The sequence below is a fragment of the Nonomuraea sp. AD125B genome, from assembly GCF_041402765.1.
GTDB lineage: Bacteria > Actinomycetota > Actinomycetes > Streptosporangiales > Streptosporangiaceae > Nonomuraea > Nonomuraea bangladeshensis.
In genome coordinates this window covers 224,881-340,223 of record NZ_JBGLOU010000007.1, presented here as the reverse complement: position 1 = coordinate 340,223, position 115,343 = coordinate 224,881, and the positions used below count along the sequence as shown (strand labels likewise).

The 115,343-nt window shown below is 66.3% G+C and carries 96 protein-coding genes, 2 tRNA genes and 8 pseudogenes (2 of these 106 only partly in view); 51 read left to right on the top strand and 55 right to left on the bottom strand.

Features of this window, described 5'->3' with window-relative positions:
- The 4 genes from ACBR40_RS20925 to ACBR40_RS20910 all read right to left on the bottom strand — a co-directional run.
- Positions 1–470 carry the 5' portion of a hypothetical protein gene (locus ACBR40_RS20925; protein ID WP_371249832.1) on the bottom strand. The gene continues 247 nt to the left of window position 1, outside the view, so the window shows 470 of its 717 coding nt (coding positions 1–470); it begins with the start codon at positions 468–470; its stop codon lies beyond the left edge, outside the window.
- The gene (locus ACBR40_RS20920; protein WP_371249831.1) at positions 463–1,050 is read right to left on the bottom strand and encodes an RNA polymerase sigma factor; all 588 of its coding nucleotides are present in this window, start codon (positions 1,048–1,050) and stop codon (positions 463–465) included. Before ACBR40_RS20920 ends, ACBR40_RS20925 begins: the two co-directional genes overlap by 8 nt.
- 178 nt (positions 1,051–1,228) lie before the next feature.
- A complete protein-coding gene (locus ACBR40_RS20915) occupies positions 1,229–1,744 on the bottom strand; it encodes a sigma factor (protein ID WP_371249830.1) in 516 nt (171 codons plus the stop codon).
- 79 nt (positions 1,745–1,823) lie between these two features.
- Entirely contained in the window at positions 1,824–2,699 is an 876-nt protein-coding gene (locus ACBR40_RS20910) for an alpha/beta fold hydrolase (RefSeq protein WP_371249829.1), read from the bottom strand.
- Between the two features lie 72 nt (positions 2,700–2,771).
- Here ACBR40_RS20910 and ACBR40_RS20905 point away from each other — a divergent pair, with 72 nt between their 5' ends.
- A complete protein-coding gene (locus tag ACBR40_RS20905; RefSeq protein WP_371249828.1) occupies positions 2,772–3,401 on the top strand; it encodes a hypothetical protein in 630 nt (209 codons plus the stop codon).
- A 275-nt stretch (positions 3,402–3,676) separates the two neighbouring features.
- Positions 3,677–4,429, top strand: coding sequence for a right-handed parallel beta-helix repeat-containing protein (locus tag ACBR40_RS20900; protein ID WP_371249827.1), 753 nt, complete (start codon positions 3,677–3,679; stop codon positions 4,427–4,429).
- Between the two features lie 136 nt (positions 4,430–4,565).
- On the opposite strand, the pseudogene ACBR40_RS20895 reads toward ACBR40_RS20900, so the two are convergent.
- Positions 4,566–4,910: pseudogene (locus ACBR40_RS20895) on the bottom strand (NUDIX domain-containing protein); the annotation flags it as partial.
- A 388-nt stretch (positions 4,911–5,298) separates the two neighbouring features.
- On the opposite strand from ACBR40_RS20895, the gene ACBR40_RS20890 reads away from it, so the two are divergent.
- A complete protein-coding gene (locus ACBR40_RS20890; RefSeq protein ID WP_371249826.1) occupies positions 5,299–5,553 on the top strand; it encodes a hypothetical protein in 255 nt (84 codons plus the stop codon).
- A gap of 77 nt (positions 5,554–5,630) precedes the next feature.
- Here the strand turns inward: ACBR40_RS20890 and ACBR40_RS20885 are convergent, their stop codons facing one another.
- The gene (locus ACBR40_RS20885; RefSeq protein WP_371249825.1) at positions 5,631–6,083 is read right to left on the bottom strand and encodes a MarR family winged helix-turn-helix transcriptional regulator; all 453 of its coding nucleotides are present in this window, start codon (positions 6,081–6,083) and stop codon (positions 5,631–5,633) included.
- A gap of 125 nt (positions 6,084–6,208) precedes the next feature.
- On the opposite strand from ACBR40_RS20885, the gene ACBR40_RS20880 reads away from it, so the two are divergent.
- Complete coding sequence (locus ACBR40_RS20880; protein WP_371249824.1) at positions 6,209–7,195, top strand: NAD-dependent epimerase/dehydratase family protein; 987 nt, start codon at positions 6,209–6,211, stop codon at positions 7,193–7,195.
- A 167-nt stretch (positions 7,196–7,362) separates the two neighbouring features.
- Here ACBR40_RS20880 and ACBR40_RS20875 read toward each other — a convergent pair whose 3' ends face one another.
- Positions 7,363–7,587 carry a hypothetical protein gene (locus ACBR40_RS20875; protein WP_371249823.1) on the bottom strand — a complete coding sequence of 75 codons (225 nt, stop codon included), beginning with the start codon at positions 7,585–7,587 and terminating at the stop codon, positions 7,363–7,365.
- An 11-nt stretch (positions 7,588–7,598) separates the two neighbouring features.
- Between ACBR40_RS20875 and ACBR40_RS20870 the strand changes: the two genes are divergently transcribed.
- Together ACBR40_RS20870 and ACBR40_RS20865 are read left to right on the top strand one after the other, a co-directional pair.
- Positions 7,599–7,958: a hypothetical protein gene (locus ACBR40_RS20870; protein ID WP_371249822.1), complete on the top strand. Its 360-nt coding sequence runs from the start codon at positions 7,599–7,601 to the stop codon at positions 7,956–7,958.
- Positions 7,959–8,146: 188 nt separating this feature from the next.
- Positions 8,147–8,458, top strand: a complete 312-nt coding sequence (locus tag ACBR40_RS20865; protein WP_371249821.1) for a hypothetical protein — start codon at positions 8,147–8,149, stop codon at positions 8,456–8,458.
- Between the two features lie 165 nt (positions 8,459–8,623).
- Here ACBR40_RS20865 and ACBR40_RS20860 read toward each other — a convergent pair whose 3' ends face one another.
- Positions 8,624–9,016 (bottom strand): hypothetical protein, encoded by a 393-nt coding sequence (locus tag ACBR40_RS20860; RefSeq protein ID WP_371249820.1) that lies wholly within the window; start codon positions 9,014–9,016, stop codon positions 8,624–8,626.
- A 402-nt stretch (positions 9,017–9,418) separates the two neighbouring features.
- Positions 9,419–10,113: pseudogene (locus ACBR40_RS20855) on the bottom strand (FAD-dependent monooxygenase).
- A gap of 366 nt (positions 10,114–10,479) precedes the next feature.
- On the opposite strand from ACBR40_RS20855, the gene ACBR40_RS20850 reads away from it, so the two are divergent.
- Entirely contained in the window at positions 10,480–10,611 is a 132-nt protein-coding gene (locus tag ACBR40_RS20850; protein ID WP_371249819.1) for a LuxR C-terminal-related transcriptional regulator, read from the top strand.
- A 531-nt stretch (positions 10,612–11,142) separates the two neighbouring features.
- Here the strand turns inward: ACBR40_RS20850 and ACBR40_RS20845 are convergent.
- Complete coding sequence (locus ACBR40_RS20845; protein WP_371249818.1) at positions 11,143–12,117, bottom strand: helix-turn-helix transcriptional regulator; 975 nt, start codon at positions 12,115–12,117, stop codon at positions 11,143–11,145.
- Positions 12,118–12,173: 56 nt separating this feature from the next.
- Between ACBR40_RS20845 and ACBR40_RS20840 the strand changes: the two genes are divergently transcribed.
- The 4 genes from ACBR40_RS20840 (at position 12,174) to ACBR40_RS20825 (ending at position 15,991) form a co-directional block, all read left to right on the top strand.
- Complete coding sequence (locus ACBR40_RS20840; RefSeq protein WP_371249817.1) at positions 12,174–13,364, top strand: epoxide hydrolase family protein; 1,191 nt, start codon at positions 12,174–12,176, stop codon at positions 13,362–13,364.
- A gap of 63 nt (positions 13,365–13,427) precedes the next feature.
- A complete protein-coding gene (locus tag ACBR40_RS20835; protein ID WP_371249816.1) occupies positions 13,428–14,270 on the top strand; it encodes an NAD(P)H-binding protein in 843 nt (280 codons plus the stop codon).
- Between the two features lie 58 nt (positions 14,271–14,328).
- Positions 14,329–15,474: a winged helix DNA-binding domain-containing protein gene (locus ACBR40_RS20830; RefSeq protein WP_371249815.1), complete on the top strand. Its 1,146-nt coding sequence runs from the start codon at positions 14,329–14,331 to the stop codon at positions 15,472–15,474.
- A gap of 10 nt (positions 15,475–15,484) precedes the next feature.
- A complete protein-coding gene (locus ACBR40_RS20825; protein WP_371249814.1) occupies positions 15,485–15,991 on the top strand; it encodes a hypothetical protein in 507 nt (168 codons plus the stop codon).
- A gap of 400 nt (positions 15,992–16,391) precedes the next feature.
- On the opposite strand, the gene ACBR40_RS20820 is transcribed toward ACBR40_RS20825, so the two are convergent.
- The 4 genes from ACBR40_RS20820 to ACBR40_RS20805 form a co-directional block, all read right to left on the bottom strand.
- Positions 16,392–16,619, bottom strand: coding sequence for a hypothetical protein (locus ACBR40_RS20820; protein WP_371249813.1), 228 nt, complete (start codon positions 16,617–16,619; stop codon positions 16,392–16,394).
- 728 nt (positions 16,620–17,347) lie between these two features.
- The gene (locus ACBR40_RS20815) at positions 17,348–18,178 is read right to left on the bottom strand and encodes a DUF4365 domain-containing protein (protein ID WP_371249812.1); all 831 of its coding nucleotides are present in this window, start codon (positions 18,176–18,178) and stop codon (positions 17,348–17,350) included.
- 398 nt (positions 18,179–18,576) lie between these two features.
- Complete coding sequence (locus ACBR40_RS20810; RefSeq protein ID WP_371249811.1) at positions 18,577–19,248, bottom strand: HAD family hydrolase; 672 nt, start codon at positions 19,246–19,248, stop codon at positions 18,577–18,579.
- Entirely contained in the window at positions 19,245–20,087 is an 843-nt protein-coding gene (locus ACBR40_RS20805; protein WP_371249810.1) for a GntR family transcriptional regulator, read from the bottom strand. The genes ACBR40_RS20810 and ACBR40_RS20805 overlap by 4 nt, the downstream gene beginning before the upstream one ends.
- Before the next feature lie 137 nt (positions 20,088–20,224).
- Between ACBR40_RS20805 and ACBR40_RS20800 the strand changes: the two genes are divergently transcribed.
- The 6 genes from ACBR40_RS20800 to ACBR40_RS20775 all read left to right on the top strand — a co-directional run bounded on the left by ACBR40_RS20800 (position 20,225) and on the right by ACBR40_RS20775 (position 23,339).
- Entirely contained in the window at positions 20,225–20,557 is a 333-nt protein-coding gene (locus ACBR40_RS20800; protein ID WP_371249809.1) for a hypothetical protein, read from the top strand.
- A gap of 97 nt (positions 20,558–20,654) precedes the next feature.
- Positions 20,655–21,761: an FtsK/SpoIIIE domain-containing protein gene (locus tag ACBR40_RS20795; protein ID WP_371249808.1), complete on the top strand. Its 1,107-nt coding sequence runs from the start codon at positions 20,655–20,657 to the stop codon at positions 21,759–21,761.
- Positions 21,758–22,024, top strand: coding sequence for a hypothetical protein (locus ACBR40_RS20790; protein WP_371249807.1), 267 nt, complete (start codon positions 21,758–21,760; stop codon positions 22,022–22,024). The genes ACBR40_RS20795 and ACBR40_RS20790 overlap by 4 nt, the downstream gene beginning before the upstream one ends.
- A gap of 84 nt (positions 22,025–22,108) precedes the next feature.
- Entirely contained in the window at positions 22,109–22,786 is a 678-nt protein-coding gene (locus ACBR40_RS20785) for a DUF2637 domain-containing protein (RefSeq protein WP_371249806.1), read from the top strand.
- Complete coding sequence (locus ACBR40_RS20780; protein WP_371249805.1) at positions 22,783–23,202, top strand: hypothetical protein; 420 nt, start codon at positions 22,783–22,785, stop codon at positions 23,200–23,202. The genes ACBR40_RS20785 and ACBR40_RS20780 overlap by 4 nt, the downstream gene beginning before the upstream one ends.
- Entirely contained in the window at positions 23,199–23,339 is a 141-nt protein-coding gene (locus ACBR40_RS20775) for a hypothetical protein (protein ID WP_177240897.1), read from the top strand. Before ACBR40_RS20780 ends, ACBR40_RS20775 begins: the two co-directional genes overlap by 4 nt.
- Before the next feature lie 15 nt (positions 23,340–23,354).
- Here ACBR40_RS20775 and ACBR40_RS20770 read toward each other — a convergent pair whose 3' ends face one another.
- Complete coding sequence (locus ACBR40_RS20770; RefSeq protein WP_371249804.1) at positions 23,355–23,477, bottom strand: hypothetical protein; 123 nt, start codon at positions 23,475–23,477, stop codon at positions 23,355–23,357.
- 243 nt (positions 23,478–23,720) lie between these two features.
- Between ACBR40_RS20770 and ACBR40_RS20765 the strand changes: the two are divergent.
- The 3 genes and pseudogenes from ACBR40_RS20765 (at position 23,721) to xerC (ending at position 26,485) form a co-directional block, all read left to right on the top strand.
- A pseudogene (locus tag ACBR40_RS20765) lies at positions 23,721–25,184 on the top strand (replication initiator).
- Positions 25,174–25,359: a helix-turn-helix domain-containing protein gene (locus ACBR40_RS20760; RefSeq protein WP_091086446.1), complete on the top strand. Its 186-nt coding sequence runs from the start codon at positions 25,174–25,176 to the stop codon at positions 25,357–25,359. The pseudogene ACBR40_RS20765 and the gene ACBR40_RS20760 overlap by 11 nt, the downstream one beginning before the upstream one ends.
- Before the next feature lie 181 nt (positions 25,360–25,540).
- On the top strand, positions 25,541–26,485 hold the full coding sequence (gene xerC, locus ACBR40_RS20755) for a tyrosine recombinase XerC (RefSeq protein ID WP_371249803.1): 945 nt from the start codon (positions 25,541–25,543) through the stop codon (positions 26,483–26,485).
- Positions 26,486–26,554: 69 nt separating this feature from the next.
- On the opposite strand, the gene ACBR40_RS20750 is transcribed toward xerC, so the two are convergent.
- The 7 genes from ACBR40_RS20750 to galU all read right to left on the bottom strand — a co-directional run bounded on the left by ACBR40_RS20750 (position 26,555) and on the right by galU (position 31,198).
- Positions 26,555–26,628 (bottom strand) — tRNA-Ala (locus tag ACBR40_RS20750).
- Between the two features lie 49 nt (positions 26,629–26,677).
- Positions 26,678–27,295, bottom strand: coding sequence for a hypothetical protein (locus tag ACBR40_RS20745; protein ID WP_344211116.1), 618 nt, complete (start codon positions 27,293–27,295; stop codon positions 26,678–26,680).
- Positions 27,296–27,419: 124 nt separating this feature from the next.
- On the bottom strand, positions 27,420–28,073 hold the full coding sequence (locus tag ACBR40_RS20740) for a GNAT family protein (protein WP_329592790.1): 654 nt from the start codon (positions 28,071–28,073) through the stop codon (positions 27,420–27,422).
- A gap of 48 nt (positions 28,074–28,121) precedes the next feature.
- Positions 28,122–28,619 carry a MogA/MoaB family molybdenum cofactor biosynthesis protein gene (locus tag ACBR40_RS20735; protein WP_344211118.1) on the bottom strand — a complete coding sequence of 166 codons (498 nt, stop codon included), beginning with the start codon at positions 28,617–28,619 and terminating at the stop codon, positions 28,122–28,124.
- Positions 28,604–29,089: a cyclic pyranopterin monophosphate synthase MoaC gene (gene moaC / locus ACBR40_RS20730; RefSeq protein WP_371249802.1), complete on the bottom strand. Its 486-nt coding sequence runs from the start codon at positions 29,087–29,089 to the stop codon at positions 28,604–28,606. Before moaC ends, ACBR40_RS20735 begins: the two co-directional genes overlap by 16 nt.
- Positions 29,086–30,309, bottom strand: a complete 1,224-nt coding sequence (glp, locus tag ACBR40_RS20725) for a gephyrin-like molybdotransferase Glp (protein WP_344211122.1) — start codon at positions 30,307–30,309, stop codon at positions 29,086–29,088. The genes moaC and glp overlap by 4 nt, the downstream gene beginning before the upstream one ends.
- Complete coding sequence (gene galU, locus ACBR40_RS20720) at positions 30,296–31,198, bottom strand: UTP--glucose-1-phosphate uridylyltransferase GalU (protein WP_344211124.1); 903 nt, start codon at positions 31,196–31,198, stop codon at positions 30,296–30,298. The genes glp and galU overlap by 14 nt, the downstream gene beginning before the upstream one ends.
- A 24-nt stretch (positions 31,199–31,222) precedes the next feature.
- Between galU and ACBR40_RS20715 the strand changes: the two genes are divergently transcribed.
- The 3 genes and pseudogenes from ACBR40_RS20715 to ACBR40_RS20705 all read left to right on the top strand — a co-directional run.
- On the top strand, positions 31,223–31,792 hold the full coding sequence (locus ACBR40_RS20715; RefSeq protein ID WP_344211126.1) for a 5-formyltetrahydrofolate cyclo-ligase: 570 nt from the start codon (positions 31,223–31,225) through the stop codon (positions 31,790–31,792).
- A 24-nt stretch (positions 31,793–31,816) separates the two neighbouring features.
- Positions 31,817–33,322, top strand: a complete 1,506-nt coding sequence (locus tag ACBR40_RS20710; protein ID WP_344211128.1) for a potassium/proton antiporter — start codon at positions 31,817–31,819, stop codon at positions 33,320–33,322.
- 69 nt (positions 33,323–33,391) lie between these two features.
- A pseudogene (locus ACBR40_RS20705) lies at positions 33,392–33,484 on the top strand (FmdB family zinc ribbon protein); the annotation flags it as partial.
- Between the two features lie 62 nt (positions 33,485–33,546).
- Here the strand turns inward: ACBR40_RS20705 and ACBR40_RS20700 are convergent.
- Both ACBR40_RS20700 and ACBR40_RS20695 read right to left on the bottom strand, forming a co-directional pair.
- Positions 33,547–33,795 (bottom strand): hypothetical protein, encoded by a 249-nt coding sequence (locus ACBR40_RS20700; protein WP_371249907.1) that lies wholly within the window; start codon positions 33,793–33,795, stop codon positions 33,547–33,549.
- Between the two features lie 1,031 nt (positions 33,796–34,826).
- A complete protein-coding gene (locus ACBR40_RS20695; protein ID WP_371249801.1) occupies positions 34,827–36,797 on the bottom strand; it encodes an MFS transporter in 1,971 nt (656 codons plus the stop codon).
- Between the two features lie 115 nt (positions 36,798–36,912).
- Between ACBR40_RS20695 and ACBR40_RS20690 the strand changes: the two genes are divergently transcribed.
- The 3 genes from ACBR40_RS20690 to mscL are packed head-to-tail and all read left to right on the top strand — an operon-like array spanning position 36,913 to position 38,763.
- A complete protein-coding gene (locus ACBR40_RS20690; protein WP_371249800.1) occupies positions 36,913–37,719 on the top strand; it encodes an S-methyl-5'-thioadenosine phosphorylase in 807 nt (268 codons plus the stop codon).
- Positions 37,716–38,333: an RcpC/CpaB family pilus assembly protein gene (locus ACBR40_RS20685; protein WP_371249799.1), complete on the top strand. Its 618-nt coding sequence runs from the start codon at positions 37,716–37,718 to the stop codon at positions 38,331–38,333. The genes ACBR40_RS20690 and ACBR40_RS20685 overlap by 4 nt, the downstream gene beginning before the upstream one ends.
- A 31-nt stretch (positions 38,334–38,364) precedes the next feature.
- Positions 38,365–38,763, top strand: coding sequence for a large conductance mechanosensitive channel protein MscL (gene mscL, locus ACBR40_RS20680; protein ID WP_344211136.1), 399 nt, complete (start codon positions 38,365–38,367; stop codon positions 38,761–38,763).
- A gap of 13 nt (positions 38,764–38,776) precedes the next feature.
- Here the strand turns inward: mscL and ACBR40_RS20675 are convergent, their stop codons facing one another.
- On the bottom strand, positions 38,777–39,883 hold the full coding sequence (locus ACBR40_RS20675) for a D-alanyl-D-alanine carboxypeptidase family protein (RefSeq protein ID WP_371249798.1): 1,107 nt from the start codon (positions 39,881–39,883) through the stop codon (positions 38,777–38,779).
- 891 nt (positions 39,884–40,774) lie between these two features.
- On the opposite strand from ACBR40_RS20675, the gene ACBR40_RS20670 reads away from it, so the two are divergent.
- The 5 genes from ACBR40_RS20670 (at position 40,775) to ACBR40_RS20650 (ending at position 46,664) form a co-directional block, all read left to right on the top strand.
- A tRNA-Arg gene (locus tag ACBR40_RS20670) sits at positions 40,775–40,847 on the top strand.
- A 590-nt stretch (positions 40,848–41,437) separates the two neighbouring features.
- Positions 41,438–41,983 carry a hypothetical protein gene (locus ACBR40_RS20665; protein WP_371249797.1) on the top strand — a complete coding sequence of 182 codons (546 nt, stop codon included), beginning with the start codon at positions 41,438–41,440 and terminating at the stop codon, positions 41,981–41,983.
- Complete coding sequence (locus ACBR40_RS20660; RefSeq protein ID WP_371249796.1) at positions 41,980–43,005, top strand: hypothetical protein; 1,026 nt, start codon at positions 41,980–41,982, stop codon at positions 43,003–43,005. Before ACBR40_RS20665 ends, ACBR40_RS20660 begins: the two co-directional genes overlap by 4 nt.
- Before the next feature lie 911 nt (positions 43,006–43,916).
- Positions 43,917–44,954 (top strand): hypothetical protein, encoded by a 1,038-nt coding sequence (locus ACBR40_RS20655; RefSeq protein WP_371249795.1) that lies wholly within the window; start codon positions 43,917–43,919, stop codon positions 44,952–44,954.
- 333 nt (positions 44,955–45,287) lie between these two features.
- The gene (locus ACBR40_RS20650) at positions 45,288–46,664 is read left to right on the top strand and encodes an IS1380 family transposase (RefSeq protein WP_371249794.1); all 1,377 of its coding nucleotides are present in this window, start codon (positions 45,288–45,290) and stop codon (positions 46,662–46,664) included.
- A gap of 259 nt (positions 46,665–46,923) precedes the next feature.
- On the opposite strand, the gene ACBR40_RS20645 is transcribed toward ACBR40_RS20650, so the two are convergent.
- A complete protein-coding gene (locus ACBR40_RS20645) occupies positions 46,924–47,202 on the bottom strand; it encodes a hypothetical protein (RefSeq protein WP_371249793.1) in 279 nt (92 codons plus the stop codon).
- A 94-nt stretch (positions 47,203–47,296) separates the two neighbouring features.
- Here ACBR40_RS20645 and ACBR40_RS20640 point away from each other — a divergent pair, with 94 nt between their 5' ends.
- On the top strand, positions 47,297–47,752 hold the full coding sequence (locus tag ACBR40_RS20640) for a hypothetical protein (protein ID WP_371249792.1): 456 nt from the start codon (positions 47,297–47,299) through the stop codon (positions 47,750–47,752).
- On the opposite strand, the gene ACBR40_RS20635 is transcribed toward ACBR40_RS20640, so the two are convergent.
- The 6 genes from ACBR40_RS20635 to ACBR40_RS20610 form a co-directional block, all read right to left on the bottom strand.
- Complete coding sequence (locus ACBR40_RS20635) at positions 47,715–49,835, bottom strand: hypothetical protein (RefSeq protein ID WP_371249791.1); 2,121 nt, start codon at positions 49,833–49,835, stop codon at positions 47,715–47,717. The two genes, ACBR40_RS20640 and ACBR40_RS20635, sit on opposite strands and share 38 nt — an antisense overlap.
- A gap of 170 nt (positions 49,836–50,005) precedes the next feature.
- Positions 50,006–51,370 (bottom strand): tyrosine-type recombinase/integrase, encoded by a 1,365-nt coding sequence (locus ACBR40_RS20630; RefSeq protein WP_371249790.1) that lies wholly within the window; start codon positions 51,368–51,370, stop codon positions 50,006–50,008.
- Complete coding sequence (locus ACBR40_RS20625) at positions 51,367–51,558, bottom strand: AlpA family transcriptional regulator (protein ID WP_253756478.1); 192 nt, start codon at positions 51,556–51,558, stop codon at positions 51,367–51,369. The genes ACBR40_RS20630 and ACBR40_RS20625 overlap by 4 nt, the downstream gene beginning before the upstream one ends.
- 685 nt (positions 51,559–52,243) lie before the next feature.
- Positions 52,244–53,113, bottom strand: coding sequence for a TRM11 family methyltransferase (locus tag ACBR40_RS20620; protein ID WP_371249789.1), 870 nt, complete (start codon positions 53,111–53,113; stop codon positions 52,244–52,246).
- Positions 53,110–53,952 (bottom strand): DNA methyltransferase, encoded by an 843-nt coding sequence (locus ACBR40_RS20615; protein WP_371249903.1) that lies wholly within the window; start codon positions 53,950–53,952, stop codon positions 53,110–53,112. Before ACBR40_RS20615 ends, ACBR40_RS20620 begins: the two co-directional genes overlap by 4 nt.
- A 107-nt stretch (positions 53,953–54,059) precedes the next feature.
- On the bottom strand, positions 54,060–54,578 hold the full coding sequence (locus ACBR40_RS20610; protein WP_371249788.1) for a hypothetical protein: 519 nt from the start codon (positions 54,576–54,578) through the stop codon (positions 54,060–54,062).
- A 216-nt stretch (positions 54,579–54,794) separates the two neighbouring features.
- On the opposite strand from ACBR40_RS20610, the gene ACBR40_RS20605 reads away from it, so the two are divergent.
- From ACBR40_RS20605 to ACBR40_RS20555, 11 genes and pseudogenes are all read left to right on the top strand, one after another.
- Positions 54,795–57,464 (top strand): DUF6185 family protein, encoded by a 2,670-nt coding sequence (locus ACBR40_RS20605; protein WP_371249902.1) that lies wholly within the window; start codon positions 54,795–54,797, stop codon positions 57,462–57,464.
- A 333-nt stretch (positions 57,465–57,797) separates the two neighbouring features.
- Positions 57,798–58,580 (top strand): hypothetical protein, encoded by a 783-nt coding sequence (locus ACBR40_RS20600; RefSeq protein ID WP_371249787.1) that lies wholly within the window; start codon positions 57,798–57,800, stop codon positions 58,578–58,580.
- Positions 58,581–58,846: 266 nt separating this feature from the next.
- Positions 58,847–59,155: a pilin gene (locus ACBR40_RS20595; protein ID WP_371249786.1), complete on the top strand. Its 309-nt coding sequence runs from the start codon at positions 58,847–58,849 to the stop codon at positions 59,153–59,155.
- Position 59,156: 1 nt separating this feature from the next.
- Entirely contained in the window at positions 59,157–60,746 is a 1,590-nt protein-coding gene (locus ACBR40_RS20590; protein WP_371249785.1) for a hypothetical protein, read from the top strand.
- Positions 60,730–61,392, top strand: a complete 663-nt coding sequence (locus tag ACBR40_RS20585) for a PrgI family protein (RefSeq protein ID WP_371249784.1) — start codon at positions 60,730–60,732, stop codon at positions 61,390–61,392. Before ACBR40_RS20590 ends, ACBR40_RS20585 begins: the two co-directional genes overlap by 17 nt.
- A 310-nt stretch (positions 61,393–61,702) precedes the next feature.
- Entirely contained in the window at positions 61,703–63,424 is a 1,722-nt protein-coding gene (locus ACBR40_RS20580) for a VirB4 family type IV secretion system protein (RefSeq protein ID WP_371249783.1), read from the top strand.
- 413 nt (positions 63,425–63,837) lie between these two features.
- Positions 63,838–65,775, top strand: a complete 1,938-nt coding sequence (locus tag ACBR40_RS20575; RefSeq protein ID WP_371249782.1) for a type IV secretory system conjugative DNA transfer family protein — start codon at positions 63,838–63,840, stop codon at positions 65,773–65,775.
- Positions 65,772–66,689: a replication-relaxation family protein gene (locus ACBR40_RS20570; RefSeq protein ID WP_371249781.1), complete on the top strand. Its 918-nt coding sequence runs from the start codon at positions 65,772–65,774 to the stop codon at positions 66,687–66,689. Before ACBR40_RS20575 ends, ACBR40_RS20570 begins: the two co-directional genes overlap by 4 nt.
- Complete coding sequence (locus ACBR40_RS20565; protein WP_371249780.1) at positions 66,689–67,339, top strand: lytic murein transglycosylase; 651 nt, start codon at positions 66,689–66,691, stop codon at positions 67,337–67,339. The genes ACBR40_RS20570 and ACBR40_RS20565 overlap by 1 nt, the downstream gene beginning before the upstream one ends.
- A 14-nt stretch (positions 67,340–67,353) precedes the next feature.
- A complete protein-coding gene (locus tag ACBR40_RS20560; RefSeq protein ID WP_371249779.1) occupies positions 67,354–67,653 on the top strand; it encodes a C40 family peptidase in 300 nt (99 codons plus the stop codon).
- Between the two features lie 143 nt (positions 67,654–67,796).
- Positions 67,797–68,426, top strand: a pseudogene (locus ACBR40_RS20555) (transposase family protein).
- 42 nt (positions 68,427–68,468) lie between these two features.
- Here ACBR40_RS20555 and ACBR40_RS20550 read toward each other — a convergent pair.
- The 3 genes and pseudogenes from ACBR40_RS20550 to ACBR40_RS20540 all read right to left on the bottom strand — a co-directional run.
- The gene (locus tag ACBR40_RS20550; protein WP_371249778.1) at positions 68,469–69,068 is read right to left on the bottom strand and encodes a hypothetical protein; all 600 of its coding nucleotides are present in this window, start codon (positions 69,066–69,068) and stop codon (positions 68,469–68,471) included.
- A gap of 109 nt (positions 69,069–69,177) precedes the next feature.
- Positions 69,178–73,071 (bottom strand): Ig-like domain-containing protein, encoded by a 3,894-nt coding sequence (locus ACBR40_RS20545; protein ID WP_371249777.1) that lies wholly within the window; start codon positions 73,069–73,071, stop codon positions 69,178–69,180.
- Positions 73,072–73,292: 221 nt separating this feature from the next.
- Positions 73,293–73,718: pseudogene (locus ACBR40_RS20540) on the bottom strand (transposase family protein); the annotation flags it as partial.
- 435 nt (positions 73,719–74,153) lie between these two features.
- Between ACBR40_RS20540 and ACBR40_RS20535 the strand changes: the two are divergent.
- A complete protein-coding gene (locus tag ACBR40_RS20535) occupies positions 74,154–74,888 on the top strand; it encodes a hypothetical protein (protein WP_371249776.1) in 735 nt (244 codons plus the stop codon).
- A 50-nt stretch (positions 74,889–74,938) separates the two neighbouring features.
- Here ACBR40_RS20535 and ACBR40_RS20530 read toward each other — a convergent pair whose 3' ends face one another.
- The 3 genes from ACBR40_RS20530 to ACBR40_RS20520 form a co-directional block, all read right to left on the bottom strand.
- Positions 74,939–75,277, bottom strand: coding sequence for a hypothetical protein (locus ACBR40_RS20530; protein ID WP_371249775.1), 339 nt, complete (start codon positions 75,275–75,277; stop codon positions 74,939–74,941).
- Between the two features lie 36 nt (positions 75,278–75,313).
- The gene (locus tag ACBR40_RS20525; RefSeq protein ID WP_371249774.1) at positions 75,314–76,264 is read right to left on the bottom strand and encodes a hypothetical protein; all 951 of its coding nucleotides are present in this window, start codon (positions 76,262–76,264) and stop codon (positions 75,314–75,316) included.
- A gap of 902 nt (positions 76,265–77,166) precedes the next feature.
- The gene (locus tag ACBR40_RS20520; protein ID WP_371249773.1) at positions 77,167–77,988 is read right to left on the bottom strand and encodes a BTAD domain-containing putative transcriptional regulator; all 822 of its coding nucleotides are present in this window, start codon (positions 77,986–77,988) and stop codon (positions 77,167–77,169) included.
- A gap of 455 nt (positions 77,989–78,443) precedes the next feature.
- Between ACBR40_RS20520 and ACBR40_RS20515 the strand changes: the two genes are divergently transcribed.
- Both ACBR40_RS20515 and ACBR40_RS20510 read left to right on the top strand, forming a co-directional pair.
- On the top strand, positions 78,444–79,445 hold the full coding sequence (locus ACBR40_RS20515) for a LuxR C-terminal-related transcriptional regulator (protein ID WP_371249772.1): 1,002 nt from the start codon (positions 78,444–78,446) through the stop codon (positions 79,443–79,445).
- 16 nt (positions 79,446–79,461) lie between these two features.
- On the top strand, positions 79,462–81,294 hold the full coding sequence (locus ACBR40_RS20510) for a prolyl oligopeptidase family serine peptidase (protein ID WP_371249771.1): 1,833 nt from the start codon (positions 79,462–79,464) through the stop codon (positions 81,292–81,294).
- A 65-nt stretch (positions 81,295–81,359) separates the two neighbouring features.
- Here the strand turns inward: ACBR40_RS20510 and ACBR40_RS20505 are convergent, their stop codons facing one another.
- Both ACBR40_RS20505 and ACBR40_RS20500 read right to left on the bottom strand, forming a co-directional pair.
- The gene (locus ACBR40_RS20505) at positions 81,360–81,638 is read right to left on the bottom strand and encodes a hypothetical protein (protein WP_344211254.1); all 279 of its coding nucleotides are present in this window, start codon (positions 81,636–81,638) and stop codon (positions 81,360–81,362) included.
- A gap of 68 nt (positions 81,639–81,706) precedes the next feature.
- Positions 81,707–82,135, bottom strand: a complete 429-nt coding sequence (locus ACBR40_RS20500) for an ATP-binding protein (protein WP_371249901.1) — start codon at positions 82,133–82,135, stop codon at positions 81,707–81,709.
- A gap of 340 nt (positions 82,136–82,475) precedes the next feature.
- On the opposite strand from ACBR40_RS20500, the gene ACBR40_RS20495 reads away from it, so the two are divergent.
- Entirely contained in the window at positions 82,476–82,682 is a 207-nt protein-coding gene (locus tag ACBR40_RS20495; RefSeq protein ID WP_371249770.1) for a hypothetical protein, read from the top strand.
- A gap of 94 nt (positions 82,683–82,776) precedes the next feature.
- Here the strand turns inward: ACBR40_RS20495 and ACBR40_RS20490 are convergent, their stop codons facing one another.
- On the bottom strand, positions 82,777–82,923 hold the full coding sequence (locus tag ACBR40_RS20490) for a hypothetical protein (protein WP_371249769.1): 147 nt from the start codon (positions 82,921–82,923) through the stop codon (positions 82,777–82,779).
- Between the two features lie 146 nt (positions 82,924–83,069).
- On the bottom strand, positions 83,070–83,288 hold the full coding sequence (locus tag ACBR40_RS20485; protein ID WP_371249768.1) for a hypothetical protein: 219 nt from the start codon (positions 83,286–83,288) through the stop codon (positions 83,070–83,072).
- An 85-nt stretch (positions 83,289–83,373) separates the two neighbouring features.
- On the opposite strand from ACBR40_RS20485, the gene ACBR40_RS20480 reads away from it, so the two are divergent.
- Entirely contained in the window at positions 83,374–83,625 is a 252-nt protein-coding gene (locus ACBR40_RS20480; RefSeq protein WP_371249767.1) for a GntR family transcriptional regulator, read from the top strand.
- Positions 83,626–83,792: 167 nt separating this feature from the next.
- Here ACBR40_RS20480 and ACBR40_RS20475 read toward each other — a convergent pair whose 3' ends face one another.
- Entirely contained in the window at positions 83,793–84,239 is a 447-nt protein-coding gene (locus ACBR40_RS20475; RefSeq protein WP_371249766.1) for a hypothetical protein, read from the bottom strand.
- A 16-nt stretch (positions 84,240–84,255) separates the two neighbouring features.
- Positions 84,256–86,056: pseudogene (locus tag ACBR40_RS20470) on the bottom strand (IS481 family transposase).
- 354 nt (positions 86,057–86,410) lie between these two features.
- On the opposite strand from ACBR40_RS20470, the gene ACBR40_RS20465 reads away from it, so the two are divergent.
- Positions 86,411–86,995 (top strand): O-methyltransferase, encoded by a 585-nt coding sequence (locus ACBR40_RS20465; protein ID WP_371249765.1) that lies wholly within the window; start codon positions 86,411–86,413, stop codon positions 86,993–86,995.
- Between the two features lie 457 nt (positions 86,996–87,452).
- Here ACBR40_RS20465 and ACBR40_RS20460 read toward each other — a convergent pair whose 3' ends face one another.
- From ACBR40_RS20460 to ACBR40_RS20440, 5 genes are all read right to left on the bottom strand, one after another.
- Positions 87,453–89,021 (bottom strand): protein kinase, encoded by a 1,569-nt coding sequence (locus ACBR40_RS20460; protein WP_371249900.1) that lies wholly within the window; start codon positions 89,019–89,021, stop codon positions 87,453–87,455.
- An 88-nt stretch (positions 89,022–89,109) separates the two neighbouring features.
- Complete coding sequence (locus ACBR40_RS20455) at positions 89,110–92,250, bottom strand: type I restriction endonuclease subunit R (RefSeq protein WP_371249764.1); 3,141 nt, start codon at positions 92,248–92,250, stop codon at positions 89,110–89,112.
- On the bottom strand, positions 92,247–93,572 hold the full coding sequence (locus ACBR40_RS20450) for a restriction endonuclease subunit S (RefSeq protein WP_371249763.1): 1,326 nt from the start codon (positions 93,570–93,572) through the stop codon (positions 92,247–92,249). The genes ACBR40_RS20455 and ACBR40_RS20450 overlap by 4 nt, the downstream gene beginning before the upstream one ends.
- Positions 93,569–95,515 carry an N-6 DNA methylase gene (locus tag ACBR40_RS20445; protein WP_371249762.1) on the bottom strand — a complete coding sequence of 649 codons (1,947 nt, stop codon included), beginning with the start codon at positions 95,513–95,515 and terminating at the stop codon, positions 93,569–93,571. The genes ACBR40_RS20450 and ACBR40_RS20445 overlap by 4 nt, the downstream gene beginning before the upstream one ends.
- A 23-nt stretch (positions 95,516–95,538) precedes the next feature.
- Positions 95,539–97,323 carry an N-6 DNA methylase gene (locus ACBR40_RS20440; protein WP_371249761.1) on the bottom strand — a complete coding sequence of 595 codons (1,785 nt, stop codon included), beginning with the start codon at positions 97,321–97,323 and terminating at the stop codon, positions 95,539–95,541.
- A gap of 384 nt (positions 97,324–97,707) precedes the next feature.
- Between ACBR40_RS20440 and ACBR40_RS20435 the strand changes: the two genes are divergently transcribed.
- Together ACBR40_RS20435 and ACBR40_RS20430 are read left to right on the top strand one after the other, a co-directional pair.
- The gene (locus tag ACBR40_RS20435; protein ID WP_371249760.1) at positions 97,708–99,459 is read left to right on the top strand and encodes a DUF6119 family protein; all 1,752 of its coding nucleotides are present in this window, start codon (positions 97,708–97,710) and stop codon (positions 99,457–99,459) included.
- A gap of 1,069 nt (positions 99,460–100,528) precedes the next feature.
- A complete protein-coding gene (locus ACBR40_RS20430) occupies positions 100,529–100,708 on the top strand; it encodes a hypothetical protein (RefSeq protein ID WP_371249759.1) in 180 nt (59 codons plus the stop codon).
- 163 nt (positions 100,709–100,871) lie between these two features.
- Here the strand turns inward: ACBR40_RS20430 and ACBR40_RS20425 are convergent, their stop codons facing one another.
- The 6 genes and pseudogenes from ACBR40_RS20425 to ACBR40_RS20400 form a co-directional block, all read right to left on the bottom strand.
- On the bottom strand, positions 100,872–105,773 hold the full coding sequence (locus ACBR40_RS20425; protein WP_371249758.1) for a helicase HerA domain-containing protein: 4,902 nt from the start codon (positions 105,771–105,773) through the stop codon (positions 100,872–100,874).
- The gene (locus ACBR40_RS20420; protein WP_371249757.1) at positions 105,766–107,412 is read right to left on the bottom strand and encodes a hypothetical protein; all 1,647 of its coding nucleotides are present in this window, start codon (positions 107,410–107,412) and stop codon (positions 105,766–105,768) included. Before ACBR40_RS20420 ends, ACBR40_RS20425 begins: the two co-directional genes overlap by 8 nt.
- Positions 107,409–111,215 carry a protein kinase gene (locus ACBR40_RS20415; RefSeq protein WP_371249756.1) on the bottom strand — a complete coding sequence of 1,269 codons (3,807 nt, stop codon included), beginning with the start codon at positions 111,213–111,215 and terminating at the stop codon, positions 107,409–107,411. Before ACBR40_RS20415 ends, ACBR40_RS20420 begins: the two co-directional genes overlap by 4 nt.
- 1 nt (position 111,216) lies before the next feature.
- Positions 111,217–112,824, bottom strand: coding sequence for a 3'-5' exonuclease (locus ACBR40_RS20410; protein WP_371249755.1), 1,608 nt, complete (start codon positions 112,822–112,824; stop codon positions 111,217–111,219).
- A gap of 24 nt (positions 112,825–112,848) precedes the next feature.
- Positions 112,849–113,607, bottom strand: a complete 759-nt coding sequence (locus ACBR40_RS20405) for a hypothetical protein (protein ID WP_371249754.1) — start codon at positions 113,605–113,607, stop codon at positions 112,849–112,851.
- 780 nt (positions 113,608–114,387) lie between these two features.
- Positions 114,388–115,343 (bottom strand): annotated as a pseudogene (locus ACBR40_RS20400) (IS110 family transposase) (it continues 270 nt past the right edge of the window).

Genomic DNA, 115,343 nt, shown 5'->3' with positions numbered 1-115,343 from the left:
TGCAGTTTCTCCCGGAACCTGGCCTGCGTGGCGGCATCACCGCTCGACAACTCCTCGCCCGCGCCGAAGTCGTCGCCCTTGAGGAACGGCGCCCGGACGTTCCCGCAGCGCTTGCCGAGAGGCAGGTAGGTGATGTCGGCCCGCACACCCCACTCGGCCAGCTCCTGCTCGACCTGCTCGGGGTCCCGGAAATCGTAGACCTTGAGGTTGATCGACCCGTCCTGGTTCTTCGTCAGGGCGTACGCCGGGTCGGCGGAGCCGAGCAGGGAAGGCACGGCCACGCCCACCGCGACGGCCGCCGCCACAGCAGCGCCGACAGCGAGCCGCCGCCCGCCGAACGTGAGCAGCCTTCCCCATCGCCGGCCGCGCGGCGCCGCGGCCGCCTCCTGCGCGAGCCGGAGCCGCTGCCGGGCCAGGGAGTGCGGCGGCTCGTGCTCCAGCTCCTTGATGAGCGTCTTCAGTTCATCCATGACCGTGCTCCTCCAACGGATTGACCCCACCCAGGCTGTGACGGACCTTGCGCCGGGCCCGATTGAGTCGTGACTTGACCGTGCCGACCGGTATGCCGAGCGCGCGGGCCGCTTCCTCGTACGTCATGTCACTCCAGGCGACCAGCAGCAGCACGTCCCGGTCGCCCCGCGACAGCAGCGCGAGCGCGTTCAGCAGAACCGGCCGCGACCCCTGAGCGGTCAGCTCACGGGTGATCGCCTCTTCCGGCCCCTCGACGGGCTGGGCCGGGCTCTGCCGCTCCAGCGCGCGGTAGCGGCTGACCTCGGCCCTGCGATGACCGGTGATGAGCTTGGTCGCGATGCCCAGCAGCCAGGGCCGGGCATCGCGGTAGGAGATGTCGTACGCCTCGCGCCTGCGGAACGCGATCAGGAACGTCTCACCGACGAGATCCTCGGCGAGCTCCGGCCCGAGCCGGAAGGAGATGTACCTGTAGAGCGTCGCGGCATAGCGGTCGAACAGGGCGGCGAACTGCTCCGGATCATCGAGGGAACCTGCGATGATCTCGGAGTCCACCACCAGTGGTGACGTGTCGGTCACCATAGATGATCTGTCTTCGGCACTGGACCCCCTTCGAGATGTCACCTGTGTCTTGTCACAGGAGCCTCGAGTGTTCACGCACCCGTCTCAGGAGGTACCGCCGAACTCGGCAGGCACGAGTTCACAGGGTGCGACCGGTCCGCGGATCACCCCGACACCGCCTACGTTGCTCTTGGCCGGGTCACCGTTGGCGGAGTGCATGACCACGACGAGCGTCTCGTCCGGCCCGAAGTCCTTCGGGTCGATCCAGAAGCCGGGGCCGTCCAGCTGTCTGAGCGGCATCCGCGGGGTTCTTGACGGCGAACGCCACCACCGCGGCCACCGCCACGGCCAGCCCTGCCACAGCCACCAGCCGACGTGCGGGCCGGCACGCCGGCCGGGGTTCCCTGGTCGATGACCACGAGTTCCAGCAACGCCGCTCCCCCTCCGGCAGGTCGGCCATGGCCGACAGTGCCCGGCGGGCGGGCTCCTCGGCGTCGATGCGGTCCGTAAGATCGGCGATGTCGTCGCCGTCCAGCAACCGGCGCGCGACGATCCGCTCGACGGCGCGCGCCTCGCGCTCGCCGCGGCGTCGTTGGGCCAGCGGCACGTTACGCGCCACCCCGTACAGCCATCCGGCCTCGCTGCCTCGTCCCAGCCGGTAGGTGTGCCGGGAGTGCAGCGCCGCGAGGAATATCTCCGCCGTGAGGTCGGCCACCGTGTACTTGACCGAAGCTCGCGATGCATTACGAGGCGGGCACGGACGCGGACGGACACCGGCCGGCGCCTCAGGCAGGTCAGAGCCGGATCAGGTCGGCGACCTCCTCCGGCAGGCCGGGAGAAGTCATGACATGTCCCATCCCGGGCACGACATGCAGCACCGCGCCCGGAATCGCGGCAGCCAGCGCCTCGCCGTGACCGAGCGGATAGACCGGATCCTGGTCGCCGTGCACGATCGAGGTCGGCGCGGTGATCGACGACAGCGGAGCGAGCAGGTCAGGGTCATTCATCCACACGGCCCGGAAGTGGTTGGCCGCGGCCGCCGGATCGGTGGCCCGCGACAGCGCCAGCTCCAGCATCTCCCGGGCGGCCCGCTCGTCGAACGGCCGGACCGGCCCGTTGAAGACCCGGAACAAGGCCACGTCGGACTCCACACCCGGCGGCAGCCCGGCGTCCAGATGCGCGAGATACGCCGGAGACGGCGGCGGCAGATCATCCGGGTCGGCCGGCTTCCCGGCCCGCGCCCGTGCCCACCCAGGTCTCGGATCATGGCCCATCAGCGAGCTGGACATCACCGTCAACGACCGGACCCGCTCCGGCGCGTGCACCCCCATCCACTGCGCGATCATCCCGCCCAGGGAGGCCCCAGCCACATGAGCGGAGCTCAGCCCATGACCGTCCAGCACCGCCAGGCAGTCGCGAGCCATGTCCCCGATCGTGTACGGATGGGCGTCGAAGTCGACAACGCTGGACCGGCCGGTGTCCCGATGATCGAACCGGATCACCTGAACCCCACGCTCGACAAGCCGCCCGACCAGCGCATCAGGCCAGCTGACACCCTGAGCCGCCGACCCCGTGACCAGCAGAACAGCGGGAAGCTCCGGATCTCCGACCCGCTCCGTCCAGATCCGCAACGGCCCGGAGGCCACGAACCGCTCGTGCGCCTGCAACATGAAGGCACGGTAACGGCGACCGGCGACCGGATGCCCGACATTTACCGACGACCCGACCCATGATCGGGCACGATGTACGGCGTGACGCGGACTTCGCCGACCAACTGGCGGGCCAGGACCTGGTACGCAGCCTTGATCGCGGTGACCGGCGGCGCGGCCGTCCTGCTCGCAGCACTCAATCTCGAGGTGGGGCAGAGCATGTGGCCCGACGCGCAACCCGACGACCAGGTGGTGGCGAAGTGGCGTACGGCCGCCGCCCTGGCCTACACCTCCGGCAGTGTCGCCGGACACGTGTGCGCGCTGGTGGCCGGCCTGCTGGCCGCACGCTGGGCCAGGGACAAGACGTGGCGGGCCGGCCTCGTCACGGCGATCCTCGCCGGGGCGGGGCTGGGCCTGGCAGACCTGGCGGCGGCCTCCTGGAAGGCCGCTCCGCTCCTGCGCGAGTTCGCAGCCTCACCCGCCCTGACGGACAACGACGGCACGCAGATCGTCGACACCGGGCTCCAGCATCACGCCTGCGTCCCGGCCGCCATGGCCGTGGTCTTCGCGACGCTCCTGCTCGCGGCGGGCCTCGGGTTCGGCGTCGCTCGGGTGAGACCCGTCTACAAATGCTTACTGATAGCGGTATCTCTCGCGCTCATGCCTGTCGCCCACTTCTGGATACCGGCTGTCGTGCTGATTCCGGGAGTGGGGCCGTACTAGCGAGTGGCGGGCTTTTCGCCAGGCAGGCATGCCCCTCGTCGCCCCGACGCCGCATCCGCACCTGTCACCGAGGGGCCGGACCAGCAGGGGTGCACGATGCACCATTTGCTTCCATTTAAAGCATATGTCGCACGTCACACCCATTAATGACGATTAATCTTTCATGTTCTCCGAGTTGCGAAATCGGAGAATTTCCTCCGTTGTTTGAGTGCTTCCCGCCCGCGGGAGGATATCGGTGCCACAGAAACCAAACTGTGTCCTCACGGGGGAATTCCATGTTCTCAAAAACGCTACTCGCCTGCGGCCTGGGGGGCATCGCGCTCGCCTGCGCCCTGCCGACGCCCGCCTCGGCGCTGGACAGCAACTACAAGGGCGAGACCACCGTTGCCTGCGGACAGGTCATCACCAAATCCATCAAGCTCGCCAATGACCTGCACAACTGCACCGGCAACGGGCTCGTCGTCGGTGCGGCCAACATCACCATCGACCTCAATGGCCACACCATCGACGGTACAGGGATGCAGCCCTTCAGCGGGATCCGCAATGCACAGGTGGGATCGCGTCCCGGTTACTCCGGGGTGACGATCAAAAACGGCGCCGTCACCGGCTTCGCAAGCGGGGTCACTCTCGGGAATGGGGCCAACCGCAACGTCGTCCAGTACATCAACGCCATCGCCAACGGCACTGGGATCCTCCTCACGGGGCCAAGCAGAGGGACCCTGCTCTACCGCAACAGCGTGGTGAACAACGCCGGAGACGGCATCCTGGTCAACTCCGCTGCGACCGGCACCCGCATCGACAACAACGACGCCAACGGCAACGGCAACGGCACCTCCCCCAGGCAAGACGGCATCGAGGTCGACGCCACGGATAAGGACACCGTGATCAAGAACAACCGCGCACGCAACAACGGCGACTACGGCATCAGAGCCGCAGTAGCCAGCAGCGACGGTCACGGCAACCACGCCAGCGGCAACGACGCCCACGGCCCGAACAACCAATGCTTCAACATCAGGTGCGCCCCCTGAATGGGGGAGAGTGACATACCGACGCGGGTCCCTCCGCTCCTCAACGGAGCGGGGGATCCGACACCGGCCACCCAGACACCGCCTCCACGGTCCGGCAGCGGCCTCCATTCTCGGGTGACTTCAGGCGGAAGCACTCCTACACGTGCAGGACACGCGGCTCACCCGACGGACGTCCCCCCGCGGCCAGCACCTCGGCCAACAACCCCGGAAGCCCCACAGGCCGCAGGGTCTCTGTGGCCTCGGCCTCGACCAGCTCGGCCAAGGACCACCATCGGTGATCAAGGATCGCCTGCTCTTCACCCGGCTCCAGACAGGCACGGGTGACGGTCTGCGTGCCGCGCACCCGCGCCAGGAAGTACCGCTCGTGCATGTGTACGGGTTCGCCACTCCACCGGACGTCCGCATCGAGAGTCCACAAGCAAGGCCCCCACTCGACCTCCGTCAATCCGGTCTCCTCCATCAGCTCCCTACGAGCGCCCCGGAGGAAATTTTCCGCCCTCCTTCAACCCTCCGCCCGGGGGCACCCAGAACAACTCCCGGACCGGAGAGCCGGGGACGACGATGACACCGTCATACCTGTGTCGGATCAGAAGAATCCGATCGTTCCGATCCAGCAGCACAACCCGAGAACCTTGCCGGCTCCGCATCGCTTACTCCCATCCGACGTAGTCACCCCGTCCGTCACCCGGCAACGCAAAAGGCAACCTCCCACAACTGGGAAGCGGCCTTCGACCTAGGTGGGGCGTTCACGAATATGGCCGGCCTGGGGCGCAAGACGGGTTGAGAAGATCGCTTCCCGACTTCGCTGTGATCGTTTCCCGTCCGCCGCCGCTATCGGATCTTGATCTCAGCGTGAGAAGCTCACGCCCATGGCCGCACAGGACAACCCCCAGCAGGCGGACCGCGAGGACTTCGAGGAGGCGGCGGCGCTGCGCTACACGGTGGCCGCGCTACGCCTGCTGGGGTCCTTGGGGATCGGCGGAGGTTTTGCCGGAGCGGTGATCGAGCTGGTCTGGCATCCGGATTTCCCTTCGCTTCCCTGGCTGGCCGTCTTTTTGGTCGCCGTCATGGCCGGTGTCGGCTTGCGGATCGAGGCAGCTGTGCAGGACCGTTCATCGCGCTGAGCGCGGTTCCACTCGAGATCGCTGCAGGCGACGACACCTGCGGCGCTCCGGCGATCCACGCGCCGGCAAGGCCTTCTTCAGTCGCCGGCGGCCGACGCCTCGCCGGCGCTGAGCGTCCGCAATATGTCGACCAGTGTCGAAAGCTGCTCGGGGGTGAGTGGCCTGAACAGCTCTTCCGCCGCCAGCTCATAGCCGGCTGTCCAGTCCTGCGCCAGTGCGGCCCCTTGCGCCGTCACTCGAAGGAGTACGGACCGGCGGTCATCCGCGCTGGTCTGGCGTTCGAGTAGTCCGTCGCGGACGAGCGCGTCAACCAAGGTGGAGGCGGTCCCCTGCGCGATGCCGACCGCGAGAGCGAGCTCGGTGAGACGAACCGGCTGCGAACGCGCCACCTCCACCACCAGGCGGAATCTCGGTGTCGACACCCCGTGCTCGCCCAGACGCTCGTTGAAGTGACGTACCAGAACCTTGGCCGTACGGCTGAACTCGTCGGCGACCTGTGCTGCGGTCACGCCCTCGTTCGCGCGTGGCATCGCCCACCTCCCACTTGACGCCCCCATCGTACGGGAGGTTACATAGACGTCGATACATTGGTACCGAACTATTCGATCCCAATACATCTGAGGTAAGCGCGTGCTCAACCACAAGGAGTGAACACATGAAGATCTTCGTCACCGGCGGCAGCGGTTTCGTCGGCGGCACTCTCGTCCACCGCCTCGTCGCCGAGGGACATGAGGTCATGGCACTGGCCAGATCGGGCTCGAGCATCCAGCGGGTACGTGTGGCCGGCGCCGAACCCGTGTCCGGCGATCTCGCCGAGCTCGGCCGGGCGGGCTCCCCGGCGCCGAACTGGCTCGCCAAGCTGCGCGAGGCCGACGCGGTCGTGCACGTCGCGGCGTACATGGAGTTCTGGGGCCCCGACTCGCTCTTCCAACAGGCCAATCACGTGCCGACGGCCGCCCTGCACGCCGCGAGCGTCGCGGCCGGGGTGCGACGCTTCGTGCTGACCAGCGCCGCGTCCGTCTCCACGGGCAGTCAACGCCGTCCCGTCGTCGACGAGTCGACGCCGGAGGGCCGGCCGAACATCGCCTACAGCCGGGTCAAGCTGGCCACCGAGCGCGCGCTCCTGAAAGCCCGCAGCGGGAAGACCGAGCTGGTGGTGCTCCGCCCGCCGTTCATCTGGGGCCGCGGAATGACGACGATCAACGAGATGGTCAAGGTCGCCGAGGCCGGACGGTTCGCCTGGATCGACGACGGCAGGCACATCGTCGACTTCGTACACGTCGAGAACCTGGCCAGTGCCGCGATCCTCGCGCTCACCCGGGGCCGCCACAAGGGGGTCTACCACGTGACGGACGGCACGCCGATGCCCATCCGAGACTTCCTCACCCCCTTGCTGGCGACCCGCGGCGTGGATCTGTCCAAGAGCCGCAGCGTCCCTCTGGCGATGGCGGCGCCCATGGCGGCGGTGATGGACCGCACGGCACGCCTGCTCCGCCGGAAGACGGCGCCGCCACTGACGAACTGGCTCGTCAGCTTCACCGGCCGTGACCGTTCCTACGACATCACCGCCGCGAGGAAGGAGCTGGGCTACTCGCCTGACGTGACGCTGGAGAAGGGCCTGGCGGAGATGAGCTTCTCGTGAGGTGACGACCTCGCGCGCCGCGGTCGCAATGCCCTCGCCATGGATGCGGAGCCTCGCATTTCCCGTACTCGGTTCGGTAATCCGGCCGCACCTCGGCGACCATCCGCACCGCACGGCGGCACAGCTCGGCGGGGTAGGGAGACTCACCAGGCATGGACTCGATCCGCTCAAGAGATCAAGTGCTGGACCTTGGACCAGTCCCAGCCGACGATGTCCGGCCCACCGCACTGGGGTGGCAGCGACTCGTGCATCGCGGCGCACATCTGCGGCCCGTGACCGGGATTCTCCAGAACGGAGACGGCGTTGGCCGCGTACGTAACCGGCTCGTCGGCCGCCACTCCGCTGCCGCAGGCGGTCAGCACGATGAAGGCGAGGAAGGCGAGTGAGCGCATGACCTTCAGACGTGCGAAGCGGCAGGTCGCGCACGCCCCGCGAGCTGGTCAAGGATGCCGAGGAGCAAGCCGACGCCGACGTACGGCAGCCACAGGCCGACGTGCGCGGCGCGCAGCTCGCGCAAGCCCGCGCCGAGCAGGGCCAGGAGGACGCCCGCCGGGCGCTCGAACGCGCCGAACAGGCGGCCGATCGGGAACGGGAGACGCTGCTCCGGTCGCCCCAGGCCGAGATCAACGCGCTCAAGGCCGCCAGCGACGCGCTGCAGGAGGAGAGCACCAAGTTGGCCGAGCGGGACAGGCAGCTTACGGAAGCCCGCGCTGAAGCCGAGCAGCTGCGCGCCGCCGAGCGTGGCCGTGGCAAGAGCAAGTAGGCCCGCAGCCCAAGTGTGCCTCGAAGCAAAGACGGCGGTTAGCCAAGGCAGTAGCCCAGGGCGGGAAGGTCCCTCTTGCCTCTGAGAAGTACCCGGAAGAAAGGTATGTCACCTGCGATAGTTACGTAGCGTAGCAATTCCGCTACACAATGTGGTGGTGCTGGTTGACCTACGCGAAAGGATGCCCGATGCGCCTCATTCCTACCGCTCTCCTGGCCGCAGCCGCCGCAGGAGCGCTCGCCCTCACCCTGGCCGCCCCCGCCGCCGCAGCACAGGGTTTGGTGGTGATCGACTCGGGGTCCGGCCAGCTGGAGGTGATCCAGGACCCGGAGCCCGGCGTCTGCCACCAGGGCCTCACGGAAGTATCCACTATCGCCAACCACACCCGGGGCCTGATCCGGCTCTTCCCGGACGCGAACTGCCGGCTCCGGGTCTTCATCGTGCTTCCCCCAAGTGGCATCATTACCGGCAGATACGCGAGCTTCCAGGCAATGAGCTGAGTCCGACCACAACCCGGAAGCGCGCGAGTCCACACTCACCCTCGGGCCGGCGACCGGCCCTTATGCCAACCCGTTGCCCCTTCAAGGCGTACTTGGGGCTGCGAGCCAAGTACGCCTGACGGTAGGAATCGCGTCGGCCTCCGCCGGCCGGTGGCGGGGCGGTCGCTACGGCCATGCCGGGGTGATCACCACGGCGCCGGGCACGATCCGCTCGACCAACGGGTGCGCCTCCTCCCGCAGCCGCTTCAGGTGCTTGGCCACGGTCGTGTGGTCGTATCCGGACATCCGCGCGAGCTGCCGCGTCCCGAACGCCGGCGTGACGCCCTGGTCCATACGGCCGGCCACGGCCATGGCGCGCAACAGCATCCGGATCGCCGGAGCGACCCGCCCCCACGCTTCCCGCCGGTCAGGATCCCGCTCGGCCACCCACACGGCATTCAGCCAGAGAAGGACCTGCTGCCACGTGTTGAGCAGGGATTGCCCAGCATCCGTCCATCTCCTCGGCCAGTGGCGCCACATCCACGAGCCCCAGGACAGGCCCGTCACACTCGCCGACACGCCGCAGGCTCCAGCCCAGCCCTTCGACGGCATGCCGCCCGCAGGCCAGAGCAGACCACCACCCGCCCCATAAGCCGCAAAACCCGCCACCTTGTCGCAGCGCCCCGCTCACCGTCGGCTTCCCATGTCCAACGGCCGGATCTCGCTCCTCCACCAGCAACCTGCCACCACTCGGGCCTTCCCAGACGCCGACTCCGCAGGCCCCGAACCAGGACTAATCCAATTCGGAAACCCCTGAAACGACAAGATCCCGCCTGATCTCGATGATCAGACGGGATCCCGTCAACTTCAGTCCAGCCGTCTCAAGAACGGCCCTGGGTGGGGTGTTCACGAGTACAGCTAACCTGCGGAGCAGTGGCGTCGTCAGAGATCGTTTCCCGGGCTGTCGGGTACGGCCGGGCGTCATCGGCGGGTCCTGCATGTGGGTTTCGCCGCATTCCGGCCACCTTTCCGAGCACATACATCAACGGTGCGGGGGCGCCCGGGAGGGCCGCGTACACGAACAACGTGCAGGAACGGCGGGATGGGTCCGTACCCGGGAATGTCGAGCCGGCCGGTGACCGGATCGACGAGCTCGGCCGGCACGACGGCGTGCGCGGTGCGCGCGATCGTCTCGTCGGTCGTCACGCCGGGGAAGGCGATCCCGGCCAGCTTGCGTACGATGCTGTGCCCGCCGTCGGCGCCGATCAGGTAGCGCGTTTCAATCGTGTACGGCCCGTCCGGCCCGCTGACCTGGAGGGTCACGCCATCCGCGCCCTGGGTGAAACCGGTGAGCTCGTGACCGCGCCGGATCTCGAGATGGAGCTCGACAGCCCGTCCTCCAGCATCTGCTCGATCCTGCGCTGCGGGACCAGGAGGGTATAGAGCGGGTTGTCGTCCAGCACACTCAGGTCGATCGGCAACGCGCCGAAGACGAATCCGGGAGCGGGCCGGGGTGGGTCCGGGTTTCCAGTGAGCCGCTCGTACAGGCCTCGCCGGTCGAGCATCCGCACCACCTGACCGACCAGGCCATTGGCGCGGTTCTCCTCGGTGCGCTCCGGCAGACGCTCCAGGACCAGGGAGCGGACTCCGGCCAGGCTGAGCTCACAGGCCAGCATCAGGCCGTTGGGCCCGGCTCCGGCGATGACGACATCGGCGATCATGGCGCTGCTTCGGGCATGACGGATCGACCGGCGACAGGCCGGCTGATCCTCGATAAGGAAGACGGGGAAGGTCTGGGAAAGGTCCGGGCACACTCCGCGCGCCTACCGCGGCAATCTGATCGGCAGGGAGACAGGCCGACTGTCCGCTGGCATGACGGAGCCATGGGGTCCAGTCCTACGGCATTGCCGCCGCGGCGGCGGGATGGCCGGCGAGGTTCGCGTGGGGCCAGGCCTGCGGGTTGTCGGCCAGGTCCCGGGAGCGCGACATCCTCGACCTCATGGCCCCGCGGGAAGTCCAACACCGCCATCGCCGAACGACTTGTGCTCAGCGAGAAGACCATTCGCAACAACATCTCCAACATCTTCGCCAAGCTCCACACCACCGATCGTTCCGAAGCCATCGTCAAAGCCCGCCAGGCCGTGCTCGGCGGCTCCGCGACGACCGAGAGATGAGCGTCCAGCCCCCGGCCAAGGCGATTCCGGACAGGCCCGCTCAGCGATGACGGGTCATTTCACGATGCGGTAGAGCAGATGGGTGGCCAGCGGGGTGTCGACCACGTTGACCACCTCAAGCTGGATGTGGTCGCCCCCAGGTGGTCGAAGAGCCGCTGGCCCCCGCCGAACAGCACAGGCACCAGATGGATCCCGATCTGGTCGACCAGCCCGCCCTCATGAACTGCCGCCCGAGGTCCGCGCCGCCCATCACGGCGACGTTCTTGCCGCCGGCGACCTCCCTGGCCTTGCCGCAGGGCGCTTTCGATCCCGTCCGTCACAAAGGTGTGGACGCCGCCCTCGGGCACGTCCTCGAGCGCCCGGTGGGGGTCCTTTCACGCGGCTGATAGACCTCTCGACCATCCATCTACGCGCCGAACGCGAGCAACCTGCTTGCCTTACGTGTCTGAGCGACCCTCAGGCGGCTGACCAACCAGTTCGCTTGACTACCCCAGATAACCGCAGGCCCACTTGACAAGGACGCCCGCCATATCAGGTGTGCTGCGGCTGTGGCTCGGTGGCGCGGTGATAGCGGTCGGCGAGTGCACGCACGAGTTCGACGAGTTCCGCGGGCTCCGTCACGGTGAAATCGACGCCGAGCAGGCCGAGGTGAACGGCGAGCGCCTCGATGCTGTCCGCGCCGGTGTCCAGCAGGCAGCGGGTGTCGTCGACCGGCGTGATCGTGCCGATGGCGGCGTTGATTCGTTCGGCGAGCTGTTCGGCTGGTACGTGCACGACGACCTGGGCCCGGTATCGCCAGGCAGCCGACGACACGCCCCGGCGTACCTGGTCGATGGCCTCCTCGGGGAGATCGCGGGGGGTGAATCGGGGACCCGTCGGGGTGCGTGGGCGGAGCCGGTCCACCCGGAACGTCCGCCAGCCGGCCCGCTCGACGTCGAACCCGACGAGGTACCACCGTCGTCCCCAGTTGACCAGTCGGTATGGTTCCACCTCGCGCCGGCTCTCGGAGCCGTCGTGGCTTCGGTAGTCGAATCGCAGGCGCTCGTGATCCCGGCAGGCGGCGGCGAGGGCGCTCAGCGTGTCCGCGTCCACCCGTGGGCCCAGGTCGTCCCGGGGTACCGCGACGGCGTACCGCTGGAGGGCGCTGACACGGCGCCGGAGCCGGGTCGGTAGCACCTGCTCCAGTTTGGCCAGCGCGCGCAGCGAGGTCTCCTCGACTCCGGTGATCGTGCCCCCGGCGGCGGTGCGCAGTCCGATCGCCACCGCGACCGCCTCTTCATCGTCGAGCAGCAGCGGCGGCAGCGCGGCCCCGGCACCGAGCCGGTAGCCGCCCACCGCGCCTCGGTTGCCGTGCACCGGATAGCCGAGGTTTCGCAGGCGTTCCACGTCGTTGCGGATGGTGCGGGTGCTGACCGACAGCCGTTCGGCCAGTTCGGCGCCGGTCCACTCGCGGGGCGTCTGGAGCAGCGAGAGCAGGCGCAGCAGCCGCGCCGAGGTTTCCAACATTCTTCGAGTCTGCCCGTTCATTAGGAACGGCTTCTACCTAATTGGTTCCTACGCTGATGACCATGACGAACGACAGCACGATCGCCCCGTTCCGGATCGACATCCCTCAGGCCGAGCTCGACGATCTACAGCAGAGGCTGGCCCGGACTCGGTGGGCGGAGGAGCTGCCCGCGAGCGAGTCGGCGCCGGTCGGCCCGGTGCCGCCGGGTTGGGAGTACGGCGTCCCGGTGGGCTACGTCAAGCAACTGGTCGAGCGGTGGCGCACGGGGTACGACTGGCGGGCCTGGGAGGCGAAGCTGAACGCGTACCCGCAGTTCACCACTGAGATCGACGGCCAGAACATCCACTTCCTGCACGTGCTGTCGCCGGAGCCGGACGCGACGCCGCTGATCCTGACCCACGGCTGGCCGACCTCGGTGGTCGAGTGGCTGGACGTGATCGGCCCGCTCACCGACCCGCGTGCGCACGGCGGCGACCCGGCGGACGCGTTCCATCTGGTCATTCCGTCGGTGCCGGGCTTCGGCTTCTCCGGGCCGACCCGGGAGCGCGGCTGGAATCGGTACCGGGTGGCCCGGGCCTGGGCCGAGCTGATGCGCCGGCTCGGGTACGACCGGTACGGCGCGGCTGGCAACGACGGCGGATCGCTGATCTCGCCCGAGGTGGGCCGGGTTGACCCTGGGCACGTCTGTGGAGTGCACGTGACGCAGGTCTTCTCGTTCCCGTCGGGCGACCCCGCCGAGTCGGCCGGTCTGTCTGAGGAGGAGCGCGGAAAGCTCGCGTTCGCCGAGTGGTTCACCCAGAACCGGGGCGCGTATGACAAGCTCCAGTCCACCGAGCCGCAGAATCTGGCGCACGCACTGGCCGACTCACCGGCCGGCCTGCTGGGCTGGCACGCGCAGCTGCTCGGCGCTTCGCTCGACCCGGATTTCGTGCTCACGAACGTGATGATCTACTGGCTGACCAACACGGCCGCTTCAGCCGCCCGGTTCTACTACGAGGACGCGGCGGCGGCCCCTGTAAAGCAGAAGTCGAACGGCCGGGGCACCTCCGTGCCCGAGCCGACCACCGTGCCCCTCGGCCTGGCCAATTTCGCCTGGGACTTTCCGTCGATCCGGACGTTCGCCGACCGCGACCACAAAAATATCTTCTCCTGGAACGTTTATGACCGGGGCAGCCACTTCGCCGCTCACGACGCCCCCGATCTGCTCGTCCACGACATCCGGCAGTTCTTCCGCAAGGTTCGCTGACCGCCGCCGGTTTTTCGGCGGACCCCCTCAGCCCCCATGTCTTCGCGCGAAAAGGAAACACTCATGTATCTCGTCATCGGTGCCACGGCTCACTTCGGACGTCAGGCGGTAGAGGAGCTGGTCGCCGCGGGTGCGCCGGTGCGGGCGCTGACCCGTACTCCGGAGCGGGCGGAGCTTCCGGAGGAAGTCGACGTCGTCCGGGGCGATCTGACCAAGCCCGAGACGCTGCCGGCGGCGCTGGCCGGCGTCGAGGCCGCCTTCCTGGTTCTGCAGTACGGGATGGATGTCGCTCCGCTGCTGGCGGCCGCGGGCCAGGCCGGGGTACGGCGGCTGGTGTTCCTGTCCTCCGGGGCGGTCGTCCCAGGCGCCGAGCGGCAGCCCGACGTTATCGCCCAGTACCACCGCGATGTCGAGCGGGCCATCGAGGCGTCCGGGATCGAGTGGACGTTCCTGCGGCTCCTGTTCCCCGCCATCAACTCGTTGACGTTCGCGATGCAGCTCCAGGGCGGTGACGTCATTCGCGCGCCGTACACCGAAGCGGCCTTCAGCGCCGTGCACGAGAGGGACGTCGCCGAGGTGGCCGCGCGGATCCTGATCGGCGGCGGGCACGCGGGGCGGGCCTACGACCTGACCGGCCCCGAGTCGCTGACCCAGGCACAGCAGGTCGGCATCCTCGGCGAGATGCTGGGGCGCCCGCTCACCGTCGAGGACCTCGACCCGGAGGCGGTGCTGGAGCAGATGAGCCGGTTCATGGACCCTGAGTTTCTGGCGGCGCTGTTCGGTCTCATGGCGCAGGCGGTCGGCAAGCCCGCGCCGGTCAACGACGTCATCGAGCAGATCACAGGGCACCCCGCGCGCGCCTACGCCCGGTGGGCCGCGGATCACCGGGCCGACTTCGGCGGATGATCAACGAGGCGGGGGCGGCATCCGCCGCCCCTGCCGGATGGACGGAAAGGACGGCACGGTGGCACAGGTGCTGAGGCGACGGGAGTTGGGACGAGCTCTGCTGGCCCGACAGTGGCTGCTGGAACGGGCCGAGGCGACCGCCGAGGAGACGGTCACCCGGCTGGTCGGCATGCAGGCGCAGGCGCCGTACGCGCCCTACTTCGGGCTCTGGAGCAGGTTACGGGAGTTCGGCACCGCCGACCTGGCGGACGCGCTGACCGAGCGCCGCCTGGTGCGGGTCGCGCTGATGCGCAGCACCATCCACCTGGTCACCGCGGCGGACTACCGCTCGTTGCGGCCATGGGCGCAGCCTGCGCTCGACCGTGAGCTGGACACCGCGTTCAAGACGATCCTGACCGGTCTGGACCGTGCGGCCGTGGCGGAGTCGGGCCGGGCGCTGCTCGGCGCACGGCACCTCACCCCCAAGGAGCTCAGGGCGGCGCTGCACGAGCGGTGGCCCGATCGCGAGCCCCGTGCGCTCGCCACCGTCGTGCGCAACCTGGTACCGCTGGTGCAGGTGCCACCACGCGCCGTCTGGGGCGTCGGTGGCACCACCCGGTACGCGACGGCGGCCGACTGGACCGGAGCCGAGCCTGCCCCCGCCGCCGACTCCGAACACATCGTGCTGCGCTACCTTGCCGCGTTCGGCCCGGCCTCGGTCACCGACGTGCAGACATGGGCCGGCCGAACCCGGCTGCGTCCCGTCCTGGAGAGGCTGCGGCCGCAGCTGGCGGTCTTCCACGACGAGCGCGGGATCGAGCTGTTCGACCTGCCGGATGCGCCACGCCCCGGCGCCGACGCCCACGCGCCGGTTCGCTTTTTGCCCGAATACGACAACCTGCTGGCCTCCCACGCCGACCGCACCCGCGTGATCTCGGAGCAGGACCGCAAACGGGTCATGACGCGCAACGGGATGCGCGCCACCTTCCTGGTGGACGGGCAGGTGACGGGCGCCTGGAAGCTCCATCTGGGCAAGGCATCAGCGACTCTGGAGATCGACCCGTTCCGGCCGCTGGCCACCACCGAGCGCGCCGAGGTCGAGGCCGAGGGCGCCCGGCTGCTGGAGTTCGCCGCGCCCGGCACCGACCACGACGTCCGCAGCGGCAGGGCCACGTTCAGCGGCCGCGAGGATGCGGTGACCGGCGAGGAAACCGATCGGCAGTGATCAAGCCCGCTTGAGGTGCCGCCCCACCGCGGTCGACCTGACCGACGCCCGGCAGCGAGCCGCCCACCCGGCGGCCAAACCCCGCGTCCTGCCCCCGACACCCGACCACAAGACCGGCGAACTGCCGGAGATCCGCAACCAGCAGACCATCACCCTGCACACCGGCGAGCTGGGCCACCTCGACAAATTCCGCCAGGACCTGACCTACCTGAGTCCCGCCTGGATCAGGACCTACAAGTCTGTCCGCGCCAATACCGAAGGCATCAACGGCCGGCTCAAGGGACATGACCTCGACCTCGGCGATCCCAAGAACCGGCTCGCCCACGGACGCGTCGCCCAGACCAGCCTGGTCGCATTGCTCGTCACGGTCGCCAACCACCACTTCCTCGACCAGTGGCGCCACATCCACCAGCCCCAAAACGAGCCGATCGCACCCGCCGACACCACGCGGGCCCCGGTCGAGCCCTTCGACGGCACGCCACCTGCAGGCCAGAGCAGACCACCACCCGGCCCATAAGCCGCAAAACCCGCCACCCCACCGCAGCGCCCAGCCCACCGTCGGCTTCGCCATGCCCAACGGCCGGATCTCGGTCCTCCACCAGCGGCCTGACACCACCCGGACCTTCCCGGACAACTGCTCTGCGGTCCCTAAACCAGGACGAACCAGATTCGGAAACCCCTGAAACGACAAGATCCCGCCCGATCGCGATGATCAGACGGGATCCCGTCAACCTCAGTCCAGCCGTCTCAAGAACGGCCCTAGGTGGAGATGAGGGGATTCGAACCCCTGACCCCTTCGATGCGAAGCCACTTGCTGCTGATCGCTACCGGACGCGTTACGCCGCCCGACCTGGGCGTTCGGTCTCCAGTAGTCCGCGAACGTCCGCAGCCGTACACCTCGATCGTCACCCAGTTCGTCACTCACCGCTTCGCCGATTCATGGGCTTGAGCTCAGCCAGTGCGTCGAAGAACTCATGCCGCGGGATCTCGAAGGGCGAGAACTCCTCCAGATCGAGGTCCGCGTAAGTTAACCCGCCGAACTCGTCATCATCATGCTGCTCGTCATACGCGAGAACTACTCCGTTGGCGTATACCTCGACCTGCTGCCGAGCGGTTCCGGTGCCGTCGATCGCGAGGTAGAACACCGACGTTCCCCAACTGGCGTACTGATCCCCACGATCATCGTCCCAGGGCCGGCAAAAGTACCTCACCGAATCCATTTCGGGCCGGTCGTCGCTGCTGCCGTCAGTAGATCCGTCCGCTCGTCGGCGGGCAGGAGGACGCCTCCCGCGAGATTGCAACCGATCGACCAGAAAACTTCTGCTGATGCACTCCGCATAGTGTTCCTCCCTTCTTGGCTGGGGCTTCCCGAGGACCGATCAAGCAAATAGCGGACTACGGTCAGTGTCACCACGAGGATGACCCATGCTGCAATCCCGGCCGGAATTGAACCGACAGCTTGCCCCATCGACCAACGGACGGATCCACACAGACCAACAAGCATCAGATCTTGAAGATTCCCAGGGCCCCTCAGGCCTAGGTTGACGCCCGCGAAATCGACACGCGTCCATGAGCCTTTGTCACAAGGGCAAGGCAGACAGCACGTCGATCACCTTCGCACGGACCTGACCAGCAGACATAGACGGTCGCCGTGCGCTTGAGTGCGTCGGCGTTGCTGTACTGGTTGCTGTACAGCAGACCTCAGCCCTCGGGCTCAGTGGCAAGGACCGACGAAGTCGGTCCGCGGCAGCCGATCGCCCCAGCCACAACGATGAGTTCCGAAGTGAGCGATCGTCACGGCCTCGACTACCTTAATGCGAGACCACCTCACCATGCCCCGGAGAAACCCAGACCGAGCCCCCATTCGCCAGTCTCAATCATCAAAACCTTGAACCTCTTCCCTGCGGTCGATATAGCGAAAGAACTCATCAACACTATTCCAGCGCTGTTCGACTCGGCCCTGACTATCCGTTATAACGAGCTCTTTTCCATCTAGGAGAGATTCGATTACGGGGAGTCCGACACTGAGTGCATCGTTCACCAGATCGTCGGGCGTAATGCCTAGCTCACTGGCTCGCCTCTCAAGCCATTCGGCATACTTCCCAAACACGGTCATTGTGGCGCCGCCGTCTGGATCTCCAACTATCAATATCCCGCCTTGGGGGTCATAGGAGATGCTGACTCCCAGGAGCTCTTCCAGTCGCTCGACCAGCACACTCGCCCCAGCCTTTTCGTTTTCGAAGCGCCGATGGCGCTTCAGCGTACGATTCTTGATACGCGCCAATCCTTGCGCATCAAGCTTGTTATCCAACGGGATCAGGAGATGAGAACGCCTCGTTGCACCCTCGGGATCTTCTGCATCCTGCGCAATCTCCCAATATATTTCTCTAGTAAGAGAATCCCACACTGCTACAACGACCGGCTCCCAGAAGTCAGCCCAATAGCGCAATCGCCACCCCTCAAAGGGGTATTTGATGCATTTTCCGTCCTTTGTGCGGTATCGAGATAAGCTACCCGTGCCCTTAACCTGGACATAGAAGACATAAGGGGTGACGACTTCACCTTTCACAATACGTACATGCAAATCCTCGCCATAATCGCGATTCATCTCTTCAACGATCCAGTTCTGAGATCTGAACACCTCGACAACACACCCGAGCGCAATGTCCGCTACCTTATGCGACTGAGGTCTTTTCGGGGGCATGCAGTTATTGCATCATAGAGCGGCAGGCCGCTCAAGCGAGATATAGATATAAATAGTCCTTGCAGAGCAATGCCGAAGATCATAGGGCGGCGCCTCCGCCCGCATATACGCGCCCCTCACGCTGATCTCCTCGTGCCAGAGTGCTCCCGCCGGAGGCAAGCTCTGACCTCATCGGCTCAGTCCGGGAGCTAGCGTCTCGCGGGGCGCTGGGTGAACATCCTGCGCCAGGTTTCTTCCTGCGTTTGATGGTGCGGCGGGGTGGCCGGGCGGGACCGGCCCGGAGAGGCCGCACGCCCGCCCGGACCGCCCGGCCGCCCGCCGCCCATCGGGCGGCGGCTTGATGACGTAGGGAAGGTATGAATCACGCACCACCCTGCGAGCTTGCCGATCTTGCCCTGCTACTGCTGCTCGATCAGTTCAGCGATGCTGTCGGTCACCGCATCGGCTCCCGCCTGCGTGAGTCTGTCGGCCTTCCCTCGTTCCTTGGCGTAGGCGATGCTGCGCGTTCCGGCGTTGCCCGCGGCCTGCATGTCGAAGTCGGAATCCCCGATCAGCACGGCCCGGTTCGGTTCGACGCCCAGCGCCTTACACGCCCACAGCACTGACTGCGGATGCGGCTTCATCTGCTCCGGCGCCCCGACCGATCGCCCGGAAACCGCAGTGATCCACTCCCCCAGGTCGGCCAGAGCAAGGAACGTTTCTATGGCGGGTGTGGAGTTGTTGCTCACGATGGCGACCGGCTTGCCGGCCTCTGCGCATACTTCGAGGAACTCGCGAACGCCGGGGGTAATCTCGGCGCTGGTTGCGGCCTCGACCTCGTTGCCCATGAGGGCGGTCTCCACCTTGTCGACCAGTTCCGGCGCGATGTCAGCGGTACGGCGCAACACCTTGAGCGGGTCGTCCAGCGCCTCGACATCCTCCGGAAGTTCCACGCCTTCCTTGACGAGCACCTGCTTGAGTCGGGCCGCGACCACGGGCGCGGGCAGTCCGGCGAAGATGCTGCACACCGGGCCGTCGAAGTCGAGCAGGATGGCATCGGCCCGGCGGACGAGATCAGCGGCGCTGGTCATAGCTCGATCTCGCGGCTGATGGTGGTCCACATGCTGTCGAACCAGCGGCGGGTCTCGGTGACGTACTGCGAGGCCATCGAGGTGGGGTCTTCGGTGATCTCGTAGTGGAAGAGCAGGGCGTCCTTGCCCATCACGTCGTACAGCTCGTGGGGCTCGCCCTTGATGCGGACGGTGTGCTTGACGACGGGGTAGAAGCCGAAGAACACCCGCTCGCGGTTGATCACGTAGAACTTGAACGCGGGCGCGGTCTGGTGGACGCGTACCTGCACGGTGGCGGTCTTGACCAGGCCGAGGTCCGCCAGCTCGTGTACGGCGTCGGCGATAGCCTGGACGCTGCGCTGCTGGATGCGCAGGGCGCGGGTGCGAATCACCGGATCGTCGCTTAGGTCCTCGGCCCGGCAAGGCAGGGACATGGGGTGCTCCATGTCGGGGACCAGGATGCGGATGGCGATGGACTCGGGGGTGAGCCGTCCGAGGCGGATCTTGTCGAGAGGCTCTTGAAGCATCCCGTTGAGGGTCTCGCCGGAGAAGCCGGCGAAATCGATGGAGACGTTCGGCTCCTCGAAGGCCCTCTCGATGTGGGGGCGCAGCTCGACCGGCCGTTCGGTGCGTTCGCGGACGAACACGCCGCTGCCCTGGCGGGAGACGACCAGCCCCTCGTCGCGTAGCAGACGGATGGCCTGCTGGACGGTCATGCGCGCCACGCCGTACGTCTTCGCCAGGTCATGGCCTGAGGGGAGCTTCTCGCCCGGCTCGAACTTCTTGGTCAGGATCGCGGCACGCAAGGCGTTGGCGACCTGCTGATACGGCGGGCGGGGGTCGTCAGGATCGAGACTCATCACGCAAACAGCCTAGTTCTCCTAGGTTGCCTAGTCCAGTTACTCGCAGATGCTTGACATGGCTAGCCATGCTGGGCAACATGATTCTCGTCAGCAAGATGCCTAGCCAAGTTAGGCAACCTTCGGAGGAGATCAGCATGCGTAACATCCCCGTCGACATCAGCGGCCTGTCGTTCATCGTCGCAGGTGAGCCCGAGCCGAAGATCGTCGACCGCGCCACCGGCGAGGTCAAGCGCGACGCCGAGGGGCGCGAGCTCTACACCATCCCGCTGCTGCCCAAGCCGAACGACGACCGGCGCAACCCGGTGATCGTGGTGACGTTCCCGAGCGCGACGTTCCCGCAGATCCCCGAGGGCGTGCAGGTCCGCCCGGTCGGCCTGGCGGCCTTCTTCTGGTCCATGAACGGCCGCTCCGGGCTCGGCTTTCGCGCCGAGACCATCGCCCCGGCCACCGCAGCGAAGGCGGCCTGACCGCTGCACCGGCTCTCAGGGACGGACGTACCGCCTGCCGGCCAATCGCCTGCCCCTGGGAGCCGACTTCTCGCGGTACGAAAGGAACGTTCCAAACATGTCCGACTGGCTGATCCCGCTGACCGTGATCCTTGTCGCGGTCTGCACGGTCCTGGCGGTATGGCACGCGTTGCACCCCGTCTCGTTCTGGCTCTGCGTCGGCTACCCCCTCAAGACCGCACACGTGTACGCCACCTGGGGCAACGTCGCCCTCGGCTGCACCCTGACCCGCAAACGGCGCCGCTGGCGCTACACCTTCGACGGCCTGCCGGTCGTCGGCCACGCCACCATCTCACTCGCACAGCGGCGGAAGGTCCGCCGGGTGCAGATCGACAAGCCGCCCCGGCTCGGCCTCATCCGTCCGCACCGCCTCGGCTTCCGAGTGAACGTGACCCTCATGGACGGACAGACGCCGGACGACTACACCGCCCGCCTGTCCAACCTCGCACACGCCTGGCGCGTCCACTCCGTCCGGCTCATCAGCTCCCGACCGGGCCGGGTGACACTGCTCGCCACCCGAGGTGACCCACTGTCCGAGATCCGTATCCCGCTGCTGTCGGAGGGGCTGCTCAGAGTGCGGGTCGGGCTGCTGGAGACCGGCGCGCCATGGCTGATCGACTTCCGTACGGTGCCGCACTGGCTCATCACCGGCGCGACCCAGTCCGGCAAGTCCACCCTGCTCAATGCTCTGATCACCGGTCTGTCCGCGCAACCGGTCGCCTTGGTGGGGTTCGATCTCAAGGGCGGCGTCGAGCTGACCTCCTACGGGGCACGCCTGTCGGCCATCGCCACCGAGCGGACCGAATGCGTCGGCCTGCTCAACGACCTGATCTGCCTGGTCAAGACCCGCATGGCCCTGTGCCGGGCGAACAAGGCGCGCAACGTCTGGAAGCTGCCCGAAGACTTGCGGCCGACACCGGTCGTAGTCCTGGTGGACGAGGTGGCCGAGCTGTTCCTGATGGCCCAAAGGGCGAGAAGGACGAGATCGCCACTACCGCCACCGCGCTCCTCAGACTGGCCCAGCTCGGCCGGGCGTTCGGGGTCTACCTGGTGGTGTGCGGGCAACGGGTCGGCTCCGACCTCGGCCCCGGCGTCACCGCCCTGCGCTCCCAGCTCTCCGGCCGGATCTGCCACCGGGTCAACGACCCGGAGACCGCCACCATGACCCTCGGCGACACCGACCCGGCCGCCCTCGACGCGGCCCGCCAGATCCCCGCCAGCATGCCCGGAACCGCCATCGTGGTCGCCGATGACGGCCGCTGGTACCGGGCCCGCTCCGTCTACGTCACCGAAGAAGCGGCCGAAGCCGCCGCCACCCAGCACGCCCAGCTCGCGCCCGCCTGGGCCGACCTGCTCACCGGCACCGACACCGTGACCGTCACGGACGCCGAACTGGAAGCCTTCGCCCGCGAAGGCGAGCCCACCTAACCCCTCCACCCACCGGCCCGGCGCGGGCCTGATCGCGCCAGGTCCCTACCCGCCCCATGCCCGAAACCGAAAGGAGGTGCCTCTATGGGACGCATCCGCGCCCGCCTGCTCGACACCGGCCCCGTCGTCGTCCTGGCCGTCATCGCCGCTGTCGGGTCCTTCACCCACATCAGTGACCTGGCCGACCGGCACGGGCAGCACGGTTGGCAGTCCTGGGCGGTCGCCGTGTGCATCGACCTGATGTGCGTGATGGCCGCCCGCGAACTCCAGCGCGACAAGCGCACCGGCCGCCGCCGCCACGGCCCGCTCTCGTGGCCGGCACTTGTGCTGACCGGCGGCATCGTCCTGACCCTGGCCGCCAACCTGGCCACTGCGCACCCGAGCGCGTGGGGCTGGATCACCGCCGCCACACCCGCCGTCGCCTTCCTGGTCGCGGTCTCCATGCTGGAGCGCCGCGCCTCCCACCGATCCCCGCCCGGACCGGTGGACGACGAACAGCCCTGCCCCGCCGACGCCGTGGCGGCCGTCGAGGTGCCACAGCTCGACCCGGCCCCGCCGACCGCTCCCGGCCCTGCCGGATCAGCGGCGGTCGAGTCCGGTCCGTCGCCCGCGCTGCTCGCCTACGCCCGCCGCCTGGCCGACGACCACCACGCCACCCACCAGCGGCCCATCACCGGCGACCTGCTCGCCACCCGCATGCACGTCTCGCCCGACCTGGCCGCCGACCTGCTCACCCACCTCCGGAAGGAACCCGTCGCATGACTCACGAGCTGACCCTCCCTCACCTGATCGACGCCGCCCGCGCCTGGGCGCGAGGCTCCTTCGCCCTGGAGGCCGCCGTCGAACTGCTCATCCACCACGGCGTGTGGCTCCAGCGACGGGAGTTCCACCGCTACGCCATGGACTACATCACCACCACGTACAACCGCGTCCCGTTCGTGATCATCGACTGGCAGTCCGCTCACCACGCCCTCTCCCAGGGCCGCATGCCCTGCTCCCGCAGCGAGGCCGCCGTCCTGCGCATCGCCCTGTCGATCGCCGACGCCTTGCCGATCGAACTCGGCCCCGCCATCACCGGCCTGGACTCCACCAACTTCGCCCGCGTCCTGGCCGCGATGAACCACGCCCACGGCGACCGCACCGCCTGGACCTCCGCGAGAGGAGACACCACGTCGTGAAGCGGCTCTACTGCCGCCGCTGCCTTGGCTTCGGCACCATCACCGCCTATCGCAGCCAGCCTCAGCCCACCGGCCAGACATGGATCATCGAGGTCTCGGAGACCTGCCCGACCTGCCGAGGAAAGGGCACCCGGTGATCTCCGAGCACCCTCTCACCCGATCATGACCCGCTTGCCGTGCCCGTTCTGCGCCTGCTGCGCCCGGTACGGCTGCGACTTCGACGGCGACCCGCCCGACTGCGACACCACCACACCCGACGAGCCCTGCCCCTGCACCCGCCAAGGAGGTGAACCCGAATCATCCAGTTCTACGCCTGCGCCACCTGCAACGGCACCGGCCTTCACGACGACGACACCTGCCGCGACTGCTCCGGCACCGGTATCGACCTCGACAGCCGCGACTAGCTCCGGCGACGCCACCACGGGACGGCTCAAGCCTGGCAGCCCGCCGTCCCTGTGGGGCGTCACCCTCCGCACTCAACGAAGGAACTCCAGTATGCGCGACCGGCCCTGTCCGGAATGCGATGGCCACGGCTCCGTCCGGGTCCGCTCGCCCCGTACCCACCAACTGTTCGTCATCTACTGCCCGTGCTGCGAAGGCAGCGGAGAGGAGGCTCAGTGACCGAAGCAGACGCCCAGCTCAGCGACCTCATTGGCTCGGCCATCCGGGACCTGGCCCGCCACTCCAACCAGGACGTCACCCGCTGGCTTCACCAGGTCGACCGGCTCCGCGGCTGCACCGACCCGATCCGCCTCACCGGCGAGTCCACCACCTTGAACAGCACCACCGGCGAAGTCCTGCACACCTTCACCACCCGCGACCAACCACACGGCCAACTCTTGATCCGCTGCGGCAACCGCCGCGCCTCCCGCTGCCCGGCCTGCGCCGAGACCTACCGCCAAGACACCTTCCACCTCATCCGCGCGGGCTTGCTCGGCGGGGACAAAGGCGTCCCGGAGATCGTCCGCACCCACCCGCGCGTCCTCGCCACGCTCACCGCCCCGTCCTTCGGCCCGGTTCACCGAGGCCCCGACAAGGACGGCACCACGAACGTCTGCCACCCACGCCGTACCGGCCCGTCCTGCTTCACCCGCCACCAGAAAGGAGACCCGACCATAGGCTAACCGCTCGACCCCGGCACCTACGACCACACCGGCCACATCCTGTGGAACGCCCACGCCGCCGTCCTGTGGCACCGCTTCACCATCTACCTGCGCCAGCACCTGGCCGCCGCCACCGGCCTGACCCGAAAGGAGTTCGCCCGCACCGCCCGCCTGTCCTTCGCCAAGGTCGCCGAGTACCAGGCCCGTGGCATCGTCCACTTCCACGCCGTCATCCGCCTCGACGGCCGGGAGGGCGACACGCTCACCACCCCTCCTGCCTGGGCGACCCTCGACCTGCTCACCACCACGATCAAGTCCGCCGCCCAAGCCGTCCGCCTGCCCGCCCCGGAAACCGGGCAACCGCTCACCTGGGGCACCCTCGACGTACGCCCGATCCAAAGCGCCGGCCTCGACGCCGACGCCCTGTCCGAGGCCACCGTCGCGGGCTACATCGCCAAGTACGCCACCAAAGCCGCCGAGACCTCCGGCACCCTGGACCGCCGCGTCACCCGGCAAGACCTCGCCCGCCTGCACACCCACGGCGTCACCGAGCACGCCGCCCGCTTGATCCGCACCGCCTGGGATCTCGGCGACACCGCCGCCCATCCCGACCTGGCCCCGCTCCGGCTCCGCCAGTGGGCTCACATGCTCGGCTTCCGTGGCCACTTCTCCACCAAGAGCCGCGCCTACTCCACCACCCTGACCGCCCTGCGCCGCGTCCGCGTGGAGTACCGCGAGGCCCAAGAGCTGCAACGCCTGCGACACGACCCGACCAGCACCCTCGTCCTCGCCCACTGGAAGTACGCCGGACAGGGCTTCACACCCGGCAAATCCGCCCTGGCCGCCACTGTCAACGAAGGAGGCAAGCATGGCCGATGACGTCCAGCTCTACCGCGTTCCTGACGCCATGCTGAAGCTCCGCATGAGCCGCAGCGTCATCTACGAGCAGTTGCGCTCCGGTCGCCTCCGCTCGGTCAAGCAGGGCCGCTGCCGCCTGATCCCGGAGAGCGCCCTTCGCGAGTACATCGCCCTGTTGCAGCAGGAGGCGTCATGACGAAACGCCGCAGCCGCGGGGCGGCCTGCACTGGGACGAGTCCCGCCAACGTTGGATCGCCTCGCTCACGGTCGGCTACACACCGGCCGGGAAGCGCATCGTCAAGAAGGCCAGCGGCAAGACCAAGACCGCCGCCAAGGACAAGCTCAAGCAGATCATCCGCGACTACGAAGACGGCCTGGTGGTCTCCGGAGCCGGTTACACCGTGGCCGACGCCGTACAGAACTGGCTGGACTACGGGCTCAGCGGACGAGACCCCGCGACGGTGGAGAAGTGCAAGATCCTCGCGAACAAGCACGTCATCACCGGCTTGGGCGCCCGCAAACTCGTGGACCTGACGGCCGACGACGTTGATCGCTGGCTGGCCGACAAGTCTAAGGACCTGAGCACCCGCACCCTGCGCGAACTGCGTTCCATCCTCGTCCGCTCGATCTCAAGGGCTCAGGCCCGCGACAAGGTGAAGCGCAACGTCGTGCTCCTGTGCGAGATCCCGAAGGGAAAGGAAGGCCGCCCGTCCAAGTCGCTGACGCTCGCCCAGGCTGAAGCCGTGCTCAAGGCATCGGAGGGCACGGCCCTGCACGCCTACGTCGTCCTGTCGCTGCTTCTCGGCGCTCGCACGGAAGAACTCCGCGCGCTCACCTGGACGCACGTCGATCTGGACAGCACACCGGCGTCCATCATGGTGTGGCGGTCCGTCCGCGACGGAGGCGACACCAAGACCAAGAAGTCCCGCCGCACCCTGGCGATGCCGAGGCGCTGCGTGGACGCCCTCAAGCTCCACCGTGAACGCCAGGACGTCGCCAAGAAGGCGGCGGGCGACCGCTGGCAGGACAACGACCTCGTGTTCGCGTCCAAGGTTGGCACGGAGTTGGACGCGCACAACGTCCGCCGCTCGTTCCGGACTGTCCTCAAGAAGGCCAGCCTCGACCCGAAGGACTGGACACCTCGCGAGATGCGGCACAGCTTCGTCTCGCTGCTCTCCGACTCCGGCATGCCGATCGAGGCCATCTCACGCCTGGTCGGCCACCGCAACACCACCGTCACCGAGACCGTCTACCGCAAGCAACTCCGCCCGGTGATCCTCGACGGCGCAGAGGCCATGGACCAGATCTTCGGAGACACGTAGTCACTCAGTTAGTCACTCAGGAACGCAAATGGCCGCTACCAACCTCTTGATAGCGGCCATCAGCCTGGGTGGAGATGAGGGGATTCGAACCCCTGACCCCTTCGATGCGAACGAAGTGCGCTACCGGACTGCGCTACATCCCCAAGGACTCGTTTAGGTTAGCATCCCCTCGAGGGTTCTCGCGCCACCCTTTCAGTCCCCCACCGCGCGCCTGGGCGGCTCCGCGTACTGGTCGAACAGCACGTCCTCGTGCAGCGCCGTCAGGTCGATCACCTCGGCCGGCGGCTCCTCGGCGAGGGCCTGGCGGCGCTGGCGGGCTCGGCGCCGGCGTTCGGCGAGGGCCTGGCGGGCGCGTTCGCGGCGCTCCTTGTCCACGTGTACGGCGACCCGCAGGAAGCACAGGTAGCCCACCGTGACCAGCACGGACGGCGCCACGCCCCACCAAGGGATCATCTTGACCGCCGCCGTGACCACGGACGCCACCACCAGCAGCACGCAGAAGAACAGCAGCCGGCGCCGCCGGGCCACGATGATCGCCCGTCGCCGCAGCCGGAACTGCCGGACGTCGACCTTCTCGAACTCGCCCGTGGGCGGCCCGGTGAGCAGCCCGATGCCGGCGTCGTCCTCGTAGCCCTCGGCCGCCGCGGCGGCGGCCAGGTTGTCGAGGTCGGGGAGCTGGTGCTCGCCGGTGTAGTACTCCTCGAGCTCGGCCAGCTCGGCGAGGTTGGTCTTGTCCTTGCGCAGCCACATCGGGATGAGGACGCACAGCCACATCACGACGATGGCGAGATAGAGGAGGACGCTGCTCACGACCACCTCCGGGCAGCATGAAGACGCGGGTCGGCTCGTTGCGTCTTCAATCTGCTCACGTCACGCACCGTAAGACCGCGTGTCACTGATTGACGAGCATTCGGTGCGGTGTGTCGCGAGATCGTCAAACCTCTTCGACAGAAGACCCCCCGCGAGCCGCTGACTCGCGGGCGCGACGCCACTGTACGAGCAGCCCGCCGGGGACGTCCTCGACGGTCAACGCGTAGCAAATGTGGTCGCGCCAGGCTCCGTCGATGTGAAGTTGGCGACGCCGAATGCCTTCTTCCCTGAATCCGAGTTTCTCAACCACCCTACGACTGGCGGAGTTCTCGGGGCGGATGTTCGCCTCCAGCCGATGCAAACCGGTGGTGAAGAAGCAGTGGTCGACGGCCATGGCGAGGGCGGTGGGGGTGATGCCGTGACCGGCCAGTTTGCCGTCGATCCAGTAGCCGACCTGGGCGGAACGGGCGGATCCCCACACGATGGCGCCGACGGTGAGCTGTCCGGCGAAGCGCCCCTCGTACGTGACCACCCAGGGCAGCGCGAGCCCCTGCCTGGCCTCCCGCCGCAGGGTGCCGACCATGGACACGTACGGGCCGAGCCCGGTCCTGAACAGAGGCGTCTCGGGGTTGCTCGGCTCCCAGGGGCGCAGCCAGTCGGCGTTGCGCAGCCTGGTCTCCCGCCACACGCGTACGTCGCCCAACCGCAGCGGCCGGAGGCCGACCGGCCCTTCGTTGAGGCTCACCGGCCAGCCGCGAAGTCGATCCACAACTCTCATCATCCCCCCAACGGGCACGATGTCGCCACGCGCGGATCGAAGTAGTGCTCAGCGCGGGTGATCGCCGCCGCGGATCTGCTCGACGGCGTGCCGCAGAATGGGCGCGAGTACGGCGACACCGTCCCTCACGCCGCCGGACGAACCGGGCAGGTTGACGATCAGGGTGTCGCCGGCCTGCCCTGCGAGCCCCCGGGACAGGATCGACGTCGGGACCTTCTCGCGATTGGCCTGCCGGATCGCCTCCGCGATGCCCGGGATCTCCCGCGAGATCACGCGGGCGGTCATCTCCGGCGTGAGGTCCATCGGCGTCAGCCCGGTGCCCCCGGTGGTGACCACGACCTCGTAGCCGCCGAGGACACCGTCCCGCAGCGCCATCTCCACCGGCTCGCCGTCGGGGACGACCACGGGGCCGTCGACGACGTCACAGCCGGCCTCGTCACGCAGCAGCCGTACGAGCAACGGCCCGGATTTATCCTCATAAATCCCGGCCGACGCCCGGTTCGACACCGTGATCACCAGCGCCCGCATCATCATGACCGCGTCCATCGTCCGGTCTTGCCGCCCAGCTTCTCCTCCACGCGCACGTCAGTGATCATCGCGCCCGGATCGACCGCCTTGACCATGTCGATGAGCGCGAGCGCCGCCACCGACACCGCCGTCAGCGCCTCCATCTCCACGCCGGTGCGGTCGGCCGTCTTCACCCGGCAGGTGATCGCCACGCCCCAGTCCTCGACGTCCAGCGTCACCTTGACGCCGTGCAGCGCGATCGGATGGCAGAGCGGGATCAGGTCCGGCGTACGTTTCGCGCCCATGATGCCGGCGATCCGCGCCACCCCCAGCGCGTCGCCCTTGGGCACCTCGCCCGTACGCAGCAGCGCCACGGTCTCCGCCGACAGCAGCACCCGCCCGGTGGCGACGGCGCTGCGCGCGGAGACGTCCTTGGCGGAGACGTCCACCATGCGGGCGGCGCCGGTCTCGTCGATGTGCGTGAGCCCGCCCGCGTCCGGTCCGGTCACAGCCGGATCACCTCCACCTCCGCACCTGCGGGCACCTCGGTCACGTCCTCGGGCACCACGATCAGCGCGTTCGCCGAGGCCAGCGCGGCGAGCTGGTGGGAGCCCTGCCCGTGCACCGGCGACACCGTGCCGTCGGCGGCGAGCACGCCCCGCAGGTAGGACCGCCGCCCCGCGGGCGAGCGCAGCGACCCGGTGACGCACGCGGTGACGGACTCCGGCATGCCGGACGGCAGCCCGCGCATCTTGGCCAGCGCCGGCCGGACGAACAGCACGAACGACACGAACGACGACACCGGATTGCCGGGCAGCGCGAAGATCGGCACCTGGTCGTCCCCCAGCACGCCGAACCCCTGCGGCATCCCGGGCTGCATGGCCACCTTCTCGAAGCGTACGGTCCCGAGCGGCGACAGGGCCTCCTTGACCGGTTCGTACGCGCCCATCGACACCCCGCCACTGGTGATGATGGCGTCGGCGCGTACGAGGTCGGTGTCGAGCCGGTCGAGCAGCACGGCAGGATCGTCCCCGACCGCCCCGGCCCGGAACCCTTCCCCGCCCGCCTCCCGCACCGCGGCGGTCAGCGCGAAGCTGTTGGAATCCCAGATCTGGCCGGGCCCGAGCTGCCCGCCCGGCTCCACGAGCTCGGCGCCCGTGGCGATGACGACCACCCGGGGCCGCGGCCGCGCGAGCACCCGCCGCCGCCCCACCCCGGCGATGATGCCGAGCTGCGCGGGCCCGATCAGGGTGCCCGGCTTGAGCACGACGTCACCGGACTGGACGTCCTCGCCGGCCCGGCGGATCGCGTTGCCCGGCCCGGTGGAGCGCTCGATGCGTACGGAGACCGTCCCGCCGTCCGTCCATTCGACCGGGACCACGGTGTCGGCCCCGGCCGGCAGCGGCGCGCCGGTCATGATGCGCACGGCGTGGCCGGGCCCGACGGCGCGCAGCTCGTCGGAGCCGGCCGCGACGTCGTCGACCACCGGCAGGGTCACCGGAACCTCGGCGATGTCGGCGGCCCGTACGGCATAACCGTCCATGGCGGAGTTGTCGAACGGCGGGAGCGGCACCGGCGCGGAGACCTCCTCCGCCAGCGTCGCCCCCAGCGACTGCTCCAGGTCGAGCTCGATGGGCGCGAGCGGGCGCACCGTGGCCAGGATGTCGGCCAGGTGCGCCTCGACCGGCTTCAGCGCGCTCGCCGATCCAGCCGGATCAGCCGACCTCATCGAGGAACTCCCGCAGCCACGGGACGAACTCGCCCGCCAGATCCTCCCGATCCGCCGCGAACTTCACCACCGTGCGCAGGTAGTCCAGCTTGTCGCCGGTGTCGTAGCGCCGCCCGCGGAACAGCACCCCGTGCACGGGGCCGCCCTCCTCGGAGCCGCGCCCGGCCAGCGTGCGCAGCGCGTCGGTGAGCTGGATCTCGCCGCCGCGCCCCGGCGGGGTGTTCTCCAGCACCTCGAACACCGCCGGGTCGATCACGTAGCGCCCGATGATGGCCCAGTTGGAGGGCGCCTCGTCGGCCGGAGGCTTCTCCACGAGGTCGGTCACCTTCACGACGTCGTCCTCGGCGGTCGCCTCGATCGTCGCCACGCCGTACAGGGAAACCTGCTCCTTCGGCACCTCCATCAGAGCGATCACGCTGCCGCCATAGGTGTCGCGCACCTCGATCATGCGCTTGAGCAGCGCGTCACGGCGGTCAATGAGGTCGTCACCGAGCAGGCACGCGAACGGATGGTCGCCGACGTGCTGCTTGGCACAGAGCACGGCGTGGCCGAGTCCCTTGGGCTCGCCCTGCCGCACGTAGTGCAGCGTGGCCAGGGACGCGGGCTCGCGGACCTGGGACAGCCGGTGCTCATCGCCCTTGGCCTCAAGGACCTCCTCAAGCTCGAACGCGCGGTCGAAGTGGTCCTCGATCGATCGCTTGTTCTTGCCGGTGACCATCAGAACGTCCAGGAGGCCCGCGGACGCGGCCTCCTCGACGACATACTGGATCGCGGGCTTGTCGACGATGGGCAACATCTCCTTGGGTGTCGCCTTGGTCGCCGGAAGGAACCGGGTGCCCAGACCCGCGGCGGGCACGACGGCTTTCGTCACAGGGTCGAAGTCAGCCATGAGTAGACCCTAGTGGAGGGACCTATGGACAAGATGAACCTCCGTCGTCAGCTGAACGCGGCGCGCGCCTCTCTCTCCCCGGACCAACTACGCGCAAACGCCATCAAGGCCCGCGAAACGCTGCTCGACCAGCCGTGGGTCCAGATGGCCGGACTGGTGGCCTGCTACTGGTCGGCGGGGGTGGAGCCGGAGACGCACGGGCTCGTGTTCGCTCTCTGGAAACATGGAGCCACCGTCATGCTGCCGGTGCTGCGCGACGACAACGACCTCGACTGGGCGGTCTACGACGGGCCGGACACGCTAGCCCCCGGCCGCCACGGCATCATGGAGCCGGTCGACACCCGCCGCGGCGTCGACGCCATCCGCACCGCCGCGCTGGTGATCGTGCCCGCGCTCGCCGTCGACCGCACGACCGGCGTACGCCTCGGCCGCGGCGGCGGCTCCTACGACCGCGCCCTCGCCCGCGTCGGCCCGAACGTCCCGACCGTGGCCCTGCTGCACGCAGGCGAGCTGCTCGACGGCGTGCCGGCCGAGCCACATGACCAGCAGGTCCGCTTCGCGATGACACCCGAGGGACTCATTAGTCTTATGTGACCGCGGGGACGAGAAGGGGGCCGGATGACGCATGATGTCTGGCTGCTCGCCGGCGCGGCCATCGTCATCGCGGCCATCGTCTCCGTGCGCGTGGCGCACTTCAGCGGCCTGCCGAGCCTCCTCATCTTCCTCGGGTTCGGCCTCGTGCTGGGCGACTTCGGGCTCGGGCTGTCGTTCGAGTACCCGTTGCTCGCCCAGCAGATCGGGCTCACCGCGCTCGCGCTGATCCTGGCCGAGGGCGGCCTGACCACGACCTGGTCACACGTACGCAAGTCCGTGCCCATGGCGTTGATCATGGCGCTGGTCGGCGTGACGGTCAGCATCGTCGTGGTCGCGCTGGCCGTCCAGGGCATCCTCGGTCTCGACGTCAACACCGCGCTGCTCCTCGGCGCCGTCCTCGCCTCCACGGACGCCGCCGCGGTCTTCTCCGTCCTGCGCCGCCTGCCGCTGCCGCCGCGGCTGGCCGGCATCCTGGAGGCGGAGTCCGGGTTCAACGACGCCCCGACCGTCATCGCCGTGACCCTGCTCAGCAGCGCCGTCCGCGAGGCGCCTGACGTCGGGACGTTCCTCTTCGAGACCGGGCTCGAACTCGTCATCGGCGCCGCGATCGGCCTCGCCGTCGGGCCCGCGGGCGCCTACGCCCTCCGCCGCATCGCGCTCCCCGCCTCCGGCCTCTACCCGCTCGCCGTGCTCGCGCTCACCTTCGTCTCGTACGGCGGCGCCGTGCTCCTGCACGGCTCGGGCTTCCTGGCCGTCTACCTGACGGCGCTGATCCTCGGCAACTCGCGCCTGCCGCACCGGGCCGCCACCCGCGGGTTCGCGGAGGGCGCGGCCTGGCTGGCGCAGATCGGGCTGTTCGTCATGCTCGGCATGATGGCCAGCCACGAGGAGATGCCGTCCGCGGTCGTGCCCGGGCTGATCACCGGGACCGTCCTGGTGCTCCTCGCCCGGCCGCTGTCGGTGCTGGTCAGCGCGGCGTTCGCGTGGGCGCTGCGGCTGGGCTGGGTGAGCTGGCGCGACCAGGCGTTCCTGTCCTGGGCGGGGCTGCGGGGCGCGATCCCCATCGTGCTCGCCACGATCCCCTGGGCGGCCGGCGTCGAGGGCTCCAAGGACATCTTCAACCAGGTCTTCGTGATCGTCATCGTGTTCACGCTGGTCCAGGGGCCGACGCTGCCGTTCGTGGCCCGCGTGCTCGGCGTGACCTCGCCAGGGGAGGTGCGGGACCTGTCGGTCGAGTCCGCGCCGCTGGAGGAGCTCAACGCCGACCTGCTGCAGGTCAAAGTGCCGCCCGGCTCCCGTCTGCACGGCGTGGAGATCTTCGAGCTGCGACTGCCCTCCGACGCCCAGGTGACCCTCGTCGTACGGGACGGCAAATCGTTCGTACCCGGCGGCTCCACCCGCATCAGATCCGACGACCAGCTCCTCATCGTCACCACGGCCACCTGCCGTGACCAGGTCGAACGCCGCCTGCGCGCCGTCAGCCGCAGCGGCAAACTGGCCGGCTGGTACGGAGAACGAGGTTTGGAATAGCCGTTTGACCGGATCGGTTACCATTAGCAGTCGCAACGCTCGAGTGCCAGAGTCTGTAGGAGGAGCCGCGTGCCGACTTACCAGTACGCCTGTAACGACTGCGGTGAGCAGCTCGAGGTCGTCCAGAAGTTCACGGACGACGCTTTGACGGTGTGCCCGAAGTGCGAGGGCAACCTGCGGAAGGTGTTCTCCGCGGTGGGCATCGTGTTCAAGGGCTCCGGCTTCTACCGGACCGACAACCGCACGTCGTCCTCTTCTTCGTCGACCTCCTCGTCGAACGGATCGTCCGGCTCCTCGTCGAACGGGTCGTCCTCGGACGGCGGGTCGAAGTCCTCGGAGAGCAAGTCCTCCTCGGGCTCCTCCAGCTCGTCCTCCTCCACGCCGGCCCCGGCCGCCGCCTCCAACTGACGCGCGCCCGCCGGACGGCCTCGGGCCGTACCGGCCGGCCGCCTTCGTACGCGGGACGCGTACAAGCAGCCACCCGGCCGATCCCAACCACATACGGCCGCGCCCGACCTGCCCGATCACAGCAGCCGATCTGCCCCCGTGAGGAAGCCGGACCTGCCCGGGGTCCAGCAGCCCGATCTGCCCCGTCACGGCAGCGCCACCTGCCCGGGCCCGGCAGCGCCACCTACCCGGTCACAGCAGCTTGACCATCTCTGGTCGCGCAGCACCACTGCCGTGCAGCGCCACAGCCTGACCGTCGCCACGACCGTACCCACCACCAGGCTCATCGCCGCAGCCACGTCACGACGTAACTGCCCCCTCGACCGCCACGGCATCAGGCCCGTCGACGCGGCCACCATGGGTTCGTACGACAGCGCAAACCGTCCCACAACCGCGCGCCAGCCCCGCGGCCATCCCCTGGATCACAACAAAGTCGGGGTCACCAATCGGGGATCCGCTGCGCCGATCACCTCCCGTCCACCACACTGTTGTCCGCGGCCATCACGTGCCCACCTTCGATCTGGTTTGCGCCTTGAAGGGTCACGCGGTGGCCGTCACCATGTCTCAACGCTCGCCCGCGCCCCTTCCTCCACCCTGCCCGCGGGCCGACCCCCGCCCGCGTGTCAGCCTCCGCCCCACCCGCTACCCCCGGCCTTGGACTGCCCGCATGCCGGCCCCGCCCGTGTGCCAGCCTCCGCCCCCCGCCTTGGACTGCCCGCATGCCGGCCCCGCCCGTGTGCCCGCCTCCGCCCCCCCCCTTGGACTGCCCGCGTGCCAGCCTTCCCCGCCCACACGCCGGCCTCCGCCCGGCGTGTCAGCCCCCGCCCGGCGTGTCAGCCTCCGCTCCACCCGGCACCCCAGCCTCCGCTCCGCTCGCGTGCCACGGCCTCTGCTCCGCTCGCGTGCCGCGGCCTCCCCCGGCCCGTGCCCGCCCGCACTCATGCTCCCGCCAAACCCTCATCACTCTTGCTCCCGCCAAACCCTCATCACTTGTGCTCCCGCCAACCCCCATGCGGCCGTGAACACGCCCCCGCACCCCAATCCCGCACGCCGCCCCTCAAGACGGGGGCCGATCACCTCGCGCCCCCAACAACTCCGGCGCCACCTGATCCACCATCCGCTCAAGCTGCGGATCCTCCCCCCAATCCGCGACCAGCCGCCTCAACCCCTCCCGCGAACACCCCACCAACCGCGTCACCGCCCGCTGCCCCTCCTCCGTCAGCCGCAGCGCCTCCTCGTCCTCCGACCTCCGCACCAACCCCATCGCCACGAGCTGATCGACGTAAGGACGCCCCCACTCCTTACTCTTCTGCGCGCGTTCGGCAAGTTCGTCCCCCCGCACCCACCCTCCCTGGGCCAACCGCGCCAGCACCCACACCCCCTGCGGCGAGATCGTGTCGAGCCCCGCCGCCGCCCCGAGCCGCTCGTAATATCCCCGCCGCAGCTCGGTGTCCGCCAGCCGCATCAGCCCTCGCTCCACCTCCGCCAGCGACGACCGCTCCGCCGACGTGGCCCCCAGCCCTTCCCCCAGGTCCGCCGCCTTGGTCGTCTCCCGCAACCGCGTCTGCGGAATGAACCAGCTCAGCACGAACGCCCCGAACACGACCGGCGCCGCCACCCGGAGCACCGCCGCGATCGCGTCCGCGTACACGTGCAGAAAATCTGCAGCCAGCTCCCGAGGCAGTCGCTGGATGACGGTCGGGTCCTCCTGCACCCGCCGCGGCTCGAACCCCGGCGGCAGCCGCGCCCCCCGCAACGCCTCCCGCAGGTCGCTGTTCAGCGTCGCCGCGAACACCGCCCCCAGCGCCGCCACCCCGAACGACCCCCCTATCGACCGGAAGAACGTCGCCCCGGACGTCACCACCCCGAGATCCTTGAAGTCGACCGCGTTCTGCACCACTATCACCAGCACCTGCATGGTCATCCCGAGCCCGACCCCGAGGACCAGCAGGTAGACCCCCATCGTCAGCAGGCTGCTGTGCTCCGTCATCGTCGACAGCAGAACCAGCCCGGCCGACGCGAGCAACGTCCCCGCGATCGGCAGAAACCGGTATTTCCCCGTCCGGGTGATGATCTGCCCGCTCACGATGGACATGGTCAGCATCCCCGCCATCATCGGCAGCAGGTAGACCCCCGACAGCGTCGGGCTGACCCCGTGCACCACCTGCAGGTAGAGCGGCAGGTAGGTGAGCGCCCCGAACATCCCGAACCCCACCACGAACCCCACCGCCGACGCCATGGAGAACGCCCGCAGCCCGAACAGCCCGAGCGGCAGCACCGGCTCGGCCGCCCGCCGCTCCGCGAACACCCACATGACCAGTAACGCCACCGCCGCCCCGGCCAGCCCCACCACCACGGGCGACGTCCAGGCGTACGTCGTCCCGCCCCACGTGGTGACCAGCACCAGGCACGACGTGGCCGCGCCGAGCAGCACGACGCCGGCGTAGTCGATCGTGTGCCTGGCCCGCGCGAGGTCCCCGGGCAGCACCGTCGCGATCACGAACAACGCGACCGCGCCCAGCGGCAGGTTCACGTAGAAGACCCAATGCCACGACAGCCGGTCCACGAACACCCCGCCCAGCAGCGGCCCCACGATGCTCGAAACGGCGAACACCGCCCCGAAGAACCCCTGGTAACGCCCCCGTTCGCGGACCGACACCACGTCACCCACGATCGCCTGCGCGAGCACCATGAGCCCGCCGCCCCCGAGCCCCTGGAGCCCCCGGAACGCGATGAGCTCCCCCATGTTCCGGCTCAGCCCGCAGAGCGCCGATCCCACCAGGAAGATGACGACGGCCCCGATGAACAGGCGCTTGCGCCCGTACTGATCGCCCAGTTTGCCCCAGAGGGGCGTGGAGACGGTGGAGGCGAGCATGTATCCCGTGACCACCCAGGCCAGCTGCTCCAGCCCGCCCAGGTCGCTCACGATCGTCGGCAGGGCCGTGGACACGATCGTCTGGTCGAGCGCCGCCAGCAACATGCCGAGCATGAGCGCGACGATGATGAGACCGAGACGCTGTTGTCGCATGCGGCGATACTACTCTTCGTACTGATGTTCTCACGCACTGCGACGATGGCACGTTATCCACAGAACGCCGCTCGGGCGCACCGGGCCCCGCACCGACCCGGCTACTCTCTGCGCCATGGTCACTCGCGCAGACATCGGTGTCATCGGCGGCTCCGGCTTCTACTCCCTCCTCGACGACGCGGAGGAGATCGAGCTCGCCACTCCCTACGGCCCCCCTAGCGACGTCGTCACCGTCGGGCGCATCGGCTCCCGTTCGGTGGCGTTCATCCCCCGGCACGGCCGCGATCACCGCTTCCCGCCCCACCGCATCCCCTACCGCGCCAACCTGTGGGCGCTGCGCTCCCTCGGCGCCCGCCAGGTGCTCGCACCGAGCGCCGTAGGGTCCCTGCGGGCCGATTACGGCCCCGGCACCATGGTCATCCCCGACCAGCTCGTCGATCGCACCTCAGGGCGTGTCCAGACTTATTACGACACCGGCGGCGCCATCCATGTCTCCTTCGCCGACCCTTACTGCCCGTCCGGCCGGGCGACGGCCGCGGACACCGCCCGGGCCACCGACTGGCAGACCGCCGACGCCGGCACCCTCGTGGTCATCGAGGGCCCTCGTTTCTCGACCCGCGCCGAGTCCCGATGGTTCGCCGCCAACGGCTGGTCCATCGTCGGCATGACCGGCTTCCCCGAGGCGATCCTGGCCCGCGAGCTGGCCCTCTGTTACACGTCCCTCTGCCTGGTGACCGATCTCGACGCCGGCGTCGAGGCGGGGCAGGGGGTGACCCACGACGAGGTCCTCGAGTTCTTCGCCCAAAACGTCACCCGCATGCGCTCCCTGGTCTCCGCCACCGTCCAGGCCCTTCCCGAGGAACGCACCTGCCCGTGCGGCAGCGCACTCGAAGGCCTCAAGCTCCCGTTCGACCTACCGTGATCAGGAGCTGGCTGTTCCGCTACGGCCGTCGCCGCCGCCTCATCGCGGCGGCGCTCGCCGCCCTGGCCGTCCTGTCCGCCTACGCGGCGACCCGCCCCACCCCGCCCGCGACGGTCCTGGTGGCCGCCCACGACCTTCCCGCGGGCCCTCTGACGCCCACCGACCTGACCCCCGTCCCCCTCAATCATCCACCGGCCGGCGCGATCCGCCGCCTCGCCCCCGGCACCACCCACCACCTGACGTCCCCCATGCGCCGCGGCGAGCCTTTGACCGACGCCCGCCTCCTGAGGACGGCCTACGCCAGCCTCCCGCCGGGCATGGTCGCCACTCCGGTACGCGTCAACGACCCCGACGCCGCAGCCCTGCTCTCCCCAGGCGCCACCGTCAACATCCTGGCCGCCTGGCCGCAAGCCACAGCACCCACCCCCGCCCGCGCGATCGCCGAAGCCGTGACGGTCATCACGATCCCCCCGCCACGCACCCAGCGCGACCTCTCGTCGTCCACGCCACGCGGCACCCTTCTCCTCCTGGCCACGACAACCACCCAGGCCGCAGAGCTGGCAGCGGCCCAGTCCACCGCCCATCTGTCGATCACCCTGCCACCGCCGACCTAGCGAAGAGTAACCGTCCAGCTACGATCTGCTCATGAGCGGTTTCAAGAAGTTCCTCATGCAAGGGAACGTCATCGACCTGGCCGTCGCGGTCGTCATCGGCGCGGCCTTCAACTCGATCGTGCAGTCCTTCGTGGCCGACCTGCTGACCCCGCTGATCTCAGCGTTCGGCGACCTCCCTGACTTCTCCTCCCTCAAGGTCACCATCGGCCGATCGAACTTCATGTACGGCAACTTCATCAACGCGATCATCTCGTTCCTGATGATCGCCGCAGTCGTCTACTTCCTCGTCGTGAAGCCCTACACCCATCTCAAGGAACGCACCGCAGCCAAGATCGAGTCGACCACCCGCGACTGCCCCGAGTGCCTGTCGGAGATCCCGAAGCAGGCCTCCCGCTGCGCCTTCTGCACAACCGAACTGATAGCGGCCTGAACCCCGGCCGACGTCAATCGAGCAGTGACCCCAGCTGGGGGTCGTACTCCCAATGCCACGGCTCGAACGGGCTGCTGTAGGCCCACGACGGATGGAACCATCCATACTTCTTGGAGTTCTTCTCCATCCACACGAACTCCACGGACCCTGACCGTTCCACGCCGCCGCACAGGTCCACAGCCAGCCCGAGCCCGTGGTTGCTCCGCCCCGGCACAGCCGCGAACCCTGGCCGCCGATAGTAGACGGCCTGCTGCTCCGCCAGGCTCCGATAGGCGTCGGTCACGCACATCTGCTTGCCGAACCGCTGCTTGAAAGCCTCGTTCAGACTGACGAACGCGATCGTCGCGTCCGCCCGCAGGCTGAACCCCTTCTGCTGCAAGGGACAGAGCATGCCCCTGGGAATGAGCCCATTGGGATACTCGCCGGCGGTGGCGGCCCGCAACGGGTCGCAGCCGAGCGCCGCCCGCCCCACCTTGTCGATCTTGATACCCAGCTTCACCAGCGCCGCGGTCAACGACTTCACGATCTTGTCCGACCGCTGCCGCAACGTGTCGATCTCGGCCGCGAGCTGCGCCTCCGCCAGGAGGTTCCCCGCCCGCAACTCCTGCGCCTCGCTCGCCAACTGCTCGGCCTGCGCGTACAGCGCACTCGTCTGCTGTACGGCCTGCTGCCGTACCGCCACGATCTGGTTGGCATCGCTGAGCGCCCGCAGAGTTTTCTGGTCAGCGCCGCCGGTCAGGAAGGGCAGCACTCCGCCGCCGTTGAGCGGCTGCACATACAACAACTCAGCCATCTGCGAAACGGGCTGCCGCATCACCAAGAGCCGCCGTTCCAGCTCCTGCAGCGCCGTAAGCTTCCCCTTGAGCTGCTTCTCGGAGGCGGCGATCGTGCTACGCCGTTTCTCCAGAGCCTTGGTGGCCTCTTCCAGCTCCTTGGCCGACCGCTCCGCTTCTTTCCTCAGCTCGGTCAGATTGCCGGGATCCTGCCGCTCCTGAACCCGCCGATCACTCTGTGCCGAAGTCTCCGCCTCCGCCGCCCCCACCTGCGCCGAGGACACCACCAGAGAAGCCACCATCGCCACGACAGCCGCGATCAGACCCGCTGATCGAGGGGCTGACACGTTCGACTCCTCCGTATGCAAACTCGTTACCCGGGTCAGGCACGCACGTTACTACAGCCCTCCGAGTGTCCGGACCGAATGCCGAAGAGCTGTTATGAGACAAAAAGCCCACTTTGCTCAACCACCCCGTCCCACCAGCCCCGAAACCCCGCCCCCGGCAGGGAACAGGCACTCCCGCACTCAGATCCCGGACAACAGCCCATCGGCGAACCCCTGCACCTCCTGCCGCTCCCCGGCCCGGCACACCTCCCACAACCACGTCTCCTCCCACTCCCCCGGACACCCCTCACGAGGCCGAACCGGCACCGGCGCATAAGGCTCCTCCACCTCCACCCCACGACGCCGGCCACCTCCCCCGCGCGCCGCCGAATCCGAAGCCCTCGCCCCCTCACCCTCAGCCCGCCGCCGACCACCACCTCCATCAGAAGCCGTGCTCACCACCGCCTTCTCGTCCCGATCGGCCAGCACAGCCTCCGCCCGCACCACGACCTCACGGGGCACCCCAGGCACAAACCCCCCGTACACCCACTGCGGCCGAGCCGGAGCAGACACGTACAGCGGCTCGAACGCCATCACCGCAACCCGTCCCCCGCCTCCCAGCGCACCGACATGGTCCGACCGATCGCCAAACCCCCGCACCTGCCCCGCCAGCAACCCGCCGGCCAGAATCCCCGGCGCCAGCAACGCCCCGAACAACACCACAGGCCGCCGCCGCGCCTGCCTACACCGCCTCATGGTCACCCGCAGAAGCTAGCCACGCCGAACGAGCGGACCCCCGACCACTTGTCAGGCCTTTACCGCAGCTCAGACCACCCATAACCAACCCCGCCGAACTGGTCCCGCCCCCATGTCCCACGCAGTGCCATACTTTCGCTAGGCTTACGAGAGTCCGCCTCCGTAGCTCAGGGGATAGAGCACCGCTCTCCTAAAGCGGGTGCCGCAGGTTCGAATCCTGCCGGGGGCACAGATCGCGACCAGGCAATTCGGCCTCTGACCTGCGGTTTCTCAGCCGCAGGTCGTCGCTTTATAGACCTTGGTAAGCAGTCAGCGGTGTCCGCGTGCAGCCGTAAGACCTTGATCACGGGATATACACGGGATGATCTTGCAAGCGATCCCCCAGGTCAAACGTGGTGATCGGCCTACCCAGCGGTCGGCTACCGGCTACGACCGCCCGGACATCAGACAGAAACAGCCGCTGCTCGCGCTTAACACGCGCGCCCTACCACAGACGTGCTGGCCTCACCCTCGATCAGACGTGCCAGCTAACGAGCAACATGCAAGTCAACACGAGAGGCGACACACGCCTGTTGCTACCAGACACTGCGGATCAAACACCTCGCCAAGGGGGCGCACCCACGAACCCCAGCCTGAGAGAGCCAATGGCGACGCCTCTGCGCTCGCCCGTCTCAACCCGTGCCACAGAGAGACAGCGCTAGCACCTTCGCCAACAGCACGAAGCAACAAACACCCAAATAGGCACTTATTGCCCAATCGCTACTCTATACCACCTCACAGCTCACGAAAATTGTCGCACGCGCGTTCTAGTGTGAGCTCATGGTGATTGAAGGACCGGACGGGCGAGGGCTCTGGGGAACTAAGGCACGCCTATTCATCGTCTCCTACGTCCCACTCATCGGGATCTTCGCAGCCCGAAGCGCACCGCACTGGTGGTGGACGATCCCGCTGTCCATCCTGGCCATTGTGGGGGCAGTTGATGGCTGGCGTCTGGTCCGCACAGCTCAGAAGCGCTCCGGCGCACACATGAAGGTTACAAGTGTAGAGGATCAAGGGAGTGCGGTCTCAGGCTACCTCGCAACTTACCTTCTCCCATTCCTCGGAGAGCTACCGAACGGCTGGGGCGACGGCATCGCCTACTTTCTATACTTTGCCACCGCCTTTGTGATCTTCCTCAAGTCCAATCTTGGAGTAGTCAACCCGACGCTCTACATTCTGGGCTGGCGCGTCTCACGAGTTGCCCTCAACGAACGAGGAACACTGCTCGTATCACGCAAACCGGTCAGAGTCGGAGAAAGGGTACATGTCGCAGTGGCCCTAGGAGTGCACGTGGCTGTCGCAACATATGGCACCATTGAGGAATGACCCCCGAGCATCCCAGAGCGTTCGACGAAATCACTCTGGACGGAACTCCCTACCTGGTACTCGGTCGGCGCGCAGGACAGCGCGGCATGCAGGCCAAGAAGATCATAATAAACGAAGCTCTCCACGACCCTCTTTGGGAGCTGTCCCTGAACGCCTTGGAGCGTGTACGAGCAAGCAATTCGCGCCCTTACGAACCAAACGCAGAACTGGAACGAGAAGAGTTCTTTCTTCTTGATCTTGACGAGATCCCTGAGCAACCGGAGAAGCTGCCGAGCCGTAGGAAGAGCGATCTGCCGGCGGAAGATCACAACGAGGATCGGACCGCCGCCCTGATCCGTGCGCTCCGAGATGTTGGCGTCCTGGACACGCTGGCTCCCTACGAGCTCCCGCATTTCCCTACGCCGATCTTCTACTCCATAGCTTGGCAGCAGGCGAACGATACCTGGGTTCACTTCATCCGCAAGACCAACCCACGCGTTGTATTCAAACCTGGCCTAAGATGGTTCGGCTACGGGGATACCTTGAAGAAGATCGAAGATCCGGCCATGGTCATAGATGATCGCGTGGACATGATCCTCACTTCGGATCACCTAGCAGCCTTCAACGGGCTGCACCTCAAGACTCTCTTCACTGACGTCCACATCGTTCTGCAGGACGTTCCGAAGTACGTCGAAACTATCGCTAAGGTCCTTGATGAAGAGAGCATAGGTATCACTGGCGATGCTAGGGCAGCATTGCTCGCAGCTTCCAAGCGTCGAGTGTCTTTCGCCGCAAGAATTTTTCACCTGCAGGAGAGACTTCCCGAGATAGGGCTGAACCTCGACCGCCTGGGCACAGTTCTCGATCGCCACGCGATTGACGTCAGTTCCCTGCTCGATGGCGAGGGTAGGCTGCACTTCGGGGAGGAGCAAGCAGGCTTGTTCCTTGATGTTCTCGACGGCCGATACTTCAAAGACGACTGGACCGACGAACCACGCCGAGCGGATAGGTACTCGCGTAGGCAGTCGACGTCCAGTCAGTAGACAGCACTAACGTACTACGACTGCTAGGGGAGTACGGCTTCGGCCAGCCCTATTTGGGTAGAAGTAGTCGCATCTTGAAGGTGTGCTGTCCCGCGCCCGGCATCAGGACGGAGCCGACGTCGAGTGGCATGTGAGATCTAGCTTCACATGGAGCACAAGGCAGCAGTGCTCGCGGAAACGACGTCGCCTATTATTTATTTTCAGCTTGAGAATACAGCAGTTGAGTGTTGCCTGCTATCGCCAAGGTAATCCATCTTTGCAATGATAGCCAACAGCGCGCTGCATCTCACACATCGAAGCTCATACCGTCGATTTATGTGCCCTCTGAACGTTCACTAGACGACGACTGCGCATATAGACTCAGCTTGTAATCGTGTCAACGAGGTCACGAGCCGATGCCGGCCCGGTTAAGTTGTCAGCTTCTGGCAAGCGGCTCAACCAAGAAGCTCAGGGCCACGTCACGCAAATCATCGATCCCGTACTCCACCACATTTGCGATCCCCCGACGCTCATAAATGGCAGGGCGGTCGCCTAGCTTTGCGGTGAGATTAGCGGGACGAGCGCTTCCTACTCGTGATTGGGCAGATCAGTCGGACAAGAACGCCTAGAAACCATCGCATGCCTTCAAGCTCACGCCCTCGATGCCTGGCAGCATGACTCGCCAATCCAATTTTCAAACCCCTCAGAGCGGCCAGCACACCAGCTCCTCGATGCAACCAATCAGGAATTCAGTGGTCATAGTGGCGGTCAAAGCTTCTAACTATCGCGAATGTCTCCATCATCAGGGATACCCAAGCACCTGATTTCAGGATAGCATTCCCTGTATGGGAATAGTCACGTTTGCCAGGCACGAATGGACACCATCTCTAAGCGGCCGGGATGTCGTTGCCCCCCCTAGCGAAACCGTAGACTTGGCAGTCAGCCTGGCTCGTGTCGTACTAGTCAACGGCCTTGCCTCCATCGCTGGAAGCCGTTACGGGTCATACGATGCCTTGAGACTCGAGGCCCAGCTACTGGCCACAGCACTCGACAATACCCGAATGGATGGTAGATACGCATTACACAGAACAAGGGCGTTCGATTGCTCATCGCTACACATCAAGTCGTTCATCATTACGGCCGCAGGGCTGGGGCTGCTGACAGCAAGCCTGGAGAGCCTTATCATCCAAGACAAAATCAAGCCACTACAGGTTGAGCATTTCGACCTCATGCCCGCTACTACTTCGCGCGGACCTAAAGGTGGTAGATCCAGGCCGGACCTCTTGGTTAGCTTGCCAAATTACCGTGAGATGATTGGTGAAGCAAAAGGGAGGAGATACGGCTCGGGACGAACCACCAAGGAAGTACTGAAAGCCCTCAAAAAACTGCACGTGTGGGCATCAATCAATGCGCGGAGTGGTATCTCGCTCGCGCTAAGTTGGGCCTCAATACTCGAGGATCAAACCTATGTGAACCTGTACCACACAGATCCAAACAGGGATGTCGAGCTCATCCCACAGGAGCCTACGGGGCCCGAGCGGGAACGGCGCTATGCCGAGATGGCGCGGGAGGTGAGCGTCCTTCCTTCCACTCTTGAGGATTTCCATTTGCGGCGCGAATGGGAAAGAATTTCCAATACACTTGCAGGGCCAACCCCTATCGAATTTTACGAAGATCCTCTGTTCTGGAGTGCTCCAAACCCATCCCCCGAAGACCGTTTTCTCGTCGATATTCCTATACGAGGGGCTTGGTCGCCTCTAGGGGCGGATGGGCGGTCGGTTTTCGTCGGCGTTTTCCGACGAGAGCCCAGTGGTGACGCGTTGACACGCATTCAGCGAGCTTACAATTACAGCCTTGAACAGAGCGCCATCACTCCTCTAGATATTGCGTCTGGAGGGCGTCTTATTTTTGCTATCGCGCAAGATAGAGAGGTCGCCACTTGGAGCGCCCTACGCTGGAGAGTCGAATAACAGGTCATCTGTTCGCCTACAACATTCCACCGTTCAACGTAAACCTTAGGCCCTGCAGGATCCATAGTCGGCACCCTACGACAGGAGGCCAGGTAGGGGCTCGCGCTGCCGTGGGTGGTCACGTACGAGGGGCACCCCCTCGCAGCGGATGGCCGGTTTCCCGTCCGCCGCAGCTTCACCTGCGTCCTGTAGCCCCGGCTCTTCTGGCTAACCTCGGGCTTTCACGAGGAATTTGAGCCGGGCTGATCGTTTACATGAGAAAAGCGCCTCTGAGCTGGGAGGATGGGGCTTGTCTAGAGTCCTGTCCACGCCAAATCAGAAGGCACTTTCCACGTGAAGACTATCGCGTCCCAACGCAAGATCGAGGCGTCCGCGGACGGTTCGGGGCTCGTCTCCCACGCAGGCGCCCTGCTGCTGCTCCACACCCTGCGCGTCACCGGCCTGGACCGGGCGTTATCCACCCAGCTGCAGCGCTGGCGGCCGGCCCGGGCCGTGCACGACCCCGGCAAGGCCATCTCCGACCTGGCCCTCACCCTGGCTCTCGACGGTGACTGCCTGGCCGACATCGCGCTGCTGCGCTCCCAGCCCGACCTGTTCGGCCCCGTCGCTTCCGACCCGACCGTCTCCCGGCTGATCGACCGGCTGGCCGCCGAACCAACGCGAGCGTTACAAGCCATCCGAACCGCCCGCGCTGAAGCACGCCAGCGAGCCTGGCACCTGACCGGCCAGCGCGCACCCGGAGCCGACGGCGAGCTGATCCCTCTCGACATCGACGCCACCATCGTCATCGCCCACTCCGACAAACAGCAGGCAGCCCCGACCTGGAAGAAGACCTTCGGCTTCCACCCGATGACGGTCTTCGCCGACCACGGCCAAGACGGCTCCGGAGAGCCACTGGCCCTGCTGCTGCGACCCGGAAACGCCGGCTCGAACACCGCCGCCGACCACATCGACGCCACCCGGCTCGCCCTGGCCCAGCTACCTCGCCAGCGCCGCCGCCAGGTACTGATCCGCACCGACTCCGGCGGCGGCACCCACGAGTTCCTGGCCTGGCTGACCAGGCCCGGACGATGGCTGTCGTACTCCATCGGGTTCACCCTCACCGACGACATCCAGGCCGCGATCCTGCGCCTGCCCAACAGCGGATGGACACCCGCCTACGACGCCGGCGGCCAGATCCGGCCCGGCGCCTGGGTGGCCGAGCTGACCGGCCTGCTGGACCTGACCGGCTGGCCCAAAGGCATGCGCGTCATCGCCCGCAAAGAACGGCCCCATCCCGGCGCGCAGCTGCGCTTCACCGACCTCGACGGGCACCGCTTCACCGCCTTCGTCACCAACACCCGCCGCGGCCAACTCGCCGACCTTGAACTCCGCCACCGCCGCCGGGCCCGCTGCGAGGACCGCATCCGCTGCGCCAAGGACACCGGCCTGGCCAACCTGCCCCTGCACCAGTTCACCCAGAACCAGATCTGGTGCGAACTCGTCGCCCTGGCCTGCGAACTCCTCGCATGGATGCAGATGCTCGCCCTGCACGGCACCGACGCCCGCCGCTACGAACCCAAACGCCTGCGGCTGCGCCTGTTCGCCGTCGCCGGACGGCTGGTGCGCGGAGGCCGACGCCTGCGCCTACGCCTGGCCGCGCGATGGCCCTGGGCCGGCACGCTCCTGACCGCTCTGGCCCGGCTCCAAGCCCTGCCGACACCGACCTGACCAGCGCCGGAACTGCCCTAACGAACCAGGAAGGACACCCCTCGGGCCCGTGGAACCCCGCCCACCCGGCGCGCCAACCGGGCTCCTCACGCTGACCTCAGCGTGAAATCAACCCTCAGCCGAACCGCTTACCCGACCACACGAAGATCGTGAAAGATCGAGGCTAACGACCACGCCCTCACGCTTTAGCTCCGCAAGTGTCTGTAGTGGTGGACCACGCGCGACGCCGCCTGAGAGGCCACGGTGATCGCCAAGAGCGCTATAGGTTCTTGGCTTGGTCTTGCGGCAATTCGGATGGTGTGCCGCGCAGTGCCTCTTCGAGTGTCGCGAGAACCGCCTGGGCCACCGCTCGCACGCGAATGCGGTGCCCGGTCAGCTCCCTGGCGAAGCCTTGAGCAGTGCGGCCGACCCAGATGGCCTGGCCCGCAAACTGTTCACAGGCGGGGGCGAGCGCCGTCTCCAGCCGGTCCACGTGTGCCCTGGCCTGGGCGATGAGCTGCTGCAACTCCGCGCGGCGCGGGTTGGGTACCGGAGCCATCGGCTTCCTAAAGAAATTGGTTGAATGGGTTGCAATGACCTATCGACCATTATGAGACTTGTCCGGATACTGGCCTACCTTTGGAGGAAAATCCATGATAATTCCGGTATGGCGCATATTTTCGGTGTCCTTGGTCGTACTTTTCGTGCTGGCCGGATGCGGGGGGCCGGACGATCCGAAAGCGCCAACGGCCGCCGAAGCTGGTGCGACACTCAAGGAGCACATCACCCGAACCTTCGAAGGCGCTCAGGCCAAGAACATCGAGGTCACCGATCCGGGCGGCAGGGACGTACCCTGCGGTGCGGGCAAGGTCAAACGCACCTACGCTGCCACAGCAAGCAATGACATCGGATCAGGGGACCCGAACTCGATGCTCCTGGTCATGGTCGGCGCCCTCGATCTCGTCGCCGAATACGAGCTGAATGCGCCCGGGCAACCCACGGTGCAGGATCTTGTCAACAAGGAATTCAAGACGCACATCGTGCTGTCGTCACCGGCCGAGCATGTCATGGTCATCCGCGGCGAGACGGACTGCCTTCCGCCCGGCTGAGTTCGTCGAATCGCTTCCACTCGTCCTCCGCCGCGTCCTTGGCCCCGCGGAACATCACATCCAACTGCTTCGTCGCCTCGCCAATGCGGCTCTTGTCTGTCAGGCCCGACCCGTTGGCGATCAGCCAGTTGTTGAGGTTGCGGAGGGCTTCCTTGCTCTGGGCGATCTTCTCGAAGGGCAGCAGTCGCCCGTTCTCGTCGACGATCGGCGGCGTGTTGAACCGTTCGTCCGCCGCCGGCACTTGAGGTTTGAATCCTCCGGCCGTTAACACATCGACCAGCCACCTGCCTCTCGCCAGCGCGGCCAGCCTGGTCTTGTCGTCGAGGGCGTCTAGTCGTGTCTTGTCGACCTCGGTCAGGTCGTTGAGCATGGATCCCGCAATTGTGGTTGCCGCGATCCAGAGTGGCTGTCCCTGCAACGCCACGGGCACGCCTGCCAGGTTGATTAAGAATCCGAGCTTGGCGAGCTGCTGTTCGCGGAACTCCTTATCCCGTTCGTCGAGCAGGCCCTGCACCGCCCGTTCCGCAGCGAACTGCATGCCCGCCGTGTACCCAAGCGCTTTCATCGCCCGTTCCAGGTGCTCAATACCTCGTCCGCCGTCCGCCCGGGCCGCCGCTGCCATGAGCCGATCGGTCAGCTTGCCCATGCCCTCCTCGAACGGCGCGATGATGGCCGGGGAGCTAGCGAACAGCTTGACGAACGCGTACGTGGCCTCGGGCGACAACCGGAAAGCGGGGTTCAGCCCCGGCACGACCGTCTTCACCGTCGAACCGAAGGCGCTGCCCTGCGTACGATTCGCGTCGCCAAGGCTCGCGCCCTCAGTGATCTCCGTTACGTACGCGCCGGCGATCTCCGCCAAGTGCTTCCTAATCGCATCGTCGATGTCCGACGCCCTGATGCCCTGCTGTCGCTCGGCCGGGGTGGGGTTGGCGAGGTCCGGCAGCGCCCGCATGAGATCAAAGGCGAACCTCGCTGACTCGGACGAGTGCGCCCCATCCTTCTCGTCATAGGCCCCCGCAGCGGCCGCGAGCATCCGCCCGAAGGCATCCGCTGGCTCCGGCCCCGAGGACGCCTCTCGACGGGTCCGCCACGTGAGGTCGCGCAGCAGCGCCAACAGCGGCACGCCGTCCTTACGCACCGCGGCCATGGCCAGCCGGGCGGCGGCGGGGTTGTTGCCCAGCGCGGCCAGGTATCCCGCCATCTCCTTGCCCTGGAGCCGGCTGTCCGGCGTCAGCGCGTGCGCCTTGACCACCTTGGCGAGCCACTCGGGCGGAAAATCCCCCGCTCGCAGCAGCCAGCCCAGCGAGCGATCGCCGGGCAGGCTGGGCCCGCGCGCGAGCTCGTTCTTGAGCTTGGCGAAACCTGGCACGTCCGAACCCGTGAACACAGCCGACCGCTCGCCGTGCCCGCGTGAGACAACGTCCCCGCCCCGCATTGCGGTGCCGAAGGCGCGGCTCACCACATCGATCGCCTTCTCCGGGTCGCGCATGCCCTGCCGCAGCTTGCCGGCGATGGCGAGCGTGCCGTCGACACCCAGTCCGGCGAAGAAGGCCGCGGTGAAGTCCGGGTCGTCGCGATGGGCGGCCAGTTCGGCGATGAGCGCGGCGAGTTCCTCATCGTGAGGCCGATTCATCAGCGGTCCGGCACCCGACTTCGCGTCCCTGAACCGCTCGGCCAGCTCCGTCCCCTTCTTTCTGGCCTCGCTCTGGGACAAGAGCCGGCTTTCGTCGAACGGCAGCAGGCCGGCCCGCCAAGGAGTGATGGCGTTGGCCGCCCTGGCGATCTGGGCACGGCGACGCAGCTCCGGCAGCTTTACATCCAGCCACAGCAACGTGGCGGCCAGCGGCTGCAAATCCGCCGTCGGCAGCCTCGCCTGCTCCAGAATGCGACGCAGCGCCCCGGCCTCCTCGCCGACCCGATCGCCACCGCTCTTGAACGTGGTGATGAACCTCTCCATGAGCTCGGGATCGAGCCCGCTGTAGTCAGGGGAGAGTGGGCCAGTACCCGGCGGCGTCATGCTCATGATCGCCTCCCGCCTGTTGGCAGCGCCCTCAGGGTAGGGCAAAACCAGCCACACCAGCATCGATCGACCCTTTCGGCATAGCTTGCCGCGTATGCCAGCGGGAAGACGTGACGGCCGACCAGGAAGCACCAGTCGACGGCCACGCTCCAACCGCGAACAGCTCTACAGCGATCTACGTCGAAAGCGACTGCGGCCCCAGCTTGGCTGGGGCCGCAGTCGCTTTCAGTGAGTTAGTCGGTCAGCACATTGGCGATCTTTGAGTTGATGTGCTCTTGCTGGCCGTCCACGCACTTGGCGTACACCCGTAGCAGGACCTCCACACTGTGGCCAGCGCGCTTTGCGACCTCGACGGCAGGTACCCCTGCGTTCAGCCATAGAGAGACGGCCGCGTGGCGGAGGTCGTAGGGACGGCCCGCCAGGGAGGAGCTGATCTGCTCAGGAGTGAGGACGAGTTTTCGGGCCTCCTGCCAGACGTAGGAGTGTGCCGAGCTGGAGTAGGTGCCGCCCCTACCTGTGTGGAAGATCCTGCCGTCCTTCGCCGTGCCGTACTCGGCGATGTGCTCGCGGAGAATGGCGACCAGAACGGGTGGGATCGGGATCTCTCGTGTCTCCTTGTCTGCCCGATGCTTCAGATTCCGGGACTCGTGGGTCTGGCCTGAGTCGGTCCAGCGTTTTGTGCCCTGGGGTCGCGCCTTCTCCAGAACGATCAGGCCCCAGCCGGATTCGGGCAAGGTGCAGTTCCTCTGCCGCAGGTCCGCCGCCTCCTCGGGCCGGAGTGCTGCATAGTAGATGCAGGCGAAGAGCGCCTTGAGCCGTGCGCCCCGGTTGCGTCCTACCTTGGAGACGGCGTCGATGAGCTGTCCCGCTTGGGCGGGATTGACCACCGTTCGAGGATCGATGACCGTGACGGCTTTGGGTGCGGTCCATCTGATGCCGTCCATGGGATTGCTGTCGAACACCTTCTGCTCGACGGCGTGTTCGAGCAGGTGACGGAGGACGGCGCGCTTGCGACGTACCGTGTTCGCCCCCGCCGGGGCGCCAGCGAAGGTGACCGAGATGGCCTCCAGAGCTGTGCGCAGGATGTGCGGCTGTCCCAGGGCTGCCAGCGGCAGGGAAGCACGTTCCAGCCAGGTCAGGGCTGCGGCTTGCACCGCGGTCAGTTCCAGCCGTCGGTTCTGCGGGAGGAGCGCGTGGTTCCGGAGCACCTCTCGCAGGGCTTCTGGTGCGGGACGGCGAGGAGTGTCTGTCACCAGGGCGGGGACCAGCGACAGGAGTGCGTACGCGTCTGTTTCTCGTGTCCGAGCCGCCGATGTGTTCCAGCGGCGGAGGACATAGGACTGGGCGAACTCCAGGAAGGAGGGCCCGATGGACTCGGGCTCCAGCATCGATACCGGTAGACCGGTAGCGACGTCGAACTCCTCCCCTACTTTGGACGCTTGCCGCAGATCGGACATGAACGCGCTGGCCAGCCCTTTGCTCCGGAAGCTCTTGGACTTCTCCTTGCCGGCAATGCGCCATCGGGCGACGTAGGCAGGCCTGCCCTGGTTGGAGCGGTGCTGAATTCCACCGAGCTTCACGTCGTAGGTCGTTCTCATGCCGCTTCCCGTCGTGACTCGATCCAGGCGTTGAGATCGCTCCGCCAGACGCGGAGCTCGAGGTTGGGAAGTTGAATACACACCGGCGCCCTGCCAAGCTGGCGCCAGCGGTAGAAGGTGCGGCGAGAGACACCGCCCAACTCCTGGAGGACCTGCGTGACGGTCAGCAGTTCGTCGTTTCTGCTCATCGGCCACCGCCACTGGTAGTGGATGCCTTATTGGCGCAGTGATTTTGGCCGAGATGATCCGAGGCGTTGCCGCTCCCAGCGGCTGCTGCCATCCGGTCGGCTGACCCCGTCGCGGTGTAAGAGTCGACAGGTCGTGAAGTTGGTGTCGCTGACGCTGCCGGGAAGGAATATGGCCTGTTGGCGGCCGTCACGTTGATTTGCTGTTCGGCGCAGCGGTCGTCCGTTCGGCCGTCGCGGCGAATGGCCGTCATGAGTACGGCACGGGAGCGAGCAAGGTGGTGCAAGATGGATCCATCCTCTCCAGTGAGCTGGGGTGGAATGGCCTCGGCTTGGCGAACGTCTTGGCGGATGTGTGGCCAGGCCGGGGCCTCTACTCGTGGGCGCTGTGTAACTTGACCTCGCTATACACGAGTTGAGCAATGGTGCAATGTTCTATGAGAGCACTGAATTTTCCTGGGCAGCCCGAAAGCCACCTGCGGCGATTACTTGGAATAGCGGGTGTCTTATGTCGTTGGGCACGTGGCATAGACCCACGCCTCTAGCCATATCGTCAAGTCAAATGGCTTGGCATGTTTATGGTTGCTGCGCGCCTTACCAAGTCCACTTGGACAGCAACACCTTTCGCTCACTACACACAGGCCTGCCTCCACTCCCAGGACCTAGTCGGGCTTATGTGGCCATTCGTTCAGGCGGGCGCCTCTGAGCGAGAGCTCCTGAGCATGCGGAGAATGAGAAGGTCCTCGTGAGCTGCGGCGCACACTGGCAGCCCCTTTTCCTGGCTCTTCCATGCCTCCAGCATCTGAAAAAACGACGCTCGGTTGATGAGCCGGCCATCACGCAGCCCGCACAGCAGCGCCGCAAAGCGGTGTGTGAGCACCAGGCCGGCTGCCTCTGCGACCTCGATAACCTGGCCGGGAAGGTCTACGAGCTGCCCGTTGACCCGGATGGGCCGGATCGTGATCGCGATGACTCCCCCGGGTCTCAATAGCTCCCTGCACCCGGCGAGGATCTGTCCGAAGCCCTCCATCAGCTGGGGCAGCCCCTGGTGGGCGAGATTGCCCTTGTCGGTGGAGTACCGGTGGTTCGACTTCTTCACCGGCCCGCCGCCTTCGCGGCTCCCGCACCGGATATGGCCGTGCGTCCGCTCCCCGTAAGGCGGAGACGTCAGCACCAACGCGGCCATGTCCCGTAGGTCCGCGAACACCGTCGCTATGTTCCGCGAGTCCCCACAGGCCACCCTGGCGAAGCCGGCAGCGCCTTGAGAACGGGCATGCTGAACGTTCGCAGCGGTAAGACCGGCGAAGTCCGCCTCGTACTCCATCCCCGCGGCGTGCCGCCCCAGATGCACCGCCTCCACCAGCGTGGTTCCGATCCCGCACATCGGATCCACCACCAGGTCCCCCGGCTCGGTGAACGCAGAGATGACCCGGGAGGCGATCGATGGGAGCATCTTGCCCGGATGCCTCATCGACTCCGCGACATACCGACCCTGGCGCTGAACACGCGACTGCAACTGCCCCGTGGCCAGCACCGACGGCAGTACGCTCTTGCTCATCGAGCACCTCTGCCGGGACGAGCGAACAGGCATACATCCGCGTGTACCGACACCACCGGCGGCAGCTCCGCGGACTGAGCACGACGAAGCTGCGCCAACTCCGCCGGCCTAGGCTGAACGACGAGCGCATCGCCTTCGATCGGAACCCGCAACGCTATGACGTGTTGAAGGTAGGTGAGCCCGGCCCGGGCCGCGTGCTGAATGATCGCAGGTGCCTGATCCAGCAGCCTGCCCCGCTCGTACCGAGCGGTTGTGATCACCGCGAGGTAACCATCCGGTGCGAGAACATGCAGCGTATCCTCCAGGAACCGGCCCAGTTGCGTCACTCCTAGCGTGGGCTGCTCGGACCGGCACGTGGGACAGGAGCGCTCCGTCGAGCCGGTCGGCTGTCCGAACTCCGGGTACGGGGGAAGAGCCGCGATCAGCAGCTCAACCCGGCCTTCGAGGCCGAGTAGCGCTTCCCGGAGCGCATGCGGCCCATGCGGACGCAACCTCACCGCAGCCCGCTGATCCGCCGCGAGATCCTGCCGCAGTCGGCCGACGAGATGCTGCGCGACCGGCAGACGCGGAACACACCCGACGCCCAACCGCCCCATATCCGCCGCCGCGACGAGAACCGTCTCACTCGTCGTGAAGACATCCGCGACGACCCCGCCCGGTCGGGTGCAGGCACCGATCAAATGCCGCGCCAACTCCCGCCCCACAGCCTGGCGATGTCGCTCGCATACCTGCTCGGCAACGCGCAGCCGGTCCTTCGCCTTGGGCTCTCTGGACGCGGTGTCGGAACAGAGCCACACCGAGAGCGGCACCAACCGCCTCTCGGCCCTCCGCGACCTCATCGACCGCGGTCCGTCATTCTTGCTCATCTACGGTGACCCGTGGCGGCCACCCGTTTCCATGCACTGAAACACCAGCTGATCGGCGCTGATTGGAAACCGCTGGGTCGTCAGGGCACTGCTCCAAGCCCGGTCCCATCATCCTTCTGTGCGGCTCTCTGCTTGTCGTGGAGCCGCCTGCGCACCTCGCTCCCGAGCCATGTGCTTATTGATTGAGGTTCGATACGCTCGGCGGCCATAGCCCGCGCGTACCCACGGCGGAGAGGGTCGCCAGGCGGCGGCACGGTGCTGTACCAGCTGTATTCAGTACCAGGCACATCCCAGACCAAGATCCGCCACTCGGTGTCACCTTCGTCATCAAACAGGTAGTAATCCACCGCTCCTGGAGCGGTGGCGACGAGCTGATCCAAGTACGCCTCGAAAATTGCGCAGCCGAAGCTGAGCGGGCTTCCTGACGCGTCGTCCTCTACACCGCTTCCCGCCACCGCATCGTCGGCGGCTTCGTGGTCGAGGACCCAAGCCCAGCTTCTGTCGAAGCTGTCCCTTGTCTGGATCACGAAAGCGTACTGGTTGCCAGCGGGGTCCATCCTCCGAGTGTGGCCGTAAGCGAGCACTACGGCGACAGCCACCAAAGCAATCCTGGTGCCCTAGGTACAACACCCTGGCGCCGAGGTAGGGCTGCGTTGGGGGACAGGGGCGGACGGATTCCGATCACCTCTGGAGCTGCGACGTACCGCTGGGTTTGCGGCCTCGCGCTCCCTTGGAGCCGTCGATTCCAGCGAGAAGTGACCCATGGCCATCCGACTCAGCTCCACCTGGCAGAAGCGCCCACCCTCACTTACACGATGGAGTGTGTAAGTTCGCACGCCTTGGAGATCACCCCTCGGCGGGTGACCAGAGTCTTAAGATCAACCGCTGTCGCCCGTCGAGAGGGGAACCACAGCGTGGAAGTGCCAAGTCAGCCAGACGCAGTTGCCGCCACGCGTAGGTCTACAGAGCGTTCTCTGCGGCGTCGCGTGTGGGGATTTGTCCTGCGGCAATCAATCGTTGCGCTCGCGGTAACGCCCCTCGTTCTGCTGTCGTTAGATCTTCAGCCGCCGGTTCCGGCATGGGTTCGGTCGGACGACGCCACGCGGCGGATTGCGATCCTACTGGCCTTGGCGGTGCTCCTAGCGCACGGCCTGTGGGCCTGGATCGGGCGAAGGACCCTGCACTCAAGCCCAAGCCGTACCCGGGTGTTCCGCCCTGCAGGAACGACTCTCTTGGCCGTACTGTTCGTGGTACTCATCATCGTCCCCACCACGTTGGTCTTGGGCCGGATCAGTTCAACTGGCGCTCCGCCCCAGGAGGCGTGCGAGCCGATACCAGCTCCAGGAGCACGTGCTTCGGTGAAGCTCACGCTTCGAGCGGAACGTCAAGACATGCCGGACTTCGTCAGCATGGTGAAGCTGGAAGTACCCCATTCATGGGCCATGACAGGCGCACTGCTCGGGCATCGGCACACCGCGAGCTTCCAGCAGGCCATCCACTGCCTGCTGCCGAGGGAGGCCAATCCCGTCTCGGCGAGGGACGTTACGGTGACGGCCGGCAATGGGCAGGTCCAGGTGACCGAGACCGTCAAGGCTGACGTCTCCGATGCAGTCAGGGGTCACATCGGTCCCTGGTCCGTGATGCCTAACGGCAGCACTTGGCGTCTTAACCTCGAGATGTCTCAGAGCCCAGGCGTTGGCCAGCAGCAGGACGTCGAGGTGATCCTCCCGGCCGGGTGGCGAGGAGAAAGCACCCCGCCTCCAGCCCAGGCCGACGCATCGCGCGCCGCCTGGAAGCTGGACGCATGGGGGCACATGGACATCACGGTGCATCCGGATGGGCGAGCGCGTCTGGTGGCACAGTCCGGCAAGCCGCCGTACACACTCATCGACTGGGTCTCCTACCACCTCTGCGGTATCGCCGTCCTGGCATGGGGGTACATCGCAATCCGCCGACGCCAAGAACGGCGAAGAACATGTGTGCCTGCCCCTGAGCCAGTCGACCAAAGCAGAGTGAGGTCCTACCTCGACCTCGCCCTGCTACTCACGCTGCTCATCGTGGTCGACAGCTTAACCAGCGAGTTGAGGCTCCTCCAGTCGATGAATGCGGGCTCGAAATACTGGCTCAGCGAGATCTTGGCCTACACAGTATTCACAGCCCTGGTAGCGGTGACGGGACGGCTCTCGCCCACGGTCGTCTCAGTGTTGTGCTCGATCACAGTGACCTGTGTCATCGTGCTTCACGATCAGCCGGAATCTGAATCACTTACGGTGAAGACGGTGCCGTTGCTCGCCCTAATGGTGATTAGCACGTGGATGGCGGTCACAGGACTGGCCAGCGCTCTACTCATCGCCACCCGGGCACCGAGGTGGCGCGGTCGCCCCGCTGTTTCGGTGATTTTCATCGGCACAGCGCTTTCCGCCGTGGTCCTCTGCTGGTACGCCGCAATCCGGATCATGAACCTGTACGACAAGTCCAGCGTGGCGAACTTCGAGGCCGCGTGGACGACACTCAGCGGCCCTGTCACCTGGTTCCCCTGGGAGTTGGCGAACGCGCTCGACGATGTCCTGTGGGTCCTGCCGATCATCGCGCTGGCCGCCGTGCTACGCAAGCGAGCGGCTCTGGCCGAGCCCGACCTCGACGCGTCCGACCGTCGCGCCGTGATCTGGATCTTCTGCGTCTCAACCCTGGCATGGGAAATCTACGTTGCAGGCTTGTGGCTCCCGCTGAGCATTCTGGTGGCAGCACCCGTCCTGTCCATCACCTTGCGGGAGGCCCGGAGATGGGTGGTACTGCGCCAACCGCAGCCCGAGCATGCGACCGTGGTGCGAGCCGGCCGTCAAGCTCTCATGGACCTACGGAAGACGACATCTGGTCGATACGAAAACGTCCGGGCCTACGGTCCGTACGCCGACGCGGGACGTAACGCGATCTTCGGAGGACGGGTCGCACTGATGCTTGGCCTGTTACCGTCCGGTTGGTTCACTTGGCTGGATATCTCTTCCCAGCGGGGAGACCTCGACGACGGCTGGGCGCTCGCCGTCATTACGATCACGGGCTCGATCCTTGGCGAGTTGGTCCTGTGGTTCGTCGTGGGTTTTGTTCTCGGACTTCTTTGGCGCGAACTGCCGGGGCGAATCAGCCCTTGGAAGGCGCTGCCTCTCGTACTCGCCTATGGAGCGGGGGTCCTTGCCCAGGTCCTGCCAGACTGGGCTCTCGGGCAAGGACCATCATGGTGGGCACTACAGCGCTCGCTATTCGTGTGGGCGATTCTCACGATCGTCGGCTTCGCCATCGAGCTCAGGACTTGGCGCCAGATCAGTCCCGCTCCGCGCCTCGCAGTGTTCTACGGGTACCAGGGCCGGTTCCCCTGGATACGCGCTTTGGCGCCCCAGATCCTTGCCACTGTCTTCCTCGCGTACGCCGTTCTGCGCCCTGAACAGGGCTTCATCCAGCTCGAACTCGGCCAGCTCGTCCGACGGTGACCTCAAGCACGCCGGCCTTCGGGCCCTGTCGCCGTACAGGAGCCTGAGGGTTGGGATCAAGTAGTACCGACAGCGCACAAGCAGACGGCTTGGTGAATGCTTTGACAGCTCGTTGTCGGCAGCCCTGAGCAGCAGGGTCGGCTGGTCTTTGCAGGCTTGACGCGAATCTTGTGCACAGCTTCGGGGCCTCTGCATCCTCCCTGGTCAGAAGGGCGATGGGCACGGCTGGGCGGCTTCGTGGTGTACACGCGTCTGCCCTCAACACTCTGGAACTTCCCCAACTGGTGGCCGAGACCTGGACCGACCGATCCGGCGGCCTCAGCGGGAGACACCATGGCCAGCAATCTCCAAGGCAACAGCACGACCTCGACCAGCTTCAACGAGAACGCCCTGAACGCAGCCGACAAGGCGTTCAAGCTTCTGACTACCGGCCCGGAGCCGCTCACAGTAGACGGCTGCCTCATCGGGCATGGGGTGCCTCAACGCTCTATCGAGCTGGGCGAACTGAAAGCGCTGCTACTCGCACCAGGGGCCGAAGATGAACTGAAGGATGCTGTCTGGGCGCATCTGGTGCGGCGTTCACGGTCTGACGGTCCGGCATGGGTCGTCGGGTGCGTGGGGGTGGCGATGCCGGGGCTGAAGAACCTCGCATCGCGGACGTCGCGCGGCTGCCCCGTGCACGTGGTCGAGGACATCGTCTCGGAGATGGTGACGTACTTCGTCGCGCAGCTTCGTCGGATCGACCTCGACCGGCCGAACATCCTGCCTCGGCTGCTGCTGTGGGCGAAGAAGGGCGCGCTTCGGGTCCGAGCGCGGGAGCTGACCTCCGTCGAGATCTGCGCCGATCTGCCGGAGCCCGTGGCGCTGGACGGTGAGCCGTTCATGGTGCTCGCCGAGGCCGTCCGGTGCCGGGTCATCACCTCGGATAAGGCGAAGCTGATCAACACGACGCGGTTGGAGGGGCATGCGTTGCGGGCGTACGCGGGGCGGCTCGGGGTGCCGGCGGATCGGCTGTACAAGCGGCGGCGGGCGGCCGAGGCGCGGCTGGCGCGGGCGATCGAGGAGGGTCAAGTCTCGGTCAGCTGTGACGGGCCGGCCTCCAATCTCGCCTGCTGAATCGGTGGTTCATCCATGTCAGCCGTGATCACGGCTCGGGGCGGAGTTCTGGGGGGCGGTTGCCCGTTCCCATCGAGCCCATCGTCCCTCGTCCTTTGAAGGAGGACACCCATCCCGGCCCGTCCCGGGCTTGTGATCACGGCTGGCGGCCCAGCTCAGGACCTCACGTCTCGGGGAGCCCTGTCATGAAGCCGTTTCGGCCTTGTCCGTTGTTCGTTGTCCGGGTTCCAGCGGGTACGAGCTGGGTCCGGCGTGGTGTCGCTTCAGTGCTCTGGACGGCCGGTTGCATGGTGGCCGCGCTGACCGTGCCGGGGGTCGCCGAGGCGATGACCAGGCTGGCCTCCGCCTCGCTCGACCAGGTCATCACCAACCTGCGGAACGTGGTGATCGGGCTGCTGGTGGGCCTGGCCACGCTGTTCTTCACCATTGGCGGGGTCCGATACATCCTGGCCGGCGGTGACCCCGGGGAGGTCGAGGCCGCCAAGAAGACGCTGCGGTACGGGGCGCTGGGGTTCGGGGTGGCGATGCTCGCTCCGGTCCTGGTGGAGCTTCTTCAGCGGATCGTGGGGGCCTGACGTGGCGGCCCTGGCTCGCCTCCGAGTCTTCGGGCTGTTCGCTCTGCTGGCGGTCGGTGCGGCGGCGCTCGTCTCGGCGATGCTCAGCGGGCCGGCCGTTGCCGCGCCGACGCCCGTACCGACTCCGACGCCTTCCGTCACGCCCAGCCCGGCGCCGTCGCCTTCAGCTGTCACGCCGTCGGCGTCGGACTGCGGCTTCATCGACGTGGCGTGCAAGACCCGGCAGGCGGTGGACGAATGGTTCACGCATCTCGTGGAGTCGGCGACCAAGCCGGTGTTCGAGATGCTCGGATCGACCGTGCTGGCGACGCCGGAGCTGGACTCCCCCGAGATGGCACGGGCCAAGCAGTTGTGGGAGCTGTCGCGGACGATCGCGAACACGTGCTTCGTGCTGCTGGTGACCGTCGCGGGCGTGATGCTCATGGTCGGGCAGGCAATGCCCGGCGGGATCTCGGCGCGGGAGCTGCTGCCGCGGCTCGTGTGGGCGTTTCTGGCCGCGAACCTGAGCCTGATCGCGATCAAGTACGGGATCACTCTGGCGAACGGGCTGAGTCAGGCGTTCCTGGCTGACGGAGCTGACCGGATCGATCCGGAGTTGGTGTTCGACGCGATCAAGAAGGCAGTCCTCGCGGGGATCGTCCTCAAGGGCGTGTTCTTCGCGATCGTGGCGCTCGTGGTGGTCGTCCTGGCGGTCGGTGTGCTGTTCACCTACATCGTCCGGATCGCGCTCACCATGGTCGTGATCGTGGCGGCTCCCCTTGCGTTGATCCTGCACGCGCTGCCGGTCACCGAGGGGATCGCCCGGCTTTGGTGGCGGGCCTTCGCCGGGCTGCTGGCGATCCAGGCGTGCCAGTCGCTCGTGCTCGTCACGGCGCTGCAGCTGCTGTTCTTCGCCAATCCGGCCGACGACGACTCGTTCTGGATCCCGAGCACGGCGGACATGACCGACCTGCTCATGGCCATATGCCTGCTGTTCGTCCTGCTCAAGATTCCTGGATGGGTGGCGCGGACCATCTGGCAGGCGGGCAAGCCTCGCGCCCTCTCACGGCTGGTGAAGTCCCTGGTCGTCTATCGCGGGCTGAACATGCTGCTCGGTAAGGGGGCCGGTGCCGCCCGCGCGGCGCGTCGTCCCAAGCCGCCGAATCCGCCCACCCCGCCGAGCAGAGGCGGAGGCGGCGGCGGGCCCAGTGGCCCTCCTGCTGGAGGTCCGGGCGGTGGTCCCGGTAGGCGAGGGCCGAACGCGGGCGGGCCGTGTTCGGGGGCGCCGCGTCACCCCCGTCGTCCGCCGGGGGCCGCCGCCAGCGGCCGTCCGGGCGATCGGAACGTGCGGGTTGACCGTTCGTCCCCTGATGAACGTCCTGAGCGCCCCCACAGGCCGGATAGCGGCACGCGGAACCCCGCGCCCAAACACCCTCCACAGCCGGCACCGCATCGCCGACCCATCGTCCGCCGTAACCGGCCACCGAACGGTGCCGTGCCGTCGGCACCACGGCCACCCCGTCGGCCGGCGCAGCGTCTGTCCCAGGTCACCTTGCGGCTTCAAACGCCTCGTCTACCCAGAAGGACGGTACGTCGTGCGCCACGCAAGTAAGGAACGGCTGGTCGCGAAGATCCCAGCCGATGTGGAGATGCCGGACAAGCTCTTCGCGAACCTGACAGCCCGGCAAGCCGCGATCCTGGCCGGCACCGGGGTGCTGGCGGCCTGGGTGTACCTCATGGCCGGCGACCGGTTGCCCGTTCCGGTCCTCGTCGCGATCCTCCTGCCGATGATCGCCTGCGGGTGCGCGTTGGCACTCGCCAGGCGGGACGGGCTCAGCCTCGACCGGCTCGTCCTCCACGCCTTCGCCTACCTGCGGCGGGATCGCAGGCTCGTCACGACCGAGGAAGGAGTCCTCCCGCCACCGGCCTGGTGTCGCGTGCGGGGCCGCCTGCCGGGCGCGTTGCGGCTCCCTGTCCGGGCGATCCGCGAGGACGGCGTCATGGAGCTGGCCGAAGGCGGGACCGTAGCCGTCGTCCGAGCCGGGACTGTGGCGTTCGGGCTGCGGACGGGAGAGGAGCAGGCGGCGCTGGTCGGGGTGTTCGCCGGGTGGCTGAACTCGTTGGACGCTCCCGTGCAGATCCTTCTGCAGGCGCGGCCGGTCGACCTGTCCGATCTCGCCAACGTGATCGAGGGTGCGGCAGGGCGTCTGCTGATCCAGCGCTTGAGCAGGCGGCCCGCCGGCATGCCGAGTTTCTGAGCGAGCTGAGCGGCACCCGGGACCTGCTGACGCGGGATGTTCTTGTTGTCGTTCGTCACCAGGACACCGAGCAACCGCCTGCGTGGACGCGGAAGTCCCGGCGCTCGGCTCGGCGGGACAGCTCGGCGGCGATCGTGATGCGTCGCGCTGAGGAGACCGTACGTTCTCTGCTCGGTCTCGGGGTTCACGCCGCCGTGGTGGATGCCGAAGAGGCTCGCGATCTGCTCGTACGGTCGCTGTCGCCTCGTCGTCCTGACCCGGTTGGGGTCGCCCGTCCTGATGAGCCGATCACGCTTGGAGAGGGGACTCGATGAGGTTCACCCGCCCTGCCGGCGACAGCGAGGAGCTGGCCCGTACCGCCGCCGCCTTGCCCGGCCCGTCATCGTTGAGGATCAACGCCCGCTCGGTCGAGTTCCCGGACGGGGTGTGCGCGTCGTTCGCAATCGCCGGGTACCCGCAAGAAGTCGGCGCGGGCTGGCTCGAACCGCTCACCGGCTATCCAGGGCACCTTGATGTATCGCTGCACATCGAGCCGGTGCCGCCGCTGATCGCCGCCCAGCGTCTTCGCCGTCAGCTCGCCCGCCTGGAATCCGCCTCCGCGGGGGCTCGAATGCCGGACTTCGCGGCCGAGGCGGCTGCCGACGACGCCGCGGAGCTGGCCGCCTCCCTCGCCCGAGGGCACGGACGCCTGTTCCGTGTCGGCCTCTATCTCACCGTTCACGCCGCGGATGCCGACGAGCTGGAGGCGGAGGTTCAGCACGTCAAGGCGCTGGCGGCGTCGCTGCTGCTCGACGCGCATCCGGCGACGTTCCGGGCGATGCAGGGGTGGACGGCCACGCTGCCACTCGCTACGGACACGCTGAGGATCCGCCGGACCTTCGACACCTCCGCGCTCGCGGCGGCGTTCCCGTTCGCCTCGCCGGATCTGCGGCCTCGGCTTGGCGAGACGCCGGTGTTGCTCGGGCTGAACGTCTACTCCTCCGGCGTCGTGCTGTGGGACCGGTTCGCCCATCACAACTACAACTCCGTGACGATCGCCAGGTCGGGGGCGGGCAAGTCGTACTTCACCAAGCTGGAGGTGCTGCGGCTGCTGTTCCACCAGGTCGAGGTGTGTGTCGTCGATCCCGAGGACGAGTATCGCCGCCTGTCGGACGCCGTCGGAGGAACCGTTCTCGGTCTTGGCACGCCGGGTGTGTGCTTCAACCCCTTCGACCTGCCCGCCTCCGCAGAAGACGACGCGCTTGACCGGCGCGCGATGTTCTTCCAGACCCTGGTCGCGACCATGCTCGGCGAACCGCTCACAGCCGCGACGAAGGCCGTACTGGACAAGGCGGTGATCGCCACGTACGCGGCCCAGGGCATCACCTCCGACCAGCGCACGTGGAAACGTCCCGCGCCGCTGCTCGCCGATCTGGTGACGATGCTGGAGGCCACCGACGGGTCGGAGGCGTCCGAGCTGGCCGGGCGGCTCGCCCCGTACGTGTCCGGTTCCTACCGGAGCTTGTTCGCCGGTCCGACCACCACGCGGCCGGACGGCCACCTGATCGTGTTCTCACTGCGGGACCTGCCCGAGGAGACGCGGCCGGTCGGGATGCTCCTGGCGCTCGACGCGATCTGGCGGCGCGTGTCCAACCCCGCCGACCGGCGTCGCCGCCTGGTCGTGGTCGACGAGGCGTGGACGCTCATGCGCGAGAACGAGGGCGCGAGGTTCCTCTACCGGCTCGCCAAATCTGCCCGCAAGCACTGGGCCGGCCTCGCCGTCGTCACCCAGGACGCCGCCGATCTGCTCGGCTCCAACCTCGGCAAGGCTGTCGTCTCCAACGCCAGTACGCAGGTCCTGCTGCGGCAGGCTCCGCAGGCCATCGACGAGATCGCCGAAGCCTTCGACCTCACCGAGGGGGAACGGCTCTTTCTGCTGTCGGCCGGCCAGGGTGAGGGCTTGGTCTGCGGCGGCGCCGGAGATCGTGCCGCCTTTGTCGCCGTCGCCAGTGCGTCGGAGCATGCGCTCGCCACCACGGATCCGGCCGAGTGATCCCGAACCTTTCTGATCCAGTGCTCTGGGGAGCCGTGATCGGTGGTGCCGCCGGTTTCAGCACGGCCGAAGCCGTCCTCTGGCGGTGGCGCAACGCGCGCTTCGCGCGTAACGCTCGGCTTGTCGAGATCGCGGTCCCGCCGCAGGTAGAGCCCGGTAGCGCGGCTGCCTGGTGGTCGCAGGTGATGGGGCTGACCGCGCCGCGCTGGAAGCGTCTTCTGTTCGGCCAGCCTCATCTGGCTTGGGAGTACGTGGCCGATGCCGCCGGTGTCCGGGTACAGCTGTGGGTGCCGGGGCTCGTACCGCCTGGACTGGTGGAGAAGGCGATCCGGTCGGCCTGGCCGGGCGCGGCTGTGACCACGCGCCCGGCCCATCCGCCTACGCCACGCGCTGCCACGACTTCCCGGGGCCGGATGGTTCTGGCTCGGCCCGACCACTACCCACTCACGACTGCGCACCGCAACGATCCGCTGCGCGCGCTCCTCGGCGCGCTGTCGGGGTTGCGGCAAGGTGAGCACGCCGCCGTCCAGGTCCTGGTCCGTCCAGTGACGGGGCGGCGGCTGTCAGCCGCTCACCGCGCCGCTTCAGGGTTGCGGAACGGGAGGTCCAGCAGCTTCCGGGCTGACCTGTTCGACGTCGTCACTCCCGGCGGTCTGCGCCGCGATCGGCCCGGCGAGCTGTCGCGGTTGTTCCCAGAGCGTGCCGAGGAGATCCGGGCCGTCCTCGCCAAGGCCAACCAGCCGCGCTTCGCGGTCCAGATCTCGTACGCCGTCACGAGTGATCGGCGTGACGCTCGGGACCGGCTCCGTGGCCGCGCCCACGAGATCGCCGCCACCTTCGCGCTCTACGCCTCCGGCCACCAGTATTTGCGCCGCCTGCGCGGCCTCGACTTCCCCGGTTGCATGTCGAACCGCCGCATGAACTCCGGCTACCTGCTGGCCGTCGACGAGCTGGCCGCGCTCGCCCACCTGCCCTATGACCAGGCTGCTCCTGGCATCGTCCGAGCCGGAGCCCGGCCCGTCCCGCCCGCGCCCGACGTCCCCGCGTATGGCCAGGACGTTCGGGTCCTGGGTGACGCCGAGACCGGGCACCCGCGCCCTGTGGGGGTCACAGTGGCGTCGGCCCGCCAGCACCTGCACGTCCTCGGCCAGACCGGTGTCGGCAAGTCCACCTTTCTGGCCAACTTCATCCTCTCCGACGCCCACGCCGGCCGAGGTGTCCTCGTCATCGATCCCAAAGGTGACCTGATCGATGACGTACTCGACCGCCTGCCCGAACGCGCCATCAAACGGACGGTCCTTTTCGACCCCGCCGAACCCGGCAATCCGCCCTGCTTCAACGTCCTCGCCGGACCGGACCCGGCGTTCGCCGTCGACTCGATCGTCACCATCTTTCACCGCTGCTTCGCCTCGTCATGGGGTCCGCGGCTGGACGACCTCATGCGCTCGGCCTGCCTCACCCTCGTACGGACCCAGCGCAACCGCGCGACCCTCGCCGACGTACCGAAGCTCCTCACGGACACCCCGTTCCGGGCCCGGATCGTCGGCAAGCTCGACGACGAGCTGCTGCGAGGTTTCTGGTCGGCGTACGACGAGCTGTCTCCCGCCGCCCGTGCCTCAGTGATCAGCCCCGTCATGAACAAGCTCCGCGCCGTTCTCCTGCGCCCGTTCGTCCGCGACGCCCTGTCGGGCGGGGCCTCGACGTTCGATCTGGCCCGCACCTTGGACACCGGCGGCCTGGTCCTCGCCCGACTCCCCAAGGGCGTCCTCGGCGAGGACGCCGCGCGCCTTTTCGGCTCGCTCCTGCTGGCTCACACCTGGCAGGCCATTACGCCCCGGGTCCGCCTGCCGGAGCACGAACGCCGGGATGCCGCCGTCTACATCGACGAGGCCCAGAACTTCCTCAACATGCCCATCTCCGTCAGCGACCTCCTGGCCGAGGCCCGCGCCTACCGGTTCTCGCTCACGCTCGCCCACCAGCACCTGTCCCAGCTCCCCAGAGACCTCCGCGAGGCCGTCTCCGCCGACGCGCGCAACAAGGTCTACTTCACCGCCTCGCCGGAAGATGCCCACGACCTCGCCCGCCACGTCGGCCCCGTGCTCACCGCACACGACCTGTCCCACCTGGGCGCGTACCAGGCGGTCGGACGGATCATGACCGGCGCGGGAGGCCCGTCACCGGCGTTCACCTTCCGCACCCGTCCCCTCCCCGATCCCATCCCTGGCCGTCAGGAAGCCGTCCGGGCCGCCTCCCGTACGGCGTTCGCCCGTCCCGAGACCGCCACCGTGAGCAAACCGAAGCTCCGCATCCCGACCGACCCACGCCGAGCCCACGAGGAGGGCACTCCATGACCCGGCCGAACTCACCCCGCCGCCTGCTTCCTTCCCGGCACCCGCGCGCCCGCGCCGGCCAGGCCCTCGTCGCCGGCCTCGCCGAACGCCTCACGCCACGAGACGCCGAGATCCTCGACGCCGTCTGGGAGCACCGCGTCCTCACCACCGACCAGCTCACCGCCATCTTCTTCCCCAGCATCCACCGCGCCCGCCACCGCCTCCTGGACCTCTACGAACTACGCGCCCTGGACCGCTTCCGACCTTGGGCCCCTACCGGGAGCCGCCCCTGGCACTGGATCCTCGGCACCGCCGGGGCCCACCACCTGGCCGCCCAGCGCGGCATCACTCCCGCTGAGCTCCGCTACCGCCCCGATTCGGCCGGCGCGATCGCCTTCTCGTCCCGGCTGATTCACCAGACAGGCGTGAACGAGTTCTTCGCCCAGCTCCACGCCACGGCCCGCCGCAGAGCTGACGGATCCGAAGTCGCCGAATGGTGGCCCGAACGCCGGTGCACCGCCCTGTGGGGCGACCTCGCCCGGCCGGACGCCTTCGGCCGCTGGAGCGAGCCCTCCTCGACCGGCCAGCCGGACACCATCGACTTCTTCCTGGAACACGACACCGGCACTGAGCCGCTGTCCCGCGTCCTGGCCAAACTCGACGGATACGCCGCCTTGGCCGAAGCAACCGGCATCAGCACGCCCGTGCTCTTCTGGCTCCCGAACCCCACCCGCGAAGCCAACTTCCGCAAGTTCCTGACGGCCCCCGACGTGCCCGTCGCCACGGCCGTCCACACACCCGCGACGGCCCCTGACGGCCCCGCCGGGCCCGTATGGCTACCAGCCGGATCAACCGGCCCCCGCCGCCGCCTGACCGCCCTACGGGGCGCGTGGGGCCCCACGGACGCCCCCGGCCCCAACCACATCCCCGCGTAATGCCGATCGTCACGGCCACGGCGATCGGGGCGCTCGCCCTGATCGCCGTCCTTCTCAGCGTCATCGCGACCGTGCTGCCTGGTTACGACGCTCCGAGCGTTTCCTGCGGTACGTCCGCGCTCACCGACATCCCGCCCCACTACTTCGAGCTCTACCAGCAGGCCGCCGCCCGCCACGGCATCCCTTGGACCGTCCTGGCTGCGGTCGGCAAGGCCGAATCCGACCACGGCCGAGGCATCGGGCCTGGCGTCACCACCGGCACCAACCCCGCTGGAGCAGCAGGACCTATGCAGTTCATGCCGGCGACCTGGCAGTCCTTCGGTATGGACGGCGACGCGGACGGTACCAAAGACATCTACGACCCCGCCGACGCCATCCCGGCCGCAGCCAGCTACCTCCGCCACAGCGGCGCACCGACCCGCCTCGACCAGGCCCTCCTGCGCTACAACCACGATTCCGCCTACGTCGCCAGGGTCCTACGCATCGCCGACTCCTACGCTGCAGCCTGCCCGCCCCTCCTCGTCAGCGGGTCGGAACGCGGCTCGACTGCGGTGGCGGCGGCGTCACGTTGGCTCGGCACTCCCTACTCCTACGGAGGGGGCGGCACTCCTACGGAGGGGGCGGCCTCGATGGCCCCACCACAGGGATAGGACTGGGCGCGAAGGTGACGGGCTTCGACTGCTCTGGCCTCGTCCGTTACGCCTGGCACCAAGCCGGAATCGCCCTTCCTCGTACCGCCGAGGAACAGTGGCAGGCCATCCCCCATGTTTCGCCCGGACGCCAGGCACCTGGCGACCTCGTGTTCTTCCAGGGCTCGGGCGGCGGCCCCAGCCGTCCCGGGCATGTCGGCCTTATCATCGACGGAGCCCGCATGATCGAGGCCCCACGCACCGGCCTACGCGTCCGCATCAGCCACTACATCGCCCGCCATGACCTCATTGGCTACGCCCGTCCGAGCGGCTAAAACATGGCCGCGCCGCCCACCATTAGCGGATTGAGGAGATCGCGCTGGTCAGCAGGGGCGGCGCCAGGACGGGTTGGCATGAGAAGAGGCTCTCGGCAAGACAGCAGTCGTCCAAGATCTAATGCCTCTACCGGAAAGCTTCGTTGCTGTCTTATCCTGCCGCGATTCCGCGGTCCGATCACCCCCTGACCCGCCTGGTCGAGCTGTTCTGCGCCCGGCGTGCAGAGCGCCGCTGCCGGTGGGGGCGCGCCTGGATGCGTCCCGGCAAGCCCTGCTGGTCCTGGCCCTCCTGCCCAACGGCGACACCTAAGCGCGCCTGGCGCTACGTCCGCGAAGCGATCGACCTGCTCGCCACGCTCGCCGACGACGTCCACACCGCCGTCTTACGCGCCGGCCAGCTGGCCGACACCACCTTGGGCGGCACCCTGATCCCCATCGACCGACTGGCGACGGACGGCCCTACTTCTCCGGCAAACACCGACGCCACGGCGTGAACGTGCAGGTCCTGGCCGATCCAGCCGGTCGGCCGGGATGGGCCTCACCCGCGCTGCCCGGTGCAACCCATGACCTGACCGCTAGCCCGCGCCACCGGCCTGATCGACGCGCTCACAGAAGCGGGCCAATCGGTCGTATCTCGGCTGCACAGCCCCAACGAACGCGCGAACGCGCAGTTTAAGAGTTGGAACCCTCCGCCGGCGTCTTCCAAGTTGCTCGTTGCACGACGGCGTTCTGTGGCATTCTCAGATAAGATATATGGAACTATCGCTTTCTAACTATCATGAGCAGGCGAGAACGGGCGCCGACCACAACGGCCGTCACCAGATAGGGTCACAGATGATGATAGCCGGTCTCGGCGCATGCGGCCAATTAATATCCATGCGTACGCCGCTACCGATGTCCACTACCGCCATAAGTGCGGCAAGGCTAGAGCGGATACCAGCTTCTCTGCACATATCTTCGATAAACAGAAGATCTTCGTCGATGGGATCGTGCGCCATTGGTCTATCGCCGTGCGGAAATTCCCTCCATGTCAGTCGAATCTCACCGTCGATGGCATACGTGAGTTTATGTTTGTAAAGTACCGAGGTGATGCTCCATACCCGTTCGCCTTTCTCGCTGAGCTCCCGCAAGACCGAAGGCTCGTCGACCCCGCCTTCCTCACTTTGGAAGAGAAAATACCCCTCCTTCTGTCTGTCTATTGACACAGCCGATCTGGGAAGAAATAGGTCTGCGCCTGACGCGACGTTAACTTCTTCTTCGATGGAGGCTTCGCCGGATTTTGACAGTCTCGCACCGATTTCCATTGGCGAGGGAGGTAGGGTTCCGGTGCGAGCCACCGTCCAATGAAATCCGTCCTGCATCCACGCGTGCTCGTCCAATAGTCGCTCATAGTAGCTAATTACTTGAATGGACATGGTCTTAACCCTTCGTGTCTGTATGGCGGTCGAGGACCGGTGCCGCCCGGCAGGAATGCCGCATAGAGATCGTGCGCATCCCGGCCGGGCAGCATGGTGGTCTTAGTGATTAGTTAGCAACCGAAGGGATGCCGCATAGCTGCTCCCGCGTTGGCTTTGGATCGTTGAGCGAGGGGGGAACGAATCTATTGAAGAATCTATCGCCGAACAGTACTCTGTCGGCCTGATAGTAGCGTTTGAGGTAGTGGCCGGCAGACGTGTTATGGCTGTCCCGGATGGGACAGAAGGACCATTTATTCGTGTTTGGCGCCTGGGTGCGTTCGCGAGTTGATGCGAAGGGATACTCGTCACACTGCTTCGGATATTCGCCTGACGACGCGTATCCGGGCCACATCCGATTGCATTTCGCGTTCGTGGCACCCTGATTCAAGGCCGCCTGTGTGCTGGTTTCTTTATGCAGATAGTTGGTATTGAAAGAACCGCTGATATCGCAACCACCGAGGGTCTTTCCTGGGGCATCTGGCCAAGTCTCTCCGTCGGGATCCACACAAGCGTTCCAGTAGTGCTGGTAAGCCTGAGTTATATCCCAATCCTTTGTCCCTGCTTTATTCTTGACCTTTGGTTGCCATTTGACGGCGGATTTGGTTTTGTAGAATACACAGCCGCCTGCTTCGTACTTGATTTCTACTGCGCTGTCGCAGCGGATAATCGTACCGGTGATCCAGCGGTCTGCGTTGGTGACGTACTTGTAGCGAGTTGTTGTAGGCCAGTTCGGAAAGTTCGCGTATGCCTTGATGCTCGTGAAACTTACGAGCTCATCATTGGATACATACTCCCTGGCGCCGTTGGCCCCGTCGAACCACTCAGTAATTCGCTTTTTTGAAGCTTTGTCGTGCGGGCATCTGAATCGGAAGGTGGCGTGACCGTCGACGATCCAGCTGCTAATTAGGCGAGTTTGTCGATTATCGACCGTTTGGCCGCCTCGGGATGTGACGTGTTCGCACCGCGTCTTGTTGCCGATGTCCATTCCGAGGGTCATCGTCCTGCCAGCCGGCAACGAGTAGGGATTATGGTTGTATACGTACGCTTCTATTACAATGTCACGCGCCGTGTCGCCTTTGCTTCGATCGCGCCCTTCGATGCCGTTAAAGGTATAGCCGATGAGCATCACGTCGGCCATGTATCTCTCGAACTGGAAGTTGGTTTTCCCGTAATAGGCTTCAAGCCTGCCCATCTGACACCAGCTGAAACGGTTCATGATCCAGCCTTGTCCGCGCCCAGACAGGTTGGCTTTCGCCGCACACTTCGCCGGCGTCATGCGATCGAACATGCCGGCAGCATTCGGCGGGACGTTCTGCGGGTCCGGAAGGCCCACAGCAGCGCTTGCCTTCATCTGCTTCATGTTCAAAGGAGGTTCGCCGGTGCAGGCTCCTAAATCTTTCCAGGCTGTGTGGGCGCCCGGTTCCTGGCCGCGTGTGGTGTTTCGCGTAGCCTCCCAGGTGTGTCCCTCCCACGTGACCTTTTCGCCTATGTAGTAAGGAGCGAACATACTCCATGAGTAGGCTGTGCATGGCGGATCTGTGGGCGGTTGTCCTGTACAGGCTCCAAGGTTCTCCCAGGACTCGCTCGATGTTGGCTCGACGCCTGCGTCGACCCAGCCGGCGATCACCTCCCAGGTGTGACCCTGATAGGTGACCTTGTCGCCGTACATGTATTCCAGGGCCATGTTCCAGGCGGGAGCAGTGCAGGTAGGAGTCGGGTCCGGGTCGGGCTCACCGCTGCAGGGTCCGAGATCTTCCCAAAAACTGAGTTCGCTCCCCGGCACGCCGAGATATCCGGACGCCTGCGTTTCCCAGAGGTGTCCTTCGTAGGACACCCTGTCGCCATAGGTGTAGGACTCGAATTCCTCGAAGGAGGGAGCCGTACTGCAGGCCGGGATGTCCTTCGCCGTGGTGAATGTCCAGGAGTAGGAGCCGGACATCACATTGCCTGCGGCGTCCGTCGCACCACTAACCGCCGCCGTGTATACTTTCTCGTTCGCCAGCGGCTGGTTAGGTGTTAACGTCCAACCTGCAGACGTGTGATTAGCGGCCAGAGTTCCGGCCACAGCGGTACCTGCCGAGTCTTCTACGACAAGTTGAACATTGGATACTTCCTCGTCGAAGAGCACTGATACAGCCGCGGCGGAGCCATCCGTGGCGTCCTTAACCGGATCGGTCCTGACAACAGTTGGAGGAACGGTGTCCGGGGCAGGGTTGTCCAGGATGGGATCATCCTCGATTGCTTCCTGCATAGTGATCTCTTGGACGTCGGTGGAGGCGTCCCTTTCCTCTACAGCCTGTTCGTCGGTGACATCATCCGCAACAGGCTCTGTTTCACTCGCCTTGCCCAGGTCGGGATTGTTTGCGATCGCCTCGGCCGCAGCCCGGTCCGTAATCCCTGGCTCGTCCGGGGCGAACCAGCCCACCACACCGATCTCTGGATCGGGCGCTTCGTATTCAACGAAAAGTACGGGGCCGCGGCCGTCGGTCCCAGACCACTCGCTGCTGAGAAATTCGCGGAAGTTGGAGGCCCCGCTGCCGTCGCCGTAGGACGCGATCTGCAGACCGTAGTTGGTGGCGCCGTTGGCCCAGGCCCGCACGATATCCTCAATTGAGTAATACAGCTCCTGTGAGGGGCTGGAACAGTTGACGTAGGTACCGCCAGCCTTTCTAATACGCCCCACGCCGCCGCCCTTGACCGCTTCCCCAGAGGTGGCGACGGACGGTTGTTGGTCCCAGCGCAGGTTGACGGAGCTAGAGGAGTTCAGTTCCCAGTTACTGGTGACGCGACGCACGGCCATCTTGGGTGTGTTGTCGGGACCGCCGCAGTGTGTAGTGAGGTAGTTCCACGGCCGCACGTCGGCATTCAGGATCGGCAGGCCGTACCAGGGAGCGTTGCTCAGGTCGTACTTAAGATAGGAGCGGTAGATGTAATATGTGCTACCCGTCTCCCCGTCGAAGTTGTTGCGGCCGGCGAGCAGGGCGTCCATGTACTGCTGGCCGGTGCCCACCCTGTACCGTGAGTCATTGCTGACGAAGGTATCCGTTGGAAACCCGCCTCCGTACCACGGCGTGGGATTGCCCAGCAGCGTGACCGGGTAGGTCGTCGCCGGGTCGGCTAGGAATGTGGCGTCCGGCTTGTAAACTAGGTGGTCTCCGTCGAGCGTGGTTTCGACTCGGCTGATCTTCCCGCTGGCGGCCGACTCGGTCGCTTTCGCGTCCAGTATGACGGCTGGGGTGATGTCGGTGACCTTCTTGTCGCTGTCAAGTACCTCTGTCCGACCGGACTTGTTGCGGTATGTCAGGCCAGCGCCTGGATCGACCGAGACGCGCAACGTGAGTTGCTCATTGGGCCGCTGCCTGATGACGAACTTCTGCCGAATGCCCGCTGCTGTGACTTGTAGCACGAGGTCGATGCCCTCACCGTAGGCATCGACATAAGTTGCGGTGTTGCCGGACAGAATTGGAGTAGACAATTTGGCGGCAGCCGCTAGCTGTGTCTCTCCCTCGGACGTCTTGACTCGCAACAGACCTGTATCGCCTCCCGCAGACAGCCTCACCTCGTCTTTGAGCGCTTTCGGTTTGACGATATTACCAACCCGGATCAGGGTCGTGTCGATCGCCTGCCAGTCGCCATTGCCCTTCTTGAAGCGTATGGGCATCGGGAAGACGTACGTGCCGACCGTTTCGCCATCCTCATTGGCTACGGTGGTCATGTTCTCGGTGTGCAAGCTGGGAATCTCGACCTGCTTGCCCTGCTTTTTAGCCTCGGCTTTGGCAACATCGACAGCGCTGAGGGTCGGGAGGGTTTGGGTGGGAGCAGGAGAGGAAGGGGATGGTGCTGACGCCTGAGCCGTGGCGGGTGCTGTCACCAGCGTGACGGGTAACACCAGCGCGGAGAGCAGGGCGGCGCGGCGGCGCGCCCGGGGAGATAAGCCGGACGGGGATCGTGATGTAGTCACTCGCATCCTTTCGAACGGAAGTACGCAAACGGAGTGATCATCACATGGGTGAAGGTGAAAGTAAAGATTGTTTTTGTATCGAGACGGATCCATTCCGTAAGGGGTCGTCGCTGGTCATGGAAAATCACATCAGGCGTCCACGGTCAGCATGTCCGGTGATAGTGACGAGAATTCCTGACTGCAGCGCACCCGATACGACGGTGAGGGCCTTGGCTCACTTTTCATCCTGAGTAGCGGCCATCTTCGATGAGCTGCAGGGACGAGGATGGCCTGCAAGATCGTGGTAGCGCGGTGTGGGCAGCAGCGCAGCCGGGTCAGGATCTTCCACGTCTTCAAGGTGCAATGGCGCGTCCCCCGCGGGCGCGGATGCGGGCGTGTGCGCGGTCGACCGGGCGCTGGTGGCGTGACAGAGGCGGCTGGAGCCGATGGCCTTTGAACGGCGTGTGGATACTGCCGTCGGTGCCTTGATATTCCTTGTCGACGAAGGTCTTGACCTCTGCGGCAGTCAGCGCGTCGATCAGGCCGGTGGCGCGGGCCGCGGTGCGGTCGTGTGTGGCGCTGGGCAGCGCGGGTGAGGCCCAGACGAGCCGGGCGGCTGGATCGGCCAGGACCTGCACGTTCACGCCGTGGCGTTGCTTTCTGCCGGATTAGTACGTCTGACTGTGCGTGACCTGTCCCGCCGCCGAGCCCGTGTGGTGCTCGCGATCACACTGGCGATGATGGCGACGGCCTTCGGCCTCGCGCCGACGGTCATCGCGGTCAGTGAAACGGCGCAGAGCAGGGCCGAGTACCTTCCTCGCGGGAGGCGGGCACCTTATTAGTCCAGTCAAGCTTTGTGTACACGGGGTCTTTCTCCGCCGCGGAAGCGGCCACCGTACGAGCGACGATGGAGCGGGAACTGCCCGGCGTGCCGATCGCCCAGAGCGAGACCGTTTCGGACTCAGCTTGGTACTTCCGCGCCGCGGCGGACGGCGTCGAGATGCCGGAGGAGGGCCACCTACTGCGATCAGTCTATCGGTGATGAGAAGCTGCTGCGCTACCTCACCGGCGATCAGTCGACGCCGTACGACGAAGGCACGGCCGTGGTGGTCACATCGGCCAGCGTGCAGGTCGACTCGGTGACCCTCGCCTATGAAATCGACAAGGACGATGAGACCACGGCGAGCAAGACCGACCGAGCGATCGTCGCCAGGACCTCCGACCCTCACATGGAGACGATCTTCGTCCCCTCGAAAATCGTCCGGGATCTCGGCTATCAGCTCCAACCGAGAGCACTGATCATCGACCCCACCCTTCATCGGGTCACAGCCCAGGAGCAGCAGCGCCTCGACGACCGGCTGGACGACGCGGTCGCGGAGATCTACGTCGAACGGGGCTTCGAGACTCCCATAGGGTGGCTGCCCGTCGCTATGGCGGCGTTCCTCGCCGCCCTCATCTGCGCGCTGACGTCCGGCTTCGGCCAGGCCGCGAACTTGAGCCAGGCACGGGTCATGAGACGCGCCAGCAGGGGAAAAGCCACGGCCTTCCGATGGTTCTGCGCCTCCCGCTCCGGCATGAGCGCCCTGTGCGGAACAGTCCTCGGCGCCATCATCGGGTGTCCCGCCGGGATGTTCCTGTTGTGGCCTCTGACGATGAGTACCACGTGGGACGACCCAGCACGGGTGCCGTTCGAGACGCCCTGGCCGGCGATCACAGCCATCGTGATCGGTCTTCCCCTCCTCGCCGCAGCTCTCGGCGCGCTCTTCGCCCGCGAGCATCCGCACGTCTCCGCGCCCCAACGTCTCGACCCCGACCTCAGTAGCTCGGCTCAACCATGAGGCGGGTGGGGTGGCCATGGGCCACCCCACCCGCCCTCGTGCACCGTGTGTCAGATGTCGCCGCCCCGTAGGCGGCAGGTCCGCTCGTCGGCCGGGTCCAGGAGGATCGCGGGCAGCTTCTCCATTCCCAGGTCGAGGGCGCGGTGTATGCGGTGCCAGCCGTCGATCACCAGGCGGTTGCCGGGAGGCAGCGCGCACGGGAGCGGGACGACCAGGATGGGTTTGGTCAGATCGACCGTCGCCGCGTGCTTGGGGTCGATGCGGATGAGGTCCTTGACGCCGGTCAACGTCCGGATAGCAGCCGGGCGTACTGGGTGGCGTCGGGCCAGGCGGGTGGCCAGGTCTACATCCCATGCCCACCCCAGGAGGGTGAACATCTCATCGGACATGGTTTCTCCTCTCGTGCCAGGAACGTTGGGTCCTGGCTAGGCGTTCTGGGGCTTGGTCGCGCGGAAGCGGTTGGGGCGCTCGCTGACGAGCTCGGCCTCGCCGTTACGGGCGAGGGTGTCCAGAGCGTTGGCGACCGCCCCGGAGGAACGGCCGAGCACCTTCGCGATCTCGTTAGCGGTGAACGTCAGGTCGGGGTACTTCGTCAGGTGAGCGACGACGTCCGGGCGCAGTGGCCGGGGTGCGCTACGGTCCCCATCCCGCGAGGAACCCCACCCGGTGGTGGTCTTGGGCTGGGTAGTGCGGGTGGCCTTTCGTACGTCTGCCGTACCGCTGTAGATGGCCTCCAGGCCGGTGCTGAACGCCGTGTCGTCATCAGACAGCAGGGCTGCGTATGCAGTGGTCACGGCGTTGAGCAGGTCGGTCAGGGCGCGGCGCGTGTCTTCGATCATGCGGGCCTTGGTCAAGGTCTCGGCGGCCTGCTGGCGGCGGGCTTCCTCCTCGGCCTGGGCACGGGCCAACTCGGCCTCGGCCGCCGCGCGACGGTCGGCCTCCTGTTCGAGGATGCGCATGGCGTCTGTGAGAGACATGGTGGGCGCCGGGGCGTCCTCAGTGGTGGCGTCGGAGGCTTCCGGAGCCGTCGGGGGCTCGTTGCTCTCGTCTGCTGTTACGGCGGCGTCAGCGGTCGTGTCTGGAGGGACGTCACCATCCTGATCACGTGCATCGTCGGCGAGGATCGGAGACCACGTGTCCGGCAGGGCACGACCTTCCTCGGAACGCCCGCCGGGGGTGCGGATGGCGCGGCCTGCTTCGGCGAACGCCGTCAGTGCCTTGGTCGCGGTCGGCCGCGAGACACCGGCCGCTTCGGCGATCATCGTGACGGATACGGCCGGGGTGGCGGTCAGCGCCTCCCACACCTTGGCCGCCGTGCCTTCGGGACGAAATTCGGCCGAGGCGTCGTCCTTCTCGGCCGTCGTGTTCGTCGTCATTTCTTTTCTCCTTGACCTGGGATGTAACCCCCGGAATTATCCTGGGGCCAATTCGTTCGTACATGACGACTATTTCTCGACCTCGAATGCGAAGCAAGCCGATCCGGGCGTGCGCAGGTAAAAATAAATGACTCGCGACCGCCTGGCCAGGCAATGAATCACCGCCGATTCTCACACCCCAATCGGTTAGGGCCTTGCAGCTCAACGGGCAACACAAAGAGCCGAACAGGGATTGTTGGACTTACGAGTCGCCGAGCGGAGCCGTAGGGTATTCATTGATGGGATCAGAACAATCAGGGTTCGCTTCATGGCGAGTATTCGACTCGTAAGGCGAGTCGGGCGAGCCGCCGGTAGCCCGTGCGGCCCCATCCACCTGCGCGCGCTCGCCGGCGCGGGGGTACCTGTCAAGGCGGCGGCCCGAACGGTAGGGCGATCGGCACACCGACCGGCGGCCCGAGCGACAGAGCGCAAAGTTCGCGCAACGAGGGCTTCCCGCCTCCGAAAGCCGGGCTTCTCACGGTGGGCTTGCCCGTAGTCTGAGGGGGTGGGACCAACCGGATAGCAGCCGGTTGGTCCCACTTCTCGTGAAGGCCGGCGTGGCCTGGTGCACGCCAGGTCAGGTGGCCACGCCGCAGGGCGCCTCGCAGCCGCGTGCTGCAGCATGCACGCCACTGCGAGGCGTTCTTCGCCCCCGGATGCCTGTGCCCCTCACCGGCACCGGCAGTGAGGGGCACCAGAGCCACCGAAATTACTTACCTCGACGACCCTTCCGGTTCAACCTGTAATAAACACATGGGCGCACCCCCTTTCAATTGCGTGCGCGTACGCACGGGTTATATGAGGACTCACCTCAGCGCCTGTCGTCAAGTCATCAACAAGAGCCATTCCGACGGCCCAGCTGCTCACACGAAGCCAGTAACACCGCGATAGAGCTGCTCTGTTTGCGGAGACGGTTTTCTACCTCGGGCACGCAGCCGTTCGCGGAGTTCGTCATAGCAGTAGTGAATGGCTTGGAGCCTGCCGAGGCGAGCGTAGACCTCCATTCGCCGGCGGTACAGATGTTCGGCGACGCCGTCGAGTTCAGTGGCGCGTTCGAGGTAAGCAATCTCGGCTTCGGGCTGCTCCTCCAGATCGGCGAGCTGGGCGAGGGCTTGGACGACGGCACGGTTGAGAGCGTCCGCCGCGTTCCGCGCCCAGGCATGCGGTACGCCGGGGAGGTAAGGGCCTGTGTAGAGGTCCGCGGCAGCGCGCAGCGCTGCGACCTTCTCCGGGCCCCTGGCCCGCGCCGCGGTGGTGAGGAGGTCGCGGATCTGCCAGACGTCGCAGGTGTAGAGGTCGGGGTTGATCCGGTATCCGGTGCTGCCCATGAACTGGATGACGATCCGCCCGTAGTTGCCGGGCATCCCGAGCGCCTCGCACATCTTGGCCCGCGTCGCCTTGAGCAGGCCGGCGAACCGGTCGTGCGGGGCCTCGGCCTCCGGCCAGAGCTTGTCGCAGGCCGCGCCCTTGGTGAGCAAAGAGGAGCGGTGCTCGGCGAGCAGACCGAGGAGGGCCCAGGTGTCGGTTCCCCAACCGCCCGCCGTACGGTTTCGCCCCTCGATGACGCACTGACCCACAAGGCGGATCAGGCCACGCCGGTCGACTGCGGCGTTGTGCAGAACGGCCGTGGACCTGGTGGACGTGATGGCGGGTTCCGACGCGGGAGCTTCAGCGGGAGGAAGCACCGCCGGGACACCATGTGGGCCTACGAGCGTAGGAACCGCCGCTGCCTCAGGGCGGACGTCAGCGGGTTGCTGCGCCGTACGGCTGCGCGAACCGAACGGGCCGAACATCGCCAGGAGCCCGGCCAGGCTCCGCATTGCCCACGATCGTCTGGCCAGTGCCCTCGCCGTCGTTCTAACGAACTGCCGCCGCATGCTGCCTCCCTTGCCGCTCTTGAGCGTTCGCACTGATCAGATCGCGCACGGCATCGGATCAGAGAGCCTGAAACTCTTCACGGCGTCTACTGACCAGGGGCAGGACGTCCAGGGTCACGGAAACGCCTCGCCCAGCGGGGCTACGGGCCCGAGATCGCGGTGGTGAAAACCCACCATCGCGCGAACCACTCACCCTCGACACGGCCCACAAAGGAGCATCACCGTGAGCATCGAAGCCACTACCCTCTGTCCGGGGGGTGTCAGTGGACGGGCAGAATCAGATCAACGCACAGCGCCTGCTGGCGGGCGTTGTGCCGGACGAGATCTTCGCGTCGTACTCCAAACTGCTCGCGGAGGACGGCTGCCCGGAGAGCGACGCCGCTTCCCTGCTGGGAAGCGCTGAGCAGGTGGCGGAACTGACCGCCCGTGGGATGGCGCATCTGCGGCCGGACGGTCCGCTGCTGCCGCCGCGTCTCGTACCCGCGCCGCCCGAACTCGCGCTGCAGGGCGTTCTGTCGGAGCTCTCGCGCCGTCTCGTCAACGACCAGGAGCGGCTGCTGGCCGGTCACAAGCGGCTGAGCGACTTCCATCAGACGTCCGCGGCGTCGTCTTCGAGTTCTGGGATGGAAAGGCTCGTGCAGATCGTCACCGATCGGGACGAGATCAGCCGCCTGTCGTACGCGCTCATCAACGCCGCTCGGCATGACTGGCTCACTCTGGACAACTACGTCCTGGAGGCGCCCGTCGAGGACAGCACCGGGTATGCACCGCTGCCGGTATTCGAGGGCCAGGTGCAGTGCCGCGCCATTTACGAGATCCGCTGCGCGGAGCATCCGATCGGCGCGAAGACGATCGAGGCCGCGGTGGCCGCCGGTGAGCAGGCGCGGCTGCTGCCCCGCATCGGGATGAAGATGAAGCTCGCGGACGAGGCCGTCGCGCTCCTTCCGCTCACGCCCACGGGGATGGGCGGGGCGTTGCTCGTACGCTCGCCGGTCATCGTCGGCGCCCTGCGGGAGTATTTCGAGCTGCTGTGGGAGAAGGCGATCCCGTTCGGCAGCACGAAGGCCGCCGGGCCACTCACGTCGGCACAGGCGCAGGTGCTGCAGCTGCTCACCCAAGGACTGTCCGACGAGGCGATCGCCCGTCGGATGGACATCAGCGTCAACACCATGCGCAGACACTGGACCGCCATCCGCGACGAGCTGGGTGTGGAGACCCGCTTCGCCGCAGGAGCCGCAGCGGTACGCCGCGGCTGGATCGACTGACTCGAGAGGCTGTCACATGCTCGGATACCTGGACTTCGTACCTCAGCAGCGATTCCAGCGCACCCTTGCGCTGTCCCCTGATGGCCGATTGGTCGCCTACTCCAGCCACGCCTCCGGCCACTACGACCTTTGGGTCGTCCCCATAGCCGGCGGCGAACCGCGCCGGGTGACGGGTTTCGACAACCGGACGGTACGGCAGTTCGCCTGGACGCCCTCCGGCAAGCAGCTAGTCTTCACCGCTGATGAGAACGGGGACGAGCAGTTCCGCATCTACATGGTCGCTCTGCAGGGCGGTGAACCGAGCGAGGTCAGCTCAGGACCGGACTGCCAACGTATCTTGGCCGAGTCGCCCTTCGACCCCACCGGTCGTTTCCTGGCCTACACCGCCAACGACCGCGATCCCGCCGCCCAGGACCTCATCGTCCATGACCTGACGACCGGCGAGCTCCGCCGCTTCACGCCGCCCGAAGGGGTCGCGTTCGAGGCCGTCAGCCTCTCCCCCGACGGCCGCTGGCTGCTGTCGACCGGCTTCCGTTCGAACACCGACATCGCTGTCTACCTCACCGATCTGGACGACCCGGACGCCAAGCCCGTCTGTGTGACGTCCGCCCTCGGCGAGGGTGTCTTCGAACCCGGTGCTTGGGCTCCGGACTCCAGCGGCTTCCACCTGCTCACCGACCACTGGAGCGAGTTCACCGCCGCCGCCTTCTACGACCTCGAAGCCAAGTCCCTACACGCGATCGCCGCCCCGAACTGGGACGTCGAAACGCTCGACGTCGCTGGAGGCGTACGCATCTGGTCCGTCAACGAAGGCGGCCGCTCTCGCCTGCACGCCGAACGCAACGGCTCCCCGCTTCCGCTTCCTGAGATCCCACCTGGCGTCATCTCGGCGCTGTCCCTGGCGCCGGACGCCTCCTTCGCGGTCCTCCTGATCGACTCGGCGGCGCGGCCGGCCGAACTCGCGGTCCTGGACCTGGCCCACCACGACTTCCGCTACCTCACAGACACGCGCCCCGCGGCCCTGCGTGTCATCAGCCCGATCGTCCCCGAACTGATCACCTACCCGGCCCGCGACGGCCGCGACGTCCACGCCCTGCTCTACCGGCCGGACGGCCCAGGACCGCACCCGGTCCTGCTGTCCGTTCATGGTGGCCCGGAAGCCCAGGAACGCCCCATCTACGCCCGCTCGGGCCTCTACCAGCACCTTCTCCACCAAGGGATCGCCATCCTGGCTCCCAACGCCGCCGGCTCGACCGGGTACGGCACCGCCCACCAGAAGCTCATCTACCGCGACTGGGGCGGCATCGACCTCGACGACCTGGACCACGGCATCCGGTACCTGCAGACTCTCGACTGGGCCGACACCAGCCGCCTCGCCGTCATGGGGGCGTCCTACGGCGGATTCGCCGCCCTGTCCTGCCTGGCCCGCCTGCCCTACTCGTGGGCCGCGGGCGTCTCCATCTGCGGCCCCAGCAACCTCGTCACCCTCGCCAAGGCGTCGCCCCCCACCTGGAAGACCTTCGTCGCAACCGTCCTCGGAGACCCCGACACCTGCGCCGAACAGCTCCTTGAGCGCAGCCCCGTCACACACGCCGACGGCATCACCGCACCCCTGTTCGTCATCCAGGGCGCCCACGACCCGCGCGTCCCCCAGGCCGAGTCCGACCAGATCGTCACCCGCCTGCGCGAACGCGGCGTCGAAGTGCGTTACGACATCTATCCCGACGAGGGCCACGGCTTCACCAACCGCGCCAACGAGCTCAAGGCGTACGAGGCCATCAGCGCCTTCCTCTATGCCCACCTCATCACCGTCGGTGCCGACAATCCCGAAGCGCTCAGTGTGGGGTGACGGCCTAACGAGACAGGTGCCCGTCCGAGAACCGGACGGGCACCGTCGATCACGCGATCCCGTTTTCAGACGTCACCGTCCGCACCGTCGTTGAGTCTCAGCCGCCTGGCCGCGGGCAGGAGCAGGGACAGCGGGCCGAGGTGGTACTCCACCCGCATCTCGCGGACGTTCTCTTCGATGCCTTCAAGTACGCAGTCGAGGCTGAGGTTGAAGTCGCCGATCTCGTCGCTGCTCGCGTAGACGAAGGCCACGTCGCACATCAGCGCGAACAGCTGCGCGCGTACGTCACCGTCGTACCACGGGTAGAGCCTGTTGAGGACGGTCCCGAAGTCCATGGTGCTCAAAGTTCGCCCCTCTTCGTGTCGGATTTCTCGGTACGACGAGGTCGGCCTGATAGCAGCAGGCCGACCCCTCATCCCGCTCCGGCTCCCGTTCGCTCGACGTTCTTGGCTTCCAGGTCGAGGTGGACCCAGACCGTGTGCCCGGTCGCCGGGGTCCCGATTTGGGAGAGCTTCACGACGAGATCCCTGACGATCGCGAGCCCGAACCCGCCTACCGTCAGCTTCCCGTCAGTCGGTCGACGGTCGAACAGGGGGCTGCCTGCTCCTCCGAGGTCGCACACCCCGAGGTAGGCCGGGCCGTTCTCCGGGAGGTGAACTTCTACCCCGAACCAGCCTCCGGCGAGGCCGGACCTGGTGTGCAGCAGGGCGTTCGTCGAGAGCTCGGAGACGATGAGTGCGGCATCATCCTCACGACCGGTTCCATCGAACAGCGCCTCGACCACGCGCCGCACTCGAGCCACCTGATCGTGTTCCCCCGGGAACACAGCTCGCCAATCCATGCGGTCGGACGAGCGCATCCATTCCCATCGTTTCGACGTGTACGGTATTTCGATCATTCGCGGCGTTCCTCCTGTCGTCGGTGGCCGTCGCACCCGGGCGGACACGACCGGCCCCATGAGCGCTCGACTTCATGTGAAGGGTCAAGTCATCCAGTACGTGCGGGGCCGCTCAGGAAGATCCATAGCGGTGTGGTGGCCCAGCACGTCACCCGCGGCGTACCCGTCTCCTGAGGCGAGCACCTCCAGGGACCGGACCGGTGCTCATACCGGGTGCTCCGGGAGCTCGTCGGGCCCTGGCCTCTGCCCCCGCGTGGTGTGGGTGCGCTGTGATCCCGAGTCGATGCGCGAGTACATCGAGTTCCGCAGCGGCAACGTCGCCGACATCCGCCACCTGATCCAGTCCGCGCCGTGGCTCGTCGTACTGCTCTGGATCCCCGCCAGGTCTGTGAGCAACACTCCCACCAGCCTGGCGACAGCGACACCACCAACCGCCCTCCAAGCATGGACGAAACGCTGGCTGACCTACACACCAACGACAGCGATCTGATCCACCGGTGCTCCCACACCGATCTGGCCACCCCGCAAGAGATCGCACAGCAGACTGCCAGCGCCTTCTTCAACGGCGCGCGAGCACTTCGTGGTCACTGCGCCTCGCCGCTGAGGATCTGCCGCCACAGCCTTTGTGCGGCGCGAGCGGGCATCCACGCGCTCTCCAGGATGCCCGCGGGGTCCTTGGCCGGGTGGCACCGGACGAACCACAGACCCCCGGCCGTGCAGAACTCGAACATCGGGTACCTACACGAGCACGAATGGTCGCGGATCCGCAGCCGGTCAGCCCGAGGCAGGATCGGCGACCACTCCACTCGTACCGCCCCCACTCGGTCAGCCGGCACATGGGGGCCGTGATGCTTGAAGTGCGGGGGCGGACCGACACTCACGACCTCACCGCCATCTGAGTCTGATCCCGAAGCAGCGACACGAAGACCTCCGCGTCGTCCGCACTGACGGTCTGCCACAGACCCTTGTCGATGTCGGCATCCCGGAGACGGACACCGCGCCGGGTCGCGTAGAAGACGCCCGCGTCGCTACAGAACAGCGACCAGGCCGGGAACGCCGCGCGAAGTATGTCGAGGTCATAGCCGCGTGCTGACACACAGTCACCGTACAGGCCATGTCTACCCACGTCTATCGACGTAGGCGACCGTAGAGCGACCGGGGCGGTTTCCTACCGTTGACCCATGTTCGAGTTCGAGCCCGACCGGCCGAAGTGGCAGCAGGTGGCAGACGTCATTCGTCAGCGCATCCAGTCCGGCACCTATCCGCCCAAGTACCTGGTCTCCGAGCTCTCACTCGTCCAGGAATTCGGCATCGCTCGCGACACTGCCCGCAAAGCGGTACGCGCCCTCCGCGAAGAGGGCCTCGTCTACACCATCCCGCACATGGGCAGCTTCGTCAGCCCACCGTCTGATACCGAACCTGCACACAGCTGAACACCCCACGCCAGAGCAGGCTGCATGACGTGAGCAGGCGGATCGCCAACAACGACCCGGACGCGCACGAGCTGAACAGCCTCGTGCCTTCTGTCAACAACGTGGCCCTCAATGAGGCTGGCGCCCCTCCTCCTGATCCGCCATACCGACAGCGGGCCGTGTCCCGGTCACGGGGGCGGAAGTTCTTCGATGGTCAGGTCGGAGAAGACCAGGGTGAGGTCGTGCACGTTGGTCTCGATCCGGACTTCATGGAAATCGATGCCGATGGCTGCGGCCCAGCTCCGGGCGGTGGGTGAGTCGGTGATGAGCGTGACGCCGGGATAAAGCGCCTGCCAATTGACACCCCAGACATATCCGTCAAGCTCGGCCCCGGTTTCGTAGGTGGTGAGCCGGTCATCGAGCGAGACCCGCCAGGTGTGGGCTGGCAGCGCGGTGGTGCAGGTGGCCTGCACGCAGTACCGGAACAGGTAACGCCGCGTCGCCGGTGTGGTCCCGGTCTGGGGATCGGGCATCGGCAGGATCACGAGCTGGTAGTCGCGCAGGTGATCCACGAAGCCATGCCGCAGCAGGGCCTGGTCGAAGAGGTCGTCTAACGCCTGTTGCAGCTTGATCACGTCTATGGACGCAGTTCTACCCGCCCGAGGTGACCTTCCGTTGGTGCTGGGGCTTGCGGACTTTGAACCGGGCGATCGGCTTGGTGGTGGTGCGGGCGACCTCGGCGATGACCTGGCTGGCATGCGTGGTGATGCGGAAGGTCCCGTCGGTGTCCTCGATCGTCACGGTCGTTTCGGCGTAGCCGATGCCCACGCGGATGCACTGGCCCGCGACCGAGAGCTAGCCGCGGCTGCTGACGCGCCGCTGCACGCGAACGGGCTCGGCGGCCGGGCGTGGTTCGGGCCTGGCAGGGCGGGCGTCACGCAGGCGGGCCATCTCGGTGCTGGTGAGCGGGTTGGGCAGGGTGCGCAGCAGCGTGTGCCCATCGCTCAGGTGCAGCACGGCACCGTCGATGCGGACGGTCAACCGGCGCTCAGCAAACTGGTAGCCGACCGAGTACTGCCGACCGCCCAGGGCGACCAGGCCGCTGGCGTTGATGGTCCGGTCGACCTCGACCGCCCCGCCGGCGCCGTGCCGGACCGGTGCGGGAGCGGGCCGGATGCGCCTGCCGCCCTCGGCGATCAGGCGGCGCAGGTGCGGAGGGGTGAGCCGGGACGGGACCTTCTTGATCCTGACCCCGCCGGCCAGCAGCTTGACGGTGCCGATATCGACCCGCAGCGTGAGGGTGAGGCCGGCGCAGTGGGTGCCCAACCAGAACTGCTGCCCGCAGATGGCCAGGTTGGCCGAGGCAACGACCCGGGTGAACTCCACGGCCAGCTCGACCAGGTCACCGTCGTCAGCCACCGGCTCGACCGGGTCGACCGGGTCGACCGGTAGCGGTGTCGGCGCCGGCTCAACCCGAGCGTCGGGCTCGGACTCGGGCTGTGGTTCGGACGGGGCACGCAGGGCCGGCGGCAGTCGTAGCGGCAAGGCATCCTCGTGGCGGGGTTGGAACCGGTCGGTGGGCCGGTTCATGTCCAGCGCCTGATGCGGCCGGTGGATGTTCTAGTCGGCGACGAAGGCGTCCAGGACCTGCTGGGCATGCTCGATGCTGGCGAACGGGCCGTGCTCCTCCAGCAGTTCCCGGCGCATCGACTGGTGGAAACGCTCCACCTTGCCCGTCGTCGTCGGCGAGCGCGGCTGCGTCAGCCGATGCACGATGGCGTTGTCCCGGCAGATCCGGTCGAACAACACCTCCCCGCCATGACCGAACCGGGCGGTGAACTGCTTGCCGTTGTCCGTCAGCACCTCACCCGGCGCCCCGAACGCCCGCAACGCCTCGACAAAGGCCAGGCACACGGCCCGGCCGGTGGCCCGCACCACCGCCTTGGCGATCACACAAAAAACGCGAATGGTCATCCACGCCGGTGACCACCTTGACCTCACGCCCGTCGGCCAGGAACACGCCGCCGACGATGTCCAGCTGCCATAACTCCATCGGCGCATCCCGCTGCCAGCGCCGATAGACCCGCTTACGCCGCCCCGCACCGGGCTCGATCAGCCCATGACGCACCAGCGCCCGATACACCCCCATCCGAGACGGCGGCGGATCCACACCCCGGCGGCCGGCCTCGTGCGCCAGCCGGACCGGACCCCACCGCGGATGCCGGCGCCGCAGCTCGCACACCAGCACCTCCACCTCAGCCGGCATCTGTGACGGAGACGAATGCGGGCCCCGCGACCGATCCACCAGCCCGCCCAGCCCCGACTCCCGATAGCGCGACACCCAGCCCGACAACGTCTGCCGCGCCACCCCGACCTCGCGGGCGACCTCGGTCACCGAACCGCCGGCCAGCACCGCCAGCACAGCCCGATACCGCTGCTCCACCACGGACATATCCACCAGGGCCAATCCCGGCCTCCTGACGCACGACGCCGTAACGACGCACGCCAGACTGGCCGATAACGGCACCTGTCGCCCATGTCGTGGGACTCACGCGTCAAGCATGTCCCGGGACAGCACACACGTACAGAAAGATCACCGGATGAGACTTATCTCCACGTTCTCAAGGCACGTGCCGCCTGCGGCGCCCCGCGCACGCCGGGCGGCCAGCGGGCCACGCTGCGGCTCTTCGGCCGATCGTGGCCCGCGCCACCCGCACGCTTCGGACGATGATTCAGCAACCAGATACACGAGGTAAAACTGGACGGCCACTGACACTCCAATCCGGTGGGGTAGGTTAGCGGAGTTATGGCTGCAGATCTTCCCCCGCTAGTCGTCGTCGCATCTGAGCGAGCAGAACGGTACTCGTACGAGCACTCGCCAATCCCTGAGGTCGGTCGACTACTCTCCGTTTTGACTGCGCACCTCCCTGCACCCGCCCGTGTGCTTGAGATCGGTACGGGGACCGGGGTAGGAACTGCGTGGATTGCATCAGGCGCTCTTCCCAGGGCAGATATCTCCGTGATCACACTGGAACGAAACCAGTCCCTGGCGGCCATTGCCTCTTATGGTGCCTCAGAAGGCCTTTGGCCGGAGTTCGTGAAGTTTGGGGTGGGCGATGTACTAGAGATACTTAGCGACAGCGAGCCGTTTGATCTAATCTTCGCAAACGCCCCGGCAGGTAAGTACCGAGGGCTTGATCTTACAATTGCCGCACTTAAGCCTGGTGGCCTGCTGATCGTGGATGACATGACCGTCGCCCCAGAGTCGACCTGGGGACACGACAGAAAGGAGAGCGTCCGTCAGGCACTGCTGTTCCATCCTCAACTAACCGCTGTCGAACTCCAGCATGGAAGCGGGGTCATCCTAGCAACTCGCCGCCCCGCGTCCTGATCGCCCCACCATCGGCCACTTCACGCCCTCTCAGTAGTCGGTATGGATAGTGCGTGGGGGTCCGTTTCAAGGGGCAGCGTGTAGATATTCACCACGGCGACCTCGATGCTGATGTGGCTAAGCGCCAGGGCAGCCTGCAGAAATGAGGTGCCCCGAAATCTCTCGGATTCGGACCCGAGCAAAGTCAGAGCTAGTCCGGGAGGGAAGCATGAGACGTAGCGTGGCGAAGGCGTTGGTGACGGTCAGGTAGGCCAGGCGAAGAAGCACGACCGATCATCATGCCGCATGCGATTTCCCTTCCCTGGCGGTCAAAGATCGCCCAGGCCACCGAAGCTCCTACAAGGCCATGACCTGGCCAGGCGGCATTGTCAAGCGCCCTGCGATGTGAGGCGGTCCGCCGTGACGATATTGCCGATCCCGGGTGAGCATCACATCATCGCTAGTCCACCAACAAACATCATTCGAGGAAGGGCAGCCCTCCTTGGACAGACTTCAGTCGCCGGATCTGCTTGTCGAGGTTCCGTATCTGGGTCGAGTCCGCACCGAACGCCTCCGCTAGAAGCGGACGGACGGTTTCGAACTCCGCTATCGCTTCGTCCGGGTATCCGGACGCTGCGAGCATCTGCGCGATGACGAAGCGTGATTCTCGGATCCGCTCTGCACTGTCGTCGTCCGCCGCGGGAGTGGCGTTGACGGCGTTGCCGACGTAGAAGCGCAGGTGCGGCAGGGCCTTGTCCAGCTTGCCGATCTCGGCGTAAGCGTGACCCGCGTGATACGAGCAGTCGAGGACGTAGAAGTCGTTCTGGGGGAGCCGCTTGCGGTAGTCACGTCCGACGACGTCGAACAGTGACGCTGCCCGGGTGTACTCCCCGGCGTAGAAATGCGCGGCAGCCAGGAAGTGCCGCAGCCGCAATTCCAGGAACGAGTCCTCCGCGCGGGCAACGCCATCTTCCAGGAGACGGATTGCCTCGGATGGATGGTCGTTGTCCAGGAGCACCTGGACGTTGGCCCGCAACTCCTCGAATTCGACTTCGGTGAGGTTTCCCCGGCCGCCGCCCTGCTCCTGACGCTTGACCGGAGCCAGTAACGGCCGCCGGAACGGACGGGTCGGGTCGCGGTTCTCGTCGAGGTTCCCCGCCCCACCGACCGATCCGCCCGGCACCGTCACGAACGGGAGGAGTTCCTCGTAAACGGCCTCCGCTGAGGGCCGAACCGCTGGCTGCTTCGCCATCATCCACAACAGGAGCGCATCGAGCTCCGCCGGGACGTCCGGGCGGCGCGCCCGTACCGACGGTGCCGCCGTCTGAAGGTGATGGAAGCGCACGGGCCTGTCGGTCGTCCCGTGGAACGGCACGTCACCGGTAAGCAGCTCGAACAGCAGGCAGCCTAGCGAGTAGATGTCCGAGGCGGAGGCCACCACCTGGCCTATGCACTGCTCCGGCGACATGTACGGTGGGGTGCCGACGGTCCGGTCCACCTGCGTGAGCCTCGGCAGCGCTCCCGCACCACGCAGGATCGCGATGCCGAAGTCAAGCACCTTCACCAGGCCGCCGTCCACGAGCATCACGTTGGCGGGCTTGATGTCCCGGTGGACAATGTCGATCCGGTGCACGTCTACCAGGACCGCCGCGATCTGCGCGGCGATCGACGCCGCCCAGGACACGCTAGGCATCGCGACGACGTAGTCCGCCCTGTCCAGCAGCGACTCCAGCGTCGAACCACGCAGCAGCTGCATGACGAGCCACAGCTGCGAGTTACCGGCGGGGGCCGTCTCGACACCCGTGTCGTAGACCGCCGGAATGCCAGGGTGCTCCAACTGAGCAGTGGTGCGGATCTCCCGCAGAAACCGCCTACGGTCACGGTCCAGGGCATCGAGGATCTCCGCCGCCTCAGGGCTGTCCGGCCCGCCCGGGATCGCTTCCGCCGAGGAGGTCCGAAGCATCTTGATCGCGACCCGCCGGTCCAGCCGTTCGTCGTAGCCGTGGAAGACCTCGCTCATGCCTCCCTTGCCAAGTGACCCGTCCACGCGGTAACGACCCGCTAGCAGTCGTCTTTCGACCGGTTGTCCGGCCGCATCCTCCACGTCCCATCACCTCTATCTCCAGGTCGAACTCCTATCCGGCTAGACCGCCGGTCTCCCGCCGCATCTCCGCGCGGAGCTTGGCCAGCGCCTCATCCCGTGCGGGCTCGGTGATGATCCGGTAAGCGCGCTTGCGGGCCGCCTCTTTGATCGCCTTTTGGAACTCGTTGTTATCGAAATACAGCTTCATGAAATCGGTGTTACGTTCGGCGTTCTCCGCGACGATGTCATCGAGCCGGTCGTCGGCGACCTGTCCGAACCGGGCCTCGTCGTTCATCAGCGCGATCTGCTGCATCCCGGTGTCCTCGACCAGGCCGACGACCTGCTGGTAGATCAGGATCTGGTCGGCGGTTCCCAGGCCGAGGCCGAAGCGATCGTTCAGCTCCTCGATCACCTCCGACAGCGGCTTCACCTCCGGCTCCCGGTAGCCGCCGCCGTCAGCAGCGTGGCCCCGTACGGCCCGATCGCCGACTGCCGACAGCGACACGTTGTGGCGCCCGGTGTGCTCCAACCGGAAATGGCTCAGGTCTGCGTCCCCGATGTCGATGGAGGTCGAGGGCCGTCCGGGCAGCCGGAGCAGCAGGATCCGGCCGTACTGGTAGAGGCGTTCGAGATCCCGGTCGCCCCAGTCGACGATCTGGGCGATGAGGCTGTAGGCGCGCACGTAGTCCTGAAGCGCGCTCCGGAAGCCCTCCCGCTCGTCGTCGGTGTCCAGCGCGTCGAAGCGGTCCAACGCGGGCTTGAGGTATTCGTGCAGCTCGGCGTGGAGTTTCCGCTCGGCCGCCTCCGGCAGCCGGCCTGGTCCGGCTGCCGCCAGGACCCGGATGAACGCCTCCATCTCCGAGGCGACCAGCAGCTGGTATTCCATTACCTCGCGCTGCTTGGTGTAGAGCAGGTTCGGGTCGCTGGGCTCGGTGATCGTCGTCTCGAACCAGTCCCCGAACGCGGCCTGGATGTCGGCGGCCTGGTTGACGAAGTCCAGGACGTGCACATCATCCTGCGACTTCAACGGATGGATCCGGTTCAGCCGGGACAGCGTCTGCACCGCGGTGACCCCGGTCAGCGGCTTGTCAACGTACATCCCACACAGCAACGGCTGGTCGAACCCGGTCTGGTACTTGTCCGCAACAACCAGGAGGCGATACTCGTCCTGATTACGCGCGGCAGCCTGCGGATCGTCAGCCTTGGTGTACGCGAACCGATCCGGCAGCTGCCCCTCAGGGAAGCCGTTGAGCTGCGACTCGGTGAACTCCAGGCCGGCGTCGTCCTTCAGCTGCCCGGAGAACGCGACGAGCGTGCCGCAGTCGGTGTACCCGCGCAGGGAGACGTAGTTACGTATCGCCTGGTACAACTCGAGCGCGTGCTGCCGCCCGCTGGTGACCACCATGGCCCGGGCTCGCCCGCCGAGCCGCCCGGCAAGGTTCTCCCGGAAGTCGTCGACGATCAACCGGGCCTTCTGCTCCAGCGACTTGGGATGCAGTTCCGCGAGACGGACCAGTCGCGCCTTCGCCTTGCCAGCGTCGACCTCCGGATTGGCTATCTGGGACTCGTTCTGGTCGACGGCCGCGTTCCGCAGCCGCCACTTCGTGTCGTAAGTGATGTAGTTGGCCAGCACATCAAGGATGTAGCCCTCATCGATGGCCTGCCGCATCGAGTAGATGTGGAAGGGAACGTACATCCCGACCTCGCCTGTGCGTGGGTTCACCCGCTCGGGGTCGAAGGTTCCGAACAGCTTCAGCGTCGGTGACTTCGGTGTCGCGGTGAACGCGAAGTACGACAGGTTCGGCTGTCTGCCACGCACCCGTGTCATGTAGGTCGCATCGTCCTCATCCTCCTCTCGCGGCGTCGCGTTCGCGCCGAGTGCCTGCTTGAGCTGGATCGCGGACTCCCCACCCTGCGAGGAGTGCGCCTCGTCGATGATGACGGCGTATCGCTTGCCCGCCAGCTCCATGTCGACAATCTTGTTCAGCAGGAAGGGATACATCTGCAGGGTACTGATAACGATCTTCGAGGTGGCGTCACCGAGGGCTGCGGCGAGCTGCGTCGAATCGACATCGATCTTCTTGACAACGCCAGGTGTGTGGTCGAACTGGAAGATGGTCCTCTGCAGCTGCCGGTCCAGCACCACCCGGTCCGTGATCACGATGATCTTGTCGAACACTGGCTGGTTATCTGCGTCGAAGAGATTCGAGAGCCGGTGTGACAGCCAGGCAATCGTGTTCGACTTTCCCGAACCCGCCGAATGCTGGATCAGGTAGTGATGCCCGGCCCCGTGCTCTCGTGCGTGGTCGACCAGCTTCTGTACCGCGTGCCACTGGTGGTAGCGCGGGAACACCTTCGGCAAGGTGTGTGGGTTCTCCTTCACGCCCCTCCGGTCCGGCACCTGGATATGCATGAACCGGTGCAGGATCTCCAGCCAGTTGTCGCGCTGCCAGATCTCCTCCCACAGGTAGTCCACGCTGTACGATCCTGGCTTGGCCGCCGGGTTTCCCGCCCCGCCGGCCCGGCCGGGCCCGTTGGATCCGATGTTGAAGGGCAGGAACTGCGTGTCGGCGCCGCGTAGGCGCGTGGTGAGAAAGGCCCGGTCGGGGTCCACCGCGAAGTGGACCAGCGCCCGCTTGGAGAGGAACACGTCGTTTGGATCTCGGTCCCGCCGGTACTGGGCGATGGCGTGGTCTGCGTTCTGCCCGGTGTTCGGGTTCTTCAACTCGACCGTTGCGGTCGGCAGCCCATTGACGAAGAGTGCCATATCGATCGAGCGCTTCGGGTGACGCACACTGTAATGCAGCTGCCGGGCAACCGTCAGCACGTTCGCGTCGTACTCCGCGAGGGCATCGGCGGCCAGGGTGTGACCAGGCCGGAAGTACGCCAGGTCGATCTGCACCCCTCGGTCCCGCACCCCCTGCCGCAGCACGTCCAACACCCCGCGCGCGTCGACCTCGGCAGCCACCCGTTGTGCGAACTGCCGCTGCGCCACAGTCTGGTCACCCCCGTAGAACCCAACGAGGCGGTCCCACTTCTTCGCCTGCGTCGCACCGATGAAGCGGAACATCTCTCCGGTGTCGAGCCCCAAGTCGACCTTGAATGTTCCCTGTGCACGCACCCAACCCCGCGCGAGAAGCTTCGCCTCGACCCGATCCTCGAAGGCCCACTCGCCGTGCGCTCCAGGCGTCATGCCAACACACCTCCAACTGGAGGGAGCCCCGACGTGTCCACTCGACCCGCGGTCGGGACATCAAACTGCCCGGTAACAGCAGCAGTGATCAATGCCTGGCGGCGGCCAGTAAGGAGGCCAACCTGTTGGTCCGCTATCTCGCGCAACGCCTCCATTTTAGCCAACGATTCAGTGACGAGGTGGACGACTCGGCGCTGCTCAGAGACAGCAAGCATCGGGATACGAAATCCTGTAATTTTCGTACTGCTCGTGTGAGCGATCCCGGTTGACTTACTCGCAGTCATTTCGAAATAGGAACGGGCATATCGCGTGCGCGTTATCAGCGCGAGATACTCTGGCAGTAGCCGCGAGTCCGGCCTCACCGCAAAAATGGCATTTTGGTGTAGGCATGGCTCAAGGTCGCCGGACCAGACTGTCCCTCGGCCGAGCTTGTCAGGGTCACCACCCTCAGTCATCAGAACGTCACCTGTCTGTAGAGTGCATCGTTCGGCAAGTGATCGCGGAAGTGTCACTTCCTTGATATCTTGCAGGGCGAGTGAGCCATCAAGAACATTCGCTACGCGCAAATATGGCAGAGTGACCGAATCCGCTCCACTATTTCTGCCGGCATCCATGGTGAATCCGCTTTGAACTACCGCCATGGCGCCCAATCGGACGTTTTTCATTCCAGCGATACCCATGGGTCTACCGTCGAGAGCTCGAAGCATCGTTCCCTGCACGGTCTCGTCGATGACCGTCTGGGCTCGCTCTTCAAACAAGGCGCTTATCTTACGCTTCTTAGCGACGAGATCATCGATCCGAGCAGTCTCCTCATCGAGGAATTTTGCGATGCGGCGCTGCTCCTCGATCGAAGGAATGGGAATCGGCACACTTCCGAGCTCGTCCTTTGTGACATGAACCATTCCGATCATGCCACTAGTGAGTTCTCGCTCAATCCAATGAGTAGCGGCTTTCAATGCCCAGAAGAGCCAACCCGGGTCACATCCATGAACATGAACCTTGTAGATGTGCTGGTTCAGGTAGAAGTGACCAGGCTTTTGCCAACGGAAAGGACCGAAAGATGTTCCAGGATTTCCCGACCAGGAATAGAGGAGGTCGCCAGCGGCAACCCTATACCTTTTTGACAGTTCCAACGTAGAAAAGTTGTAGTTTTCTGAGCCATTTAGATTCTCGATGCGAAGAATTGGAATTCCCGCTTCACTCCAGTCGTCCGGCTTGAAGATGTAGCCATTATCTAGTTTTACCAAATATTTTAGCGGCACCACCTTCCAGTGTGCTGGTAGTGAATCCCCATACGGAATGTCCTTGGTCGACTCCGTCACCCCGCCACCTCCCCAAGAAGCTTCTGAATCTGCGTCTCCAATTCGCGCAGTTCGGCGTCGATCTCAGCCAGGGGACGGGGCGGGGTGTAGACGTAGAAGTGCCGGGTGAAGGGGATCTCGTAGCCGACCTTCGTCTTACTGTGGTCGATCCACGCATCCTGGGCGTGCGGAGTGACCTCTCTGGCGAAGTAAGTCTCGATGTCTTCATCGAGCGAGATGTTCTCATAGTCGCGCAGGTCCGGGTCGGGCAGGATCGTGCCATCTTTGGCCTTCTGGACCTCGCCCTCGGGGTCGGAGGTTGCAACCGCGCCAAAGACCGCTTTCATCAGCAGGGCGGTGCTGGGCCACTGGGCTCCGCTGTCGACGACGGCCTTATGCATTGCGTTAGTTGCGTCCTTCTTCGTCCACCAGACTGAGCCGACCAGGCGGCGCAGTGCCTCAATCAACGCGTCGCGTCCGTCCCATTTGGTCAGCGCTTTCGCGTTACCCAGCGCTACCAAAGTGTCCTCGGTGACCTCGAAGCGGAGCTTGAGTGGGCGCTCCACGGTGATGCGGTGATAGCCGAAGTCGCGGGTGCGGAAGATCTTTACCTTGGCGTGGTCGGGGTGGCCGACGTCCGCCGCGACCTTCACCGCGTCGACGTACAACTCGGTGATGTGCTTGATCTGGTCGTCGCTGATCTGCTTGCGCTTGTCCCCGAGGGACTTGCGCATCTTCTCCCACTGGTCACGGGCGTCGAGCAGGATCACTTTGCCGCGTAGCTTCTCGGGCTTCCGGTTGGAGAGGATCCAGAAGTAAGTGGAGATGCCAGTGTTGTAGAAGAGCTGGTCTGGCAGAGCGACGATGCCTTCCAGCCAGTCATTTTCCAGAATCCATTGGCGGATCTTCGACTCGCCGGACTCAGCGGCACCGGTGAAGAGCGGGGAGCCGTTGAAGACGATCGCCAGGCGCGACCCTTTGCCCTCAACCGGGTCCATCTTGTCAAGCATGTGCTGCAGGAAGAGGAACGAGCCGTCGTTGATGCGTGGTAGCCCCGCGCCGAAGCGGCCCGCGTGACCGAGCGTGGCCTCGTCCTCTACCGCGTCCTTGACCTTCTTCCATTCCACGCCAAAGGGTGGGTTGGCCAGCATGTAGTCGAAGGTCCGGCCTCGGTGACCGTCGTCGGTGAAGGAGTTGCCGAAGTGGATGGTGCCGCGCTGCCCGCGCATGAGCATGTCTGCCTGGCAGATGGCCCACGACTCCGCGTTGAGCTCCTGGCCGAAGAGGTAGACCGTGGCGTCCGGGTTGAGCGACTTGATGTGCTCCTCGGCGGCGGTCAGCATCCCGCCGGTGCCGCAGGCTGGGTCGAGAATATTGATGACCTGACCGTCTGCGGCGAGGGCGTCCTTGTCCGGGGCGATCAGCAGGTTGACCATCAACTTGATGACCTCGCGCGGAGTGAAGTGCTCACCGGCGGTCTCGTTGGAGTCCTCGGCGAACTTCCGGATCAGGTGCTCGAAGACGTAGCCCATGTCGTGGTTGCTGAGCCGGTCGAGGTCGCGCATCGAGGCGAACTTCCCGACCACCGCGTAGAGGATCTTCGCACCCGCCAGGCGAGTGATCTCGTTGTCCAGGTCGAACCGGCTCAGGATCGTCCGGACGTTCGGGGAGAATCCGTTGATGTAGTCACGCAGGTTCTTCGCGACGTTCTGCGGGTCGCCTGCGATGGTCGAGAAATCCTGCTGCGAGGTGTTGTAGAACGGCAGCTTCGCCGCGATCTCCAGCAGCTTCTGCTTGTTCTGAATGGTGAGCGCGGCGTCACGGTCGCGTACGGCCTGCCGGGTCGGGGCCATCACCGCATCGAGGCGGCGCAGCAGCGTGAACGGCAAGATCACCCCACCGTACTCGTGGCGCTTGTAGTCGCCCCGCAGCAGATCAGCCACCGACCAGATGTCGGCCGCCATCTTGGTATGACTGGGTCCCGAGGTCACAGCTCTCTCTTCTCCTCATCAGCGGCACTCGTGTCATCAGTGTTCTTCATCAACGTGAAGTCGGGTGCCAGAACGCCGGCAATCAGTCCGTACACGGTCTGTTCAATCACGTGCGCGCTCGCTTTCTCCAGCGCCGCAAGCACGTCCTCCAGCTCCCGCAGGTAGCGAAACGCATCGCCGTAACGTCGCTGCTCAGCCAGGGGCAGCCGGGGAACACGGCAGCGACGAAGGTCATCGCGGTTGAGCGCGCCAAGGGTATTGGCCACCGGGAGCGCCCCGGCATCAGCCCGCAGGAAGGTCGCCAGGAAGTCGGCGTCCAGCTGGGCGGGGTCGATCTCGATGATCTGCGCGATCCCAGTGTCGTCCTCGGCGGTGCCGGTCGCGACGATCGGCGGGCGGCCGAGAGTTCGCAGCAGCACGTCCCCGGCACGCGGGGTGTCGTCGCGCGATCTGACGGTCAGCACTCCGGCGCGTTCCAGCTCGCCGAGGGTGACGGACGAGTGGCGGGTCGGCGCCATCGCTGCGGTGAAGCGCGGCAGCCCCTGGAGCGCTCGCAGATGGAGGGCGTGCAGCCTGTCGGTAACACGGGCGAAGTCATCCGCGCTCGCCTCGACCCTCTTGGTGACATGACGGGACGGCAGCAGGTTCACATCGCCGTCGAGGAGTTCCAGGCGCGGGACCGCACGAGAGATCGTCGGATCAGCGTCGCTGAACAGTCGCTCCCAGACGGCGAACTCGTGCGGAACGTCGGCGGCGTCGCCCAGCTTCGACAGGTCCACCATCCGGACTTCCCGATGGTCAGGAGCGCCGTAAGGCCGCTGCAGAACCCAGAGGTAGACGTCGGTATCGGGGGCGGAGCCCATTCCCTTCGGCAGCGCGATCACGTCTCGGAGCGCTCCGGAGCGCACCAGCGCCGCGCGTATCTGCTGCCCCGACAGCTGCACGCAAGTGCGCGGTGATACCGCGACGACGGCCACGCCCCGCGGCCGCAGATGCGCGTAGCAGTGCTGGACCCAGGCCAGTTCCCCGTCGCGAGGGGCCGGGGTGCCGAACTCCCAGCGCGGATCGGTCGCCAACTCGGCCGAGGGCCACTGCGGCAGGTCGAAGGGCGGCTCGCACACGACGGCTGCTGCCGCGCCCAGATACCTCCTAAGCCGGTTATCCAGCAGGGAGTCGCCGGTGTGAATCTCGTACAACGTACCGAGAGGGTTGTCGCTCAACCTCCGCACGGCCGCCTCGGTAGCCGACAGCCGGACATCCTGCCCAGCCAGCCGAACCTCGGTGCCGAAGCGGTCAGCGACGGCCAGTAGCAGTGTCGCCTCCGAGCAAGCGGGATCGAGCACGACGGGCACGTCCGCGTCCCAGTCGCCGGACGACCCGGCCGAGGCCGTCGAACGCGGCAGCAGCGACGCCATTACTCTGGCGAGCAGCTCACCCGAGGTCAGATCAGCGACGCCGCGCTCCGGCCCCTGCACTGGCAGCTGATCGAGATCGCTGTTCTCCCATGGGCGGGGCTTGCCACCCGGGAACAGAACGGGACCGTCGACGCGCTGCGTCCCGGTCTCGGTCCGTCCGGCCGTCGACAACTGGTCGCCCTTCCCTGTCGCCTTCAACCACAGCTCGACCTCCGCAAGAGAGAACGTCGGGCTGTGTTCGCTGCCACCGACCGGTTTGGGGAACTCCGGATAGCGCCTGCGCCAGTTCGCCACGGCGGCACGGCTGACGCCGGCCAGCCGGGCGATCGCCGCCGCCGTCACCTCATCGTGCTCGCCAAGACTCATGAGGGGACCATACAGGACAACAACCATCATTCCAAGACGTTGTTAGCACTTGTGAACTCTAGCACGAGTGCTAACAAACCGTGGTACGTTGGCACCCGCACGAGTGACAGCCGATCAACCGCCGTGAGCCAGGATGATGAGCGCGACGGTGTCCGCCCGACAAGGACACCTAGGAGCGTCCTCAGTCACCCGATCCGTGGCCGAAAACAGCTTCTCCAACCCTCCGGGGCGCGCAGCCGCGTCCGTGCAGGGGCCTCCAGGCCACGCGACAACACGCCCCAGAACCGGCGCACACGTCGCATCGCACCTACGCCGGCCAAGGCGCACCGCACTTCCCAGCCATCTGGGACCACCCGGGTCCCTGTACCTCAGACGAGGACTGACATGATCACTGAGAACCACAACGCCCCGGTCGCCGCCGAGAAGACCACGACCCCGCCGACCACCCGCAAGACCTCCCTCTACCGCCTGCGCGCCGCAGGCCCGAGCGCACACCCGAACCTCCGCGCATTCGTCCTCCCTCGCTACCTGGACCGCGAAGGCTTCAAAGCCCGCAAGGTCGACCACGAGGGCCTCTCCGGCCTTCTCATCACTGGCACGATCGCCCCTGGTCCGGCCGATTGGTGTGACCCGCTCAGCGCTCTGAGCGGGCACCCCGTCGCCGAGGAGAACCAGACGACCCTCGGCCTCCTCCTGGTCCGCACTGAGCAGGCGATCTACGGCCTCACCTACGGCATGGGCCATTTGATGATCGACCCGGCCCGGATCGACCCCGGATTCGGCATCGAGCTCGCCATCCGCTGCCTGGACGCCGACCGCATCACCAAGGTCCGCCGCCAGGTCATGGACGCGCGGGGCCGGACCGACGAGAACTCCGCCACCGGCGGGGAGCACATCCGGGGCTTCGGGATCGAGCAGTTCGGAGAGATTGTCAGCCAGATCGCCGGCCAGATCGCCAACGTCCCGCTTACCTTCACCAAGGACCGCAGCCGGCCTGCGCACATCACGGGCAACGATCGTTCGGTGAAACTGCCCCTCGGCAGCACGCCCGCCTCCCTGCTCCACGATCTCCAGCGGATCGAGGAGGTCTGCGCCCAGCCGAGCCCGCTGCCGGAGTTCGAGTTCATCGCCCAGGTCCGGCCGCTCCTCCCGAAGTCCGAGCAGGTCCAGCGGCTCGACGAGCGCCTCGACGCCATGCTCGGCGGGGACGAGCGTGCCCTCCTCGCGCTCGCCGTGCCCAGCGTCTGCCGGGACCGCTACGACTTCGCGGAGTCCTTCAAGATGACGCTCGGAGGCCGCTCTCAGTACCACACCGAGCTTGAGATCGACCAGTTCGTCGAAGCCGTCCGGCACCGTCAGCCGGGGGGCCGCCTGCGGGCCCTGCGCGACGGGCGCATCCAGATGTTCGCCGACACGGAGGGCCACGAACTGATCAGCAGCAAGGTTCCCGCTGATCATTGGCTCACCGCCGAGGTGTCCGAGGGCAGCTTCCACTACTTCTACTGGCAGCGGCGATGGTACGAGATCGGCGCGGAATACCTTGCCGTCATCGAGCAGCGGATCGCCGAACTCCTCACCCGCTCCACCGAGATCACGATGCCGCCCTGGCCCAAGGGCAGCGGCCCCAAGGAGAATGACGAGGACTGGTACAACAAGCAGGTCGCCGCCCGGGATGGATACGTGCTGCTCGACAAGAACACCGTGCACACGGCACGCCTGCGCGGCGGCGGACTCGAGATCTGCGACGCCCTCGGGCCCGCCGGCCAGTTCATTTGCGTGAAGAAGGCCGAAGCGACCGCCGAGCTGAACCACCTCTTCGCGCAGGGCCGGGTCGCCATGGAAACCCTGCGCTTCGATACCGAGGCCCAGGAGAAGTTCCTTGCCAAGCTCGACGAGCTGGCCTCGGGCCACCCCCTGGACAGGACGTTCAGGTCGCTGACCCTCGTCTACGGCATCCTGCTCAAGGACGGGGTGCCGCTGACCCCAGACTCCCTGTTCGCATTCGCGAAGGTCTCGCTGCTGCACGCGGTGACCGCTCTGGAGGGGATGGGCGTGCGCGTGGAGATCCTCTCCATCTCCCGGACCTCGGCCACCGGGATGGTCACTCCGGGAGGAGAAGCAGACCCGTCTTCCTAACGGTCAACAACCCCACCTGGTTGACTCGGGCACGTAGCCGTCGAGGATCGCGGTGCGCAACTGAGCGATCAGCGTGATCCAACTAACGACCCTGGCGACCGGCAGCGCCGACGCGGGAAGCCTCACCCCAGTACGTAGCCGCCTGGTTACCACCTCAAGAGTCGATACGCCCACGTTGAGCCAGAGCAAGACGCGGCGTACGCCAAGGGAGGGGAATAGCACGACTACCGCAGCCCTCGTTTGTCGGCCTTCACCACGCATCCACGACCGTAAATCCTGCCGCGCGGCTTCCGTTCCTCGGGCCTGGCGGCCCTGCGGTACGGGTCCACTTGCCACCGGTCACCCCACCTTCTCGCCACACCCAGAACCAGGAAATCAGCAGCCTATTTCTGGACCTGGCCCGCTTCCTGCCCCCCGGCAACTCAACGTCCGCTGGTGTCTCCCGAGAACAGCGCCACCTCCATTCGAGTTGGGGATATACAGGGGATGATCTTCAGCGACACGGTCTCTCGGGAAGGTGTTCGCCCAGCTCAACGCCCCTATGGGGTCCGAGAGGTGCTCGCTCTCCTACAGCCGGTACCGCAGGTTCGAAGGGGGGCACCCTGTGATGTCGCGAGACATCGCAAACCGTCGAACCTGCGGCAGGACCGCACTTTCGAGGGTTTCTTTACTTTCTGGGCTGTCGTGGCTGGTTATCGCGGGTCGGGTCGACGGTCAGCTCCCGCAGGAGTTTGCCGGTGACGGCGCCGATGATGTGGACGTCGAAATCTTCGATCAGGAGCATGACGCAGGTTCAAGCGTAGGTCCGGCCGACGCCGATGTTGTGCAGGCCTCCGGCCAGGCGGAGAGTGACGACGCCGGCCTGGTTGATGCGGTCGTGGCGGACGCGGGTGTGGGTGTCGGTCTCGCGGCTGGCAGACGTAAGCCGCCCGCCCGTCCCGGGGCGTCGGCCACTCCAAAGACAAGACCCACGTGAGCAACGTCTCACCAAGCTGGGCCTGCGCGACCGCATTCAGGCGGTGATCTTCGCCTACGAGTCCGAACTGATCACCGATTAGGTCGGCTCAGGATGCCGTCGGTAGCCACCGAGCCCCGTCGGGTCGGCGGGATCCGCAGCAGCAACTGTGCTGGCGAAGCCACCGCCCGAACCAAGCGGGAGTTGATCGAGGTGGCGCTGCTGTGGCATTTCGAGCAGCTCACCGACCGAGCTCACGCGTTCGTCGCCGACACCGATCCGGCCGTGGCATGACTCGTCCTCCTACGGACGGTGATCGAGACCGGTGTCAGCAAACTCACCCTCGCACCTCCTGGTGGCCGACCGCGACGAGTGCTCGTCGACACCGTCGCCGCTTCGAACCGGGTGAAGGCCGTGGTCAGCGAGGTCCTGCGTCGAGGTCGGGCTACCCGACGAATCATCGGGCCATGAAGACCTTCTTGGCTTCGGGGGAGTCGGGGGTCGACACGTAAGCTTGGCCGACGGACAGTTTTTCCAAGGCCTGGGCCATGTCCTGGCCAGCTCGGCCGCGTAGGAAACCGGCGACCGTTCTGCTTTGCGGGTAGTTGCAGCGGAACGCCACCTTGGTGCCGGCGTTGCCGAGCACGTCCTTGTGGAAGTCGTCCACTCCCTGACTGGCCACCACCACAGCCACGCCGTATTTGCGGCCTTCCTTCATGATCTTCGGCAGAGTGACGTCCTTGGCCAACCGGTGCGCCTCGTCCAGCACCACGGCCAGGCGGAGCTCGCTGGTCTTTCCCCAGTGGAACATCTCCCGGTAGACCTTGCGCAGCACGAACGCGGCGGCGGCCAGTTGTACCTGTTCCATCAGCGTATGCACGTCGAGCACCACACCACCGGTGAGCAATTCGCCGAACCGACCCTCGCCCGCGTTGTCCCGGAACAGGCCGAACTCGCTCAGCGGGCGAGTTCGCGCCGCGACGTTGCGGCCGTGCCCGGCACTTTCCTTCTGTTCCAGGAGGTTGGCGAACTCAGCCATAGTCGGCAGCCCCGTCGGGCCGTTGGCCGAACCGAAGCCGTGTCGCTGGTACAGCTCGCGGAGAACCTCGTAGACCACGTTCCGTTGGATCTCCCCCAGCGCGCTCACATAGCCGACGACCTCGGCCAGCTCCCACGCCGTCTGATTATATTTCTCGTGGCTGACGTCGGTCCGAAACTCGAATGGGGAGAAGTCCAGCCCGTCGCCCGCGTCGACGACCGTTGCGTCGGCCGCGGGGTCGGCCGCCATGTCGCCGTGGAAATCGATGACCAGAGCTGGCAAACCTTGCTCGGCGAACGAGTTGAGAATACGCCGGGTGGTCACCGACTTGCCCTGCCCGGGAATGCCGAGAACGAACATATGCGGACTGCCCGACGTGCTGATCCGCCACGTTAGATCGGCTGAGTTCGCGTCCTTCCCGAGCACAACCCGCACCTCATCGGGCCGTATCTGAACCGACTGTGTCGCCGGTGTTTCCGTGGTAGATGCTGGCTCTGATGGCGGGGTAGCCAGATCCGGCTCGGACGGCGTGTCCGAGGCCAGCTGGGCAACGGGTTCCGTAATGTCCCCGGTGGACACCGGGGCCAGGGTCGGCGTCAATGTGGCGATGCCTGCTGTGCGCAGTTTCGGAGTGGTCAATACCTCGATCGATATCCCGCGATGCTCGCTCGGCAAGTCCGGCTCGCCGGTCAGGCTGACCACGTATCCCTGTTTAGAGATCTCCGGGCGGGTGCCGTCCTCGATCCGGGCGAACTGGCGTTCTGCTGCGGCCAGCCGCTCAGCACTGAGCAGATCCGCTTCGAAGGCCCGGTTCGCATGGTAGCGCAGGATTCCCGCCAGCCGAGCCCGCTGCAGGTCGGCATCCAGACGGGGTTGGTCGTTGCCGAGGAAACCGTCCTCCAACATGGTCACCGTGGCATTGAGGCTGTCGACGATGTTCTCGGCGAGTTGATCTGGCGACGTGTCTTCCTTCAGCGGCTTGACCTCGACGCACTCGAACCTGATCGCCTGCCGGGTGGCGCGGACCAGAATCAGGTCGCAGAACCGTGCCTTTTCCTCCGGTGACTCCTTGTCCTGCGATTTCTTGCGCGTGATGCCGAACATTTCCTGGTGCATGTCGACCGGTACGACGATCGTGTCCTTCAGGTCGCCCCGGCTCTCCAACCAGGACACCAGCGCCGCGAGGCTAACCGCCTCGGCGGCCAGGTCCGACTGACCGATGAGACGCAGCGCCAACCGCCCGGACACGAGTTGCATGGCCCGCAGGGTGCCGCGCACGGACTGAGTGTCGTCGGCGAATCCCAGGCCGCGCATCGCGGTGGCAAGCAGGCGTTCGATCTCGGCCTGGTGTTTCGTGGTCACGGTTAGCCGAGGCCCGATTCCTTCCAGGAAATCGGGCGCGTAGTCCAAGATATACGGCTGGTTTTTCTTCGGGCTCGACGAATACAGTTCCGGCCCGAGGTTGCGGTCGATCGTCATGACCCAGTCCGCACGATCATGCGCCGCGGTCAGCGCCCGGCGTTCCGGCTCGCCGAGCGAGACGCGTAACGCGATGCCGTTTTCCGTCGCCAGTCCACGAGCCGCAGCGAGTGCGGCCTGGTGGGCCCGGTGCGCGTCGACCGCGTCCGCCGCACCGTCCCGCCGCTTTTCGCCTCGGTATTCCCGGAGTTGTACCGCTGGCATGCTTTCCCAGTGCGGGCCGTCCGGGGTGTCTACCGTCCGGTTGCTGGTCGGGGTCAGCAGGTTGCGGAACGACGTGGTGCCTGCCGGGGTGGTCGAGCCGCCACCTGCCTCGACCACGGCCAGGTCGTTGACCACGCTTATATGCGCCGGCGTGTCGTCCTTGGCCAGTCGATCGAACGGCCGCACGCTCAGCCCGAGCGGCGGCTTCAAGTACGATCGTCCGCTCCCTACCCGGTATCCGCCGACGGCCCGCTGCAGGTCGGTCAGCGCGGGCAGCGGATCGGTATTGCCAGGCCGGGTGCTGTAGGCGGTGACCTCTGCGCGTCCGGCTAGTCTGGTGGCGTCGAAGTCCGCGGCCCGGTCGGTCAGTACCGCTTGGCGCAGCGCCTGGGCCAGCAGCTCGCCGGAGCCGGGGTTGATCGCCAGAAGCCGGACGGCGTCCGGCTTCGAGTGGGTCTCCCGGTAGTGCTCAATGCGCTCGGCGACCATCGCGGGCGGCACGTCAGTGGCGACGTCCCGCCAGTCCGTGCCAAGCACGTCGAACACCGCCTGGATGGCGATGCCCGGTTCCTGCTCGTCAGGGGCGAGGTAGATCCCGGTGCCGACCGTTGCCTCCCTGGCGTGCACGAAGATGTCACCGGAGGTCGGGTGGGGCACAGCGAACGGCAGATTGGCCGGGGTCACCCGGCGTACCAGGTCGGCGTCCACCATGGCGCGCCGTTTCGCCTTGTTCGGTTCGATGTCGGCCAGTTCTTTTGCCCAGCCGGTGATCGCCTTGTCATATTCGGCCAGCCAAGTCAGCCGGAGCGGGTGGAACGGCAGCACGACGACCGCCCGGATCGGCCGGCCGCCAGCGATCGTAATGTCCAGTGTCAGCGTGTCCATCGCCAGCAGCGCGCCCCGATACGTCGCGTCAGTCGCCGCACGGTCGAGCGCGTTCTTGTAGCTCTGGCAGTAGGACCGGACCTTGTCCCGGAGCTCCTCGGTCCAGTCGAGCGACTCCACGAGCCAACGGGCTTGATGCGCGCCGAGTAGTGCATGGATCTCTTTACGTTGTTTTGACAATGCTGTCGGCAACGGGTCTTCGACGGGCTCCGTGTCTTCGGCCTGTAGCACCCCACCCATGCGTCCGTTGGCGCGAAAGGCGGTAGCTGTGCTGCCGTCCTTGAACAACTGGTGTTGCAGGTTGACCAGCACCGGGCTGACGCCGAGCAGTACAGTGCGCCGACCACCGAGGCGTAGCGACACCGCGGTATGCGTGTCGTCCAGGCTGTAGGCGTCCTCGGTCAGGTCGTTCTGTCCGGCGAGAACCGCGTCCAGCCTGCCGAGCGCGAGCGCCCACGCCGAGGCACGCCGGGTCTCCCCGGTGATCAGGTCAGCCTCCCAGCGTACGGTGAACTGCTGGCTCTCGTCCTGAGCGAGCTCACCCTCCCTTCCCTGGAGCAACACCGGCTGGCCTGCTGTGTCCAGCCCGGTCACGCGCACCACGAACAGTGATCCCTGTTCGAGGTCGGACTCGTTGAGCTTGATCTCGACGGTGGCAGTACGCCGGGAACCGGCAACGGTCACCTTGGCCTTCGGCCCGGTGTCGTCGCCGTCGCGCAGGTCCTCCGGTGGGAGCACCTCGACCAGCCACCGGTAGATCGCGTCGCTCTTTGCCGGGACGGTCTTCCACGTCACTCGCACCACGGCAGGGGACTCTTCGCCTGCCTCGGTATAGGGCAGGTCGCCAGGGTTGTCTTGCTTGAGCCGCGAGCTTTTCACCACCGCGCCGTTCTCCCGGAGGAACGGGTCGACCCGAACCTGATCCACCGCAACGGTTTCCGGTTCGGTCAGCGGCCATTGACTGAAATCGAGGCCGGGCTCGCCGGCCAGCTCTGCGGTCCACTCGGCGGGATTGGACAGATCTCGGTACGAGCCGGACAGGAACGTGGCAAGATCAACGCGCACCGGACCATCCTTCAGCCGGGCATTGTTGAGCCGATCGGACACCGAGGACACCGCTCTCGCCGGCCGGGAGATGGCCTTGACGCACTCACTATTGCGGGCGAGCCGGTCTACGAGGTCCCGGCCGCCGAGATCCGGGATGAGGCCGACCAGCGGCAACGATGCGCCAACGCTGTGCCAGGTCGGTTCGGCTGTGACTGCGGCGACGTAGCGGGCCCAGGCCTCGGCCGGCCGGTTCCTGCCGAGCATGCTGGCGACCTTGTCCACTCCGACCCGAATATCGTTGTCTGGCAGTTCGTCAACCATCGTGGCACTGGCTGTACGCAGCAGCTCGACCACATCCTGGCGCTCGAAGCTGTTGTCCAGCGAACTGGCCGCAACGCCGGCGCCCACTGGGACCATCAGTACCAGTTGACGCTCCTTGCGGTTGCGTAGTTCGACCGCGCGCTCGGTCGGGATCAGCAACTCGTCGTCGGCCTGGGCACGGGCATCGACCAGGACGTGTATGTCAGCCTTACCGGGCGCGAGGGCTCGACGCACCGCGTCGGCAAGGCGCTCGGCGTCGGCGTGGCGTAGGTTGTCCACCCGGACACAGTGGCCGGGTTCGTGGCGACCAATCCGCTTGGTCAGTGTGGTTGCGATCCGGTCGATGACCAGATCCGGCAGCGTGGTGTCGGTCGGCTCAGGCATCACGATCCCCCAGTGGGTGGCGAACGATCTGTTCGGAGAAGTCGTCGGACAAGCTGTCGAAACATCCGAGCAGTTGCAGCCTGCGCTTGAATGCCGCCAGGTTGGCCGCCGCGGCGGCGCGTGCCTCCGCACCGTCCAGGAACGCCGGAGGCGAGTCGACGAGAATGCCGAATCGGTCGCGAAGCTCCCGCAACAGGTCCTTGAGCGATATGGTCGGCCGGACCGACATATCAGGCCGGACAAACACCGTCATCAGCAGAATCTGCAGTAGTTCGTCTGTCGGCGCGTATCGCCACGACCGGCGGCTATTGGACGACCCGGTGAGAATTCCGTACGGCTTACGCAGCCCGCCGACCGATCTGAACCAGCCTACCGCGTTTGCCGTTGCGCGGTCTTGGTTGACAAATTCAAGCACGTCTAGCAGTTTGTTAAGTTCGCTTTTACCTGAGTGTTGTGTTCTGTCGAGGAAGTCGGCTTCATCTTCTGTGATGTGTTCAGCGCTGCGCTGATTGATTGCCGCGATGTCGTAGAGCTGGGCCATCGCAAACATTTTTATGACGTCGTGTTCGCGTAGTTTGGCAAGTTGGGCGAGCTTATCTGGGTCGGAAAGCGCTTCACGTCGCTCTCGCTCGCCCGGGATCCGCTCGATCGCCAACTCGACGATCATGAGAGTCATGCGGTCACGGAAAGTGAGCCTGATCTGATTGAGGTCGCGCTCCACGCACAACCGGGACAGCCTGTCCGAATCGTCGTTTATTCCGCCGGTGAAGTCGCAGTACAGTTCGATCGGCGATTTCGGGCGATCCTCGACCATGTCCGCAGGTGGGGTACCGGTGCGCAGCAGCTCTCGTCCCGCCGCGTTAACCCGAAGTGTGAGAGCGAAGACACCGAGGGCGAGCAGCCCGGCAAAGGTGGACATCAACGCAGCTGTCGGCAACCGGTTGGCATAGGCAAGGAGGTGCGCGAGAAGCATTTCCCCCAGACGCTCCGTTACGCCGGGGAGCGGGTTCGGCACTTGCGATTCTTGCTTAAATTCCCGCGCATCGCCCATCTCGAATCCTTCGAGAAAGCGAAACTCGAGGAGTGCGCTGATATCCAGCTTGCTCGGGTCGATCAGTTCGGGTTGCCACTTCGGCTCGCGTCCGATCCCCAGACCATGGCCAATATGCTCCGCGATGAGCTTCCGAAGTTCACCGGTCGGGTTGCCCGCTGTTCGGCGGGCTACCTGGGTGCGCAGAAGTTGATAGGCGAAGTCGTCGATATAGCGGTGCCGGGTTCGTGTCCGGGGTACGCCCGCCCGATAGGCCGCCAGGGTGAGGGGAGCAACCGACAACATCTGCTCGTCATTGTGCGCCTTGCCGACAGTGCCCATGTCGACGATGCAGGAGCGCAGCCAGCCGTCCATCAGCTCCCGGGCGCCCGGTGAATTGAAGCCAGTCATGTGCTCGCTGTTGAGCAGCCGGTCCCGATATCCGGCGTAGTCCCGTTCGTTGGTCAAGAACCTGGCCGATCGGCCGCCCTTGACACACGCCTCGAACAGATGGGGCAGCACGCGGTCCACATCCGTGTCCAGTGTGCTGAAGATCGTCAGCGGCCGGTACAGATAGGTGCTCATCGCCTTGGTCAGTTTGATGGTCATGGCGCGTCCTCTCGCACGATCTGGCCGCCGATGGCCTTTGCCCGCAGCGAACGGCCGGAGCCGTCGATGATCCGTACCGCGTGTGCTGGTTCCCGGCGCAGCCGGTTGCCGAACGCAGTGACCTCCTGGCGGATCGCCTCCGAAGCCAGGTCACCGAGGATCTCCCCGTCGGCGGCGCGCAGCAGCAACTCCGCGGTGTCCAAAGTGATCCGGAGTTTCGCGCCGGAGGAATGTCGCAGCACCAACAGGTCGGGGAACGACTCGATGTAGCGGGAGCGTGCTCCGCTTGCGGCCAGCGCGAACTCGGTCGTCTCCAATTCCTTAATCACCACGATGGCGCGTACCGCAGGCGCGTCGTACATTTGGTCCCGCAATGCGAGGCGGACGCCGTCGTAGCCGACGAAGCCCAGCACTTTGGACAGTCCGGCGAGGAACCGTGGCAGCGCTTGCTCTGGCGTGTCCAGGGCGCCGAGGTATTCATCGAGATGCCGGTAACTACGTACCTCCAACCGTCCGGATGCAGTGCCCCACTGGCCGAGGAACAATGCCCGCTTGAGTCGACGTATATCCGCGTCGAGGATAGTGTGCAGGTCGGGGATGAGGTCTTCTCTGGCTCTCGCGGCTCGGATGGCGCCGGGCGCTGGGAGTCCGGCCGGGTCGAGTTCGGCCCATTCCTGGAGCAGGTTGTCGCTGCTGGCGCCGGCGAAGGTCAGACCAGGCAGTAACCGGGCGTCGGTGGCCGGGCCTTCGTCCGCCTCGCGTTCCGAGTGGACTTCGTCGCAGGACAGGTCGCCAGTGATCAGCCAGGCGAATGCGGACCGGACGTCCCGCACGGTCGCCCGCCGACGGCGGCGTAGGTGGCTGGTGAGTACGAGCTCCATGACCGCCGCCTTGGTGGCTGGTGCTCGCAGGTCCGTGGCGTTGCGGAGAATCGGGCAGACGTCTCGAGACACGCAGTCGGCGCAGTCCGACCAGCGGAAGTCAGTGGTGAACAGATCGAGAATAGCTGCCGCAAGATCAGGCGCTTCGGCTTTTGCGTCTGCCTTTTTCGGCATCGCCAACGCCCGTTGCTTGAGGTCGACGAGTACCACCCGGGAGTCCGGGGATGCGTCGCCTCGGCGTTGCTTGGACAGTTCCGCAGCGACGTCCGGGTACTCGTCTTCGTTCTCGGTGAAGAACTGGGTGACTCGGCCGTCGTTCGCGGCGATCAGCACCGTGCACCGGTTCCGGTCCTCGCCGTCGGCTAAGTCGAGCGCCCGATACAGCATCTCGTCGGAGGACAGCACGCCGTTGGACTCCGAGGCGTCGTAGACCGCGACGAACGTGTGGCCGTCGAGCCGTTTGACCCAGCCAGCCTTGTCTTCGTGCACCTTTTCCGCCTGCCGAGCGTCCAGTGCGTCACACACCTTGACAAGGAACGAGGTCTTGCCGTCACCGGGATTACCGCTCAGCACCACGACGTCGAGCTTCTTGTTGAGAATTGCTGGCAGCAGTTCGGTGTCCAGCCGGGTTTTCGCGTAAGTGTCGTGCGCGAAAACGTCGTCTAGGCCGCGGTTTCCGGCGTTGCCGATACCGCTTTCCCGGTACAGCCCACGCAGCGCGGCCACCGTGGGATTCACCTTGCGTTTGTCCGTAGTAGACGGAGTGCTCGGCTCGGTGAGCAGTCGCACGAAATCTGCGGCACTCTGTGGTCGGTCAGCGGGGTCGTACGACACGCCCTGGTAAAGCACGTCCAAAAAGGCGCCGCCGAACCGTAGCCGGTCCTCGTCGGACGGCGGCACCAACGTCCTGCGGCCTGACAGATCGGTGCTGGCATAGGGGTAGCGGCCGAGCATTGCGTGCAGGATCGACGCGGCGGCGGCATACAGGTCGGCGGCGGGGGACCAAGCGCGGCGCTCCCATACCTCCGGTGCGGTGAATGGTGGCGAACCGACCGCAGAATGGGCGTCGTCGACGTGTGCGGCCAGCCCGAAATCGATCAGCCGGGCGGCACCGTCATCCCGCACGATGATGTTGGCGGGGCTGACGTCCCTGTGGTAGAGGCCCTGCTGATGCGCGTCGCCGAGGCCGGCAAGCACGTCCAGCGCGATACGCCGGAACTCGTCCCCGGTCGGGGTTTCGCGCGTGACGAGTTCTTTGAGCGTAGTGCCCGGTACGTATTCCTGGACCAGCACGCCCGGTTCTGGTTGGGGGCGCAGGTCGTACACCCGGGCGCAGAAGCGGCTGCGCAGCGTGTCGGTGTTTTGATATTCGCCGAATGCCTGTGCCCATGACACGCGATCCGGTTTCAGGTATTTGAGCGTGCGCAGCTCACCCTGTAGCTGTTCATCGGTGGCGAGCCAGGTGATGGCCCATGCGCCCTCGCCGAGTTGGTGCTTGAGCCGGTATCTGTCGGCTACCAACTGGCCTGCTATCGGTGTCGACTCGTCCTCGATGATCGCTAATGCCGTCGCCTTGTCCGGAGCGGTCGCTGAGGCCACTTCCGCGGCTTCCGGTCGGTCGTTGTAGTCCGGCGCGAGGCAGCGGGCCATCAGTTCGCCTATCTCCGGATAGGCCGCGGCGCGTTCCCTGGCCTGGTCGTGGTCCGGCGTCTCGTCCTGGTCGCCGTGGATCCACAGCACCAGGGACAGCGCCAGGCTGTAGACGTCATCTTTGGTGCCGAAGAATTCCATGCTGGCGCCCGGGGCGCGAAACGGCGTCGACGGATGGTCGTCGAACAAGCTGGGGGCGATGGTTTCCACGCTGGGGATCCGCGCCCGGCTGAAGTCGCGGAAGCGGACCCGGTCGTCGCCGGTGATCTCGATGTACCGGGGCCGGAGGGCTCGATGCATGATCTCCTTGGCGTGCACCGAGGTCAACGCCGCGAACGCGTCGTGCACAACGGGTTTGGCGATTTCCGGCGGAATTCGGTTCTCCTGATCGGTCGGTGTCGGACGGTCACCGCTGAGCTTCCACAGACTGATGCCACTCAGGTCAGGCATGATCGGGGTGACCCGGTATCCCTCCCAGTCGAACCAGTCGCGTACATGCCAGGTACGATCTTCCTTGGCCAACAAGGTAAGCGCGTCATGCTCGCGTTTGGCGAGCAGTTCCGCAGCGGGCCGGTCAGTGGCGTTGGCCACTGGAACGCAGTGCAGGAACACCAGTTCGCCCGCCGGGTTGCTACCGGCGTAGACCTGGGCGTTGCCATCGGTCCCAAGTAGTCCGGCGACTTTGTACTGCATTATCTGCTTCGGGGCCCCGGCCGGGTTTCGCGAACCGAGACCGAGCAGGTAGCTCATCGCTTTCGGACGCAATGCGGACATCGTGTCCGGCAGGGCGGCGTCCCGGGCGGTCAGCATGGCAGCCGCAGCGTCCAGGGTGACCACCTTGTCCTCGCCGAGATCGCCGGTCCCGGATAGGTCAATCGACGAGTGAGACATGACCACATGGCCGGTGACTGGGCGAACCCCGCGGGGCAAGTTGGCCTGCGCCGCCGTCCACCCGCCGACCTTCGCGCGCAGTCGGCCAGCCAGCACCCGGGCCGCGTGCGCCACCTGGCCGACGGGATCGGACCGTTGCTCGCCGTTGACGTACCACGCTACTTCGCCCGCGACCACATGTGGGCCCCAGGATTTCTCCTCGCAAACGTAGATGCCGTTGACGCCGACCACGATCAGGTCGAAATCGACCGGATCGGTGTGCGTCGGAATCTGGCGGCCGGCGATGACGTCCCAGTCGTCCGGTAGCTCGGCCGTGAGCCGGCGGGCCGTTTTTTCTTCGCCTGGGCCGTGCCAGTCGCTGAGCACGTGCAGCCGCGCCACGTCACTTCACCTCTTTGCGATTGTCGATCTTGTAGTCGTCAGGCCAGGTCCAGCGCCGGACGTCGGGGTTCAGCGCCGCCAGCCGGTCAACGTGGGCCGTGGACTTCGTGTAAGTAATAAGCAACTGGTCGGTGGCGCGGGTGGCGCCGACGAACCCGACACGTTCGCGTTGCCTGGTCGGCTCGTCGATTCCCGTCGGTAAGGTTTCCAACCCGACCAGAAACACTAGCGGGAACTCGTAGCCCTTCCCGGAATGCACGGTAATCACCTTCACCGTCGACGTCTTAGTGTCGAATCCGGACGGGTCGTTCCGGTCGAACACTTGAAACGGAATATCGGCCGAGGTCAACGCGGCACGCAATTTTGTAAGGCCGCGCCATTGCGTGAGCAGGACGGCGATCTCGCCTGGCTGCCGCCGTCCGTCGGCGAGCAGAGCGGCGATTTCCCAAACGACGCAGTCGAGTTGCGCGTTCTTTGAGTCCGCCCAGATCAGATCGACCGGTTGCCCGTCCGGCGCACCGTCGATCCCGGGCACATGTTGCCCGGTCAGCACGCTTGCGGCGCGCAGCACTTGTTTCGTGCTGCGGTACGGCCGAGCCAGCATGTGGCGAACGACGTCGCGGCCAGTTAGCGCCGAGGTCAGATCGACGTCTCGGTACAGCCCCTGCGCCTGGTCACCGACGAGCAATGCGCCGCCACGGCCGGGCCGGACGGTGTCAAGCGCGAACTGTAGCCAAGCCGGGTCGAAATCCTGTAACTCGTCGACAAGCAATGCGTCGAAGGCCTGCGGAATCCCGCGTGCCCTGGCCTTGGTCAGATCCTTGGAAGCGCCGTCGCCGCCGTTGAGATTCATCTGGAAACCAAGCCGGTGGGCGAACTTGCCGACTGTGGTCACCAGCACCGAGGGGTCCTCCACCAGTCGCGTCACATACGGCACCAGCGCACGGTTGTACACCAGCACGGCGATCTCCCAGTCCGGATGAACCCGGCGCAGTTCTCGTGCCCGGGCGGCGAGCAGCAAAGTCTTCCCGCTGCCCGGCGGCCCGGTCGCCACGGCCACGTCGGAGATCGGCGCCAGCGCAGTCACGGCCTGCGAGGTGTCCAGTTGGAACCGGGCTGCGGCCCGGTCTGCGGCCCCCGGGTCGGTGGCGCCGGTGCGCCCGGACTTGCTGAACACCACAGACGGCGCTAGGCGGTCGACGATGGCGGTGAACTCGGCGTCCGGGATCGGCCGCCGAGGCAGGTGATCCGGCCAGGCCGGATCGGTGAGGTCCTGGCGGGACAACACGATCCGCTTGGCATGCGGCTGGTCCGGGTCGAGTAGCCGCCCTGCCGCAGCGCCGAGTACCACCGCCGCGCCGACCGCAGGTGGGCCGAGACCGGTGAGCGACTCGCGTAATTCGGCGCGTTTCCGGTTGATCGAGACCCAGGGCTGCCGGTCATCCGGCGACGTCCCGTTCGGGTCGAGGTCGATGGCGTACAGCCCAGCCATGCGATCGATGAGCAGCAGATCGGGCCGGTCAGGTCCGTCCGCGACCAGCAGTACGGTGCCCTCGCGACCGGACACCGCGGCCGCAGCCTCCGTGAACACCGGATCGATCCTGAACATCAAGAAGCCTTTCCACGTCGCTACCTACTGATCGGTTCGTCCGAAAAGCCGCTGCTCCTCGTTCAAAGTGGACAGAACGGCGGCGGCATCGTCCCGTTCCGCGCGGTCCTTAGGCGCGATGTGGTCCAGTTCGTCCTGAATGGCCTCGCGGGCGGTCGCCGGGTCGATGCGGTGGTCCAGGCCAGGCACCCCAATGCCCAGCTTGACTACCAGATCGGAGATACGGGCCCGTTGCTGTTCGCGACTCGACCGCAACACTTCGGTGCTGGCCGCCCGCAACCCGGCCAGCCTGTCGAGCAGCACTAGTAGCACTCGGAGCATGTCGACCCGCGCGGACCGGGTGCCGTGGATCCGCAACCACGCGGGCCAGGACGACAACGCCAGGTAACCGCGCGCCGGCATGAGCTGGGTGGTAAGGGCTGGAACCACCCACATCGACCGGGTACTACTTTTCGCCCTATAGGCGCGCAGCTCGTCCCGACGAATACTGGCCAATGCCCGCGGCGCAAGTTCGGAGCCGAAGTATGCGCGGCAGAACTCGGCGATCAGCGCGGGATTGGCCGGTACCCCCAACTCGCTCAATGCGTCCACCGCCTGCTGGCGCGCCGGTGTGGCGGCAGAGCTCGCCGTGCCGGTCGTGGCTTGGCGCACGGACTGAGCGGCCGCGTCGAGTGCTGTGCCCACCCGCTCGGCGGCCTGGTGGTCAAGGGCGGGCGTCTTGGTCAACGCGGCCAGCTGACGTAGCAGCTCGTCGATGTCCAGCGGCTGCGGCGCTTCCTGCATGTTCCAGATTTTACCAGACTTTCCCAGACTTCAGCGAGGAGACTCGTGTGCTGCTGATGTCGGTGGTTCATGCACGCACCGTGCCATCACGGGGATCGCTTTATCCTGCCGAGTCGTTACACTAGAGGCGCGTGTCGGTTGACCGCGGTTTACGCCGCCGACCGCGACTGGTCAAGCAGGTGGCCGACGAGCCACGCTCCGGGCCGCGACACCTTCCCGGTTCTCCAGACGGGACGCCACCACTGCACTGCCAGACGGGGAAGGATGTCACATGCCCCTCCCACCCTGCATGACGGGAAATGTTGTCATGTATGCCGAGAGCAATAGTCAAGACCTGTGGATCGTGAGTTCCCAGGCTGCTGTGGGGACGGGTGAGTCCGTCGGGCGTTCGACGAGCTTGCCGTCGATGACGGTGGCGCCGGCGCGGACCAGAGCGACCAGGTGGGCGCCGTTGGGCGGATTCGATCAGTTTGAAGCCATGGCCAGGCCGGCGGCGATGAGGTGGTTGATGTACAGCAGAGAGATACAGCAACAGGGCCACACGGCGCCTCACTCTGACGCCCGCCAGCGTACGCCTGAGCATGGGGAATACCTCTACGATCTTTACTGGCTCCCGTTTGCAAGCAGTCAGTCATGACGCCGCGGTGGGGCATACGCGGGATGATCAAGACAGCAATCCGGGCCACGCAGGGCATTTGAGCAGGTCAACACCTGATATTGGGCTGCTACGCCCTCGCTCTCCTAAAGCGGGTGCCGCAGACATCCGATCTGCGTAAGTTGTCAAGCCATGGCCTTCGATGGTGGCTGGAAGGCGACATCTTCGTTGTAGGTCACGCCCTTTTGCAGGCAGTGGTGGAGGCAGCCGAGCAGGCGGTTGAAGGTGTTGCGTAGCGCGCTGGAGTGTCGCTCGCCTCCGGCGCGTCGCCGGTCGTAGTGGGCTCTGGGGCCCGGCGCTCGTAGGGATGCGAAGGCCCAGACGTATCCGGCAGCGGCCAGGCGCTGATTCTTCACTTTGCGGTGGTGGACGACCAGGCTTTTGCCCGAGGCGCGGGTGATTGGAACTGCGCCGGCGTAGGCCTTCAGCGCGCGTGCGTCTGCGAAGCGGGTGCGGTCGTCGCCGAGTTCGGCGAGCACGCGGGCGCCGGTGACGTCGGCCAGACCCGGGAAGCTGGTGATGACGGCAGCGTCCGGGTGCTGGTGGAAGGCCTCGTTGGTGGCGTCGGCAAGAGCGTCGGCGGCTCGGCATGCTGCATCCAGCTGTAACAGCAATGCTTGGGCCTGACGTCCGAGCGCTTCTTCGACCAGTGGGAGCTGGCGAAGGTGTTCTTCACCGAAGAGTGCCTGCAGCCGGTCGGCCCAGGTGGCGATGTTGCGCTGCCGGCCCGAGGCGCGCAGCAAGGCGTGCAATCGGCGGGCGGTGAGCTTGGCGGCCGCGGTGGGCGTGGGCGCCGCCTGCAGGATGGTGCGGGCTTCGCGAGAGGTCAGGCCGAAGTTCTTGACGTGGAAGGCCGTCAGCGCCGAGGGGAAGTATTCGCGCAGCAGGGATCGCAGCTGGTTGGACAGCTGCTGCCGGCTCCAGATCGCGTCTTGGTGTGCCCGGGCCAGCACGGCGATCGCCTGGACCAGCTCGGAGTCCTGGGGCAGCGGCCGGTGGCAGGCCGCGTCCACGCGCAGGATGTTGGCCAAGGTCATGGCGTCGGCGTGGTCGGACTTGGCGCGCGCGACGGTGTGGCGTT

What these genes read in the sequence shown, in the direction of transcription:
- ACBR40_RS20495 (WP_371249770.1), top strand. Translation starts at nt 82,476, where the DNA reads ATGCGCGAGTACATCGAGTTCCGCAGCGGCAACGTCGCCGACATCCGC.
- ACBR40_RS20690 (WP_371249800.1), top strand. Translation starts at nt 36,913, where the DNA reads ATGGTCACTCGCGCAGACATCGGTGTCATCGGCGGCTCCGGCTTCTAC.
- ACBR40_RS20410 (WP_371249755.1), bottom strand. Translation starts at nt 112,824, where the DNA reads ATGTTCAGGATCGATCCGGTGTTCACGGAGGCTGCGGCCGCGGTGTCC.
- ACBR40_RS20575 (WP_371249782.1), top strand. Translation starts at nt 63,838, where the DNA reads ATGGTTCTGGCTCGGCCCGACCACTACCCACTCACGACTGCGCACCGC.
- ACBR40_RS20430 (WP_371249759.1), top strand. Translation starts at nt 100,529, where the DNA reads ATGCCGTCGGTAGCCACCGAGCCCCGTCGGGTCGGCGGGATCCGCAGC.
- ACBR40_RS20500 (WP_371249901.1), bottom strand. Translation starts at nt 82,135, where the DNA reads ATGGATTGGCGAGCTGTGTTCCCGGGGGAACACGATCAGGTGGCTCGA.
- ACBR40_RS20640 (WP_371249792.1), top strand. Translation starts at nt 47,297, where the DNA reads ATGATAATTCCGGTATGGCGCATATTTTCGGTGTCCTTGGTCGTACTT.
- ACBR40_RS20420 (WP_371249757.1), bottom strand. Translation starts at nt 107,412, where the DNA reads ATGACCATCAAACTGACCAAGGCGATGAGCACCTATCTGTACCGGCCG.
- ACBR40_RS20550 (WP_371249778.1), bottom strand. Translation starts at nt 69,068, where the DNA reads ATGTCCATTCAAGTAATTAGCTACTATGAGCGACTATTGGACGAGCAC.
- ACBR40_RS20615 (WP_371249903.1), bottom strand. Translation starts at nt 53,952, where the DNA reads ATGAGGTCGCGGAGGGCCGAGAGGCGGTTGGTGCCGCTCTCGGTGTGG.
- glp (WP_344211122.1), bottom strand. Translation starts at nt 30,309, where the DNA reads ATGAGGTCGGCTGATCCGGCTGGATCGGCGAGCGCGCTGAAGCCGGTC.
- ACBR40_RS20465 (WP_371249765.1), top strand. Translation starts at nt 86,411, where the DNA reads ATGGCTGCAGATCTTCCCCCGCTAGTCGTCGTCGCATCTGAGCGAGCA.
- ACBR40_RS20905 (WP_371249828.1), top strand. Translation starts at nt 2,772, where the DNA reads ATGTACGGCGTGACGCGGACTTCGCCGACCAACTGGCGGGCCAGGACC.
- ACBR40_RS20665 (WP_371249797.1), top strand. Translation starts at nt 41,438, where the DNA reads ATGGTGATTGAAGGACCGGACGGGCGAGGGCTCTGGGGAACTAAGGCA.
- ACBR40_RS20735 (WP_344211118.1), bottom strand. Translation starts at nt 28,619, where the DNA reads ATGGACGCGGTCATGATGATGCGGGCGCTGGTGATCACGGTGTCGAAC.
- ACBR40_RS20865 (WP_371249821.1), top strand. Translation starts at nt 8,147, where the DNA reads ATGCGCCTCATTCCTACCGCTCTCCTGGCCGCAGCCGCCGCAGGAGCG.
- ACBR40_RS20490 (WP_371249769.1), bottom strand. Translation starts at nt 82,923, where the DNA reads ATGTTCGAGTTCTGCACGGCCGGGGGTCTGTGGTTCGTCCGGTGCCAC.
- ACBR40_RS20445 (WP_371249762.1), bottom strand. Translation starts at nt 95,515, where the DNA reads ATGGCGGCCGACATCTGGTCGGTGGCTGATCTGCTGCGGGGCGACTAC.
- ACBR40_RS20910 (WP_371249829.1), bottom strand. Translation starts at nt 2,699, where the DNA reads ATGTTGCAGGCGCACGAGCGGTTCGTGGCCTCCGGGCCGTTGCGGATC.
- ACBR40_RS20815 (WP_371249812.1), bottom strand. Translation starts at nt 18,178, where the DNA reads ATGCCCCCGAAAAGACCTCAGTCGCATAAGGTAGCGGACATTGCGCTC.
- ACBR40_RS20600 (WP_371249787.1), top strand. Translation starts at nt 57,798, where the DNA reads ATGGCCAGCAATCTCCAAGGCAACAGCACGACCTCGACCAGCTTCAAC.
- ACBR40_RS20835 (WP_371249816.1), top strand. Translation starts at nt 13,428, where the DNA reads ATGTATCTCGTCATCGGTGCCACGGCTCACTTCGGACGTCAGGCGGTA.
- ACBR40_RS20570 (WP_371249781.1), top strand. Translation starts at nt 65,772, where the DNA reads ATGACCCGGCCGAACTCACCCCGCCGCCTGCTTCCTTCCCGGCACCCG.
- ACBR40_RS20405 (WP_371249754.1), bottom strand. Translation starts at nt 113,607, where the DNA reads ATGCAGGAAGCGCCGCAGCCGCTGGACATCGACGAGCTGCTACGTCAG.
- ACBR40_RS20425 (WP_371249758.1), bottom strand. Translation starts at nt 105,773, where the DNA reads ATGCCTGAGCCGACCGACACCACGCTGCCGGATCTGGTCATCGACCGG.
- ACBR40_RS20440 (WP_371249761.1), bottom strand. Translation starts at nt 97,323, where the DNA reads ATGAGTCTTGGCGAGCACGATGAGGTGACGGCGGCGGCGATCGCCCGG.
- ACBR40_RS20625 (WP_253756478.1), bottom strand. Translation starts at nt 51,558, where the DNA reads ATGAGCAGAAACGACGAACTGCTGACCGTCACGCAGGTCCTCCAGGAG.
- ACBR40_RS20880 (WP_371249824.1), top strand. Translation starts at nt 6,209, where the DNA reads ATGAAGATCTTCGTCACCGGCGGCAGCGGTTTCGTCGGCGGCACTCTC.
- ACBR40_RS20785 (WP_371249806.1), top strand. Translation starts at nt 22,109, where the DNA reads ATGGGACGCATCCGCGCCCGCCTGCTCGACACCGGCCCCGTCGTCGTC.
- ACBR40_RS20780 (WP_371249805.1), top strand. Translation starts at nt 22,783, where the DNA reads ATGACTCACGAGCTGACCCTCCCTCACCTGATCGACGCCGCCCGCGCC.
- ACBR40_RS20660 (WP_371249796.1), top strand. Translation starts at nt 41,980, where the DNA reads ATGACCCCCGAGCATCCCAGAGCGTTCGACGAAATCACTCTGGACGGA.
- ACBR40_RS20630 (WP_371249790.1), bottom strand. Translation starts at nt 51,370, where the DNA reads ATGAGAACGACCTACGACGTGAAGCTCGGTGGAATTCAGCACCGCTCC.
- ACBR40_RS20580 (WP_371249783.1), top strand. Translation starts at nt 61,703, where the DNA reads ATGAGGTTCACCCGCCCTGCCGGCGACAGCGAGGAGCTGGCCCGTACC.
- ACBR40_RS20645 (WP_371249793.1), bottom strand. Translation starts at nt 47,202, where the DNA reads ATGGCTCCGGTACCCAACCCGCGCCGCGCGGAGTTGCAGCAGCTCATC.
- ACBR40_RS20525 (WP_371249774.1), bottom strand. Translation starts at nt 76,264, where the DNA reads ATGACGACGAACACGACGGCCGAGAAGGACGACGCCTCGGCCGAATTT.
- ACBR40_RS20620 (WP_371249789.1), bottom strand. Translation starts at nt 53,113, where the DNA reads ATGAGCAAGAGCGTACTGCCGTCGGTGCTGGCCACGGGGCAGTTGCAG.
- ACBR40_RS20695 (WP_371249801.1), bottom strand. Translation starts at nt 36,797, where the DNA reads ATGCGACAACAGCGTCTCGGTCTCATCATCGTCGCGCTCATGCTCGGC.
- ACBR40_RS20900 (WP_371249827.1), top strand. Translation starts at nt 3,677, where the DNA reads ATGTTCTCAAAAACGCTACTCGCCTGCGGCCTGGGGGGCATCGCGCTC.
- mscL (WP_344211136.1), top strand. Translation starts at nt 38,365, where the DNA reads ATGAGCGGTTTCAAGAAGTTCCTCATGCAAGGGAACGTCATCGACCTG.
- ACBR40_RS20795 (WP_371249808.1), top strand. Translation starts at nt 20,655, where the DNA reads ATGTCCGACTGGCTGATCCCGCTGACCGTGATCCTTGTCGCGGTCTGC.
- ACBR40_RS20480 (WP_371249767.1), top strand. Translation starts at nt 83,374, where the DNA reads ATGTTCGAGTTCGAGCCCGACCGGCCGAAGTGGCAGCAGGTGGCAGAC.
- ACBR40_RS20635 (WP_371249791.1), bottom strand. Translation starts at nt 49,835, where the DNA reads ATGCTGGTGTGGCTGGTTTTGCCCTACCCTGAGGGCGCTGCCAACAGG.
- ACBR40_RS20715 (WP_344211126.1), top strand. Translation starts at nt 31,223, where the DNA reads ATGGACAAGATGAACCTCCGTCGTCAGCTGAACGCGGCGCGCGCCTCT.
- ACBR40_RS20710 (WP_344211128.1), top strand. Translation starts at nt 31,817, where the DNA reads ATGACGCATGATGTCTGGCTGCTCGCCGGCGCGGCCATCGTCATCGCG.
- ACBR40_RS20890 (WP_371249826.1), top strand. Translation starts at nt 5,299, where the DNA reads ATGGCCGCACAGGACAACCCCCAGCAGGCGGACCGCGAGGACTTCGAG.
- ACBR40_RS20565 (WP_371249780.1), top strand. Translation starts at nt 66,689, where the DNA reads ATGCCGATCGTCACGGCCACGGCGATCGGGGCGCTCGCCCTGATCGCC.
- ACBR40_RS20530 (WP_371249775.1), bottom strand. Translation starts at nt 75,277, where the DNA reads ATGTCCGATGAGATGTTCACCCTCCTGGGGTGGGCATGGGATGTAGAC.
- ACBR40_RS20455 (WP_371249764.1), bottom strand. Translation starts at nt 92,250, where the DNA reads ATGACGCCTGGAGCGCACGGCGAGTGGGCCTTCGAGGATCGGGTCGAG.
- ACBR40_RS20435 (WP_371249760.1), top strand. Translation starts at nt 97,708, where the DNA reads ATGATCACTGAGAACCACAACGCCCCGGTCGCCGCCGAGAAGACCACG.
- ACBR40_RS20800 (WP_371249809.1), top strand. Translation starts at nt 20,225, where the DNA reads ATGCGTAACATCCCCGTCGACATCAGCGGCCTGTCGTTCATCGTCGCA.
- ACBR40_RS20875 (WP_371249823.1), bottom strand. Translation starts at nt 7,587, where the DNA reads ATGCGCTCACTCGCCTTCCTCGCCTTCATCGTGCTGACCGCCTGCGGC.
- ACBR40_RS20790 (WP_371249807.1), top strand. Translation starts at nt 21,758, where the DNA reads ATGACCCTCGGCGACACCGACCCGGCCGCCCTCGACGCGGCCCGCCAG.
- ACBR40_RS20605 (WP_371249902.1), top strand. Translation starts at nt 54,795, where the DNA reads ATGGAGTGTGTAAGTTCGCACGCCTTGGAGATCACCCCTCGGCGGGTG.
- ACBR40_RS20510 (WP_371249771.1), top strand. Translation starts at nt 79,462, where the DNA reads ATGCTCGGATACCTGGACTTCGTACCTCAGCAGCGATTCCAGCGCACC.
- ACBR40_RS20760 (WP_091086446.1), top strand. Translation starts at nt 25,174, where the DNA reads ATGGCCGATGACGTCCAGCTCTACCGCGTTCCTGACGCCATGCTGAAG.
- galU (WP_344211124.1), bottom strand. Translation starts at nt 31,198, where the DNA reads ATGGCTGACTTCGACCCTGTGACGAAAGCCGTCGTGCCCGCCGCGGGT.
- ACBR40_RS20805 (WP_371249810.1), bottom strand. Translation starts at nt 20,087, where the DNA reads ATGAGTCTCGATCCTGACGACCCCCGCCCGCCGTATCAGCAGGTCGCC.
- ACBR40_RS20845 (WP_371249818.1), bottom strand. Translation starts at nt 12,117, where the DNA reads ATGTTGGAAACCTCGGCGCGGCTGCTGCGCCTGCTCTCGCTGCTCCAG.
- ACBR40_RS20740 (WP_329592790.1), bottom strand. Translation starts at nt 28,073, where the DNA reads ATGAGAGTTGTGGATCGACTTCGCGGCTGGCCGGTGAGCCTCAACGAA.
- ACBR40_RS20840 (WP_371249817.1), top strand. Translation starts at nt 12,174, where the DNA reads ATGACCATGACGAACGACAGCACGATCGCCCCGTTCCGGATCGACATC.
- ACBR40_RS20885 (WP_371249825.1), bottom strand. Translation starts at nt 6,083, where the DNA reads ATGCCACGCGCGAACGAGGGCGTGACCGCAGCACAGGTCGCCGACGAG.
- ACBR40_RS20920 (WP_371249831.1), bottom strand. Translation starts at nt 1,050, where the DNA reads ATGGTGACCGACACGTCACCACTGGTGGTGGACTCCGAGATCATCGCA.
- ACBR40_RS20810 (WP_371249811.1), bottom strand. Translation starts at nt 19,248, where the DNA reads ATGACCAGCGCCGCTGATCTCGTCCGCCGGGCCGATGCCATCCTGCTC.